The 112,163-nt window shown below is 58.2% G+C and carries 106 protein-coding genes, 3 tRNA genes and 6 pseudogenes (2 of these 115 running past the window's edge); 71 read left to right on the top strand and 44 right to left on the bottom strand.

Annotated elements, in window-relative coordinates; genetic code table 11:
- Positions 1-159 carry the 5' end (the start) of a YeeE/YedE family protein gene (locus IPI80_RS11735; RefSeq protein WP_413860243.1) on the bottom strand. 315 nt of this gene lie to the left of the window's left edge, so 159 of the gene's 474 nt are visible here — the first part of the coding sequence; its start codon is at positions 157-159; its stop codon lies off the left edge, out of view.
- A 136-nt stretch (positions 160-295) separates the two neighbouring features.
- On the opposite strand from IPI80_RS11735, the gene IPI80_RS11730 reads away from it, so the two are divergent.
- From IPI80_RS11730 to IPI80_RS11720, 3 genes are all read left to right on the top strand, one after another.
- Positions 296-1,945 (top strand): acyl-CoA synthetase, encoded by a 1,650-nt coding sequence (locus tag IPI80_RS11730; protein ID WP_413860241.1) that lies wholly within the window; start codon positions 296-298, stop codon positions 1,943-1,945.
- A 2-nt stretch (positions 1,946-1,947) separates the two neighbouring features.
- Positions 1,948-2,328, top strand: coding sequence for a translation initiation factor Sui1 (locus tag IPI80_RS11725; RefSeq protein ID WP_413860239.1), 381 nt, complete (start codon positions 1,948-1,950; stop codon positions 2,326-2,328).
- A gap of 65 nt (positions 2,329-2,393) precedes the next feature.
- On the top strand, positions 2,394-2,846 hold the full coding sequence (locus IPI80_RS11720; RefSeq protein ID WP_413860237.1) for a DUF2721 domain-containing protein: 453 nt from the start codon (positions 2,394-2,396) through the stop codon (positions 2,844-2,846).
- Positions 2,847-2,870: 24 nt separating this feature from the next.
- On the opposite strand, the gene IPI80_RS11715 is transcribed toward IPI80_RS11720, so the two are convergent.
- The gene (locus tag IPI80_RS11715) at positions 2,871-3,467 is read right to left on the bottom strand and encodes a 3'-5' exonuclease (RefSeq protein ID WP_413860235.1); all 597 of its coding nucleotides are present in this window, start codon (positions 3,465-3,467) and stop codon (positions 2,871-2,873) included.
- A gap of 10 nt (positions 3,468-3,477) precedes the next feature.
- Entirely contained in the window at positions 3,478-4,734 is a 1,257-nt protein-coding gene (locus tag IPI80_RS11710) for a DEAD/DEAH box helicase (RefSeq protein ID WP_413860421.1), read from the bottom strand.
- A gap of 194 nt (positions 4,735-4,928) precedes the next feature.
- Here IPI80_RS11710 and IPI80_RS11705 point away from each other — a divergent pair, with 194 nt between their 5' ends.
- Positions 4,929-5,588, top strand: coding sequence for a DsbA family oxidoreductase (locus IPI80_RS11705; RefSeq protein WP_413860233.1), 660 nt, complete (start codon positions 4,929-4,931; stop codon positions 5,586-5,588).
- 21 nt (positions 5,589-5,609) lie between these two features.
- On the opposite strand, the gene ytfE is transcribed toward IPI80_RS11705, so the two are convergent.
- The 3 genes from ytfE to IPI80_RS11690 all read right to left on the bottom strand — a co-directional run bounded on the left by ytfE (position 5,610) and on the right by IPI80_RS11690 (position 7,552).
- Positions 5,610-6,404, bottom strand: a complete 795-nt coding sequence (gene ytfE / locus IPI80_RS11700) for an iron-sulfur cluster repair protein YtfE (RefSeq protein WP_413860231.1) — start codon at positions 6,402-6,404, stop codon at positions 5,610-5,612.
- 111 nt (positions 6,405-6,515) lie between these two features.
- Positions 6,516-7,244 (bottom strand): phosphoserine phosphatase SerB, encoded by a 729-nt coding sequence (gene serB, locus IPI80_RS11695; protein ID WP_413860229.1) that lies wholly within the window; start codon positions 7,242-7,244, stop codon positions 6,516-6,518.
- Positions 7,245-7,396: 152 nt separating this feature from the next.
- Complete coding sequence (locus IPI80_RS11690) at positions 7,397-7,552, bottom strand: DUF3096 domain-containing protein (RefSeq protein ID WP_413860227.1); 156 nt, start codon at positions 7,550-7,552, stop codon at positions 7,397-7,399.
- Positions 7,553-7,782: 230 nt separating this feature from the next.
- Between IPI80_RS11690 and IPI80_RS11685 the strand changes: the two genes are divergently transcribed.
- A complete protein-coding gene (locus IPI80_RS11685) occupies positions 7,783-9,564 on the top strand; it encodes a phospholipase D family protein (RefSeq protein WP_413860225.1) in 1,782 nt (593 codons plus the stop codon).
- Between the two features lie 87 nt (positions 9,565-9,651).
- On the opposite strand, the gene IPI80_RS11680 is transcribed toward IPI80_RS11685, so the two are convergent.
- The 4 genes and pseudogenes from IPI80_RS11680 to IPI80_RS11665 form a co-directional block, all read right to left on the bottom strand.
- Positions 9,652-11,052, bottom strand: coding sequence for a beta/gamma crystallin-related protein (locus tag IPI80_RS11680; RefSeq protein ID WP_413860223.1), 1,401 nt, complete (start codon positions 11,050-11,052; stop codon positions 9,652-9,654).
- 225 nt (positions 11,053-11,277) lie between these two features.
- The gene (locus IPI80_RS11675) at positions 11,278-11,769 is read right to left on the bottom strand and encodes a hypothetical protein (RefSeq protein ID WP_413860221.1); all 492 of its coding nucleotides are present in this window, start codon (positions 11,767-11,769) and stop codon (positions 11,278-11,280) included.
- Between the two features lie 183 nt (positions 11,770-11,952).
- The gene (locus IPI80_RS11670; RefSeq protein WP_413860219.1) at positions 11,953-12,447 is read right to left on the bottom strand and encodes a response regulator; all 495 of its coding nucleotides are present in this window, start codon (positions 12,445-12,447) and stop codon (positions 11,953-11,955) included.
- 107 nt (positions 12,448-12,554) lie between these two features.
- Positions 12,555-13,752, bottom strand: a pseudogene (locus tag IPI80_RS11665) (GNAT family N-acetyltransferase).
- A 62-nt stretch (positions 13,753-13,814) separates the two neighbouring features.
- Here IPI80_RS11665 and IPI80_RS11660 point away from each other — a divergent pair.
- Together IPI80_RS11660 and IPI80_RS11655 are read left to right on the top strand one after the other, a co-directional pair.
- Entirely contained in the window at positions 13,815-15,491 is a 1,677-nt protein-coding gene (locus tag IPI80_RS11660) for an NAD+ synthase (protein WP_413860217.1), read from the top strand.
- A gap of 7 nt (positions 15,492-15,498) precedes the next feature.
- Entirely contained in the window at positions 15,499-15,837 is a 339-nt protein-coding gene (locus tag IPI80_RS11655) for a P-II family nitrogen regulator (RefSeq protein WP_413860215.1), read from the top strand.
- Positions 15,838-15,932: 95 nt separating this feature from the next.
- Here IPI80_RS11655 and IPI80_RS11650 read toward each other — a convergent pair whose 3' ends face one another.
- From IPI80_RS11650 to IPI80_RS11630, 5 genes are all read right to left on the bottom strand, one after another.
- Positions 15,933-16,328 carry a diacylglycerol kinase gene (locus IPI80_RS11650; protein ID WP_413860213.1) on the bottom strand — a complete coding sequence of 132 codons (396 nt, stop codon included), beginning with the start codon at positions 16,326-16,328 and terminating at the stop codon, positions 15,933-15,935.
- Between the two features lie 7 nt (positions 16,329-16,335).
- The gene (locus tag IPI80_RS11645; RefSeq protein WP_413860211.1) at positions 16,336-16,830 is read right to left on the bottom strand and encodes an RDD family protein; all 495 of its coding nucleotides are present in this window, start codon (positions 16,828-16,830) and stop codon (positions 16,336-16,338) included.
- A gap of 88 nt (positions 16,831-16,918) precedes the next feature.
- Positions 16,919-17,602: a DUF3106 domain-containing protein gene (locus IPI80_RS11640; RefSeq protein WP_413860419.1), complete on the bottom strand. Its 684-nt coding sequence runs from the start codon at positions 17,600-17,602 to the stop codon at positions 16,919-16,921.
- Between the two features lie 84 nt (positions 17,603-17,686).
- The gene (locus IPI80_RS11635; protein ID WP_413860209.1) at positions 17,687-18,118 is read right to left on the bottom strand and encodes a DUF3619 family protein; all 432 of its coding nucleotides are present in this window, start codon (positions 18,116-18,118) and stop codon (positions 17,687-17,689) included.
- The gene (locus IPI80_RS11630; RefSeq protein ID WP_413860417.1) at positions 18,115-18,681 is read right to left on the bottom strand and encodes an RNA polymerase sigma factor; all 567 of its coding nucleotides are present in this window, start codon (positions 18,679-18,681) and stop codon (positions 18,115-18,117) included. Before IPI80_RS11630 ends, IPI80_RS11635 begins: the two co-directional genes overlap by 4 nt.
- Before the next feature lie 293 nt (positions 18,682-18,974).
- Here IPI80_RS11630 and IPI80_RS11625 point away from each other — a divergent pair, with 293 nt between their 5' ends.
- The 6 genes from IPI80_RS11625 (at position 18,975) to IPI80_RS11600 (ending at position 26,387) form a co-directional block, all read left to right on the top strand.
- Positions 18,975-20,756, top strand: coding sequence for an acetolactate synthase 3 catalytic subunit (locus IPI80_RS11625; protein ID WP_413860207.1), 1,782 nt, complete (start codon positions 18,975-18,977; stop codon positions 20,754-20,756).
- A gap of 98 nt (positions 20,757-20,854) precedes the next feature.
- Complete coding sequence (gene ilvN, locus IPI80_RS11620; protein WP_413860205.1) at positions 20,855-21,346, top strand: acetolactate synthase small subunit; 492 nt, start codon at positions 20,855-20,857, stop codon at positions 21,344-21,346.
- 76 nt (positions 21,347-21,422) lie between these two features.
- A complete protein-coding gene (ilvC, locus tag IPI80_RS11615) occupies positions 21,423-22,436 on the top strand; it encodes a ketol-acid reductoisomerase (RefSeq protein WP_413860203.1) in 1,014 nt (337 codons plus the stop codon).
- A gap of 169 nt (positions 22,437-22,605) precedes the next feature.
- Positions 22,606-23,439 carry a CDP-diacylglycerol--serine O-phosphatidyltransferase gene (pssA, locus tag IPI80_RS11610; protein ID WP_413860201.1) on the top strand — a complete coding sequence of 278 codons (834 nt, stop codon included), beginning with the start codon at positions 22,606-22,608 and terminating at the stop codon, positions 23,437-23,439.
- 218 nt (positions 23,440-23,657) lie between these two features.
- Entirely contained in the window at positions 23,658-25,196 is a 1,539-nt protein-coding gene (locus IPI80_RS11605; protein ID WP_413860199.1) for a 2-isopropylmalate synthase, read from the top strand.
- 159 nt (positions 25,197-25,355) lie between these two features.
- Entirely contained in the window at positions 25,356-26,387 is a 1,032-nt protein-coding gene (locus tag IPI80_RS11600) for a serine hydrolase (RefSeq protein WP_413860197.1), read from the top strand.
- Between the two features lie 11 nt (positions 26,388-26,398).
- Here the strand turns inward: IPI80_RS11600 and IPI80_RS11595 are convergent, their stop codons facing one another.
- The 3 genes from IPI80_RS11595 to aat are packed head-to-tail and all read right to left on the bottom strand — an operon-like array spanning position 26,399 to position 28,750.
- Entirely contained in the window at positions 26,399-27,187 is a 789-nt protein-coding gene (locus IPI80_RS11595) for an IclR family transcriptional regulator (RefSeq protein WP_413860195.1), read from the bottom strand.
- 20 nt (positions 27,188-27,207) lie between these two features.
- On the bottom strand, positions 27,208-27,990 hold the full coding sequence (locus tag IPI80_RS11590) for an arginyltransferase (RefSeq protein WP_413860193.1): 783 nt from the start codon (positions 27,988-27,990) through the stop codon (positions 27,208-27,210).
- Between the two features lie 10 nt (positions 27,991-28,000).
- Positions 28,001-28,750 (bottom strand): leucyl/phenylalanyl-tRNA--protein transferase, encoded by a 750-nt coding sequence (gene aat / locus IPI80_RS11585; RefSeq protein WP_413860191.1) that lies wholly within the window; start codon positions 28,748-28,750, stop codon positions 28,001-28,003.
- An 84-nt stretch (positions 28,751-28,834) separates the two neighbouring features.
- On the opposite strand from aat, the gene IPI80_RS11580 reads away from it, so the two are divergent.
- Both IPI80_RS11580 and IPI80_RS11575 read left to right on the top strand, forming a co-directional pair.
- Positions 28,835-28,911, top strand: a tRNA-Pro gene (locus IPI80_RS11580).
- Positions 28,912-28,990: 79 nt separating this feature from the next.
- Positions 28,991-29,067, top strand: a tRNA-Arg gene (locus IPI80_RS11575).
- Positions 29,068-29,094: 27 nt separating this feature from the next.
- Here IPI80_RS11575 and IPI80_RS11570 read toward each other — a convergent pair.
- Genes IPI80_RS11570 through IPI80_RS11550 form a run of 5 tightly spaced genes read right to left on the bottom strand, consistent with a single transcriptional unit; the run spans position 29,095 to position 33,407 of the window.
- Complete coding sequence (locus IPI80_RS11570; RefSeq protein WP_413860189.1) at positions 29,095-29,562, bottom strand: PQQ-binding-like beta-propeller repeat protein; 468 nt, start codon at positions 29,560-29,562, stop codon at positions 29,095-29,097.
- Complete coding sequence (locus tag IPI80_RS11565) at positions 29,505-30,254, bottom strand: hypothetical protein (protein ID WP_413860187.1); 750 nt, start codon at positions 30,252-30,254, stop codon at positions 29,505-29,507. The genes IPI80_RS11570 and IPI80_RS11565 overlap by 58 nt, the downstream gene beginning before the upstream one ends.
- Before the next feature lie 45 nt (positions 30,255-30,299).
- Positions 30,300-30,980 carry a carbonic anhydrase gene (locus IPI80_RS11560; protein ID WP_413860185.1) on the bottom strand — a complete coding sequence of 227 codons (681 nt, stop codon included), beginning with the start codon at positions 30,978-30,980 and terminating at the stop codon, positions 30,300-30,302.
- An 8-nt stretch (positions 30,981-30,988) separates the two neighbouring features.
- Entirely contained in the window at positions 30,989-31,831 is an 843-nt protein-coding gene (gene murI, locus IPI80_RS11555; RefSeq protein WP_413860183.1) for a glutamate racemase, read from the bottom strand.
- A 10-nt stretch (positions 31,832-31,841) separates the two neighbouring features.
- Positions 31,842-33,407, bottom strand: a complete 1,566-nt coding sequence (locus IPI80_RS11550) for a fumarate hydratase (protein ID WP_413860181.1) — start codon at positions 33,405-33,407, stop codon at positions 31,842-31,844.
- A gap of 241 nt (positions 33,408-33,648) precedes the next feature.
- Between IPI80_RS11550 and acs the strand changes: the two genes are divergently transcribed.
- From acs to IPI80_RS11500, 10 genes are all read left to right on the top strand, one after another.
- A complete protein-coding gene (gene acs / locus IPI80_RS11545) occupies positions 33,649-35,628 on the top strand; it encodes an acetate--CoA ligase (protein WP_413860179.1) in 1,980 nt (659 codons plus the stop codon).
- A 151-nt stretch (positions 35,629-35,779) separates the two neighbouring features.
- Complete coding sequence (locus IPI80_RS11540) at positions 35,780-36,028, top strand: TIGR04438 family Trp-rich protein (protein ID WP_413860177.1); 249 nt, start codon at positions 35,780-35,782, stop codon at positions 36,026-36,028.
- A gap of 31 nt (positions 36,029-36,059) precedes the next feature.
- Entirely contained in the window at positions 36,060-36,878 is an 819-nt protein-coding gene (lgt, locus tag IPI80_RS11535) for a prolipoprotein diacylglyceryl transferase (protein ID WP_413860175.1), read from the top strand.
- A 109-nt stretch (positions 36,879-36,987) separates the two neighbouring features.
- Positions 36,988-37,656: a GntR family transcriptional regulator gene (locus IPI80_RS11530; protein ID WP_413860173.1), complete on the top strand. Its 669-nt coding sequence runs from the start codon at positions 36,988-36,990 to the stop codon at positions 37,654-37,656.
- Positions 37,653-39,155 carry a malonyl-CoA decarboxylase domain-containing protein gene (locus tag IPI80_RS11525; protein WP_413860171.1) on the top strand — a complete coding sequence of 501 codons (1,503 nt, stop codon included), beginning with the start codon at positions 37,653-37,655 and terminating at the stop codon, positions 39,153-39,155. The genes IPI80_RS11530 and IPI80_RS11525 overlap by 4 nt, the downstream gene beginning before the upstream one ends.
- Positions 39,156-39,193: 38 nt before the next feature.
- Complete coding sequence (gene dctP, locus IPI80_RS11520; RefSeq protein WP_413860169.1) at positions 39,194-40,216, top strand: TRAP transporter substrate-binding protein DctP; 1,023 nt, start codon at positions 39,194-39,196, stop codon at positions 40,214-40,216.
- On the top strand, positions 40,213-40,797 hold the full coding sequence (locus tag IPI80_RS11515; RefSeq protein WP_413860167.1) for a TRAP transporter small permease: 585 nt from the start codon (positions 40,213-40,215) through the stop codon (positions 40,795-40,797). Before dctP ends, IPI80_RS11515 begins: the two co-directional genes overlap by 4 nt.
- Positions 40,794-42,155 carry a TRAP transporter large permease gene (locus IPI80_RS11510; RefSeq protein WP_413860165.1) on the top strand — a complete coding sequence of 454 codons (1,362 nt, stop codon included), beginning with the start codon at positions 40,794-40,796 and terminating at the stop codon, positions 42,153-42,155. The genes IPI80_RS11515 and IPI80_RS11510 overlap by 4 nt, the downstream gene beginning before the upstream one ends.
- Positions 42,152-42,931, top strand: coding sequence for an enoyl-CoA hydratase/isomerase family protein (locus tag IPI80_RS11505; protein WP_413860163.1), 780 nt, complete (start codon positions 42,152-42,154; stop codon positions 42,929-42,931). Before IPI80_RS11510 ends, IPI80_RS11505 begins: the two co-directional genes overlap by 4 nt.
- Before the next feature lie 15 nt (positions 42,932-42,946).
- Positions 42,947-44,503, top strand: a complete 1,557-nt coding sequence (locus IPI80_RS11500; RefSeq protein ID WP_413860161.1) for a malonate--CoA ligase — start codon at positions 42,947-42,949, stop codon at positions 44,501-44,503.
- Positions 44,504-44,638: 135 nt separating this feature from the next.
- Here IPI80_RS11500 and IPI80_RS11495 read toward each other — a convergent pair whose 3' ends face one another.
- On the bottom strand, positions 44,639-46,108 hold the full coding sequence (locus tag IPI80_RS11495) for an alpha/beta hydrolase (RefSeq protein ID WP_413860159.1): 1,470 nt from the start codon (positions 46,106-46,108) through the stop codon (positions 44,639-44,641).
- 632 nt (positions 46,109-46,740) lie between these two features.
- On the opposite strand from IPI80_RS11495, the gene IPI80_RS11490 reads away from it, so the two are divergent.
- Positions 46,741-48,726 (top strand): OPT family oligopeptide transporter, encoded by a 1,986-nt coding sequence (locus tag IPI80_RS11490; protein ID WP_413860157.1) that lies wholly within the window; start codon positions 46,741-46,743, stop codon positions 48,724-48,726.
- 144 nt (positions 48,727-48,870) lie between these two features.
- Here IPI80_RS11490 and IPI80_RS11485 read toward each other — a convergent pair whose 3' ends face one another.
- Positions 48,871-49,314 carry a universal stress protein gene (locus IPI80_RS11485; protein ID WP_413860155.1) on the bottom strand — a complete coding sequence of 148 codons (444 nt, stop codon included), beginning with the start codon at positions 49,312-49,314 and terminating at the stop codon, positions 48,871-48,873.
- A gap of 106 nt (positions 49,315-49,420) precedes the next feature.
- Between IPI80_RS11485 and IPI80_RS11480 the strand changes: the two genes are divergently transcribed.
- From IPI80_RS11480 to IPI80_RS11440, 9 genes are all read left to right on the top strand, one after another.
- A complete protein-coding gene (locus tag IPI80_RS11480; RefSeq protein ID WP_413860153.1) occupies positions 49,421-51,820 on the top strand; it encodes a heavy metal translocating P-type ATPase in 2,400 nt (799 codons plus the stop codon).
- Entirely contained in the window at positions 51,820-51,957 is a 138-nt protein-coding gene (ccoS, locus tag IPI80_RS11475) for a cbb3-type cytochrome oxidase assembly protein CcoS (protein ID WP_413860151.1), read from the top strand. The genes IPI80_RS11480 and ccoS overlap by 1 nt, the downstream gene beginning before the upstream one ends.
- A gap of 100 nt (positions 51,958-52,057) precedes the next feature.
- Positions 52,058-53,494: a cytochrome-c oxidase, cbb3-type subunit I gene (gene ccoN, locus IPI80_RS11470; RefSeq protein ID WP_413860149.1), complete on the top strand. Its 1,437-nt coding sequence runs from the start codon at positions 52,058-52,060 to the stop codon at positions 53,492-53,494.
- 12 nt (positions 53,495-53,506) lie between these two features.
- Positions 53,507-54,133 (top strand): cytochrome-c oxidase, cbb3-type subunit II, encoded by a 627-nt coding sequence (gene ccoO, locus IPI80_RS11465; protein WP_413860147.1) that lies wholly within the window; start codon positions 53,507-53,509, stop codon positions 54,131-54,133.
- Positions 54,134-54,150: 17 nt separating this feature from the next.
- Positions 54,151-54,294 carry a cbb3-type cytochrome oxidase subunit 3 gene (locus IPI80_RS11460; RefSeq protein ID WP_413860145.1) on the top strand — a complete coding sequence of 48 codons (144 nt, stop codon included), beginning with the start codon at positions 54,151-54,153 and terminating at the stop codon, positions 54,292-54,294.
- A 21-nt stretch (positions 54,295-54,315) separates the two neighbouring features.
- Positions 54,316-55,227 (top strand): cytochrome-c oxidase, cbb3-type subunit III, encoded by a 912-nt coding sequence (gene ccoP, locus IPI80_RS11455; RefSeq protein ID WP_413860143.1) that lies wholly within the window; start codon positions 54,316-54,318, stop codon positions 55,225-55,227.
- 25 nt (positions 55,228-55,252) lie between these two features.
- Complete coding sequence (gene ccoG, locus IPI80_RS11450) at positions 55,253-56,719, top strand: cytochrome c oxidase accessory protein CcoG (RefSeq protein WP_413860141.1); 1,467 nt, start codon at positions 55,253-55,255, stop codon at positions 56,717-56,719.
- A gap of 9 nt (positions 56,720-56,728) precedes the next feature.
- The gene (locus tag IPI80_RS11445; protein WP_413860139.1) at positions 56,729-56,995 is read left to right on the top strand and encodes a FixH family protein; all 267 of its coding nucleotides are present in this window, start codon (positions 56,729-56,731) and stop codon (positions 56,993-56,995) included.
- A gap of 3 nt (positions 56,996-56,998) precedes the next feature.
- The gene (locus tag IPI80_RS11440; protein WP_413860137.1) at positions 56,999-57,289 is read left to right on the top strand and encodes a hypothetical protein; all 291 of its coding nucleotides are present in this window, start codon (positions 56,999-57,001) and stop codon (positions 57,287-57,289) included.
- Here IPI80_RS11440 and fnr read toward each other — a convergent pair.
- On the bottom strand, positions 57,286-58,005 hold the full coding sequence (fnr, locus tag IPI80_RS11435; protein ID WP_413860415.1) for a fumarate/nitrate reduction transcriptional regulator Fnr: 720 nt from the start codon (positions 58,003-58,005) through the stop codon (positions 57,286-57,288). The two genes, IPI80_RS11440 and fnr, sit on opposite strands and share 4 nt — an antisense overlap.
- Positions 58,006-58,205: 200 nt before the next feature.
- On the opposite strand from fnr, the gene hemN reads away from it, so the two are divergent.
- Both hemN and IPI80_RS11425 read left to right on the top strand, forming a co-directional pair.
- Positions 58,206-59,600, top strand: a complete 1,395-nt coding sequence (gene hemN / locus IPI80_RS11430; protein WP_413860135.1) for an oxygen-independent coproporphyrinogen III oxidase — start codon at positions 58,206-58,208, stop codon at positions 59,598-59,600.
- 9 nt (positions 59,601-59,609) lie between these two features.
- Entirely contained in the window at positions 59,610-60,299 is a 690-nt protein-coding gene (locus tag IPI80_RS11425; protein ID WP_413860133.1) for a sulfite exporter TauE/SafE family protein, read from the top strand.
- Between the two features lie 2 nt (positions 60,300-60,301).
- On the opposite strand, the gene IPI80_RS11420 is transcribed toward IPI80_RS11425, so the two are convergent.
- Positions 60,302-61,681 (bottom strand): wax ester/triacylglycerol synthase domain-containing protein, encoded by a 1,380-nt coding sequence (locus IPI80_RS11420; protein ID WP_413860131.1) that lies wholly within the window; start codon positions 61,679-61,681, stop codon positions 60,302-60,304.
- A gap of 135 nt (positions 61,682-61,816) precedes the next feature.
- Here IPI80_RS11420 and dusA point away from each other — a divergent pair, with 135 nt between their 5' ends.
- Positions 61,817-62,818: a tRNA dihydrouridine(20/20a) synthase DusA gene (dusA, locus tag IPI80_RS11415; RefSeq protein ID WP_413860127.1), complete on the top strand. Its 1,002-nt coding sequence runs from the start codon at positions 61,817-61,819 to the stop codon at positions 62,816-62,818.
- A 114-nt stretch (positions 62,819-62,932) separates the two neighbouring features.
- Here dusA and IPI80_RS11410 read toward each other — a convergent pair.
- Positions 62,933-63,151 (bottom strand): annotated as a pseudogene (locus IPI80_RS11410) (EAL domain-containing protein); the annotation flags it as partial.
- 32 nt (positions 63,152-63,183) lie between these two features.
- Positions 63,184-64,182: a diguanylate cyclase domain-containing protein gene (locus tag IPI80_RS11405; protein WP_413860125.1), complete on the bottom strand. Its 999-nt coding sequence runs from the start codon at positions 64,180-64,182 to the stop codon at positions 63,184-63,186.
- A gap of 293 nt (positions 64,183-64,475) precedes the next feature.
- On the opposite strand from IPI80_RS11405, the gene IPI80_RS11400 reads away from it, so the two are divergent.
- From IPI80_RS11400 to IPI80_RS11385, 4 genes are all read left to right on the top strand, one after another.
- Positions 64,476-64,667 (top strand): PLDc N-terminal domain-containing protein, encoded by a 192-nt coding sequence (locus tag IPI80_RS11400; protein ID WP_413860123.1) that lies wholly within the window; start codon positions 64,476-64,478, stop codon positions 64,665-64,667.
- Between the two features lie 224 nt (positions 64,668-64,891).
- Positions 64,892-65,191, top strand: coding sequence for a hypothetical protein (locus IPI80_RS11395; protein WP_413860121.1), 300 nt, complete (start codon positions 64,892-64,894; stop codon positions 65,189-65,191).
- A 37-nt stretch (positions 65,192-65,228) separates the two neighbouring features.
- The gene (locus IPI80_RS11390; RefSeq protein WP_413860119.1) at positions 65,229-65,615 is read left to right on the top strand and encodes a DUF4345 family protein; all 387 of its coding nucleotides are present in this window, start codon (positions 65,229-65,231) and stop codon (positions 65,613-65,615) included.
- A gap of 2,230 nt (positions 65,616-67,845) precedes the next feature.
- Positions 67,846-68,190 carry a cupin domain-containing protein gene (locus IPI80_RS11385; protein ID WP_413860117.1) on the top strand — a complete coding sequence of 115 codons (345 nt, stop codon included), beginning with the start codon at positions 67,846-67,848 and terminating at the stop codon, positions 68,188-68,190.
- A 126-nt stretch (positions 68,191-68,316) separates the two neighbouring features.
- On the opposite strand, the gene IPI80_RS11380 is transcribed toward IPI80_RS11385, so the two are convergent.
- Positions 68,317-68,988, bottom strand: a complete 672-nt coding sequence (locus tag IPI80_RS11380; RefSeq protein WP_413860115.1) for a GntR family transcriptional regulator — start codon at positions 68,986-68,988, stop codon at positions 68,317-68,319.
- 125 nt (positions 68,989-69,113) lie between these two features.
- Here IPI80_RS11380 and scpA point away from each other — a divergent pair, with 125 nt between their 5' ends.
- The 11 genes and pseudogenes from scpA to IPI80_RS11325 all read left to right on the top strand — a co-directional run bounded on the left by scpA (position 69,114) and on the right by IPI80_RS11325 (position 83,650).
- Positions 69,114-71,285, top strand: a complete 2,172-nt coding sequence (gene scpA, locus IPI80_RS11375; protein ID WP_413860113.1) for a methylmalonyl-CoA mutase — start codon at positions 69,114-69,116, stop codon at positions 71,283-71,285.
- Positions 71,282-72,292, top strand: coding sequence for a methylmalonyl Co-A mutase-associated GTPase MeaB (gene meaB, locus IPI80_RS11370; RefSeq protein WP_413860111.1), 1,011 nt, complete (start codon positions 71,282-71,284; stop codon positions 72,290-72,292). Before scpA ends, meaB begins: the two co-directional genes overlap by 4 nt.
- Positions 72,293-72,353: 61 nt before the next feature.
- The gene (locus IPI80_RS11365) at positions 72,354-73,886 is read left to right on the top strand and encodes an acyl-CoA carboxylase subunit beta (RefSeq protein WP_413860109.1); all 1,533 of its coding nucleotides are present in this window, start codon (positions 72,354-72,356) and stop codon (positions 73,884-73,886) included.
- A 9-nt stretch (positions 73,887-73,895) separates the two neighbouring features.
- Positions 73,896-74,192, top strand: coding sequence for a helix-hairpin-helix domain-containing protein (locus IPI80_RS11360; protein ID WP_413860107.1), 297 nt, complete (start codon positions 73,896-73,898; stop codon positions 74,190-74,192).
- Positions 74,193-74,194: 2 nt separating this feature from the next.
- Positions 74,195-76,243: an acetyl-CoA carboxylase biotin carboxylase subunit gene (locus IPI80_RS11355; RefSeq protein ID WP_413860105.1), complete on the top strand. Its 2,049-nt coding sequence runs from the start codon at positions 74,195-74,197 to the stop codon at positions 76,241-76,243.
- Positions 76,244-76,732 (top strand): VOC family protein, encoded by a 489-nt coding sequence (locus IPI80_RS11350; RefSeq protein ID WP_413860103.1) that lies wholly within the window; start codon positions 76,244-76,246, stop codon positions 76,730-76,732. It begins immediately after the preceding gene.
- Positions 76,733-76,799: 67 nt separating this feature from the next.
- Entirely contained in the window at positions 76,800-78,293 is a 1,494-nt protein-coding gene (locus IPI80_RS11345; RefSeq protein ID WP_413860101.1) for a cyclic nucleotide-binding domain-containing protein, read from the top strand.
- Between the two features lie 155 nt (positions 78,294-78,448).
- Complete coding sequence (locus IPI80_RS11340; protein WP_413860099.1) at positions 78,449-80,275, top strand: FAD-dependent oxidoreductase; 1,827 nt, start codon at positions 78,449-78,451, stop codon at positions 80,273-80,275.
- Positions 80,272-82,118 (top strand): annotated as a pseudogene (locus tag IPI80_RS11335) (2-oxoacid:acceptor oxidoreductase subunit alpha). Before IPI80_RS11340 ends, IPI80_RS11335 begins: the two are co-directional and overlap by 4 nt.
- Positions 82,115-83,170: a 2-oxoacid:ferredoxin oxidoreductase subunit beta gene (locus IPI80_RS11330; RefSeq protein ID WP_413860097.1), complete on the top strand. Its 1,056-nt coding sequence runs from the start codon at positions 82,115-82,117 to the stop codon at positions 83,168-83,170. Before IPI80_RS11335 ends, IPI80_RS11330 begins: the two are co-directional and overlap by 4 nt.
- Before the next feature lie 39 nt (positions 83,171-83,209).
- Complete coding sequence (locus tag IPI80_RS11325) at positions 83,210-83,650, top strand: cyclic nucleotide-binding/CBS domain-containing protein (protein WP_413860095.1); 441 nt, start codon at positions 83,210-83,212, stop codon at positions 83,648-83,650.
- A gap of 45 nt (positions 83,651-83,695) precedes the next feature.
- Here the strand turns inward: IPI80_RS11325 and rsxB are convergent, their stop codons facing one another.
- The 4 genes from rsxB to ybgC all read right to left on the bottom strand — a co-directional run bounded on the left by rsxB (position 83,696) and on the right by ybgC (position 87,584).
- Entirely contained in the window at positions 83,696-84,376 is a 681-nt protein-coding gene (rsxB, locus tag IPI80_RS11320; protein WP_413860093.1) for an electron transport complex subunit RsxB, read from the bottom strand.
- Positions 84,373-85,716, bottom strand: coding sequence for a polyhydroxyalkanoate depolymerase (locus IPI80_RS11315; RefSeq protein WP_413860091.1), 1,344 nt, complete (start codon positions 85,714-85,716; stop codon positions 84,373-84,375). The genes rsxB and IPI80_RS11315 overlap by 4 nt, the downstream gene beginning before the upstream one ends.
- A 130-nt stretch (positions 85,717-85,846) precedes the next feature.
- Positions 85,847-87,043, bottom strand: a complete 1,197-nt coding sequence (locus IPI80_RS11310; RefSeq protein WP_413860089.1) for an amino acid aminotransferase — start codon at positions 87,041-87,043, stop codon at positions 85,847-85,849.
- Between the two features lie 79 nt (positions 87,044-87,122).
- Positions 87,123-87,584 (bottom strand): tol-pal system-associated acyl-CoA thioesterase, encoded by a 462-nt coding sequence (gene ybgC, locus IPI80_RS11305; RefSeq protein WP_413860087.1) that lies wholly within the window; start codon positions 87,582-87,584, stop codon positions 87,123-87,125.
- A 1,186-nt stretch (positions 87,585-88,770) separates the two neighbouring features.
- On the opposite strand from ybgC, the gene uvrB reads away from it, so the two are divergent.
- The 10 genes from uvrB (at position 88,771) to IPI80_RS11255 (ending at position 97,171) form a co-directional block, all read left to right on the top strand.
- Complete coding sequence (gene uvrB / locus IPI80_RS11300) at positions 88,771-90,897, top strand: excinuclease ABC subunit UvrB (protein ID WP_413860413.1); 2,127 nt, start codon at positions 88,771-88,773, stop codon at positions 90,895-90,897.
- 115 nt (positions 90,898-91,012) lie between these two features.
- Positions 91,013-91,549 (top strand): Fe-S cluster assembly transcription factor, encoded by a 537-nt coding sequence (locus IPI80_RS11295; protein ID WP_413860085.1) that lies wholly within the window; start codon positions 91,013-91,015, stop codon positions 91,547-91,549.
- 18 nt (positions 91,550-91,567) lie between these two features.
- On the top strand, positions 91,568-92,788 hold the full coding sequence (locus IPI80_RS11290; protein ID WP_413860083.1) for an IscS subfamily cysteine desulfurase: 1,221 nt from the start codon (positions 91,568-91,570) through the stop codon (positions 92,786-92,788).
- 32 nt (positions 92,789-92,820) lie between these two features.
- Positions 92,821-93,207 (top strand): Fe-S cluster assembly scaffold IscU, encoded by a 387-nt coding sequence (iscU, locus tag IPI80_RS11285; protein ID WP_413860081.1) that lies wholly within the window; start codon positions 92,821-92,823, stop codon positions 93,205-93,207.
- A 1-nt stretch (position 93,208) separates the two neighbouring features.
- Positions 93,209-93,532 (top strand): iron-sulfur cluster assembly protein IscA, encoded by a 324-nt coding sequence (iscA, locus tag IPI80_RS11280; RefSeq protein WP_413860079.1) that lies wholly within the window; start codon positions 93,209-93,211, stop codon positions 93,530-93,532.
- The gene (gene hscB, locus IPI80_RS11275; protein WP_413860077.1) at positions 93,529-94,047 is read left to right on the top strand and encodes a Fe-S protein assembly co-chaperone HscB; all 519 of its coding nucleotides are present in this window, start codon (positions 93,529-93,531) and stop codon (positions 94,045-94,047) included. The genes iscA and hscB overlap by 4 nt, the downstream gene beginning before the upstream one ends.
- A 53-nt stretch (positions 94,048-94,100) precedes the next feature.
- On the top strand, positions 94,101-95,957 hold the full coding sequence (gene hscA / locus IPI80_RS11270; RefSeq protein WP_413860075.1) for a Fe-S protein assembly chaperone HscA: 1,857 nt from the start codon (positions 94,101-94,103) through the stop codon (positions 95,955-95,957).
- Positions 95,958-96,013: 56 nt separating this feature from the next.
- Entirely contained in the window at positions 96,014-96,352 is a 339-nt protein-coding gene (gene fdx / locus IPI80_RS11265; RefSeq protein ID WP_413860073.1) for an ISC system 2Fe-2S type ferredoxin, read from the top strand.
- 2 nt (positions 96,353-96,354) lie between these two features.
- A complete protein-coding gene (gene dnaQ / locus IPI80_RS11260) occupies positions 96,355-97,056 on the top strand; it encodes a DNA polymerase III subunit epsilon (protein ID WP_413860071.1) in 702 nt (233 codons plus the stop codon).
- Between the two features lie 40 nt (positions 97,057-97,096).
- Positions 97,097-97,171 (top strand) — tRNA-Val (locus IPI80_RS11255).
- A gap of 139 nt (positions 97,172-97,310) precedes the next feature.
- On the opposite strand, the gene IPI80_RS11250 is transcribed toward IPI80_RS11255, so the two are convergent.
- The gene (locus tag IPI80_RS11250) at positions 97,311-98,015 is read right to left on the bottom strand and encodes a hypothetical protein (protein WP_413860069.1); all 705 of its coding nucleotides are present in this window, start codon (positions 98,013-98,015) and stop codon (positions 97,311-97,313) included.
- 155 nt (positions 98,016-98,170) lie between these two features.
- On the opposite strand from IPI80_RS11250, the pseudogene IPI80_RS11245 reads away from it, so the two are divergent.
- A pseudogene (locus tag IPI80_RS11245) lies at positions 98,171-98,565 on the top strand (sugar phosphate nucleotidyltransferase); the annotation flags it as partial.
- A 147-nt stretch (positions 98,566-98,712) separates the two neighbouring features.
- Here IPI80_RS11245 and IPI80_RS11240 read toward each other — a convergent pair.
- A complete protein-coding gene (locus IPI80_RS11240) occupies positions 98,713-99,021 on the bottom strand; it encodes a hypothetical protein (RefSeq protein WP_413860437.1) in 309 nt (102 codons plus the stop codon).
- Here IPI80_RS11240 and IPI80_RS11235 point away from each other — a divergent pair.
- Positions 98,978-99,564 (top strand): annotated as a pseudogene (locus IPI80_RS11235) (cupin domain-containing protein). The gene IPI80_RS11240 and the pseudogene IPI80_RS11235 overlap by 44 nt on opposite strands.
- 282 nt (positions 99,565-99,846) lie before the next feature.
- Here IPI80_RS11235 and IPI80_RS11230 read toward each other — a convergent pair.
- The 8 genes and pseudogenes from IPI80_RS11230 to IPI80_RS11195 all read right to left on the bottom strand — a co-directional run bounded on the left by IPI80_RS11230 (position 99,847) and on the right by IPI80_RS11195 (position 106,122).
- Positions 99,847-99,987 carry a hypothetical protein gene (locus IPI80_RS11230; RefSeq protein WP_413860067.1) on the bottom strand — a complete coding sequence of 47 codons (141 nt, stop codon included), beginning with the start codon at positions 99,985-99,987 and terminating at the stop codon, positions 99,847-99,849.
- A 228-nt stretch (positions 99,988-100,215) separates the two neighbouring features.
- Complete coding sequence (locus IPI80_RS11225) at positions 100,216-100,623, bottom strand: hypothetical protein (RefSeq protein ID WP_413860065.1); 408 nt, start codon at positions 100,621-100,623, stop codon at positions 100,216-100,218.
- Positions 100,624-100,799: 176 nt separating this feature from the next.
- Complete coding sequence (locus tag IPI80_RS11220) at positions 100,800-100,997, bottom strand: lasso RiPP family leader peptide-containing protein (RefSeq protein WP_413860063.1); 198 nt, start codon at positions 100,995-100,997, stop codon at positions 100,800-100,802.
- A gap of 54 nt (positions 100,998-101,051) precedes the next feature.
- A complete protein-coding gene (locus IPI80_RS11215) occupies positions 101,052-101,570 on the bottom strand; it encodes an asparagine synthase-related protein (RefSeq protein ID WP_413860061.1) in 519 nt (172 codons plus the stop codon).
- A gap of 68 nt (positions 101,571-101,638) precedes the next feature.
- Positions 101,639-102,853, bottom strand: a pseudogene (locus tag IPI80_RS11210) (asparagine synthetase B family protein); the annotation flags it as partial.
- A 74-nt stretch (positions 102,854-102,927) separates the two neighbouring features.
- On the bottom strand, positions 102,928-103,353 hold the full coding sequence (locus tag IPI80_RS11205; protein ID WP_413860059.1) for a lasso peptide biosynthesis B2 protein: 426 nt from the start codon (positions 103,351-103,353) through the stop codon (positions 102,928-102,930).
- Entirely contained in the window at positions 103,343-105,016 is a 1,674-nt protein-coding gene (locus IPI80_RS11200) for an ABC transporter ATP-binding protein (RefSeq protein WP_413860057.1), read from the bottom strand. Before IPI80_RS11200 ends, IPI80_RS11205 begins: the two co-directional genes overlap by 11 nt.
- On the bottom strand, positions 105,013-106,122 hold the full coding sequence (locus IPI80_RS11195; protein WP_413860055.1) for a nucleotidyltransferase family protein: 1,110 nt from the start codon (positions 106,120-106,122) through the stop codon (positions 105,013-105,015). The genes IPI80_RS11200 and IPI80_RS11195 overlap by 4 nt, the downstream gene beginning before the upstream one ends.
- Positions 106,123-106,455: 333 nt before the next feature.
- Between IPI80_RS11195 and IPI80_RS11190 the strand changes: the two genes are divergently transcribed.
- The 6 genes from IPI80_RS11190 to IPI80_RS11165 form a co-directional block, all read left to right on the top strand.
- Entirely contained in the window at positions 106,456-106,818 is a 363-nt protein-coding gene (locus IPI80_RS11190) for a VanZ family protein (RefSeq protein WP_413860053.1), read from the top strand.
- A 58-nt stretch (positions 106,819-106,876) separates the two neighbouring features.
- Entirely contained in the window at positions 106,877-107,011 is a 135-nt protein-coding gene (locus tag IPI80_RS11185; protein ID WP_413860051.1) for a hypothetical protein, read from the top strand.
- 219 nt (positions 107,012-107,230) lie between these two features.
- Complete coding sequence (locus IPI80_RS11180) at positions 107,231-107,683, top strand: hypothetical protein (protein ID WP_413860049.1); 453 nt, start codon at positions 107,231-107,233, stop codon at positions 107,681-107,683.
- 243 nt (positions 107,684-107,926) lie between these two features.
- The gene (locus IPI80_RS11175) at positions 107,927-109,270 is read left to right on the top strand and encodes an outer membrane beta-barrel protein (protein ID WP_413860047.1); all 1,344 of its coding nucleotides are present in this window, start codon (positions 107,927-107,929) and stop codon (positions 109,268-109,270) included.
- A gap of 53 nt (positions 109,271-109,323) precedes the next feature.
- On the top strand, positions 109,324-109,938 hold the full coding sequence (locus IPI80_RS11170) for a polysaccharide biosynthesis/export family protein (RefSeq protein WP_413860045.1): 615 nt from the start codon (positions 109,324-109,326) through the stop codon (positions 109,936-109,938).
- Positions 109,939-109,955: 17 nt separating this feature from the next.
- Positions 109,956-112,163, top strand: the 5' portion of a protein-coding gene (locus IPI80_RS11165) for a polysaccharide biosynthesis tyrosine autokinase (protein ID WP_413860043.1). Its footprint extends 144 nt past the window's final position; only the first 2,208 of its 2,352 coding nucleotides appear in the window; its start codon is at positions 109,956-109,958; its stop codon lies beyond the right edge, outside the window.

Raw genomic sequence — 112,163 nt, 5'->3', positions numbered from 1 at the left:
GAAGGCCCGCGACGACACGAACGACCAGGTGCTGCTGAACACCGTGCTCATACCGCCCACCCAGCCGGTCAGCAGGTAGAGCAGGCTTACACCGGTTCCGATCAAAAGGCCGCCCAGCAGGTAGTGTTCCCAGCCCAGCGGGAAAAGCGATTGCATCATGCCGACCCCCGTGTATTGCGCAAAAAGGTGAAAGCATACAGCGGCTACCCGCAACGTGCTGCCAGCGATCTGCCGGTACATTGCAAGCGCAACGTGTTAAAAATCGGTCAAACATGGGCAAACTACAGGAGTCAGCGTGAATTCCATCTTCGATCAGGATCTTGACAAGAATCCCGCCAACTACGTTGCGCTGTCGCCAACCGGCTTTGTGGAGCGCAGTGCCGAAGTATTTGGTGACTTGCCGGCCGTCGTGCATGGCGCGCGTCGCTACACCTGGGCGCAGACACGTGAGCGCTCGGCGCGCCTGGCCGCAGCGCTGCGTGTGCTGGGCGTGCAGCGTGGCAATACGGTCAGCGTGATGCTGCCCAATACACCCGAAATGATTGAGGCGCACTACGCCGTGCCGGCCATCAATGCCGTGCTCAATACCCTCAACACCCGGCTCGATGCGCACCTGCTAGCTTGGCAGATGATGCACTGCGAAGCCCAGGTGCTGATTACCGACCGAGAGTACGCACCCGTCATGCGCGAGGCACTGCACCAGCTGCGCACTGAACACCAACGGAGCATCACCGTCATTGACGTCTGCGATAGTGAATACACTGGCGATGGCGAGACCCTGGGCACACTTGAGTACGAATCCCTGTTGCTTGCCCACGGACCGCTGGCGCGTCTGGACGGCCCCGTTGACGAGTGGGATGCGATTGCGGTGAGCTACACATCGGGCACCACCGGTGACCCCAAGGGTGTCGTTACCCACCATCGTGGTGCGTACCTCAATGCGGTATGCAACGCCGCCACCTGGACGATGCCGCACTTTCCGACCTACTTGTGGACGCTGCCACTGTTCCACTGCAATGGTTGGTGTTTTGCCTGGACGGTTGCCATGCTGGGTGGCACCCAAGTGTGTCTGCGCAGGGTAGACGCGCCCGCTATTCTGGAAGCCATGCGCGAACATCGCGTGGACCACTACTGCGCCGCACCTATCGTGCACAACCTGTTGATTGCCGCACCGGCCGAACTGCGCGAGGGCATTCGACAGAAGGTGCGTGGCATGGTGGCGGGTGCAGCCCCGCCGGCGTCCATGATTGAGGGTATGGCAAATATTGGCTTTGACATCACCCACGTGTACGGTCTGACCGAGGTCTATGGGCCGGCCGCCGTGGCGGTCAAGCGTCCTGGCTGGGCTGCAGAAAGCCTTTCCGAGCAAACCCGCCTGAATGGCCGTCAGGGTGTGCGCTACCCACTTCAGGAAGGCATGACCGTGATGGACGCCCAGAGCATGGTGGAAACACCAGCGGACGGCAGCACCATGGGTGAAATCATGTTCCGTGGCAATATCGTGATGAAGGGGTACCTGAAAAACCCCACAGCGACCGCTCAGGCGTTTGAGGGTGGCTGGTTCCATACCGGTGACCTGGCGGTGATGGAAAGCGACCGCTACGTCAAAATCAAGGACCGTAGCAAGGACGTCATCATCTCGGGTGGCGAGAACATCAGCTCGCTGGAGGTGGAAGACGCGTTGTACCGGCACCCTGCAGTCGTGTCCTGCGCCGTGGTGGCCAAGCCCGACGAAAAGTGGGGCGAGACGCCCGTCGCCTATGTGGAATTGAAGGCTGGCGCCGAGGTGACTGCGGCCGATCTGGTGGCCCACTGCAAGGCCCTGCTGGCGGGCTATAAAGTGCCGCGCGACATCCGTTTTGAGTCCATTCCCAAGACGTCCACCGGCAAGATCCAGAAATTCGAGTTGCGCAGCCGCATTCGTTCCAAGACGGCTTTCGAGTAGCCATGGCTTCCAGCAAGCCCCGTATCTCTGGCCTGGCTGCCTTGGGTGGCCTGGTGTACTCGACGGACTCCGGGCGCATGTGTCCAGATTGTCGTCAACCCATTGCCCAATGCACCTGCAAGGCGCCAGTCGTGCCCACGGGTGACGGTGTAGTGCGGGTCTCCCGCGAGACCAAAGGGCGTGGCGGCAAGGCCGTCACCGTCGTAAAAGGCGCGCTAATGGAGCCTGCTGCGCTGGTGGATTTGGGCAAGCAGCTCAAGGCTGCCTGCGGCAGTGGTGGTACCGTGAAAGATGGGGTCATCGAAGTGCAGGGCGATCACTGCGAACGGGTCATGCAACTACTCAAGTCGCAAGGCTTCACCGTCAAACGCGCGGGCGGGTAGTTCAGTTGGGCAACAGGTAGCATGTAACCTGAATTGGAATTTCACGAATATGAGTAAGGGGCCGCATGTCCATGTTTCTTGATGCCGACGCCGTCACACACGGAATCCAGCTGGCGGTTGCGCCCGTGTTTCTGTTGACGGCCGTGTCCGGCATGATTGGCGCCATTGCTGGACGCTTGGCCCGCATCATTGACCGGGCGCGATTGGTCGAAGAGCGTGCCCGCCATTCCGACGACCCGGAATTTTTGCAGCGTGCCCAGCGCGAGCTGTCGGAGCTTCGTCAGCGTGGCCGGCTGGCCAACGGCGGCATTGCCTTGCTGACCTTGTGCAGCGTTCTCATTGGACTGACCATCATCGTGCTGTTTGTGGGCGAGACCACGGGCTTTCAAATCAGCCGCTGGGCGGTGGGTGGTTTTCTGTCGGGCGTTGTGTGTTTTTTGCTGGCGCTGCTGTGTTTTCTGCTGGAAACTTATATTGCTACCCGCTTGCTCAACTTTCACATCCCAGGCAAGTTCTAGCGCTATTGCCGCTGGTTGAGCGCATCACATTTTTTGCATGAACTCGTAGACGCGATACGCAGCGTAGGCGTCATTGGCCGCGTACACTAGCTGCGCTTCGGTGAGTCTGGGGAGTGCCCAATTGGAGGTCGCTGCCTTCTTGGACTTGATGAAGCGCTGGTTAAACAACACTGCCACGGCGCCCTTGACGCCCATTTCCTTGCGGTAGCCGCGTTGTCGAAACAGAATGTTGAGTTCGAGCACGTTGGCGGGCTCGATCCCGAATTTGGTGACGATGCGTTTGCGGTCATCACCCAAGCCAAAACCGGCCTTGGTGATACCTGCAGTACCCAATAGATCACCCACCATGGCGCGGCACACCGGGTCGTGCAGTTGAAACACCCAGGCGCGGTCGGCTGTGGCCAGTTGCACAATGTGCGGCCCTTCGGACACCTGGTCTTTGACGAAAGTGGGCTTGGACTCGGTATCAAAACCCCAGACCACTGCTTGGCCTAGTTCATCACGTGCCCGCGATGCCTCTTCAGCCGTGCTCACCAACACAATGCGGTTCAGGCCCAGACGCTCAAATGGCGGCAACAGGGCGATGTCGTCCTTGCTGGGTGTGGCGTGGGTGGTGTGCATATGCGCAGTGTCAGGTTGCAACGTTGCTCTGAGCGGCGGCGGCAGCGCGCAGTTTATCCTTTTTGCTGGGACGCTTGCCTTTGATGCCGCCGTTGCCATCCACGTGGATGGGCGCTGTTGGCACCGCGACTTCAGTGGGTTCAAATCCGGTTATGTGTTCCAGCGTCAGTTGCATGCCCTGGCGTTTTTCAATCAGGTGAAAGTGGGCCTGTGTGTCGGCGCTGACAAAACTCACGGCTAGGCCCGGTTCCGTGGCGCGCCCGGTGCGCCCAATGCGGTGCACATAGTCTACCGCCGAGCGGGGCAGGTCGTAATTCACCACGACCGGTAGTTTGATGATATCGATACCGCGCGCAGCCAGATCGGTGGTGATGACCACCTCCCACTGTTCGTTTTTGAATTCGGCCAGCACCTGCTTGCGTGCACCCTGGCTCAGGTCGCCGTGAAAGGCGGTGGCGTAAATGCCCGCCTTGTAGAGCTTTTCGGCTACCAGTTCGGCTGCGTATTTGGTGGCGACAAAGACCAATACCCGCTTCCAGCCCAAGTCTTTCATCAGGTGGCGCAGCAGTTGGGTGCGCTGCTTGGTGTCCACCAAAATGGCGCGTTGTGTGATGACACTGGGATGTGGTTCATCGGGCGTTACAGCCAACTGCACAGGGTCACGTAATAGGTGCTGGGCCAGCGTTTGCACCGCTTCGGGGAAGGTGGCAGAAAAGAACAGGTTTTGCCGGCTGGGGGGTAGCTGGGCCAGAATTTTGTCCAGCTCTTCGCTGAAGCCCAGGTCCAACAGCCTGTCTGCCTCATCGAGCACCAGGAGGCGCACGGTGGACAGCTGAATGGCGTTTTGACCTGCCAGATCCAGCAGCCGTCCGGGTGTGGCCACCAACACATCGGCGCCGCCGCGAAGGGCCATCATCTGGGGGTTGATGGATACGCCGCCTGCAACGGCAATCACTTTGGGCGGCTTGGGAAGTGACTGAGCCAGGCTACGCACCACCTCAGCCACTTGAGTAGCCAGCTCCCGTGTGGGTACCACGATCAGGGTGCGAATGGCGCGTGCCATTTGTTCGTTGTCGCCTTGCGTTAACGTGGGTAGCCGTTGTAACAAGGGCAGGGCGAAGGCAGCGGTCTTGCCAGAGCCGGTTTGGGCAGTTGCGAGCAGGTCACGGCCTTGCAGGATGACGGGAATAGCCTGCGTTTGAATGGGCGTTGGCGCTGTGAATCCGAGCGCGTTGGCAGCGTGGACCAGGTTTGGGGCAAGGCCCAGGGAAGAAAAACATGGGCATGGGGCACCAACCCTAGTTGGGGGTCGAAAGTCTTGGAATCAGGAATTTGTTCGCGCATTTTCCCTGTCCGCCAGGTTGGGGAAGGCTGGCCACTGACAGCCAAAAAGGGTGTTGGGCCTGTGGGTATTGGCGTGGCGCAAGACAGGCCCTGGGTGAACTGCACGATACTGGTGCCATGACCAAGACCTTAAAAATTGATTTTGTATCCGACGTGTCCTGCCCCTGGTGCGCGGTGGGGCTGGCTTCTCTACAGACCGCCCTGGAGAGGGTCGGGCCGGAGTTGCAGGTTGAGTTGAATTTCCAGCCATTTGAATTGAACCCCCAGATGGTGGCGGGTGGCGAGGATACGACCGAACATTTGAGCCGGAAATACGGCTCCACACCCGAGCAGGCGGCAGCCACTCGCGAGGCTATCCGTGCGCGTGGCGCCGAATTGGGGTTTGTCTTCAACCTGGATAAGCGTTCACGCATCTACAACACGTTTGATGCCCATCGCCTGTTGCATTGGGCGCATCTGGAAGGGCAAGGGCGTCAACTGGCGCTGAAAAAGGCCCTGCTTAAGGCCTATTTCACCGATGGTGAGGACCCCAGCAACCACACGGTGCTGGTGCGGCTGGCGGGCGAGGTGGGGCTGGATAGCGAACGCGCCAAGGCCGTTTTGACCAGCGATGCCTATGCGGCTGATGTGCGGGAGCAAGAGCAGTATTACCAGCAGCAGGGTATCCACTCTGTGCCGGCAGTGGTTATTAACAACAGCCACCTGATTTCAGGTGGACAGCCGCCAGAAGTGTTTGAAAAGGCCCTGCGCCAATTGGCGGCGCAGCAGGGCGCTTAACCCTGGTGCGCCTTTAGTGGCCTACTGGCAGCCGCAGCCGCCGTTGCCACCACCGCCACAGCCCGTGGTCGTTGCTGTGGCTGCGGTCGTTGCAGCTACCGCGGCCGATGCTGTGGTTGTTGCCGCGCCCTGGGCGCCTTCGAAAACAGGGAACAGCACATTGTTTTCCAGGTGGATGTGGTTTTGCAGGTCTTCACCAAACTGCGCCAGGCCAATGTAGAGCGCGCGCCACGTATTGCAAGCGCCTTCGGGCGGTGTGGCATCGTTGGTCAGCGCGTTGATGCGGTCAAGCTCCTCACCATGGGTGATGTGCTCGGCGCGCATCATGGCGATCGGCTGGCTGACAAAGGGGTGACCGCCGGTGCGCAGCATGGGGAACAGAACCTGCTCCTCTTTCATCATGTGTTCCAGCAGTTCTTGTTGCACGCTTTCCAGCAGGTTACCCAAGCCGGCGGGTACGTTGGGGTTGGCTTTGTGCACGAGCTCTACCCGGTGCGCCATGCGGATCAGTTCGGGCAGTTGGGCACGGTGAACATCGTGGTAACGGGAAACGATGTGGTCGATGAGGGCTTCAACGGTCATTTCGTCCGGAAGCGAGTCGGTGTGGTCCAGCGCGGCCAATTGGGCCACAACCGCATTCAGATCCAGGTTTTTATCTTGTGCGGCCTGGCGCAGGCTGACGTTGCCATGGCAGCAAAAATCCAGCTTGGCGGCTCGAAAGACGGCAGTGGCGCCCGGTAGGTTTACGGCGATGCTGCCCAGAGATTGTTCGGCAAGCTCGGAAGTGTCGGATGCAAACTGCTGACGGGCGTTCATGCTGGTCTCCTTAAAGATTCATTTGAAATAGATATTTTATAGCAAATGTGGACTTCGTATGAATGTTTGATTTGGTTAAACCCGATCGGCTCGGAAGTCGAGGGCCGGATTTCAGATGGGGGAGAGGACTTCCAGCAGCCGGTCCAGCCCACCAGACTCGATGGATACCATGGCTTGCTCGCGGACCTTGGGTTTGGCGTGGTAGGCCACCGACAGGCCGGCCGCTGCCATCATGGGCAGGTCATTGGCACCGTCGCCCATGGCAATGCACTGGGCAGGCTCAATGCCCAAGAGCGAAGCCACCTCCAGCAAAGTGCGGCGCTTCTCCGCACCGTCGCAAATATCGCCCCAGGATTGCTCCATGACGTGTCCGGTGAGCTGGCCGCAGTTGGGGCCGCTGTGGATTTCGAGCAAGTTGGAGCGCGCAAAGTCGATCCCCAGGCGCTCTTTGACCCGATCGGCAAAGAACGTGAAGCCGCCAGAGACCAGCAACACCTTGAGTCCCGCCGCTTTGCAGGCGGCCACCAGTTCGGTTGCGCCCGGATTGAGTTGTAGGCGCTGCACATAGACTACTTCCAGGTCTGCGATGGTTACGCCCCTGAGCAAAGCCACCCGGCGGCGCAGGCTGTCTTTGAAGTCGGTGATCTCACCGCGCATGGCCGCTTCGGTGATGGCCGCCACCTCGGCTTTGCGGCCCACCGCGTCGGCAATCTCGTCGATGCACTCGATGTTGATCAGAGTGGAGTCCATGTCGAAGGCAATGAGCTTGAAGTCGGACAACTTCTTGCCAGGCTGGAAGTTACGCAGGACCAGGCCGGGTGCGAATGGTGTAGGTTGCATAGGTAAAAATGCTATTGAAATAATAGCTACTTACGTAGTATCTACGAGGGCTATAGGCGTATTTCGTTCAAAACAATTCTGAACAGCTATTAAAGCTTAGTTTAATCGCTCATCGCCAAAAGTTGATCAGCAAAGTCATGACGATACACGTCCTAATTCAGACGCATGGCGCCAGCGCCCAGGATGCCAATCAGTCCGACTACGATCAGATAAATGGCGACGATGTAGTTCAGCAGCCGGGGCACCAGCAAAATCAGAATGCCAGCGAGCAGCGAGATCAAAGGTGTAAGGCCAAGATGCAGGTTCATATCGATTCCTATACGGTTGTTAGGCGAGTCAATGGGCTCACCAAGACTGGATCATGCCGTGCCCGCCTGAGCATGTGTGTGTGCCACCGCACATAGTGGGGGCATGGGCCACCGCAAGGCAGCTCCCGTACAAGCCCGAAAATCCAGCTGGTCACCAAATCCTGCCATAACGTGCTATTTTCGGGCTCCAATACGTTCTGCGCTGATATCGCTTGAGGCGTTCCTGAACCATGTCATCCCTACCTGTCGCCGCCATCACCTTACCCGGATCGCTGAAGGCATTTGACCCGTTTGATCGGCTTGGCGCAGCGGTGCGCCACCGACACATCAGCCGCACTGTGCACTGGCTGTTCCTGATATCGGTGCTGTGGCTGTCGGCATGCGCATCCCTGCCCGACCATGTCGACCGGCCCGTCTCGACCGCCTTGGCCAACCCCACACAAACGCGCCTGGGCAGCGTGATCGCTGACCGTGCAAAAAAGGCGGGAACACGCAACGACTCCGGTTTTGCGCTGGTTGGCAATGCCGAGCTGGCTTTCTCCAGCCGCATGACCCTCATCAAGGCCGCTGAAAAGACCCTGGACCTTCAGTACTACGCCATCTTTTCCGACAAAACTACCGATCGCCTGTTTGACGCACTGCGCGATGCCGCCGCCCGGGGTGTGCGCATTCGCATCCTGTTGGACGATTTCAACACCTCTGGCAAAAACGCCCAGGTGCTCAAACTGGCATTTGAAAAGAACATGGAGCTGCGCCTCTTTAACCCGCTGCCGGGAGGGCGCAGTTCGCTGGTCTTGCGCATCATCGCGAACCTTGACGACGTCGACCGGATACAGCGTCGCATGCACAACAAGATTTTCGTGGCTGACAACGCACTGGCCATAACCGGTGGTCGCAACCTGGGTGAAACCTACTTCGGGCAGAGTCCAGGCACCAACTTTGTAGATATTGACGTGCTGGCAGCCGGGCGCATCGCGCGTGACCTGTCGCGCAGTTTCGATGCGTACTGGAACAACCCGCTGGCCTACCCGGTGCAGTCATTGATGACAGCCCAGGAGATAGAAGCCCTCAAACCCGCACTCGCCAACAGCAAACCGGGTGAGCCAGGCGAACCTGCCGATGTCGCAGCCGCAAATAACGCCGTCGGAATAGCCGCAGCCGAATCCCTGCTGCCCATGCCGCAGGCAACCGCGCCGACCAGCAACGACAGCACGGCTGACAACGCCGCCAGCACGATCGCGCCGTTACCGGATTCAACAGACCTGCGCCTGCTGAAATGGACCTGGGCGCCGTCAACCTTGCTGGTGGACAAACCCGGCAAGATCGCCGCTGACGCCGATAGCACGGAAGCTGCCGAAGACACTACCGTAGACGGCCTGCTGCAACTGATGGCACAGGCCAAAACCAGCCTGCTGATTGTGTCGCCCTATTTTGTTCCGGGGGAGCGCACGATGGGCCAGTTTGCCGACCTGCGAAGACGCGGCGTGCGCGTGCGGGTATTGACCAACTCACTAGCGTCCAACGACGCGCCTGCCGCCCATGTCGGCTACGCCCGCTACCGAAAGGCGCTGCTGGAGATGGGCGTTGAGCTGTATGAAATGCGCGCTGAACAGAAAGGCACCTTCCGCAGTTTTGGCTCTGCGGCGACGATTTCATCCGGCTCCGTCGGCGGTGGCGGCAGCTCGCGCGCCAGCCTGCACTCCAAGGTGGTAGTGGTGGACGACCGGTTGCTGGTGGTGGGTTCCATGAACCTTGATTTACGCTCACAACTGCAAAATAGCGAGGTCGCCGTTGCCATTCGCAGCCGCGCCATTTCAGCCGAAGCCAGTCGGCTGATTGAGCCAACCATGGCAACTGGCGCCTACCGGGTAGAGCTCGAAAACGACCATTTGGTCTGGCGCGCGCCGCAAGGCTCCAACCTGAAAGACAGCGCCACCGAGCCTGACACCAGCGCCATGCTGCGGCTGGCAGTAAAGCTGCTCGGGCCTTTTGCGCCTGACGAGATGTTGTGAAAGGTCGACCGACGAAATTCTTGGCGTTGCAGTGCCATTTTGGTGTCTTGCGTCGGTCGAACGATCTGTTACAGCATTAGACCCCGTTCAATTGCGTGGCTCACCCTGCTCGTTGACGGTGATCGTTGGGCCGGGTGGGGCTGTCATTTGAATGTGATGATCCTGGCCCTTGAAGGCGTAGGTTACATCCCAGTACTGGGTGCGGGCTTGGCTTGGCACGACTTCACAGCGTTGTACATCTTGGGTTGCGGCCTGTGAGTTGTTGGCGTTGCCGCCTACTTTTGAGCCGATTACCGCCCCGGCAATTGCGCCGCCAGCGGTGGCAATATCCTTGCCGGTGCCGCCACCGACCTGATGGCCCAGAATGCCGCCCAGCAGAGCGCCAACGACCGCACCTGGAACATTGGCATTGGTCTGGTCCTGGGGCACTTGTCCGCGTTCGACCCAGCAGCGCTTCTCGGGTGTTCCGACCACGGCTCGCACCGAGGTCACATTAACCTCAAACAGACGCTCGTCGTTGCGATGACGATAGTCAGTCGCGGCCAACGGCATCGGCGCGTAGCTCCGGTCGTCGATGCGCATATCGCGGCGCAGGTTCCGCACCGAAGAAATGCGGTCGTTCATACCCATCGCAGCCAGTGATGGATATTGGCCCGGGCGCAAGACCATGCAGCGACCGTCAAACCGCGCGTTATCGCAGACCTCCCAGCGCTCGTCACCAACCACCACAGCTGATGATGCGCGGTCATTGAAACCACTTCTAGACAGATCTTCTAGTGGCCGGTCGGTAGTGATCCTGCGTCCCCCGAAGCCCTCCTGTTCGAAAAAGATGATTTGAGCTGGTGCAGGTCCCGGAGGGGTCACCTTGGTGGCAATGTTGCGAACCGATGAAATTCGGTCGTTCAGCCCAGTTCCGCGCAGTGATGGATACTGGCCTGCGCGCAACACAACGCAACTACCTTTGAAACGAATATCGTCGCAAGCCTCCCACTGATCGGGGCCGCTCACGACGATTGAGGAGACCCGGTCATTGAAACCTTTGTTGCGGAAATCCTCTACCACTGTGTCGGTCGTAAACGAGCGCCCGCCGAAGCGTTCATCCTCGTAAAAAGTGATTTGCGCCACAGCAGGTGCCGGTGCGGGCGCATAGCGCCGCTCATCGATGCGCTGGCTGTGGCTAATGGCGCGCACCGAGGAGATGCGGTCGTTCAGACCCATGGCGCCCAGAGTCGAATACTGTCCGGGACGCAACACAACGCAGCGGCCAAGGTACCGCACGTCTTCGCATACCTCCCATCGCTCGCCCGTCACCATGACAGAGCTAGCGCGGTCATTAAAGCCGAAACGGCCAAAGTCGGCGACGTTGGTTTGCGCAGTGAACGCGCGACCCTGAAAGCCCTGATTCTCGTAAAAAGTGACTTGCGCGTTGGCTTGTGCGGCTGCTACGACCACCGCGATTGCCAAGGCTGCCTTGGTGAGTGTTTTCATCGTTAGCTCCTATAGAAGTTGAGGCCGGCTACAAATTCCCGCCTTGTTTGCACCAAACTCCAAGTGAGCCCGGTAGTCGAGTGGGAACTGTCGCACCAATACAAGCCGGCTTCCGTACGCCGGCGCACACAAATTACTTAGAATTTCTTTTGTCCCTTGCCATGCAAGCGTTGGACAAAAAAAGACAGGCTGAGCCTGTCTTTTTTGCGGAACCACGTTGGCTGCTTACTTGCCGGTGGATGCTTTTACATCGGCCTTGCCTTCGGCTTTGGTCGTCTTGGTTTCGATTTTGGCGATAGCTTTGTCACCAGCTGCCTCGACCTTTGCCTTTTCGACTTTGGCGTCGGCATTGGCAACGACCTTGTCGGTCTTGGCATCTGCCTTCACGGCTTCATTGGCTTCGGTTTTCACGGCTTTGGCGTGGGCTCCAGGCTTTGCCTTCGCGGTTTTTTCATGTGCTGCAGCTTTGGTTTTGGCTGCATCCTGATGGGCTTCGGCTTTTGTGTCACTGGCTTTTGTTTCGGCCTTTTCGACTTTGGCGTCGGCTTTCATGTCCACCTTGGCCTCGGCTTTGCTTGCAGCGGCGTTGGCCTTGTCAGCTTTGACCCCCGCTTTCACCGTTGCGGGCGTCACTGGTGTCATGGGAGAAACCGGTGCTTGTGCAAATGCGACGCCGACAAACAGGGTGGCGAGCAAGGAAGCGAGTAATTTGTTCATGTAGGTCCTGTGGGTAGAGTATGTTGTGACGATGAATTCGTTGCAACTGAGTAGTCAACGGCAGGGCGTTGCACGCAGTTGACCGGCCTTACACCATGTTGCAACTCAACACGGAGCCTTCACAAAACACACTTTGCGTTGCGCAGCCACGCGCAATGGCATGCCTGGCCCAAAGCAACGGGCTTACTTGGCAAATGCCTTGCGGCCGTTCCTCAAAGCCCGGAATACTTCCCTGCGCAGAACTTCTGCAGTCAAGTCCGACTTGAGCAAAACCAAATCAATATCGGGATCATTTTGAAGCTGCTGCAAGCTATGGGTGAGCCCGGGTTGCCCGGTGCGTATAAAGATGGTCGGAATATCGCGCAGCTGCAATTCATTACGCAACCGATGAATGGTGTCGAGCCCGTCCGTGGGGGTGTCCATCACCATGTCCATCAGGACCAACGCTGGCAGGGTTGAGCCGACTTGGGAGATCTGTTCTATGGCATCCTGGCCCGAATAAGCACTGTGAATGTCGATGGAGCGCCCTTCACAGTCCTGTCCATTGAACGCAATTTTTGTGACAGCATGCACGTCCCGGTCGTCATCAACTACCAAAACAACCCATGGTGCCCCGCTGGGCAGGCAGGCATCCTCGGGGTCATCCAGAAACATCAGATCATCATCGGTATCGGTCATGTGCAACCCTGTTTTATAGTGAATTTTTAGCGACGGCGCGAACACCATGGCGGTTGGGGTAGTGCCAGTATGGCGAAGTTGCTTGAAGGTTGCAATCACGCACCATCTTAGCCGTGCCGAAATGGGCTTCGTTGGCCCAGTTCGTCCAGATAGCCCGCGATGCCTTCGCCCTCACGCTCCAGAAACCGCGCCACCGCATCGGCAAAGGCGGGGTGGGCCAACCAGTGGGCACTGGTGGTTTTGACCGGGAGTAGGGCGCGGGCCATTTTGTGTTCACCCTGTGCGCCGCCTTCAAAGCGCTGGTAGCCGTGTTCTATGCACCACTGCAGCGGCTGGTAGTAGCAGGCTTCAAAGTGCAGGCAATCCACCCGTTCCAGCGCACCCCAATATCTGCCATAGGCTACTTTGACTAAATCGTTTGAGTCATTCTGGCCGCTAGCCCTCGTCGGATATGAATCAATCGCTATCAAACTACTAGCAATCGGGGTGCCGTTGCGCTCGGCGACGAATAGCAACCAGTGCTCGGCCATGGTGTCGGCCATGCGGGTGAAGAAGTCGCGGTTCAGGTAGGGTGCGTTGCCGTGCTCCAGGTAAGTACGCTCGTAGCAGTTGTAGAAAAAATCCCAGTCGGAAGCTGTGATGTCTCGACCCTGGGCACTGCGAAAGCGCACGCCCGCGTCGGCAACCTTGCGCCGCTCCTGGCGAATTTTTTTGCGCTTGTCTTGGGACAGGGATTGCAGGAAGGCGTCGAAATCTCGGTAGCCCGGTTGCGTGACGGTTTTTCCAGTGAAACTGCACGGTGTGGCGCAGCATCAGACCTGCTTGGGCGCAGGTGGAAGCATCTTCGTCTTCTACAAACAGCAGGTGCAGTGACGACATGCCGCTCTGCTTACACCACTGCAACATCGCCTGAAGCAGAGCAGCACGGGCGGCCGGGTCGCGGGCCATCAGGCGGGCACCGGGTACTGGGGTGAAGGGCACGGCGCTGACCGCCTTGGGGTAGTAGGCCAGCCCGTGCTGGGCGTAGGCATTGGCCCACGCCCAGTCAAACACATATTCGCCGTAGGAGTGGGCTTTTTCGTACACCATGCAGGCGGCGACCAGTTCGCCAGCTTGGTGCAGGGTGATGCAGTGCGGTGTCCAGCCGGTGCGGGGAGAGGCGCTGCCACTGGCGTGCAGCGCGGCCAGATAGGCGTGGCGCATGAAGGGGCTGGGGTTGGACTGGGTTTGCAACAGCGCGTCCCAGGCGGCACCATCGACCTCCAGCGGCGAGTTGGCCACCCCAATGACATAATCATCAGTCATGGCGCACCCCGTGCGCGCTGAAGGGCACTGTGGTGCCGTGTTCAACAAAAAAGTTCCGGTTCATGACTCTCAAACTGTGCGTTGCGCAACGTAATTTCATCGTCGGTGATCTGGACGGCAATGCGCAAAAAATCATCACCGCCGCACAACAAGCCTACGCCGATGGCGCGCGCTTGCTGCTGACGCCCGAGCTTTCCATTTGCGGCTATGCCGCAGAGGACTTGTTTTTGCGACCTGCATTTATCCATGCCTGCGATGATGCCGTGAAACGCGTAGCCCACGCTTTGGCCGGGTTAAAGGACATGACGGTGGTGGTGGGTCACCCCACGGGTGGCGACAGCCGCACCCGATCCGTGGCGGTGCAGCAGCGGTTCAATGCTGCCAGCGTCTTGTGCGAAGGGCGGGTCGTGGCAACCTGCACCAAGCATGAGCTACCCAACTACCAGGTGTTTGACGAGCGCCGTTATTTCACACCGGGCGATGGTGCGTGCGTGTTTGAGGCGGGTGCGCCGGGGCAGCGCGTGCGCGTGGGCCTTTTGATTTGCGAGGACGCTTGGTTTGAGCAACCTGCTCGCCTGGCCAAGGAAGCCGGAGCACAACTGCTGGCGGTGATCAACGCGTCGCCCTTCCATGTGGGCAAGGGTTATGAGCGCGAAGAGATGATGCGCCAGCGGGTGCTGGAAACCAGCTTGCCGCTGGTCTACGCCCACCTGGTGGGCGGGCAGGACGAGGTGGTGTTTGAGGGCCACTCGTTTGCGCTGGATAGCGATGGCACGGTGGCTGGTCGCGCCCCAAGTTTTAAGGAAAATAGCTTTCTAGCCCTCGTGGAATCTACACAAGCTACTATGAAAATAATAGCGAAAGTGGAGCCGGTACGCACCCCTGAGCAGGACCTGTGGGATGCTTTGGTGCTGGGCGTGCGGGATTACGTGGGCAAGAACGGCTTTCCGGGGGCCATTTTGGGGCTGTCGGGCGGCATTGATTCGGCCCTGGTGCTGACGATTGCGGTGGATGCCCTGGGTGCTGACAAAGTGCGCACGGTGATGATGCCTTCACCGTACACGGCGGACATCAGCTGGCTGGACGCCCGCGAGATGGCGCAGCGCATGGGTGTGCGCTACGACGAAATCTCTATCGTGCCGGAGTTCGAAGCGTTCAAGGCGTCGCTGGCGGGCGAGTTTGCCGGTCGCGCCGAAGATACAACCGAAGAGAACATCCAGGCCCGCATCCGTGGCACGCTGTTGATGGCACTTTCCAACAAGTTTGGCAGCATTGTGCTGACCACCGGCAACAAGTCCGAGATGGCCACGGGTTACTGCACGCTGTACGGCGATATGGCTGGCGGGTTTGCGGTCATCAAGGATCTGGCCAAGACCCTGGTGTTCAAAATGGCGCACTGGCGCAATGCCAACGACCCCTATGGCACGGGTGCCAGCCCCATTCCCGAGCGCATCATTACCCGCCCGCCCAGTGCCGAGTTGCGTCCCGACCAGAAGGACCAGGACAGCCTGCCGCCCTACGAGGTGCTGGACGCCATCATTGACCGCTATATGGAAAACGACCAGAGCATGGCCACCATCGTGGCGGCTGGTTTTGCCCAGGCAGATGTGGAGAAGGTTACGCGCCTGATCAAGCTCAACGAGTACAAGCGCCGCCAGGCTCCCGTAGGGATTAGGGTGACGCACCGGAGTTTTGGCAAGGATTGGCGTTATCCTATTACGAACCACTTTAGAGCTTAGGAAACCTATGAAACAAATCACCGCCATCATCAAGCCATTCAAACTGGAAGAAGTACGCGAAGCTTTGGCCGAATGTGGCGTAACCGGTCTGACCGTCACCGAAGTCAAAGGCTTTGGTCGCCAAAAGGGCCATACCGAGCTGTACCGTGGTGCCGAGTACGTGGTGGATTTTTTGCCCAAGGTCAAGATTGAAGTGGTCGTAAAAACCGATGATGTGGACCGCTGTGTGGATGCCATCGTCAAGGCTGCCCACACTGGCAAGATCGGCGACGGCAAGATTTTTGTCACCAGCGTCGAGCGTGTGGTGCGTATCCGCACGGGCGAGCAAGACGAGTCCGCTATTTAAATAGTGCCCCCACGCTCCCCCACGTTGTGGGGGTCGCTGCCCCCCGAGGGGGCTGAACCGGCTTGGGGCGACCCTGCGCGGCGTTCGCTTCTTGGCTAGAAGCGGTGTACCAGCGCCGCCACCCAGATACCCAAACACAGCAGCAGGCTGAGTAACACGGCTGCGCTGCCCATGTCCTTGGCGCGCTTGGACAGGTCGTGCCATTCCGGGCCGATGCGGTCAATGGCAGCCTCTACTGCTGTGTTGAGCAGTTCCACCACCAATACCAACACCACGCTGGCGGCCAGTAAGGCCGTCTCCACCCAGGTGCGACCCAGCCAGAAAGCCAGTGGCAGCATCACGAGTGCGGCGAGGGTCTCCTGGCGAAAGGCGGTTTCAGCCCAGCCAGCACGCAAGCCGGCCATGGAATAACCGGTGGCGTGCCAGAAGCGGCTCAGGCCCTTGCGGTTCTTTTGTGGGTTGACGGGAGCAGGCGAGGGTGTTGTCTGCATGGGTTGTTCAGCGACTCAGCGGTTCGGATGAGACCAGTCGGGTGCCGGCCATTGCATCGTGCCAGAACTGGCCTTGCGCCTGGAAGCGGCTTAACAGCGCCCACACTGCTACCCAGCCAATGATGATGACCACCGATTCACCTCCGCTCAGATGAAATAGCGTGGCAGCCATCAGGGGCGGTAGAAACCAGAGCCAGCTCAAGCAATAGCGCCCCAGAGCACGCGTTTGGGTTATGGCTTTCCCATCGAGGCCGACAACGCGGATGTTCCAGGTTTTCATCGCCAGGGTTTGACCCTTGGCCCAGAACCAGACAAAGTAGATGCCAAACACCACAAAGATGAAGGTTTGCAGCGCGTTGCGGTTGTCCAGGGCGTTGCGGGTCTGGCTAAGCGTGCTGAACAGGTAGCCGGCCAGGAACATCACGCCAAACAGCAGGATGCCTTCGTACAGCCAGCAAGCCATGCGGCGCCAAAGGCCGGGAGTAATCATTTCAGTGGGCATGGTGTGTAGATCAGGAACGCCCGGGATTGTAGGTCCATGGCGATTCGTCATCTCGATTGCTGCCCGGCGCAGACCCGGCGGTCCCGGACTAGTTGGGCGACAGGGTATCGCTGTTGATGCCAGGCGTTTCGTTGTTGGTCGGGACTTCCGGCGGATTGTCTGCCGGCGGTTGCGGAATAATCAATTTTGGCAGCAATGTGTTTGGGTCAATCTGCGATTTGGCAGGCGTCGCCGAGTCCGCTAGCTGGCCGGATCTGCGGGTCACCGGAACAACGGTCAACTTGTCGCCAGCAGTCGGTGTGACAGCAACTGCAGCACCAACCGGTTTTCGGGGACCTTTGGCGGCCAGTTGTTTCTTTTCATCCGAACTCAGTTCCTGGTAGGCAGCCCACTCCGCCGCCCGCTCTGCAGGGCTCAGTTTTTTGTATTCCGCATAGTTCAAGCGGGCCAGCTCCCGCTCTCGGGGTGTGAGAGCTGCCCACTTGGCCATACGGCTTTGCAGTTTGGCTTGGACCTCGGGACTACGGCTGGGGTAATTGGTGGCCAGTGCAATCCACTTGGCCTTGTGGTTGGGCCCCAGGGAATTCCAGGTGCCTGCCAAAGGGTTCAGGATCTTCTGATGAGCCTGGCTCAGCTCTTGCCACTGTGGACCCCCTGCTACCACGGGTGCGGACGCTTTGTTAGCCGGTGCAACGGCCTGCACAGTTGGAGCGGCGCCCGGCGGCGTATGGTTGAATACAAGCGTGGCGAGCAATACCAGGCCACACACCATTGCAAGCCCCCAATTCAGACTTGGCGTCAAACGGGGGGTTATGCGTGCAATGGAATCAACAAACGACATGGATACGCAAAAACTTTAGTCGCGGCGATTGGTGCTCAGGTAGCGAACAAACCCGGGGTCGGTGAAGGCAGCGGGCGGCAAATCGTCCGCGAGAAGCTCGACATCGACATCGGCAATCTCTTTGGTAACCCGTTGCTCCTGAATCACTGCGATGGCCAAAAGACCCGCAACAAGTGCCAACAACGGAATAATAGAACCCAGACGGTTCCAGAGGCCGTTGTCAGCGTCGCCGCTGTTCAGAGTGGCGGCACTGCCATTGGTGTTGATATTGGAGGCGGTTTGTAGTTTGACAACCTTGCGCTTGGACAAGGCCAACATGCGGGCTGCCTTCAGGCGCTCTGAAATATCAGGGGAAATACCTTGGGAGGTATCCGACAAGCGTGCGGCAACATTGCGGCCAAAACGGTCTTGGTAGTTATCGATTTGGTGTAAGTCAAGTGTTTTCATAGTCGTATTCCCTTTGCGCTGAGGGCTTTTCCCAAAGCGTGGACTGCCCTGGAACAGTGTGTTTTGACACTGCCCTGCGAGCAGCCCATGGCTGCTGCCGTTTCGGCAACGTCCATATCCTCCCAGTAACGCATCAAAAAGGCTTCCCGTTGACGCGCCGGCAATTGCTGTACTTCTATTTCTATCTCACGCAAGGTTTGTGCCCGTTCAGTCAGCGTCTCGGCACTTTCACTTTGTTCGCCGCCACTGGCGATATTCAGGGTTTCCAGCAGGTCAAAGCTGTCATCGTCACCGGCGGATTCAAAGTCGCTCATGGTGGAAAAAAGCGCCTTTTGCGTCTTTTGCCGTCGAAACCAGTCCAGGGTGCAGTTGGAAAGGATGCGTTGAAACAGCATCGGCAACTCTTCCACCGGCTTGTGGCCGTAGTGTTCCGCCAGTTTCATCATCGCGTCTTGCACAATGTCCAGTGCCGATTCGTCATTGCGCACGTGGTACACCGAGCGCTTGAACGCACGTTTCTCTACGCTCTTCAAAAAATCGGACAGTTCGCGTTCGGAAGCCAAGTGGTAAAAACCGAAAAAATCAGGAACAAAAGTGCCTGAAGGCACCGAGGCTGCGGCTTTTTTGCGCAATAGAAGTGAATTATCGCACTCGCTGGATCAACTTTGGGCTTGATCACGTCAATTGGGGTTAGTCGGTGTGATAATGGGGCTTGCAATCAAAAGGCAAACGGGCTTTGATTCGGCGCAGCATTCAATGCGTCCATGGTCTTAGTCCTAAGTCCCGACGCGACTCCACAAGAGTTTGCGAAGGGGCACCCAAGGTTTTTCGTCAGAGAAATTCACAAAGGTTCATCATGGAAATTTCAAAAGCTGAAATCGCTTCAGCATCCGCTGCATCCCATAAATCGTCCGGCGCGCAAGAGTTGCGTGGGGCTGAAATCGTGGTCAAGGCCCTTCAGGCCGAAGACGTCAAATTCATTTGGGGCTATCCCGGCGGCGCAGTTCTGCATATTTACGACGCGTTCTACAAGCAAGACACCATTCAGCACGTTCTGGTGCGCCACGAGCAGGCAGCTGTGCACGCGGCAGACGGCTATGCCCGTGCCACTGGCAATGTTGGCGTGGCGATGGTCACGTCTGGCCCCGGCGTTACCAATGCCGTGACCGGAATTGCAACGGCTTACATGGACAGCATTCCGATGGTGATCATTACCGGTCAGGTGCCAACGCACGCGATCGGGTTGGATGCGTTTCAGGAATGCGACACCGTGGGCATTACCCGCCCCATCGTGAAGCACAATTTTCTGGTCAAAGACGCCCGTGATTTGGCCGAGACCATGAAAAAGGCATTCCACATCGCCAGAAGCGGTCGCCCCGGACCTGTAGTGGTGGATATACCGAAGGACGTGTCGTTCAAGAAGGTTCCCTACGCTGGTTACCCGTCGTCGGTGGAAATGCGCTCTTACAACCCGGTTCGCAAGGGCCACGGCGGGCAGATTCGCAAGGCTTTGCAATTATTGTTGACCGCCAAACGCCCCTACATCTATACCGGTGGCGGCGTGTTGCTGAGCAACGCCTGCGCTGAGTTGCGTACCCTGGTGGATATGCTGGGCTATCCGGTTACCAACACCCTAATGGGCCTGGGCGCCTACCCTGCCACGGACCCCAAATTCCTGGGAATGCCGGGTATGCACGGCACGGTGGAGGCCAATAACGCCATGCAAAACTGCGATGTGTTGCTTGCGGTTGGCGCACGTTTCGATGACCGCGTGATTGGTAACACCAAACACTTTGCACAGAACGAACGCAAGATCATCCATATCGACATCGATCCGTCGAGTATTTCCAAGCGCGTCAAGGTCGATATTCCCATCGTGGGTGATGTGAAGGATGTGCTCGGTGAAATGATCGCCATGATCAAAGAGAGCGCAATCAAACCCGATGTCAACGCCCTGGGCGCCTGGTGGGAAACCATTGACGGCTGGCGCAAACGGGACTGCCTGAAGTACAGCATGGGCAAGGGCGATGTCATCAAGCCCCAGTACGTGGTGGAGACGTTGTGGAACATGACCAAGGATGCCGATACCTACATCACATCCGACGTGGGCCAGCACCAAATGTGGGCTGCGCAGTACTACAAGTTCAATGAACCGCGCCGCTGGATCAATTCCGGTGGTTTGGGCACCATGGGCGTGGGCATCCCCTATGCCATGGGTATCAAGCTGGCCAAGCCGGACAGTGAAGTGTTCTGTATTACGGGCGAAGGCTCGGTACAGATGTGTATCCAGGAACTGTCAACTTGCCTGCAGTACAACACGCCGATCAAGATTGTGTCGCTTAACAACCGCTACCTGGGCATGGTGCGCCAGTGGCAAGAGGTCGAGTACGAAGGACGATACAGCCACAGCTACATGGACGCGCTGCCCAATTTTGTGAAGCTCGCCGAAGCCTATGGCCATGTAGGCATGCTGATCGAGAAGCCACAAGATGTGGAGCCGGCGCTGCGCGAAGCGCGCAAGCTCAAGGACCGCACCGTGTTCATGGACTTCCGCACCGACCCGACCGAGAACGTGTTCCCCATGGTTAAGGCCGGTAAAGGTTTGACTGAAATGATTCTGGGGTCGGAAGACCTTTGATTGCCCCGCTCTTTAATCTTTTTTGACGAATCTATTGTTTGCCAAGCCCCAGCGTTACCGCGATGGGGGGAGGGCAGCGAAAAGAGGAATCTATTCTTATGAAACACATCATTGCAGTATTGCTGGAAAACGAGCCTGGTGCTCTATCCAGGGTGGTCGGACTTTTTTCGGCCCGTGGCTACAACATTGAATCGTTGACGGTGGCACCCACTGAGGATGCCACTTTGTCCCGCATGACGATCCAGACATCGGGTTCTGACGACGTAATCGAGCAGATTACCAAGCATTTGAACCGCCTGATTGAAGTGGTTAAAGTGGTTGACCTGACCGAAGGCGCCTACATCGAGCGCGAGCTCATGATGGTCAAGGTGCGTGCGGTGGGCAAGGAGCGCGAAGAGATGAAACGCATGGCGGACATCTTCCGTGGCCGCATCATCGACGTAACGGACAAGAGTTACACCATCGAATTAACGGGTGACCAGTCCAAAAATGACGCGTTCCTGGAGGCATTGGAGCGCGCAGCCATTCTGGAGACGGTACGTACCGGCTCTAGTGGTATTGGGCGTGGCGAGCGCATTCTGCGGGTTTAGTTTAGTCAGTTGGGGTCAGAGCACATCGCTTGCGCGAGCGGTCTGACCCGCAAATTTTTAACCATGGAGAGATGAAATGAAGGTTTTTTACGACAAGGATTGCGACCTGAGCCTGATCAAGGGCAAAACCGTTGCCATCATCGGTTACGGCAGCCAGGGTCACGCACACGCCCAGAATCTGAACGACAGCGGCGTGAAAGTGGTTGTCGGTCTGCGCAAGGGTGGCGCTTCTTGGGACAAAGTCGCCAAGGCTGGCCTCAAAGTTGCCGAAGTGAACGAAGCAGTTGCTTCCGCAGATGTGGTGATGATTTTGTTACCAGACGAAAACATCGCTGGCGTGTACACAGAGATTGAGTCCCACCTGAAGCAGGGCGCGTCGTTGGTGTTTGCACACGGTTTTAATGTGCATTACAACCAGGTCATTCCTCGCGCCGATCTGGACGTGTGGATGGTCGCTCCCAAGGCCCCTGGCCACACTGTGCGCAATACTTACACCCAGGGTGGCGGCGTGCCCCATCTGATTGCCATTCACCAGGACAAATCTGGCAAGGCCCGTGACCTTGCTCTGTCTTACGCCATGGCCAATGGTGGCGGCAAGGCCGGCATTATCGAGACCAACTTCAAGGAAGAGACCGAGACCGACCTGTTTGGCGAGCAGGCCGTTTTGTGTGGCGGTGCCGTTGAGCTGATCAAGATGGGTTACGAGACCCTGACCGAAGCCGGCTATGCGCCTGAAATGGCCTATTTCGAGTGCCTGCACGAGTTGAAGCTCATCGTCGATCTGATCTACGAAGGCGGCATTGCCAACATGAACTACTCCATCTCCAACAATGCGGAGTATGGCGAGTACGTGACTGGCCCTGAAGTCATTAACGACCAATCTCGTGCTGCCATGCGCAATGCCTTGAAGCGCATCCAGAATGGCGACTACGCCAAGATGTTCATCCAGGAAGGTCGCCTGAACTACCCCAGCATGACCGCACGCCGCCGCAACACGGCCGACCATTCCATTGAGAAGGTCGGTACCCAGTTGCGCGCCATGATGCCCTGGATTGCCAAGAACAAGCTGGTCGACCAGACCCGCAACTAAGCCTTAACGGCACCACGCAATGGCCACTTAGGTGGCCATTGCTATTTGTTGCGGCATTTCCCGACTACCATCAGGTCGGAAACAATGTATGCGGGTCGTTTCGTGATCCGTAGTTACTATAAGTTTGATAGCGCCTTACGTAATATCTACGAGGGCTGGAGGCCAATTTATGCATGACGGTGACGATTTCGATGAATCCGAAACAGAATTGGGTGTGATCAAGAAGCGCCGCAAGGGCATTTACATACTCCCCAATTTGTTCACGCTGGCGGCGCTGTTTGGCGGCTTCTACGCCATTGTGATGGCCATGGATGGTCGTTTTGACCAGGCGGTCATCGGAATTTTTTGCGCCATGGTGCTCGACAGTCTGGATGGCCGGGTGGCACGCATGACCAATACCCAAAGTGCATTTGGCGAGCAAATGGATTCCCTGTCTGACATGGTGTCCTTCGGCGCCGCACCGGCGCTGATTGCTTACCTTTGGGCCTTGAAGGGCCTGGGGCGATGGGGCTGGATTGCTGCCTTCGTCTACTGTGCGTGTGCTGCGTTGCGATTGGCCCGTTTTAATGTAAATACCACCGTAGTCGACAAGCGGTTTTTCCAGGGATTACCGTCGCCTGCAGCGGCTGCTCTGGTTATCGGTTTTATCGGTCTATTGAACGATCTTGGCATTCGCGGTGGTGACCATTTGGGCCTATTCGATGTGCGTTGGATCACCTTTGGCATTGCCCTGTTTGCCGGTCTGACCATGGTCACCAATGTGCCGTTTTACAGTTTCAAGGGCGGGCACATGAAACGCAGTGTGCCCTTTGCGGTTTTGGTGGCCATTGCCTTGGGTATTGCCGTAATCAACATCGACCCACCCACGGTGCTGTTTGGTGTTTTTGTTGCCTACAGCCTCAGCGGCTATGTTATTTACGGCTGGCGCAAGGCCAAGGGTTTGCGTACCAGCGTGATCAGTATTTCCACGGACGAACCGGAAGAACGCGGCCTGCACAAGTGAATTTTTGAATGCTGCCCAGGGGGGGCTCGTAAACTGTGGTACATTGAAACCATGAATTTTTCTGCACTAGCGCTACTACCCCTACGCCACCACGGGCGGAAGAAGTAGCGCACGCACTGAATCCAAAAAAGGCCCGTTAGCACCCGCAACGGGCCTTTTGCATTCAGGTTGCAATATTTCAGGTTACGGGTATTTTAAAGATCCACAGGAGTTAAGACATGGCTGACAAATTGATCATTTTCGACACCACCTTGCGCGATGGCGAGCAGTCTCCGGGTGCGTCCATGACCCGCGACGAGAAGCTGCGTATTGCCCGCCAGCTTGAGCGTCTGAAGGTGGACGTGATCGAAGCCGGCTTTGCTGCCAGCTCCAATGGGGATTTTGAGGCAGTGCAACTCATTGCCAATCACATCAAGGATTCGACCATTTGTTCGCTGTCGCGCGCCAATGACCGTGATATTGCCCGTGCTGCAGAGGCCCTCAAAGGTGCCAACCGGGCGCGTATCCACACTTTCATTGCCACTTCGGCGCTGCACATGGAGAAGAAGCTGCGCATGACGCCAGATCAAGTGTTTGAGCAGGCCAAACAATCGGTGCGTTTTGCCCGTAACTTGGTGGACGATATTGAGTTCAGTCCGGAAGACGGTTACCGCAGCGATGTGGACTTCTTGTGCCGCGTGATCGAGGCGGTCATCCACGAGGGCGCAACCACCATCAATGTGCCTGACACCGTGGGCTACGCCATTCCTGAGTTGTATGGCAACTTCATCAAGACATTGCGCGAGCGCGTTCCCAACTCGGACAAGGCGATTTGGTCGGTGCATTGCCACAACGATCTGGGCATGGCTGTGGCCAACTCATTGGCAGGCGTCAAGATTGGCGGTGCGCGCCAGGTTGAGTGCACCATCAACGGTCTGGGTGAACGGGCCGGCAATTGCAGCCTGGAAGAGGTGGTGATGGCAATCAAGACTCGCAAGGATTATTTTGATCTGGAACTGGGTATCGACACGCACCATATTCTGGCCGCCAGCCGCATGGTTAGCCAGACGACCGGTTTTGTGGTCCAGCCTAACAAGGCCGTGGTGGGTGCCAACGCGTTTGCCCATGCGTCCGGCATTCACCAGGATGGTGTCTTGAAGGCCCGCGACACCTACGAAATCATGCGTGCAGAGGATGTGGGCTGGACGGCCAACAAGATCGTTCTGGGCAAGCTCAGTGGTCGCAATGCCTTTAAGCAACGGTTGCAAGAGTTAGGTGTCCAGTTGGAAAGCGAAGCAGACATCAATGCCGCATTTACCCGTTTCAAGGAACTGGCCGATCGCAAGAGTGAAATCTTTGACGAAGACATCCTGGCGCTGGTGAGTGACGAAAGCGTCTCCCATGACAACGAGCAATTTGGCTTTGTATCGCTGTCCCAGCACAGTGAAACCGGTGAGCGGCCAGAAGCCAGCATCGTCTTCACGATGAATGGTCACGAGGTCAAGGGCACGTCCGATGGCAATGGTCCAGTTGATGCATCTCTCAAGGCCATTGAAGCCCACGTCAAGAGTGGCGCGGAGATGGTGCTGTACTCGGTGAACGCGATCAGCGGGTCAACGGAAAGTCAGGGTGAAGTAACGGTACGGCTGCAAAACAGTGGTCGGGTTGTTAACGGCGTGGGTTCCGACCCGGACATCGTGGTGGCGTCTGCCAAAGCCTATTTGAGTGCTCTCAACAAGTTGCAGAGCAAGTCCGAAAGGGTGGCTGCGCAAGGTTAAAGTCCGGGCATCTCCATATTTCTCCGGATTTCCTAGTTATTTGTTGAAGTTTGTCGCGCAAGTACTTGATCTTGCGTGACTTTTTTGTTTACACTGTCGTTCACAGGCAATTGCATTGATTGATTTTTCGTTCATATTGCACCGCCTTTGGGATACACAATGAAACCTTTTTTTGCCAAGCTCGGTTTTTTTGCCGCTTGTTCTGCGCTGGTTCTGGCTTCACTGTCAGTGAACGCCGCAACCCGCCATCCGACTTCTAGCGTCAAGCACCATCCCAAGAAAGTCGTGGTCAAGGCAAAGGCCAAAAAAACGCCCGTGGCCCGCCGCGTGGTTTTCATTCCCAAGGCACCGTCTTTTGGGCAAATAGCGGGATTGCATGGCGCATCCGACCCGCTGGACCTGAAATCCAGTGTGGCTTTTGTGATGGATCAAGACACGCAAGAAGTGCTGTTTCGCAAGAACGAGTTGGCCGTGTTACCCATCGCCTCCATCACCAAGTTGATGACCGGTTTGCTGATCAGCGAATCCAAGTTGCCAATGGATGAAATGATCACTATTTCCCAGGACGATGTGGATATGGAAAAGGGCAGCTCTTCACGGCTGCGTGTCGGTACGGAATTGAGCCGTGGCGAGCTGTTGCATCTGGCCCTGATGTCCAGCGAAAATCGCGCCGCCAATGCACTGGGTCGCACCTACCCTGGTGGGTTGCCGACATTTGTCAGCCTGATGAATGCACGCGCCAAAATGTTGGGTATGGCAGACACGCGCTATGCGGAACCTACAGGGCTGTCGAGCAAAAACCAATCTAGCGCCCGTGATTTGGCGACTCTGGTTGATTTCGCCTCTGGCAACCCAACTATGCGCGAACTGTCTACTTCCACCGGCTACCAGGTTGAGGTTGGGCATCGCACGCTCCAGTACAACAATACCAACCGTCTGGTGAAGAACCCGGCTTGGGATATCGGCCTGCAAAAGACGGGCTACATCACTGAAGCAGGCCAATGCCTGGTGATGCAGGCCAAGGTGGCTGGACGCAAATTGATCATGGTGTTCCTGGATTCCGCTGGCAAGTTCAGCCGCATTGCAGATGCCGAGCGCGTCAGGCGCTGGGTTGAATCCATTCCACCCAGCGTGAATAAAGCCGTGCCCATGGCCAGCACCGCAATCAACCACCAACTGTCCATCAACTGAACAGAGTTCTTTTAGGCCATGGTGCCGGGACGGTGCCCCAGCGTTTCTGAAATCTGCCGGGCCGTCTCCTTGAGCTTGGGCAGCCAACTGTCTTCCATACGCCCTGACGGTGCTGATATGGATAGTCCCGCGATCAGCTTGCCTTGGTCATCGTAGACACCAGCTGCCATGCATCGCACGCCCAGCTCCAGTTCCTCGTTGTCATTGGCTTGACCGTACTGGCGCACCCGTGATAACTCCCGCTCCAGGGTTTCCAGTTGCGTGATGCTGTTCTTGGTGTGGCCCTGCAAGCCTGTGCGGGTCACGTAGGCGCGAATGCGCTGGGGATCGTCCCCCGCCAAAAACAGTTTACCCACAGAGGTCAGGTGCAAAGGTGCACGTCCGCCAATGGCGCGTACCACCTGCATGCCTGAGCGTTCGCTGAAGGCGCGCTCGATGTAGACGATCTCGTCACCCTGGCGCACGCTGAGGCTCACCGGTTGCTGTGTGAGCGCGTGCAACTCCCGCATCGGTGCCAGGGCGGCATCGCGCACGTTCAGGCGCCCCTTGACCAGATTGCCAAGCTCCAGCAGCCGCATGCCCAGCCGGTAGCTACCGGGCTGGGTGCGGTCCACAAAGCGTCCGGTTGCCAAGTCGTTGAGGATGCGGTGCGCGGTGGAAGGGTGCAGGCCGGATTTTTCACTGATGTCTTTGAGGCTGATGGCCTCTTCACGGGAGGCGAGTACATCGATCAGGGTGAACATGCGCTCAATCACCTGTACCGTTGGCTTACTGGGAATGTCTGAAGGGCGTTTTGTCATGGTGTGCGAAGATCTTGATTTTATATCGTGGAATTGGTTGTGCCGGAAGTTATCCCTTGAGGCATCGCAGCGTGTTCACACCATTCCCCGTTGACCAGAATATGCATGGGCGCAAAGCGGGCCTTGTAGCTCATCTTGGTGCTTTCCTGAATCCAGTACCCCAGGTAGACGTAGGCCAGCCCCAGGCGACGGGCCTGCTGGATTTGCCACAGTACATTGAAGGTGCCGAAGCTGGCGACTTCATCCGGTTCAAAAAAGGTGTAAACGGCGGACAGGCCATCATCAATCACATCGAGTATGGACACCATCTTGAGCGCGCCGGTGGATCCGTCGGGCAAGGTCTCCCGAAATTCCACTAGCCGAGAGTTGACGCGGCTCTGCAGCAGGAATTGGGTGTACTGGTCCACGCTGTCTTCGTCCATGCCGCCGCCCGCGTGGCGGCTGTTCTGGTAGCGCAAATAGAGAGCGTAGTGTTCTGGCACAAAACCCAGGCGCAACACCCGCGCTGACAGGGTGTGGTGGCGGTTCCAGGCCCGGCGCTGACTGCGGTTCGGTTTGAATCGATCTGCAATCACCCGCAGTGGTGTGCAGGCCTGGCAACCATCGCAGTAAGGGCGGTAGGTGAACATGCCGCTGCGGCGAAAGCCCTTGCTGACCAGTTCGGAATACGTGGAGTTGTTGATCAGGTGGCTGGGCGTGGCGACCTGCGAACGCGCCATGCGGTTGGGCAGATAACTGCATTCATACGGCGCGGTGGCGTAGAACTGCAGGGTTTGCAGCGGAAAGTCTTTAAGGTCTGTCACAGTGAAGGCATCAGGCAGACAAAATATGATTCCAGTATAGGGGGCTGAAGTGCCAAAGCGGCGCTGGCTGCTCCTTCGCGTGGCGTATATGTTCTAAAAAAACACCACGCGGCATCTCGGCTGCGCCCAAGGACGCCAAATGGGCCGTATTTTGTTGGCAGTCGATGGCGCTAATGCGATGCTCCAGACAAAAGCATGCCAAGGCCGCCAAGGCGATCTTGGAGGCGTCATTCGCATGCGAGAACATCGATTCACCAAATACTGCATGCCCCAGGGCTACAAAGTAAAGCCCGCCTGCCAGTTGACCATTCACCCAGGTCTCCACGCTGTGGGCGTGGCCGGCTTCGTGCAAGTGCGTATAGGCTTGCACCATGTTAGGAACAATCCAGGTGCCGGGCTGACCGTGGCGAGAGGTGCCGGCACACGCGCTGATGACCTGCGCAAATGCAGTGTCGAACTGGATCTCACAACGTACGTCGGCCACGAACCGTGCCAGCACCTTGCGCAAGGAGCGGCGCAGGCGAAAGTTGGCTACCGTGAGCACCATGCGAGGGTCTGGACTCCACCACAGAATAGGTTGCCCCTTGCTGAACCACGGAAATATGCCGTTGGCGTAGGCTTTACACAAGGTACCGACCGACAAGTCGCCGCCGGCTGCCAACAACCCCGGTGCATCGGTTTGTCCGTCCCATGTGCTCTCTACTGCAGGGAACGCGTCGCCGGGTTCCAGCCATGGCAGTGCGGAAGGTGAATGCGACATAGCGCAGATGGTAGCGAATGAGTGCACAAAAATTTTCTCGCGCTGAAAAAGATTGGTGCTTCGAGCGGTTAGAATACTGGCTGTCGGCGTGTAGCGCAGCCTGGTAGCGCACCTGCTTTGGGAGCAGGGGGTCCAAGGTTCGAATCCTTGTACGCCGACCACTATTCAAAACAAAGGCTCCAGAGTGTCGGTACTTCGGGGCCTTTGTGCTTTGTGCCCGTACTCCATTGCACAGTGCAGCAGCCGTTAGCTCATCTGGATAGAGCACCAACCTTCTAAGTTGGGGGTAACTGGTTCGAGTCCAGTACGGCTGGCCACCTTCCCCGACGCATTTTTACCCGCGGCTACTTGTGCAGCGCTGATTTCCAGTCGCGAAACACGTCCAGGTCAACGCCGTCGGGGTAATTCAGCAGGCCGGGTGTGTGACCCTTTTTACCTGTTACACCATACTGCCAGATGATGGCCTTGGTCTTGCGGTCGATCACCATCACGCGGTCGTGCAGGTCATCCACCACCAGAATGTCACCAGTCTCGGGCAGTTCGCGGGCTATGGAGCAGTGATCCAGCATGCCTTCGCCTTCTTTTACAAAATATTCCCAGGTCACCTTGCGCGTGGACGGATCGAAAATCACGATCCGACCGGGCTTCCAGAAATCCGCCACGATGACCTGCTTGCCGTCTGCGGTGGGGAAGGCGTCGGATGGGTAGTGCATATTGGGCGCCTTCACGCTCCACAGCACCTTGCCTTCGCGTGTTACGCGGGAAATCCAGGCATCCTGGATCTCGGTAACCAGCAGATCTCCATTTTCCATGGGCGTGGCGCCATTCGGGTAGGCCAATTGCTTGGGGGGATTGTGCTTGCACTGGCCTGGTGTTCCCCACTGGGTGGTGATGGCGTTGGTCTTGGGATCAAACCTGGCCCTTTGCCACGGTGATCGGGTATTCCGTAGGTCCAGGTCAACTCCTTCTTCTCGTAGTCCACCAAATGGATGTCGAAATTATCTTCCTCGCTGACCGCGATCTGCTTGCCGTCAGCAGAGAAATTGACATCTTCGTTGCCACGGTAGAACTTGAGATTGGGCGATGGGAACTCCCAGACGATGCTCTTGTCCGGTGCGATCTCGATCAGCCGGTTGTTACGCCGATCGGCAATCACGATCGGGTAAGGCAGTGGCTTGCCCCACGATGGCGCGCGGTTGGTGCGGCTACCAGTTACCGGTGGAATGGGCGGCAGCGTGACGCCGCTGGAGACCATCCCAGCACCTGTCATCTCTGGAGTCACGGTGACTTCGATGCCGGCTGCAGGGTCTTTCTTGACCTTCTGTGCCAGAACAGGGTTACATAGGCTTGCCAGAACGGCCAGCGCAATGAGTTTTAGACGGGCTGGACGATTAGTGGTGTGAAGCATGGCGATTCCCTGGCGTGCAGGGCGAGCGGTTGACAAAAGCATCGCAGCCATTGTCTGCAGTGGATGAGAGCCGGCTTTGACTTGACGCAAGGTCACCGTGATCTTTGCCGGCGAAGACGCCTGGGGGACAACGTGGGAGCGCTATTGGCTCTCCAGCACAACGCGCTGGTGTAATGGCTGTACTGTGCGGGCGTTGTCGGAAAACCGCTGGCGGTAGAGCGCCAACTGGGCGCTGGAAAGCTCTACGGGCTGCTTCAAAACCAGCCAATCAACCCCTTCAGTGCAGGGTGGGGCAGTTAGCGAACCGGTATAGCGGTAGTAGCCATGTCCGCTCGGTAGCAGATCACCGGCATGGATGCGGACGTCGGGGTGGACATGGTCGCCATCGGCCCGCGCTGGGATGAGTGGCAGCAAGCGCCCCAGCACTGGATTTTCTGCCCCTGTGCGAAACAGCACGACCACCGCCAGTAACTGCCCCGAGGTGCTCTTGTGCAACAGGTGGGCGGCCATGGGGAAATCTTCACCGGCGATGCGGTCCCCACCGGGAGTATGAAAGTGGAACTGCTGCAGAGCGTAGCGCTCTGAGCCTATGCGCAAGGTTTGACCGGGAGCGAACCGGACACGCACGGTGTGACCATCGTCGGCAATGCGCAGTGGTACGGACTGATACTGGAAATCCAGTGCAGGCAGTGGTTTGCGCAAAGTGGCCTGAATGTCAATCGGGGACTGCCGCTTTCCACTGTCACACACACTTGCGGCAGCCGGAACAGTCAGGCACAGCAACCACAGGAGTGTGAGCAAAAGTGCGGGCAGCAGTCGCATGGTGCGTGTCATTCGATGTTCAGCGACTGCACTTCACAGTCCTCATGCAGCCACCGCGCAATGGCGGCTTGCATCTTGCTGGGGTCTCCCGTGGTGCCAAAGACGACTGCTGGCGCCAAAGTGTGTTCAGTGGCCAACCAGCTGCGTGCGGCCAGCAGACGACGGGTTTGGCGGGCAACGGGTGCGCCGCCTTCCAGAAAAATTACGGATTCGCCCACCTGCGCACGCAGGATGTCGGCGGCAAACGGGTAGTGGGTACAACCCAGGACAAGCGTGTCCACGCAATTTTGTTCTATGCCAAATGGGCCACTAGCCCTCGTGAAGTATACACATAGCGCTTCTGTTTTAATAGCATCGTTCTGCTCAATGGCGTCCGCGAGTCCGTCACATGCTTGCAAAACAAAGTCGGCCTGATCCTGCAGTGATGCAAGCAACACCCGAAATTTTTCGCTGTTCAGAGTGCCTCGCGTCGCCAGCACGCCAATGCGCCGGGTGTGGCTTTGGGCTGCTGCCGGCTTGAGTGCGGGTTCGATGCCGACGATGGGCAGATCGGGAAATTCCTGGCGCAATTGCAGGATGGCCGCCGCCGTTGCGGTGTTGCATGCCACCACCAAGGCTTTGATACGGTGCTGCGCCACTAGGTAGCGGGTGATGGCCTGCGAGCGGGCTACGACATGGGTGTCATCGCGTTCGCCATAGGGTGCGTGGCCACTGTCGGCCACATACACAAACCGCTCGTCGGGTAACTCTGCCCGCAAGGCCTGCAACACGCTCAAGCCGCCAACCCCGCTGTCAAAAACGCCGATGGGGTCGCGGCTACGTGCCTGGGGCTGTGGCGCGTCGGCCATCATGCGGCTTGGCCTATTTCGCCGTGATGGTGATGTTTTTGAATTCACCCAGGGCAATCTTCTTCTGCCACTCGGCCGGACCCGTGATGTGGGCGCTGGTGCCGCCTGCATCTACTGCCACGGTGACGGGCATGTCCACCACGTCAAATTCGTAAATGGCTTCCATGCCCAAATCGGCAAAGCCCACCACCTTGGCGGTCTTGATTGCCTTGGACACCAGGTAAGCGGCGCCGCCCACGGCCATCAGGTACGCACTCTTGTGCTTTTTGATGGCTTCGATGGCGACTGGGCCGCGCTCGGCCTTGCCGACCATACTGATCAGACCGGTTTGGCTGAGCATCATCTCGGTAAAACCGTCCATGCGAGTTGCCGTGGTGGGGCCGGCAGGGCCAACCGCCTCATCACCAACCGGATCGACTGGGCCCACGTAGTAGATGACGCGGTTGGTAAAGTCCACCGGCAGCTTCTCGCCCTTGGCCAGCATGTCTTTGATGCGCTTGTGCGCGGCGTCGCGCCCGGTGAGCATTTTGCCGTTGAGCAGCAGGGTTTGGCCGGGTTTCCAGCTGGCCACTTCTTCTTTTGTCAGCGTGTTCAGATCGACCTTTTTGCTCTTCACGTAGTCGGGCGCCCATTGCACGTCGGGCCACAGGTCCAGTGACGGTGGGTCCAGGTAGACCGGGCCGCTACCGTCCATCACAAAATGGGCATGGCGGGTGGCTGCGCAGTTGGGGATCATCGCAATCGGTTTGCTGGCGGCGTGGGTCGGGTACATCTTGATCTTGACATCCAGCACGGTGGTCAGGCCACCCAGACCTTGCGCACCAATGCCCAGGGCGTTGACCTTCTCAAACAGTTCCAGGCGCAGTTTTTCGACGTTGGTGAGTGTGGCGCCGCCCGCTTTCGATTGCTCGGCTTTGGCTTGCAACTCGTACATATCCAGGTCGTCCATCAGGCTTTCCTTGGCCATCAACACAGCCTTCTCGGCCGTGCCCCCAATACCAATGCCCAGCATGCCGGGCGGGCACCAGCCGGCACCCATCGTGGGCACGGTTTTCAGTACCCAGTCCACCACCGAGTCGCCGGGGTTGAGCATGGTCATCTTGCTCTTGTTCTCGCTGCCGCCGCCCTTGGCCGCCACGGTTACTTCCACGGTGTTGCCGGGCACGATCTCGGTGAAGATCACCGCCGGGGTGTTGTCTTTGGTGTTCTTGCGCAAAAACTCCGGGTCGGCCACCACGCTGGCGCGCAGGGTGTTGTCGGGGTGGTTGTAGCCTTGGCGCACGCCTTCGTTGATGGCGTCATCCAGGCTGCCGGTAAAGCCTTCCCAGCGCACATCCATGCCCACTTTGAGGAACACGTTGACGATACCGGTGTCTTGGCAAATCGGGCGGTGACCGGTGGCGCTCATTTTGCTGTTGGTCAGAATTTGTGCAATAGCGTCTTTCGCCGCAGGGCTTTGCTCGCGCTCGTAGGCGCGGGCCAGGTGGGCGATGTAGTCTGCAGGGTGGTAGTAGCTGATGTACTGGAGTGCGGCTGCAACCGATTCAATGAGGTCGGTCTGGCGGATGTGGATGGTCATGATTTTGGCGCGGTAAATTGACTGTGGGGTTAACCCGCAGAGTTTAGCCAATCTGGCCCACAGGCGGCTGACGCACAGCATGGGGGCCACAACTCGCCGCCGGGCCGCCCCAAGGCGAGTTAGCCCCCTCGGGGGGCAGCGACCCGCGTAGCGGCGGAGCATGGGGGCCAGTGAGTCAGTGATATGTAAGTGCTTGGAGCCAACATCCGGCCAGCTTTTGATTCAACCGAGGAGACATTTCATGACCGATACCGCCGCCAGCGAGAGCCACGTCTATCTGCCCAGCGCAGACTTCGTCAAGAACGCTACCATTTCTGGCATGCCCGCATATGAAGCGTTGTGCAAGGAAGCCGAAACCGATTACGCAGGCTTCTGGGCGCGTCAGGCCAGGGAGTTGCTGTCCTGGAAAGTACCCTTTACGCAGGTGCAGGATGAGAGCAATGCGCCGTTTTTCAGGTGGTTTGCTGACGGCAAGCTCAACGCCTCTTACAACTGCCTGGATCGCAATGTGGAGAAAGGCCTGGGTGACAAGACCGCCATCATCTTCGAAGCCGATGGCGGCGAAGTCACCAAGATCAGCTACAAAGACCTGCTGGCCAAAACCTGCCAGATTGCCAATGGTTTGAAGTCGATCGGCATCAAGAAGGGCGACCGCGTAGTCATCTACATTTCCATGTCCATCGACGGCGTGGCTGCCATGCAGGCCTGTGCCCGCATTGGCGCAACCCACACCGTGGTGTTTGGCGGCTTCTCGGCCCAGTCGCTGCGTGACCGTATTGAAGACACCGGCGCAGTGGCCGTCATCACGGCCGATAACCAGGTGCGTGGCGGCAAGCAGTTGCCCCTGAAGTCCATCATTGATGAAGCTTTGGCACTGGGTGGCTGTGAATCGATCAAGAACGTGCTGGTCGTCAAGCGCAGTGGCTCCGATATTGCCATGACTGCAGGTCGCGACCAGTGGATGCAAGATGTTGTGGGTAGCCAGCCCACCACCTGCGAACCGGAATGGGTCGAGGCCGAGCACCCCTTGTTCCTGCTCTACACGTCTGGCTCCACTGGCAAACCCAAGGGTGTCCAGCATTCCACCGGTGGCTACCTGCTGCACGCGGCCCTGACCACCAAGTGGACATTCGATTTGAAGGACAACGACGTGTTCTGGTGCACGGCCGACATCGGCTGGGTAACGGGCCACACGTACATCACTTACGGCCCTCTTGCCTTGGGTGGCACCGAGATTGTGTTTGAAGGCGTGCCAACCTACCCAGACGCGGGTCGCTTCTGGAAGATGATTCAAGACCACAAGTGCACCGTGTTCTACACCGCACCCACGGCCATCCGGTCGCTGATCAAGGCCGCAGAAGCCAATGACGCCGTGCATCCCAAGAGTTACGACCTGTCCAGCCTGCGCCTATTGGGTTCGGTGGGCGAGCCGATCAACCCCGCTGCCTGGGAGTGGTACTACAAGCATGTTGGCGGCAGCAAATGCCCCGTTGTGGACACCTTCTGGCAGACCGAAACCGGTGGCCACATGATCACCCCCCTGCCGGGTGCAACCCCCATGGTGCCCGGCTCCTGCACACTGCCGTTCCCTGGCATCTATGCCGCCGTTGTGGACGAGACGGGCAAGGATGCTCCCAACGGCCAAGGCGGCATTTTGGTCGTCAAGAAGCCCTGGCCAGGGATGATCCGAAACATTTGGGGTGACCCCGAGCGATTCAAGAAGAGCTACTACCCCGAAGATTTCAAGGGCAAGTACTACCTTGCAGGCGATGGTGCCATTCGTGACGTGAAGACGGGTTACTTCACCATCACCGGCCGCATCGACGACGTGCTGAACGTTTCGGGTCACCGCATGGGCACCATGGAAATCGAATCAGCCCTGGTGAGCTGCACCGAACTGGTGGCCGAAGCCGCTGTGGTGGGCCGCCCTGATGACACCACTGGTGAAGCCATCTGTGCCTTCGTGGTGCTCAAGCGTCCACGCCCCACCGGCGACGAAGCCAAGGCCATTGCCAAGCAGTTGCGTGATTGGGTCGGCAAGGAGATTGGCCCCATTGCCAAACCCAAGGACATCCGTTTTGGCGACAACCTGCCCAAGACTCGGTCCGGCAAGATCATGCGCCGCCTGCTGCGCTCGGTGGCCAAGAACGAGGCCATTACGCAAGACACGTCCACGCTGGAAAATCCGGCCATTCTGGATCAACTGGGTCAAGCCTACTAAGCGGTTGTCCTGAACCGTGGTCCAGAGCCCGCTTCGGCGGGTTTTTTCATTCCTGCTGCATGGCCGCTTGGGTTACAGTGGAACAAGGTGCAAAAGGGAATGCGGCAGGTTCTAACCAACGGCCGTGTTGTCGTGAAATCAGGAGGCAGTCATGTATTTCTTGGGTTTGGGTCTGATCTTGTTGGTCATGAAGTGGTTGGAAATTGGGCCCGTGGCAGTCTGGGATTGGTGGGTGGTTCTGGCGCCATTTGGTCTGGCCATTGCGTGGTGGGCTTGGGCCGATGCGTCGGGCTATACCAAGCGCAAGGCTATGGAAGTTGAGGATGCACGCCGTAAAGACCGCATCGATCGCAGCCGCGATGCGCTGGGCATGCTGAGCCGCAAGAACAAGCGACGTTAGGGTCTGTGCCGGCAGGGGCACAATACGGGCCATGCTGATTCATCCCCAAATTGATCCCGTGGCCCTGCAAATCGGGCCAGTTGCCATCCACTGGTATGGCCTTACCTACCTGGCCGCCTTTGCCCTGTTCATGTTCTTGGGCAAACTGCGCTTGCGGCACGCGCCTTTCTCTACCATCGAGGGGCCTGGTGCCTGGTCCTTCCGCGACGTTGAGGACATCCTCTTCCTGGGTGTCATGGGAGTGGTGTTGGGCGGGCGCATAGGTTACTGCCTGTTTTACAAACCTGCTTACTACCTTAGCCATCCACTGGAGGTATTTGCCGTTTGGCAAGGTGGCATGAGTTTCCATGGTGGCATGCTGGGTGTGATTGTGGCTATGGTGTGGTACGCCCTGTCCCGCAAGAAGCCGTTTTGGCAGGTGGCCGACTTTGTTGCGCCGTGTGTTCCTACTGGACTGGCGGCAGGGCGGGTGGGCAACTTCATCAACGGAGAGTTGTGGGGTCGCCTGTGCGACCCGGATTTGCCGTGGGGCATGGTGTTTCGCGGTGCTGGTGATCTGCCACGCCACCCTTCGCAGGTCTACCAGTTCTTGCTTGAAGGGATTTTGTTGTTTGTTTTGCTGTGGTGGTATGCCGGCAAGGCGCCTAAACAAGGACGGGTGGCTGCGGCCTTTCTGTTTGGCTACGGCGTGATGCGTTTCATCGCAGAGTTCTTCCGCGAACCCGATGCATTTCTGGGTTTGCTGTCCCTGGGCATGAGCATGGGGCAATGGCTGTGCGTGCCCATGATTGTGGGCGGTGCCCTGCTGTGGTGGTGGATGGGTACCCGCACTACCGCCAAAGTTACCTGATACAAAGCTAACGGAACCCTCGGGTTTGTCCGGGGGTAGAAAGCCTTGCCAGTACGAGGCAATATCCTAATAATTATCGGTAATTATTGAAAATAATCTGGCAATTCTTATGCGCCTGGTCCCAAACTCCCTGCATGTCAAAGTGGCAACCCTGCTACGGGCGCAAATCTTTGACGGCGATCTGGCGCCGGGCAGTTTCATTGACGAGGCCGCCCTGTGCGCCAGCCTGAAAATATCCCGCACGCCATTGCGGGAAGCCCTGAAGGTCTTGGCAGCAGAGGGCCTGGTACGCCACGAGCCGCGTCGCGGCAGCTTCGTCAACCAGGTTACTGAACAGGACCTGGACGAGATTTTTCCGGTCATTGCTTTGCTGGAGGGTCGCTGTGCCTTTGAGGCCGCCCGCAACGCCAGCGATGCCGACATTTCCGCTTTGGACACCTTGCATACCCGGTTACGGGAGCATGCCCAGGCCAAGCGAATTCAGGGCTATTACGACACCAACTACACCATCCATGAGGCCATCATTACGCTGGCCAACAACCGTTGGCTGGCGCAGGCCATTGCTGATCTTCGCAAGATCCTCAAGCTGGCGCGCCAGCAGCAGCTCTACGCGCCGGGTCGGCTGGAGCAGAGCCTGGGTGAACACCTGGCGATTTACGCCGCTCTGCGCGAGCGCGATTCCGAGGGGGCTGAAGCTGCCATGCGCGAGCACATTACCCGCCAACGCGAGGCCCTGCGGGTGCTGGCGCGTGAGCAGAAGAGCAGGCTGCTGGCATGAAGCCCACCAATTGGATCAGTCGCAACGTCTCGCGCTTGCTGCCAGCAGTGAGTGCGGAGCAAAAAGAGGCTCCAGCCCTCGATAAAACAGCGCAGACAGCTATCAAATCAGGAGCAAATGCGGAGCGAACAGTGGATGCTGACAAACGACCGCGTTCCACCCATGTGCGCCTCAAGGCCACACTGGGCCAAAAGGATGAGGCCCTGTCGCCCCGCGTGCTGCGGCGCATCCTGCAGGAGTTGCACGCCATCATTGACCCGAAGGTCAGCGAAGTGGAGGGCGGTCGACGTGCCCAGGCCATTGCCGCCTGGTATGCGGGCGCCACGCCCGAGCACCGGCGCGACCTGTGGCTGCTGATGAGTGAACAGTTTGTGGCTGATCCGCTCAAGGTCAAAGCTGCCCAGGTGCAGTTTGCCGCTGCCGTGGGTACGCCCGAAGAGGCAGTGGCCGAGGTTAACTATCGCCGGGCCACCGTGTCTCCACGCCGGCGGGTGCTGCAGCGTTTCAGCGTTTATCCCGGTGGTATCGAGTTTCTGGTGAACCTGCGCGCGGAGATGCAGCCCAGCCTCAAGCAGGACAAACGCCTGATGGCGCTGGATGTGGAGATGGAGTACATGTTCTCCACCTGGTTCGACGTGGGCTTTCTGGACCTGCGGCGCATCAGTTGGGATTCACCGGCGTCGCTGATCGAAAAGCTGATCCAGTACGAAGCCGTGCACGACATCAAAAGCTGGGCCGACGTCAAAAACCGGCTGGACAGCGACCGGCGCTGCTACGGATTCTTTCACCCCCGCCTGCCGGGTGTGCCGCTGATTTTCGTGGAAGTGGCTCTGGTGGACGAGATGGCGGGGGCAATTACACCGTTGCTGGATGAACAAGCTGCCCATGCCGACCTGAGCCGCGCCACCACGGCCATCTTCTATTCCATCAGTAACACCCAGACCGGCCTGCGCGGTGTGAGCTTTGGTGATTCGCTGATCAAGCGGGTGGTGGAAACGCTGAAAGAAGAATTCCCCAAGCTCAGGATCTTTGCCACGTTGTCGCCGATTCCGGGCTTTCGTGCCTGGCTGGGCAAGCATGTGGGGCCCCTGATTGAAGCATTGAACGAGCGGGAAAAACTGGCACTGGGCCGCGCCGTGGGTTGTGAGCCACCCGGTCCCACCGATTTTTTGGCCGCCGTTGATACGCCCCTGACCCTGACCGAGAAATCTGCGGTGCGCCAGATGCTGCTGCGCTGCGCTGCACATTATCTGGGCCAGGCCCTGGTGGATGGCAAGCCAGTGGACCCGGTGGCACGTTTCCACCTGGGCAACGGGGCGCGGGTGGAGCGACTTAACTGGGCGGGCGACCCTTCTGGCAAAGGACTCAAGCAGTCCTATGGCCTGATGGTCAATTACCTGTATGACCTGCGGCGCCTGGATAAGCACCGTCGTCAATTGGCGCAGGGCAAGATTCCCGTGTCCAAAGCGGTCGAGGCACTTTTTATCAAACCAACCTAGCACGAGTTCTGCACGACGATTCACAACAGGAGACAAGCATGACATTTACGCGACGCAACATGATCCAGGCGCTGGGCGCCTCCGCAGTCGGTGCGCTGACCGGCAGTGCCTGGGCCCAGGCCGGCGGTGGCCTCAAGATTTCCCACCAGTTTCCCGGCGGCACCCTGACTGAAGGCGACTTCCGTGACCGACTGTGCCGCAAATTTGCGGTGGAGGTGGAAAAGCGCACCGCCGGCGCGTTAAAGGCGTCGGTGTATCCGGGCTCATCCCTGATGAAGACCAATGCCCAGTTCTCCTCCATGCGCAAGGGCGCGCTGGATATGAGCCTTGTGCCGCTGTCCTATGCTGGCGGCGAGGTGGCCGAGACCAACATTGGCCTGATGCCTGCCTTGGTACCCAGCTACGAACAAGGTGCAGCCTGGAAGACCGCCGAAGTGGGCAAGTTGTTGAGCAAAGTGATGGACGACAAGGGCATCGTCATCGTCAGCTGGATCTGGCAGGCTGGCGGCGTGGCCAGCCGCACGCGTCCGCTGCTGACCCCTGACGATGCCAAGGGTCTGAAGGTGCGCGGCGGTAGCCGCGAAATGGACATGATGCTCAAGCAGGCTGGTGCTTCGGTCATCACCTTGCCGTCCAACGAAATCTATGCGGCCATGCAGACCGGCGCCATGGATGCGGCCATGACATCCAGCACCAGTTTTATCTCTTTCAAGCTGGAAGAGATTGCCAAACATCTGACTACGGGGCGGGACAAGACTTATTGGTTCATGTTTGAGCCATTGATGATGTCCAAGGAAGTTTTCACCAAGCTGCCAAAGGCGCAGCAAGATACCGTCATGGCTGTAGGTGGTGAGTTGGAAACGTTTGCCCGTGATGCTGCCAAGGCGGACGACAAGCTCGCTGCCGATATTTACGCCAAGGCCGGTGCCAAGGTCTATGACATGGACGAAGCCACACTCAAACGCTGGCAGGTCATTGCCCGCGAAACCGCGTGGAAGGACTTCAACGACAAGAATGAATCTTGCGCAGCCTTGCTCAAGGCAGCGCAAAAACTGCTATGAGCCATGGAGCCAGTGTGGTAGGTGGAGCAGGCTTGGTCGTGCCCCCGGTGGACCCGGATACGCCCGGCTTTTTGATGCCGCTGGCCAAGCTGCTGCGCTGGATCAACCAGGTTATGGTGGTGTTGGGCATGTTGGCTTTGCTGGTGGCGTCGCTGGTGTTGACCTACAGCGTCGTCTCCCGTTATGTGATGCAGGCATCGACCGATTGGCAGGATGAGGCTGCGGTCTTTTGCCTGGTGGGTGCCACATTCTTGTGTGGGGCCTTTGTGCAGGCGCTGCGTGGTCACGTGGGTATTGAAGCGGTAGCGGGGCTGTTGCCCGCTGCATGGAATCAGTGGCGCTTGCTGTGCGTGGATCTGATGAGCAGCGCTTTTTGCAGCTTCTTCGCCTGGAAGTCGTGGACCTTGTTCCATGAAGCTTGGGTCGAGCAGCAAACCACGTCTTCGTCCTGGGCGCCACCGCTGTGGATTCCCTATGGGTTGATGGCGGCGGGCATGACACTCTTGAGTCTGCAGATACTGGTGCAACTGAGTGCACGGATGAATGGTTTACGCAAACAGGTGTCGGGAGTTGCCGCATGAGCATGCTGAGCATGGGTTTGTTGTTTGGCGTTGCCACGTTGCTGTTCATGTTCTCCGGCGCCCCCATTGCGTTTGCGCTGGGTAGCGTGGCCGTGCTGTTCATGTATTTGTTTATGCCGGCGTCCGCGCTCAACACGGTGACACAAAACGTGTATGAGGAAATGGCCAGCATCACACTGCTGTCGATCCCGCTTTTTATCCTGAAAGGTGCCGCCATTGGCCGATCCCGGGCCGGACAGGACCTGTACGCTGCCATGCATGTCTGGATGGGTCGCATACCCGGAGGTCTGGGCATTGCAAATGTGTTTGCCTGCGCTCTGTTTGCGGCCATGGCAGGGTCCAGCCCGGCCACTTGTTCGGCCATTGGCAGTGCCGGCATTCCTGAGATGCGCCGGCGTGGTTACTCGCCAGGCTTTGCCGCTGGCATCATCGCTGCCGGTGGCACACTGGGCATTTTGTTGCCACCGTCGGTGACCATGATCTTGTATGCGGTGGCAGCCGAGCAATCGCTGGGCCGGTTGTTCCTGGCGGGCATCTTTCCGGGGGTGTTGTTGGTGAGCCTGTTTGCCGCTTACGCTGTTGCGCATTACCGCAAGGAGTACCGTTTGGCTGAAGCCGAATTCCAACGCAGTGGTGCAGCATCGGCGCTGCTGGATCGTGAGACATTTACCACCCGCCAGAAGTTTGAGATGCTGCCGCGCGTCGTACCCTTTGTGCTGCTGCTGGTGGGTGTAATGGTGGCGTTATATGGTGGCTTTGCCACGCCCAGTGAGACAGCAGGTCTGGGTGCGATATTGGCCCTGGCGTTGATTGCGGTCATCTATGGTGTCTGGCGGCCCAAGGATGTCGCACCGATTTTGAGCGCAACGTTGCGAGAGTCCACCATGCTGATGATGATCATTGGCATGTCGCTGCTGTTCTCTTACGTGATGAGTTTTCTGCACATCAGCCAAAGCACCGCGGAGTGGATCGTGGCGATGCAACTCTCCAAATGGGTACTGCTCGCGGCTATTCTGGTGATGGTGATTTTGCTGGGCTTTTTCCTGCCCCCGGTTAGCATCATCCTTATGACGGCTCCCATCATCCTGCCACCACTCAAGGCTGCTGGGTTCGACCTGATCTGGTTTGGTGTGCTCATGACCATCGTGATGGAAACCGGCCTGATCCACCCGCCGGTGGGGCTCAACATCTTTGTCATCAAGAACATTGCTCCCGATATTCCACTCAGTGACATCATCTGGGGCGTGCTGCCCTTTGTGGTGCTGATGTTGCTGGCCGTAGTGCTGATCTGCGTGTTCCCTGGCATTGCCACTGCGCTACCCGATGCAGTGATGGGCGTGGCGGGGGCCAAACCATGAGCAAATCGGTTGTTCTGGACATGAACGGCCCATTGGCCATGGTGGAGTTGGCGCACGCCGCCAAGTTCAACGCCATGTCGCGCAGCATGTGGCGTCAGCTGCGAGCCGTGTTCGAGCAAATCCAGCAAAACCAAACCCTGCGCTGCGTGGTAATCCGGGGCAAGGACCATTTTTGCGCTGGTGGGGATATTTCGGAATATGCCGAATTCCGTTTCCAGGAGCACAGCTTGCGGGCGTTCCACGAAGAAGATGTTTGGGGTGGCCTGCAGGCCATGCTGGACTGCGACGTGCCCATCGTCGCCCAAATCCAGGGCAACTGCATGGGCGCCGGGGTGGAGATTGCCAGTTGTTGCGATATCCGCATCGCTGCAGATAACGCCCGGTTTGGCGCACCGATTGCCAAGTTGGGCTTTCCCATGGCCCCGCGCGAGGCGGCCTTGGTGATGCGCGCCGTGGGTGAACTCACTGCCCGCGAAATGCTGCTGTCGGCCGCCCTGTTGGATGCAGCCGAAATGCACCAGCGCGGCTTTCTCAACCAGGTGGTGCCCGTGGCCGAACTGGATGCGGCCGTGCAGACCTGTGTGGATCGCATGCTGCCCCTGGCACCCCAGGCTGGCCGAATCAATAAGCAGACTTTTAGGGCTCTAGCCCTTGTCAATCATACACAAGTAGCTAGTGATTTGATAGCAAACGCCTACCGCTATGCCGATTCCCACGAGCACCGCGAAGGCGTGCTGGCGTTCACCGAGAAGCGCCCACCCCGGTTTCACCCCTGACAAGAACCCTGAACCATGAAGAACGAAAATTTGTTTGCCGCCTTGCGCGCGGCCTTTCCTGCTGACCTCGACGCCATCGCCATTGAAACCGACAACGGTTTGAACTACTCCTGGCGTGACCTGGACCGTGCCACCGCCATGCTGGCCAACTTGCTGGAATCGCTGCAGCTACCCGCCGGCTCCCGCATTGCCGTGCAGGTGGACAAATCGGTCGAGGCCCTGGCGCTGTACCTGGCCACCCTGCGCGCCGGATTTGTGTTCTTGCCCCTGAACACGGCTTACCAGAGCGCCGAGATGGAGTACTTCATCGGCAATGCCGAGCCCGCCGTGGTGGTGTGTGCCAGCAAGAACTTTGGCTGGGTCAGCAAGATCGCTTTCAAGGCCGGTACCCGCCATGTATTCACCCTGGACGATGACCGCACCGGATCATTGCTTGCGCGGGCTGCAGCGCAGGGACCGGGCAGCGACCAACACACCGTGGCCACACGCCAGGCGGGTGACCTGGCAGCCATTCTGTACACCAGCGGCACCACCGGGCGCAGCAAAGGCGCCATGCTGTCGCACGGCAACCTGTTGAGCAATGCGCGGGTGTTGAAAGATTACTGGGGTTGGCGCACGCCCGAGCAGGGTGGTGATGTGTTGATGCACGTGTTGCCCATCTTCCATGTGCATGGTCTGTTTGTAGCCGTGCACGGTGCGTTGCTTAACGGCAGCAAGATGCTGTGGTTCGCCAAATTCGACCCCAAGCGGGTGCTGGAGAAACTGCAGCAGGCCACCGTGTTCATGGGTGTGCCCACGCTCTATGTGCGTTTGCTGGCCGAGTCTGGACTCAACCGCGAGGCAGCCCGCAATATGCGCTTGTTCATATCTGGTTCGGCCCCGCTCCTGATTGAAACCTTCAATGACTGGACAGCGCGTACCGGCCACACCATTTTGGAGCGCTACGGCATGAGCGAAACGACCATGCTGACCTCCAATCCGTGCAATGCAGATGCGCGCTATGGCGGACTTTCTGAGCGCCGGGGCGGTACGGTGGGTTTCCCGCTGCCAGGTGTGAGCCTGCGCGTGCAGGACGATGCAGGGCAGTCCGTGGCGGTGGGCGCAATCGGAGATATTCAGGTCAAGGGCCCCAACGTCTTTACCGGCTATTGGCAAATGCCGGAAAAGACCCAAGAGGAATTCACCGCCGACGGCTACTTCAAGACCGGCGATGTGGGGCAGGTGGACGCGGACGGCTACGTGACCATCGTTGGGCGCAGCAAAGACCTGATCATCAGCGGTGGCTACAACGTCTATCCCGCCGAGATTGAGGCCACCATCAACACGCTGCCGGGCGTGGCAGAAAGTGCGGTAGTGGGCGTGCCCGATGCGGACTTTGGTGAGGTGGGCGTGGCCGTGGTCATTGCCCGGCCCGGCGCGCGGGTGGCGCCAGACAACATACTGTCCGAACTCAAGAAGGTGCTGGCCAACTTCAAGATACCCAAGCGCTGCTATGTAGTGGCCGAATTGCCCCGCAATACCATGGGCAAGGTGCAGAAAAACCTGTTGCGGGCACAATACCAGAAACCCTAGTCGATAGTTGGAATGCTATTAAACCTATAGCGCACTACATATATCCGACGAGGGCTACAGGCTATTTCACTGTTAACAATCAATCAGTATTCAAATAGGAAAAATTGCCGTGGTCAATAGCAGTGCGGCATCGTCTTAAAACCTGTTGCGGGTTGCTTCCTCGATCGTCTTGTGTATTCTGCGCATGATCTCAGCGGCCTTTGTCGGGTCTATGTAGGGGCTGGTTACAGACGCTGCCTTCACTTGGCTCGTGGATTGCGTAAGAGCATCTGCTGGCAAGGGCCTTCCGGCGCAGCTGCTGGTGCGCGGTGGCATCGTGCCGTTGAGAAAATAGTCGGCAACCTTGGCATCGACACAACTATCGTTGTACGGAAACAAGCCATGGGTGTACTCGTCTTCAATAACGATCATGCTGGCGTTGGGCAGGGCATCCAGCGTCTTTTGGGCCCCTTCAACGGGAGTCGCTGCATCATAGCGGCTCTGCAGCATTAATAGTGGGCCAGCCTTGGTCGCCGCAGCCAGAGGCGGGCGCGTTACGACCGGTGCACTCCAGTACAGACAAGGGTTGGCTGTGGCTGTGCCGCCCGCGAGTGGGTATCGGGTGGAATAATCGTTGCCGATATCGACCCAGCGCTGTTCATCACCGATGGTGCCAAGGTCGTTGCAGACCACGGCTGAGCGAACTGCACTTCTAGGTTCGACTAGGACCCTGTTGCGGAACTGCACAGCGAAAAGTTCTTTTGCGAAGAAATGTGCCTGATTTGCTGCAACGGTGTTGTCCGGGCTCGTCGTAAAGGTGTAGGTGTCGATGGCTGCATGAATGCCACTTTCGTCGGCTTGTGGGAGTTGCTTTCGCAACGCATTCAAACCTAGTGCGGCAGTGATTGCGAGCGGGTTTTGATCGATATTGTTTGAATTGTTGAAGTCGATGACCTCCGTCGCCAAAAGCGTTTTGAGAGATAGAGGCAGCGCCAGTATCTGGCTCTTGATCTGGGCGGGGTTACTGTCAAGGTTAAAACGCTGTCCGTGGCGAGCGGAGTAGGGCAATATGACCGCATCGATCACACGCTGACGGCCCATTTCAGATAACAGCGTTGCATCATCGTAGCTGCCAGAGACATCCATGTTGCTATCCAGCAGCATGCGACCAACGCGCTCTGGAAACAGGCTGGCATACCAAGCTCCGAGCCAGGTTCCGTAAGACATACCGATGAAATTCAGTTTGGCATCGCCCAGCAGGCCGCGTACCAGATCCATGTCGCGCGCGGTAGCGTCGGTGTGGATGTGTTTGGTCAGCGGATTTTTGGCGCAGGCTTGTGCCTTAAGGCGTGTGTTGTGCTGCACCTTTTTGATGTTTTCAGGGCTGCGGTCAAAAACCAGACTGTTTTCGATTTCAAGTCGCTCATTTGAACTGCAGGTCAACGCGCTGCTGGCCCCCAAACCACGTGGTGAAAAACCGATCATGTCGTACCGGTTGGACATCTCCTTGAACAGCTTACCGGTTGCGTCGGCCGGGTTGCCGAGTGCTAAAAATTCGCTAAACCGGAATCCAAATGTCAGGCCATCACCGCCAGGGCCGCCCGGATTCACCAGAATGGCACCCATGCGTTGATCAGGCTGCTCGGCACTGACCCTTAGCAGTGCTACCTGCAACTCGCCAAGCGCCGGGTTGGCGTAGTCGAGTGGTGCGCGCATCAGCGTGCATTTAACGCGATTGCCAGCAGTTGTGATGGAGTTTTCTCCATCACTGAGAAGTGTGGGGTCGCACGGTTTCCAGTCCAACTTTTGCTGCCTGAATGATGCCATCGGATCAGGTGTACTGTTGCCACCGCCACACGCGGCAAGCAGTGCTGCAACCAGGGTTAAAAGGGCTAAGTGGCTTAGGCGTGACGACGGTGCTAGCGGAATTGGCATGGACAGACTCTGGAGTAGGTGTGCGGGGCGAAAAAAAATTATATTGTTCCAGCATCCCGTCAACAGGGCGCAGGAACCGGAAGCGTGTGGTGCGTAGTTTGACACGCAATAGTGAAATTTTTTTTGAGATTTCAGCTTTCCCTCTCAGGGGAAACCCATATTTTTCAGAGCGACTTCCAGTGTCATACTTGAGACCACGGACATGAAGTGCCGACCGGTGCGTGTCACATCGTATTGAATGCAACGCGGAACCAAAAAATACCGCCGTTATGGTGCAAAAGCGTAAAACGTCAACGCCGGATTGTCATAGAAGATTTGAAGAAATGAAACGGATGCTTGAGTCGCCCCAACCGAATGAAATCACACTGCGTGGCATTGTTCTCGGAATATTAATCACCCTGATTTTTACTGCGGCGCAAGTCTATTTGGGATTGAAAGTAGGCTTGACTTTTGCCACGTCTATTCCAGCTGCCGTTATTTCGATGGCGTTGCTGAGTGCCTTTAAAAACGCGTCCATACAGGAAAACAATATTGTCCAAACGATCGCCTCTGCAGCGGGTACGTTGGCTTCGGTGATTTTTGTTTTACCCGGTTTGTTGATGATTGGGTGGTGGACCCATATTCCGTTTTGGCCAACCTTTGGGGCGTGTGCAATTGGTGGTGTGCTGGGTGTGATGTACACCGTGCCGCTGCGCCGTGCCCTGGTATCAAAATCAGATCTGCCCTACCCAGAAGGTGTCGCCGCCGCAGAAGTATTGAAAGTCGGCACGTCTTCCCGCGCAGGCGCCCGCGAAGGGAAAGTCGGCTTGATGGCCGTTATTTTGGGCAGCGCGGCATCTGCCGTGTTTGCTGCGGGTGCAGGCGCAAAACTGTTGGCGGCTGAAGTGGCTCACTATTTCAAAGTGGGCAGTGGTGCAACCGGCGTTGCTGCCGCCAGTTCTTTGGCGCTGTTTGGTGCTGGGCATTTGATGGGCATTACTGTTGGTATCGCCATGCTGACGGGTTTGGCGATTGCTTGGGGCGTGTTGGTACCGCTGTTTTCCAGTACGGATGTGCCAAGTGCTCTGAGCGCAGCCGATCAAGCGCTAGGCGCATGGAGCTCGCAAGTACGCATGATCGGTGCAGGCGCCATTGGTGCAGCCGCGCTGGTGACCTTGATTGGTTTGGCAAAGCCGGTTATCGGTGGTTTGAAATCGGCATTGGATGCAGCACGGCGTGCTAAAGAAGGTGGCGAGGCCCTGCCGCGTACCGAACAAGATTTGCCGATTTTCATGGTGGGCTTGGTCGTTTTACTGGCCATGGCACCCGCTGGTTGGTTGTTGGCGAATTTTTTGCAAGGCGGTGTTTTACATAGCATTGCGGCGCCTTTGGTGGCGGTGGGCATTGCGTATATTGTTATCGCAGGTATTTTTGCAGCGGCTGTGTGTGGCTATATGGCGGGCTTGATTGGCTCGTCCAATTCTCCCGTGTCGGGCATTGCGATTTTGACAATTTTGGGCGCAGCGTTCAGCGTAGGGCTCGTTGGGCGTCACATCATGGGGCCGGAAGTCGCGCATGCCTTGGTTGCGTTTGCCTTGTTTGTCACTACGGTGGTGTTGGCGGTCGCGGTGGTAGGCAATGACAATTTACAAGATTTAAAAACGGGTCAACTGGTGGGCGCCACGCCCTGGAAGCAGCAAGTTGCTTTGGTGATCGGTGTGTTTGCAGGCTCTTTGGTGATTCCTCCCGTGCTGGAGTTATTAAACCAAGCCTATGGCTTTGCCGGTGCCACTTCAAGTACCGCCATTTCCAGTACGCCCTTGGCCGCGCCGCAGGCAACCCTGATTACTACGCTGGCCAAAGGCGTCATCGGTGGTGATTTGCGTTGGGATTTGGTTTTTTGGGGTGCGGCATTGGGCTTGGCGCTAGTGGTTTTTAACTTCGTTTTGAAAACGGGCAGTAAAGGGCGCTATACCTTGCCGCCACTTGGCGTGGGTTTGGCGATCTATCTGCCCAGCGCAGTCACGTTGCCAGTCGTGTTGGGCGCGGTGGCGGGGTTTGTTTTTGAGCGCTACGTCCATGCAAAACCCTGGGGCGAAGCAGCCAAGCGCATCGCGGTGCTGGTGATGTCCGGTTTTATTGTGGGTGAAAGTTTATTCAATGTGGGTCTGGCCGGCTTGATTGTGCTAACCGGCAATGGTGAGCCATTGGCAATTGTCAATAATCTTGGCGAATTCCAAACCATGGCGATTGCGGCTGTTTTGGGGGCCGCAGTGGTCACTACGCTGTACCTTTGGATGATAAAGGCGTCTCGTCAATTAGAAGCCTGAACTGGGAGCCTACGGATAGGGTCTGCCCAGCCGTAAACAGCGCCCGCTACCGGCATACTCGGTGTCTGCATAGACGATGCTATCTAAATAGGAGCTACTTACGTATAACTGACGAGGGCTTCAAGCCAATTTAGTTGCAAAATATCACTTAAGAATCAAAACCGGAACGTTGCCGTGGGTCAGCACGTGCTGGGTTTCGCTGCCCAGCAGCAGGCGCTTGATGCCCTTGCGGCCGTGCGATGCCATCACGATCAGGTCGCACTTGTGCTTCTTGGCGGCGGCCAGGAGGGCGTCGGACACCACATCGGACTTGACGATCAATGCCTTGGTCGTGACGCCTTTGCTCAAGGCAGCCTTTTTGACAGCATCCACAACGGCTTGGCCTTCGTCTGCCCACTGGGCTTCCACTCGGCGTACTTCGTCTGGTTGCAGTGCAATGCCACCCTCAAAATAGCTTTGGGGGTAGCGCGGCACGATCTTGAGCGCAACCAGTTCGGCTCCGCACAGCGCGGCCAGGTCAATGGCGGCCTTGACGGCCTTTTTGGAGAGGGTAGAGCCATCGGTGGCGACTAAAATACGTTGGTACATGGTTTGCTCCTTGAAGTAGGTGTCACTTAAGGCTACTCTACACCGGTTCTACTGTCTTGATCTAAGTCAAGCACGTGACAACACTTACCCTGCACACTCTTAGTCCATGCACTCCATCGCACTCGCGCCAGCGCCAACCACTGCGGATGTGCCGTCGAATGAACCTATTGCAGCCACCGCAGCGGAGGTACCCCCGACCCTAAGACCCCACGCCGAATACGACCTGCGCCTGTTGGACGATCCACAGGAGTGGAGTGCTTTTAGTCGCCCCTCGACAAGTGGCCCGCATTGCTGGGAGTCCAGTGTCGTGATTGAGGGCATGCACTGCGCGGCCTGCTCGCTGACGGTGGAAGATGCATTGACCCGCATACCCGGCGTCATCAGTGCCCAGGTGGGTGCCGCCAGCCACCGCGCCAAGGTGGTCTGGTCTGACCAGCACGTGTTGCCGTCGGCCTGGATGCAGGCGGTGCAGGGTAGTGGCTACCGCGCCGTGCCAGCCAATGACGCGTTTGCCAGCGAACGGCGCAAGCAGGAAACCCGACAAGCCCTGTGGCGCTGGCTGGTGGCAGGACTGTGCATGATGCAGGTCATGATGTACGCCTACCCGGCGTATGTGGCCTTGCCGGGCGACCTGTCGGGCGAGATGGAGCAACTGCTGCGCTGGGCATCGTGGGTGTTGAGCCTGCCGGTGATGCTGTTTTCGTGCGGTCCATTTTTTCGAAACGCCTGGCGCGACATCACCCAGGCCCGTGTCAGCATGGATTTGCCGGTGGCGCTGGGTATTGCCATCACCTTTGCGATGAGCACGGCGGGGACCTTTGAGCCCGCAGGTGTGTTTGGTCACGAGGTGTATTTCGACTCGCTAACCATGTTTGTCTTTTTCCTGCTGACGGGGCGTTGGCTGGAGCTGCGTTTGCGGGATCGCACGGCTGGTTCATTGGAAGCCCTGATGAACCGCCTGCCCGACAGCGTGGAGCGGCTGCTGGCAGATGGTAGTTTTGAGCGCGTGGCTGTGCGCCGTGTTGTGGTGGGTGATGTGCTGCGGGTGCACCCCGGCGAGACCTTTGCTGCCGATGGCACGGTACACAGTGGCGAAACGCAGGTGGATGAGGCTTTGCTCACGGGTGAATCGCATCCGCTCTCGCGTGGGGTGGGATCGCAGGTGCTGTCAGGCAGCCACAACCTTAGCAGCACGGTGCAAGTGCGTGTGGAACGCACGGGCGAGGCCACCCGGTTTGCCGAGATTGTGGCGCTCATGGAGAGCGCATCGGCCACCAAACCGGCTGGTGCCATGCTGGCAGACCGCTTGGCCAAACCGTTCTTGATCGGTGTGCTGCTGGCTGCCGCCGGTGCGGGAGCCTGGTGGTGGGGCCGTGATCCGGGTCATGCCCTGATGGTGGCTGTTGCAGTGTTGGTGGTGACCTGCCCCTGTGCCCTTTCGCTGGCAACACCGGCAGCCATGCTGGCATCGGCAGGTGCTTTGGCGCGTGGCGGTGTGCTGGTGCGCAGGCTGCAGGCGCTGGAAGCATTGGCTGGTGTGGATACGCTGGTCTTTGACAAGACTGGCACACTAACCCGTGATGCCATGGTGCTGGGCGCCGTCACGGTGCGGCCTGGCGCGTCAGCTGAAGAGGCGTTGGCCATGGCGGCGGCACTGGGTTGCCATTCCCTGCATCCGGTTTCGCGTGCGCTGGCGGTAGCGCAAGCCCACGCTCAGACTAAATCGGGTGGCGTTGGGGCCAGCAACCCTTGGGAATGCGCAGCCGTAACTGAACATTCGGGGCAGGGTGTTAGCGGGCAAGCACGGAACAGCCGACATTCCGGTAGTGACGGCACTGTTAGCTTGCGGCTGGGTTCTGCACGCTTTTGTGGCGTTGAGGTGCAGCAAGTGGGTGTTGCTGGCTTAAGTGCCTATTTGGCAGATGAAAAGGGCTGGTTCGCCACCTTTGAGCTGAAAGAAGATCTGCGCCCTGAGGCCGCAGCAGCGGTGGCGGCCTTGGCTGCAAATGGGGTGGCGGTGCATATGCTCTCTGGCGATACCGTTGATTCTGTGGCACGGGTGGCGGCTCAGGCTGGCATTGTGCATGCGCAAGGGGGCTGTTCTCCGGATGATAAATTGGTTTTCATGCGAACTTTGCAGTCACAGGGACACCACGTGGCCATGGTAGGCGATGGGCTCAACGACGGGCCGGTGCTGGCCGGAGCTGACGTTTCCTTCACGTTTGGCCGTTCGGTACCTTTGGCGCAGTCCAAGGCTGACTTTGTGATTTTGGGCGAGCAACTGATGAGTGTTGTACAGGCACTGGCGCTTTCCCGCCGAACCATGTCGATCGTACGGCAAAATCTATGGTGGGCGTTGCTGTACAACGCGGCCTGCGTGCCGTTGGCCGTGGTGGGATTGTTGCCTGCCTGGCTGGCTGGCTTGGGCATGGCGACCAGTTCTTTGCTGGTGGTGCTCAACGCCTTGCGGTTGGCCCGCGCCCCATCCCTTAAAAAGGTTTTGTGATGGATATTCTGTATTTGTTGATTCCGCTATCTGTTGTCCTGGTATTTTTTATATTGGGCGGTCTGTGGTGGGCCATCAACAGGGGGCAGTTCGAGGATATTGAGGCCGAAGGTGAAAGGATACTGAAAGATTCTTAATTAATATTAAGAACTTTCAGCAGGCTTTGACATTGATCAACCCGATTGACCGTTTTGGCGTGGACACTTCGCACTAGATTTAATAAGAGAAGAGGTAAAAATGGCATTTGCAAATCAACAACAAACTGTATACAACGATACCGTTGTGCGGCAGTTTGCCATCATGACGGTGGTTTGGGGCGTGGTCGGCATGTTGGTTGGCGTCATCATCGCCGCCCAGCTCGCTTGGCCTGAACTGAACTTCGGTATTCCATGGCTTTCGTATGGACGACTGCGCCCGTTGCACACCAATGCCGTGATTTTTGCGTTTGGCGGGTGCGGCTTGTTCGCTGCGGCCTACTACGTGGTGCAGCGTACCTGCCAGGTTCGCCTGTTTGGTGACAAGCTCTCTGCCTTTACCTTTTGGGGCTGGCAGCTGGTGATTCTGTCGGCAGTTGTTTCTTTGCCGCTGGGTTTCACCCAGGCTAAAGAGTACGCTGAGCTGGAGTGGCCCATCGACATTTTGATCACCTTTGTTTGGGTGTCATTTGCCATCGTTTTCTTTGGCACCATCGGTACCCGCAAGGTCAAGCACATTTACGTCGCCAACTGGTTCTTTGGCGCGTTCATTCTTGCTGTGGCTATTCTGCACTTGGTCAACAGCGCCGCTATTCCCGCCGGTTTCATGAAGTCCTACTCGGCCTATGCCGGTGTGCAGGATGCCATGGTGCAATGGTGGTACGGCCACAATGCGGTGGGTTTCTTCCTGACCGCCGGCTTCCTGGGCATGATGTACTACTTCATTCCCAAGCAGGCAGGCCGTCCTGTCTATAGCTACCGTCTGTCCATCGTTCACTTCTGGGCGCTGATCTTTACCTACATGTGGGCGGGCCCTCACCACCTGCATTACACCGCGTTGCCTGACTGGACCCAGTCCGTTGGCATGGTGTTCTCCCTGATTCTTCTGGCCCCCAGCTGGGGCGGCATGATCAACGGCATCATGACTCTCTCGGGTGCCTGGCACAAGCTGCGCGATGACCCCATCCTGCGCTTCCTGATCGTGTCGCTGTCGTTCTACGGCATGTCCACCTTCGAAGGCCCCATGATGTCCATCAAGACCGTCAACGCCCTGAGCCACTACACCGACTGGACCGTAGGCCACGTGCACTCGGGCGCTCTGGGCTGGGTGGGTCTGGTGACCATGGGTTCCATGTACTACCTGATTCCCAGGCTGTTCGGGCAGAAGCAGATGCACAGCGTCAAGGCCATTGAAGTCCACTTCTGGACCGCAACCATCGGTATCGTGATCTATATCGCTGCCATGTGGATTGCCGGTGTGATGCAGGGCCTGATGTGGCGCGCTATCAATGCGGACGGCACACTGACCTATACCTTTGTTGAATCGGTAAAGGCTACCTATCCGTTCTACGTTCTGCGTTTGTGTGGTGGTCTGTTGTACTTGTCCGGCATGATCATCATGCTGTGGAACACGCTGAAGACGGCTACGGCCGGCCGTGCGGTGAACGTCACCATTCCAGCCGTTGCTGCACACGCATAAAAGGGTATCAACATGGCAAATCAAAATACAAAATCCGGGCTGTCACATGAAGCCATTGAGACGAACAACTTCTTGATGATCGTTCTCATTTTGGTGGTGTTGCTGGTAGGCGGCATGGTGGAAATCGTTCCGCTGTTCTTCCAGAAGTCCACCACAGAGCCGATCAAGGGTGTCCTACCCTATACCGCGCTGCAATTGGCTGGTCGTGACATCTATGTACGTGAAGGTTGCTACAACTGCCACTCGCAAATGATTCGCCCCTTCCGTGCTGAAACCCTGCGTTACGGTCACTATTCTGTGGCGGGCGAGTCGGTGTACGACCACCCGTTTCAGTGGGGCAGCAAACGTACCGGCCCGGATCTGGCCCGCGTGGGCGGCAAGTACAGCGATGAATGGCACCACACCCACTTGAACAATCCACGTGACGTCGTTCCGGAATCCAACATGCCTGCCTACCCCTGGCTGGAAAAGACCCCGGCGGATGCCGATGTCATGCCGACCCACATGAAGGCGCTGCGCGTCGTGGGCGTTCCCTATACCGACGAGCAAATCAACAAGGCCGTGGAAGACGTCAAGGGCAAGACTGAACTCGAAGCCCTGGTTGCCTATCTGCAGGTCCTGGGTCTGGCACTCAAGTAAACACCAAGGAGTTGAATATGGACTTTGATGTCAACACCCTGCGGTCGCTAGCTACTGTGACCAGCTTTGTTACGTTTATCGGCATTGTGTGGTGGGCGTGGTCCAAGCGGCGCGCATCCGACTTCTCGGAAGCCGCCAACCTGCCTTTCGAGCAGGACTGACCCCGTCATTAAGGATTTGAAATGAGCGACTTTACAAGCAACTTCTGGTCGGTCTATGTGACCGGCATCACGCTGGTGAGCATTCTTGCCTGCGCGCTTCTGCTGTGGTTCAGCGGCAAGGCCAAGGCCATGACCGCAAGCGACAACAGCACCGGGCACGTATGGGATGAAGACCTGCGTGAAATGAACAATCCCCTGCCGCGCTGGTGGGTGTGGCTGTTCATCATCACCATCGTGTTCGCCGTTGTGTACCTAGTGTTGTATCCTGGTCTGGGCACCTTTACCGGCAGTACCAAGTGGACCTCCATCGGACAGTATGACGCCGAGGTTGCCAAAGGCAATGCTGAGGTGGCACCGCTATATGCCAAGTTTGCGGCGATGCCCATCGAAGAAGTGTCGCGTGACCCGCAGGCCCACGCCATTGGCGAGCGTTTGTTCATGAACAATTGCTCCCAGTGCCATGGCTCTGATGCGCGCGGCTCCAAGGGATTTCCGAATCTGACAGATAAGGATTGGCTTCACGGTGGTTCTCCGGAAAACATCACGGAGACCATCACCAAGGGTCGTATGGGCGTTATGCCTCCCATGGCTGCAGCCGTGGGCACAGCTGACGATGTCAAGAATGTGGCCAATTACGTGTTGAGCCTGTCCAACAGTCCGCACGACTCGGTTCGTGCCGAGTTGGGCAAGTCCAAGTTTGTGGTGTGTGCTGCCTGCCACGGAACGGACGGCAAGGGCAATCAGGCTTTGGGTGCTCCCAACCTGACTGACAACATCTGGCTGCACGGCTTCGGCGAAGCTGCCATTATGGCCATGGTCAACAACGGTAAGGTCAACCAGATGCCCGCACAAGAGGAACGTCTGACCGAAGGTCAAATTCGGGTGTTGGCGGCGTATGTTTGGGGCTATTCGAACAACGCCAAGGCTAACTAAACGTTCGTAGCGAAAGCATCAAATTTTGAACGACAGGGCATTACCGCCGCGCAAGATCATTCCGATCGTATCCGCCACGGGTAAGGGGGGAACGCCCCCTGCCGACGATGACGATGGGGTGATGGTCTCGCTGTACGAAGCCCGCCAAAAAATCTACCCGCGCAGCGTAGCGGGATTTTTTTCCAACTGGCGATGGGGCATGGTGTTCCTGACCCAGCTGATCTTTTATGGCCTTCCCTGGCTGGAATGGGGCCAGCGCCAGGCTGTGCTGTTTGATCTGGGGGCGCGCCGCTTCTACATTTTCGGCCTTGTCCTGTATCCCCAGGATTTCATCTACCTGACCGGTATTTTGGTCATTTCGGCCTTGGCGTTGTTTCTTTTTACGGCAGTGGCCGGGCGCTTGTGGTGCGGTTACGCCTGTCCGCAAACCGTCTATACAGAAATATTCCTATGGTTGGAAAAGTTCACAGAAGGCGACCGCTCCGCCCGTATGCGCCGTGATAGCGGCCCGTGGACCAAAGACAAGATCCTGCGCAAGGTTTCCAAGCACGCACTGTGGCTTGGAGTGGGCTTGTGGACGGGACTGACGTTTGTTGGCTACTTCACCCCGATCAAGGAACTGGCAGGTGCGGTGGTGCACTGGCAGCTGGGCTCGTGGGAGGTTTTCTGGTTTCTTTTCTACAGCTTTGCCACTTATGGCAATGCAGGTTTCATGCGTGAGCTGGTGTGCAAGCACATGTGCCCGTATGCGCGTTTTCAAAGCGCCATGTTCGATCGCGATACCCTTATCGTCACCTACGATGAAGCGCGCGGTGAACCCCGGGGAGCCCGTTCCCGAAAGGCTGACCCGGCCAAACTTAACCTGGGTGCCTGCGTGGATTGCAGCCTGTGTGTGCAGGTTTGCCCTACCGGCATTGATATCCGCAAGGGCCTGCAATACGAGTGCATAGGCTGTGGTGCCTGTGCCGACGTGTGTGACACGGTCATGGACAAGTTGGGTTACGCCCGTGGGTTGGTCAAATATTCCACGCAGAATGCCATTACCCAAAATTGGACGCGGGGCCAGACTTTGCGCCATGTGCTGCGCCCCCGTGTGTTGATCTATTCCGGCATTTTGGCCGCCATCGTTGTGGCCATGGTCGTGAGCCTGACGTTGCGCACGCCATTCAAGGTGGATGTGGTGCGTGACCGTGGTGTGCTGGCCCGAATTGTGGAGGGCGGGCGGATCGAAAATGTGTACCGCTTGCAGATCATGAATGCTACGGAATCCGAGCAGCGTTTTACCATTGCCGCCGACGGGCTGCCCGGGCTGGTTGTGGTGACAGAGGGTGACGTTGTGGTAGAGCCCACACAATCCCGTTGGACAGCAGTGCGCGTGCAAGCGCCGTATGATGCAGCACCTGCGGGTTCACACACGATTCATTTCCAGATATCTGGCCAGGGTTCCACTGGCCAGGTGACTGAAAAATCAGTTTTTATTGTTCCTCGCTAAGGAAAATTTATGTCTCAATCCGCACCAACTCCCGCAACGCCCTGGTGGAAATTCGGGCATGTCTGGATGGTGATTGCCGGCCCCGCGCTGGTGGTCGTTGCCTCCTTTTACACGTTTTACCTGGCAGCGTCGGGCAAGGACCCGGTGATTGACGAAAATTATTACCAAAAAGGCTTGGAAATCAACAAGACACTGGAAGGCAACCCGGCCAGCCTGGCGCCCGCCATGCAGGCGCGCAATCATGCCGCCACCGGTGTCAATACTCCTCAAAGGTAAGCCATGTTGCAACAACGATTGATGTGGATAATTTGGCCAGCGTTCCTGATGGCCGGGGTGCTGGAGATGCTGGTCTTTGGCATGGTTGACCCGCAAGATGTGCATTGGTTTGGCATGCCATTGGATTGGTCCCGGCAGGGTACCTACACGATTGCATTCTTTGTCTTCTGGGCCATCATGGTTGTGTCAAGCGGACTGACGAGTCTGCTGTCCATGTCGCCTTTTGAGGTGAACCGCTGCCCTCTGACTCCCACGCAGCGTCCGGACGGCTGCCCCAAGCAGGAATCCTGCTAGCCACCCATCTTGGTATTGACGATTTCGCGCAGCGCATCGGTACTCAGGATGCGCACATGGCGCTGCTTCACTTCAATGATGCCGTCATCTACAAACTTGGAGAATGTGCGGCTCACGGTCTCCAGTTTCAATCCTAGATAGCTGCCAATTTCTTCGCGTGTCATGCGCAGCACCAATTCATGTTGAGAGAATCCCCGGGCGTGCAGGCGTTGCACCAAATTCAACAGGAAGGCTGCCAGACGTTCTTCTGCGCGCATGCTGCCCAGCAGCAGCATGACACCGTTTTCACGGACGATTTCGCGGCTCATGATCTTGTGAACATGGCGCTGCAAGGCGTTGACTTCCCGTGAGAGTTCTTCGATACGGTCAAACGGCATGACGCAGACTTCCGCGTCTTCCAGGGCCACCGCATCGCAGGTGTGGTGGTCGTTGACGATACCGTCCAGGCCAATAACCTCGCCAGCCATCTGAAAACCCGTTACCTGGTCGCGTCCATCTTCAGACGCCACGCAGGTTTTGAAGAAGCCGGTACGAATCGCATACAAGCTGGTGAACTTTTCACCGTTACGAAACAGGGTGGTGCCACGCTTGATCTTGCGCCGACTGGCCACCACATCTTCAATACGATCCATCTCCGCGGAGGTCAAACCCATGGGCATGCACAACTCGCGCAAATTGCAGTTGGAACACGCGACCTTGATGGTTTGTGCAATCAATGGAGCCACTTTACTTGCGCCCTTGACGGCGGGTTGAGTCTTGGTTTCGGGGCAGAGTAGAGGTGCGGGTTGTTGATCGAGCATAGCGTGCGCCAAAATCTGGACCCCCTCAGTTTACCCACTTTAGTTGTTCTTGATTCAAATCAAGCGGACCGTGGAGGAAATGCTGCAAAGTTGGGCCCGTTTTGTCCGGAGTTTTCATGAGCGTGCCAGTTCAAATCGTTCCCGAAGAATTGTTGAGTCGATTCGATGTGCCTGGTCCCCGATACACATCCTTTCCAACGGCTGACCGTTTTGTCGAGGCTTTCACGACCGACGATTATGTGCAGGCACTAACCCAGCGCCGCACGGGCCTGGCCGCCCGCTCCCGGCCACTTTCGCTGTATGTGCACATTCCGTTTTGCGAATCTCTGTGCTACTACTGTGCTTGCAACAAAATCATCACCAAGCACCACGAAAAGGCTGCATCGTATCTGAGTTACCTCAGCCGCGAGGTAGACCTGCATACCCAATACATCGGCCAGGGTCAGACCATCAGTCAGTTGCATTTGGGTGGTGGCAGCCCGACATTTCTGCGCGACGATGAATTGCGCGAGTTGATGGCCATGTTGCGGCGCAACTTCACCCTGGCGCCAGGCGGTGAATATTCCATAGAAATTGATCCACGGACGGTAGATGCCGCCCGACTGGACACCCTGACGGAACTCGGTTTCAACCGACTGAGTTTTGGTGTGCAAGACTTCGACCCCGCTGTGCAAAAGGCGGTGCACCGGGTGCAACCGGCCGAGCAGGTGTTCGCACTGATCGACGCCGCGCGCAAACGCGGCTTTGACTCCATCAACATTGATTTAATTTATGGCCTGCCGCGCCAGACGCCTGAGTCATTTGCCCGCACGTTGGAGCAGGTCAACCAGTTGCGGCCAGACCGCATTGCGCTCTATGCCTACGCCCATTTGCCCGAGCGCTTCAAACCCCAGCGGCGCATTGATGCGCAGACGCTGCCCAACGCGGCGGCCAAGGTGGCCATGCTGTCGCGTTCCCTGGTGTCCTTTTTGTCGGCGGGCTACGTGTACGTGGGTATGGACCACTTTGCGCTGCCTGACGATGCATTGGCCATTGCCAAACGCCAAGGACGCCTGCACCGCAACTTCCAGGGCTACAGCACACAACCCGCTTGCGACATGATTGGTTTGGGCGTGTCCTCCATTGGCCGGGTGGGCGCCACCTACAGCCAAAACGCCAAGACGCTTGAAGAGTATTGCGACCTGATCGACCAGGGTCGTTTGCCAGTGGTGCGCGGGTTGGCGCTGTCGCGGGACGATCTGGTGCGCCGCGCCGTGATCATGTCGTTGATGTGCCAGGGTCAAGTTCTGTTTGAATCCATTGACCTGGCCTATCTTGTCGATTGCCGCAACTACTTTACCCGGGAGCTGGAAGACCTGCAGTCTCTGGTGGAACAAGGCCTGGTGACCGTGGATGACACGGGCATTCAGGTTACGGCCCAGGGCTGGTTCTTTGTGCGCGCGGTTGCCATGGTGTTTGACCGCTACCTGCAGACCGACCGCACGCGGGCGCGGTTTTCCAAGATCATTTAGCATGCGCCGATGCAATCTTCTCTGGCGCTGACGGCGCTGCTCATGGGCTTGGCTGGCGGCCCCCACTGTGTTGCCATGTGTGGTGCGGCGTGCGCCGGTATCAGCCAGGCAGCTGGACCCCACAAGAATACGGCCCTGTGGACCTTTCAATTGGGTCGCATCATTGGTTACGCCATCCTCGGGGGCTTGGCTGCTGCTTCGCTGCAGGGCCTCGGTTGGCTGACCGTGCAGTCTGCTGCGTTGCGCCCTGTCTGGTCCCTGTTTCACGTCGCCGCATTGGTGCTGGGGTTGATGCTGTTGTTTCAGGCCCGTCAGCCCGTTTGGCTGGAAAGCACGGCACGGAGGGTTTGGGCCCGCACCCGTGCATTTGCAGCTAACCAAGGGCGGGGGGCGCCCATGGTGATTGGCATGGCTTGGGCCCTGTTGCCTTGTGGTTTGTTGTATTCGGCTTTGTTGGTGGCAGCACTGGCGGGCAGTACTCTGGGTGGTGCCATGGTGATGGCCTTGTTTGCTGCGGGAACCAGCGTCACCATGGTCATTGGACCGTGGCTGTGGTTACGCCTCAATGGCGCGCCAGCGCGTCTGGGCAGCGGTCAGTGGGGCGTGCGTCTGGCCGGGGCCGCATTGGCGGTCAGCTCTGGTTGGGCGCTGTGGATGGCGTTGGCGCACAACGCCGCCCCATGGTGTATCACGCCCTAAGTTCAGGCGTGGGCGTCACTTACGGACTGCTCCAGTTCGGTGAAGGCTTCCTGCACGTAAGTGCCCAAGCGCTCCAGGTTGGGTAGCTCGTCGGTGGCAATCAGGCCGAAGAACAGGTCGCCGGCGTAGCTGAACAGGGTGATGTTGAGCAAATTGCTGGGTGGCAAAGTGCTGATGGGATGCATTTCCTCCATGCGCGCGCCACGGATGTACAGGTGCTCTTTGGGCCCTGGCACGTTGGATACCAGCGTATTGCCCATGGGTGGCATCTTGTTGCTGAGTTTGAGCATTTCTGCAATTTGCGCTACAAGCCCCGTAATGATGGTGTAGGACTCGATGGCCTCTGGCGCTACGCTGTCAACCATGGTGCGCACATTGCGCAGGCTGTAACCAATGTTGCGCAGACGCACATAGGGGTCGTCCGTGGGCGGGGACAGTTCCACCTGGATGATGCCAATCTTGTTGCCAGCGGTTTTTTCGCCTTCCTTGCGCAGGTTGACCGGCATCTGGATGGTGATGGGCCGGCGCAGTTCAACGCCTTGGTCCACCAGATAGCGGCGCAGGGCACCGTCCAGGCAAGTTAGGGCAATATGGTTGAGAGTAGAGCGGGTACGGGTTCGGATAGCGTTTACCCGGTTCATGGATACACCCGCTGTGGCAAATTGCCGCCCCGACGTGACCTGACCCGTTAGTGGTGTCTTGGCGCTGGACACAAACGGCAGGGCGATGGCGTTTTTGGTGAGCTTGATACTCTCCAGGAACAGCATGGCGGCCAACCGCCCGATACCCAGGAATCGGCGGGTGTTGCCGGTGACTTCCTTCCAGGTGAGGTCCAGTAGTTCCTGCTTGGCCCGGCTGCCGTGGCCGCCATGTTTTTGCGTCCACACCGGGGTGAGTTCCACGTCGGAGGGAGAGTTGCTGTAGCACTCGGCCGTCCAGCGCGCCATGGTGATGCCGTCGGCGTAAGCATGGTGCATCTTCTGGTACAGCGCAAATTGGCCGTCCGGCAGGCCGTCGATGACGTGCACCTCCCACAAGGGGCGGCTGCGGTCCAGCATGGGCGTGTGCAGCTTGCAGACCAGGGCATACAAGGCCTTGCGGTCATTCTCCCCCTTGGGCATGGTGTGGAAGAACACATGTTGGTTCAGGTCTACATGGTCAGTGGCCCGCCAATGTGGGAGTGCATTGAGCGAGAACTGGATGATGCGATTGAACGGTGGCTTGACGGCAGTGGCAGCCAGGTAGTCGCGGTACAGATTCTTGGCGAATGCCGCGCCCGATTTGGGCGGGCGTTTGAAAATCAGCAAACCAGCGACGTGTTTGGGGCTTGCCTCGGATTCCGCGATGAAGAATCCAAGATCGAGTAGCGACAGTTTGCTCATGGTGATGGGTGCTTTTCGGATGCCGAGGGTTGCTGTTTTGGTGCGAGGGGATAATTTACCCTTGAAAGGCTGCGCGCGTTGTAGGTGTTGCGCCTAATACCGGTCATTTACTTCCCAATTTTTAAAGAGATCTTGTTGAATTCCGTTGCCACCCGGCCTCAGGCCTATCCGCACCGCCTCTCGGTTGCGCCCATGCTCGATTGGACTGACAGGCATTGCCGTTATTTTCACCGCCTGCTCAGTCGCCACGCCTTGCTGTACACCGAGATGGTGACCACCGGCGCATTGATCCATGGCGACGTAGCGCGACACCTGCGCTACAACGTGGACGAACACCCAGTGGCCCTACAGCTCGGTGGCAGCGACACTGCCGATTTGGCGCACTGCGCCCGCCTGGGGGAACAATGGGGTTATGACGAAATCAACCTTAATTGCGGCTGCCCCAGTGAGCGGGTGCAGCGCGGCTCTTTTGGCGCCTGCCTGATGGCCGAGCCGCAATTGGTTGCCGATTGCGTCAAAGCCATGGTGGACGCGGTGGGCGTGCCGGTCACGGTCAAACACCGCATTGGTATTGACCGCACGGAGAGTTACGACTTTGTGCGCGATTTCATTGGCACCGTGAGCCAGGCCGGTTGCCAGGTCTTCATCGTCCATGCGCGCAACGCCTGGCTTAAGGGCCTGTCACCCAAGGAGAACCGCGAGGTACCGCCCCTGCGCTACGCCTTGGTGCACCAGCTCAAACGGGACTTTCCGCAGCTCACCATTGCCATCAATGGCGGCATGAACAGCAACACGCAGATTGCCGAGCAACTACAAGTGGTGGACAGTGTGATGGTGGGGCGCGAGGCCTACCACAACCCCTGGCTACTCAGCGATTGGGATGCACTTTTTTACGGGGCAGAACCCTTCGAGCAAACCCGCGAGGCGGTGGAAGCGCAGATGGTTGACTATATGGCGCGTGAGATGCGCGAGCATGGCACGCCCTGGAGCCACATTGCACGCCACATGCTGGGGCTGCGCCACGGCATGCCCGGTGCGCGGCACTGGCGCCAAGTCTGGAGCGACCACCGGCTCAAGAACCTGCCAGCGCACGACGTCATGGCGCATGCGCGCGGCAAACACAACGCTATTGATTAAATAGCGCGTTATGTAGGTTCGACGAGGGCTATAGCCCAGTGGTGACCTTGGGCCAAACTTGCACCCATTGTCGATCAGGCGTTGCAGGGTGTCGGCATCTTCAACACCTTCGGCCACCACTTCCAGCTTCAAACAGTGGGCCATTTCTATGACTGCCCGCACGATACCTGACTCATTGGGGCTATCGACCAGCTTGCGAATAAACGACTGGTCGATTTTGAGCAGGTGGATCGGAAAGTGCTGCAAGTACCCCAGGTTGGAATAGCCGGTGCCAAAGTCGTCAATTGCAAATTTGATGCCCTGTGCGCCCATCCGCTGCAGAACCTCGCTCACGTGCTGGGTGTCGGCTACTAGCAGGGATTCGGTCAACTCCAGTTCAACGGCCGACGGGGTAGTCCGCAGGATGTCAGTGCGTTAGCGACCTCGCGTTCAATGTTGTCGCGGCGGAACTGGATGGGTGACACATTGATGGCAACCACCAGGCGATCACCCATAACGCTCTTGCGCCAAGCTTGCATCTGCTGGCAAGCAAACGCCAGTACCCAGCTGCCCACTTTGTTGATCAGTCCTGTGCGTTCGGCTACCTTGGCGCGGTACATGGCCAGATCGGCGTTCTTGAGCAAGGTTTCGGTATCTGTACCGTCTCGTGGGTAAACAGACTCCCCCAACGATGCGGTTCCCAATACTTCCATCCCATTGAGCACAAAGGGCTGCGCCAGTTGCAGCATGACCTTGTTGGCAGCTGCGGTTATGGCTCCTTCGTCGCCACCCTCACGGCTAAAAGTGTCGCTGTCTCGTACGGATGCGCTCAGGCGCTCTGCCACTTGGCACGGCAAGGTGTCTCCGGCGGCGTGTCCGAGCGAGTCGTTGATGGTCTTGAAATTCTCCAGATCCAGAAAGAGCACCGAAGTGATGGCGTTGTCACGCTTGGCTTGCGCCAACAATTGCGATAGGCGGTCTCTCGCCAGAGCGCGATTGGGCAGATTGGTTAGCGTTTCGCGATGGGCCAGGACTTCAATGCCGGCGTTGGATTCCATAAGGCTTTGTTTGTCAGCCTCCAGCCGGTCCATGGCGCGGCGCAGGTCACTGGCCAATAACCACACAAAAAAGGCGGTAACGCCAAAATGGACGCCAGGTTGAGCAGACGACCCAGCGCCAGCGGCTGCACTGTTTGCACATGAATCCCGGTCAGAATGATCAGCAGTAGACTGACAAACACGCGCCGTGACCCGAACATGCTGGCAAAAATCAGAACCCCGGGGAAAGGCGACAACTGCTTCATCGTGCAGCCCCTCACTTACGGCAATCAGGCCGCTCATGGCCAGCACCAATGTGCCGAGCATCACACTGGTGGCCCGGCGCAACTGGTTTTTCTGGTTAAATTGAAAGGCGAGCCCCAGCGCGGCTATGGCAAGCGCCTGCAGTGCAGATCCGCTATAGCGGCCCTGCGCCGGGGTGGTGATGCTCAGATATTAGTCGCTTTAGAAGGTCTCCCAAACGCTACGGGTTTTGACCGAAGCAGCCGAACGCATCTACCTGGCGCTTACCGATGACCTGAATGTGTGCAGTTAGCGCCGCTAATCCGGTCAATTCAAGTTACATTGCCAAATGGTCAGGCATTAACGACTTGGGCCATAAGCATAAGGAAACCGAAATCATGTACTTTGGATACAACGGACTCATTGGTTTGCTGGTGCTCGCTGGGGATATTTGGGCCATTTTGAATATTTTTCAAAGCTCAGTTTCCAACGAGAAAAAATTGATTTGGATCATCGCTGTAGTATTACTACCCGTTCTGGGTCTGCTGCTGTGGTTTTTCCTTGGGCCGCGCAACGGTAGGTCCAGCTAACGATTGTCTGAGTCGGAGTCTAAATTGCAGGCAATCATCTGCAGGGTTTGTCAGTTTTTTTATACCTGCATAGATTTGTAGTGAACTACCGGGAGGGACAATACCGGCGCCACTTTGGACCAATTCCCAAGACCAGTTTATCCCGCAGACGCCAGATGTGTCCGCCGATACTTTGGTCGATCTTACTTTAGCCGTTCAATAGCATCGGGTCACACATGTTCTCCATGTTCGACAACGACGACAGCGACTATTCGTCTTTGCTTACGCCAAATTTCGGTGGCTATGTCGTCAACATGCGGCATGGCTACTCGCCGTCCTACATGGTTCTTCACCGCGGTTCCTGCGCGACGGTCAACCCCAGCACGTCGTCCTCGGATCCGGGTGCGTTCACAGAACGCGACTATCTCAAAGTTTGTAGCACCGATTTGGAGAGCCTTCGTTCCTTGTTAAAAGCGTTTGGCCGCCCAAATGGTTCGTTCTCTGCAGAGTCCAGCAAGTGCTTGCACAATCAAGGGTACGGCTAACAATTGGTATGTTTGACCGCAAAGCCGGGAGTCCTGCATGTTCACTACTGTCGCTCTCACAACCAGTCAGATCGTCGTCCAGGTCTGCCTGTTTCTCGTCGCAGCCATTGCCATATTCGGTGGCTCGCTGCAGTTCTATCTCGGGCAACCTGATACCTCACCACGCCTGGACAACGTTCATCGGTTCATGGCTGGTGTGTACCTGTCCACTGGCATCATCTGCCTTTGGGCCGCGCTCACCATTCGCCAACAGGGCTTTTTGGTCTACTTGCTTGCGCTCGGAGTGCTGCTTGCAGGTGTCGGGCGGCTTGTCTCCATCTCGAAGGTTGGCCTACCAGAGCCGGCTGCCGTGTGGCTCGGCTATCTCATCCCGGAACTGCTCATTCCGTTCATCATGGCAGGCGCTCACTATGCAGGCTCATAAGTCCATAGCGCCGAGCAAAACGGCGTGGCCTCACCCTTTGTTCGAGAGGGACTACTCAAAAGTGCAGAGCCCCTGAATTTGAACGGTAAGCCTTCACACAACACAACACACCATTGCGAGGTTTCGATGCCAAACGTTGCAAAGCCAGTCGCGATTCTTGCGTCGGAAGCACCAGTCAGAACCAAGCCCTCGAACTATCCTGAGCCGTTCGCATCCAGAATGACGGGTAGAGAGAAGCGCCCGCTCGGAGCCCCCGTGCTTTCAAGTGTTTTTGGGGGGGGTGGGCTTCCCCCCAGGGCCCCCCCCCCCCCCCCCCCGGCCGCCGCCCGCCCCCCCCGGCCCCCCCCCCCCCCCCCCCCCCCCCCCCCCCGCCGGAGGCCCCCGGGCCTTGGCGGCCCCCCCCCCCGCCCCCCCCCCCCCCGCCCGCCCCCGGGCCCCCCCCGCGAGGCCCCGGGGGAGGGCCACCGCCGGCGCCGGGGCCCCCCCCGCCCCCCCCCCCCGCCCCGGGGCCGGGTCGCCCGCCCCCCGGCACCGCCGCCGGCGAAGCCGCCCCGGCCCCCAGCCCCCCCCCCCCCCCCCGCCCCGGGGCCGCCGCGGGCCGCCCCAGCGGCGGCGGACCCGCCCCGGGGCTGGCCCCCCCCCCCCCCACGCTTTTCGCGCCCCGCAACACTCCCCCGATAGGCCCCCCCCCAGCGCGCGCCCCCGCCCGCCCCCCCCACGCAAGGTCGCCCCCCCCCGGCCCCGCCGCCGGCCCCACGCAGCCCCCGCGCGCGCCCCGACCCCCGCGGCCCGGCCCCAGGATTCCCCCCCGCGCCCCCCGCCCCCGCCCCGCCGCCAAACGCCCCCCGAGCCCCGGCCCCGGGCGGCCCCCCCCGGCGCGGCCCGCGCGCGCCCGCCCCCCCGACCCCCCCCCCCCCGCCCCGCCCCCGAGCCGGCCGCCCCGCCGCCGCCGACGCCCGGCCGCCCCCGCGCCAGCCCGGCGCCGCCCGGGCCCCGCCGGCCCGACGACACCGCCCCCGCCCCCACCCCCCCCCCGGGCCGCCCCCCGCAGGGCGCCCGCCCCGCCCGACACACCCCCCCCACCCCGCCCCCCCCCCCCCCCCCCGCCGCCGCAAGCGCAAAAGCGCCGCCGAAGCCGCCAGCGCCCCCCCGGCCCGCGCCCCCGGCCAAAGCGCGGCGGGGCGCCCCCCCGGAGCCCGGCGGCCCCCCCCCCCCCGCCGGCGGCGCCCCCCGCCGCGGGACCGGCCCCAGCCCCCCGCCGGCGCCGCCCCCCCCCGGGCCCCGCCGGCCCCCCCCCGGCCCCGGCCCCGGGGCCCCCGCCCCGGCCCCCGGCCGGACCGCCCCCCCCGCCCCCCGCCAAGCGACCCCCCCCCCCCCCCCCGCCCCCCGCGCCCCCCGCGCGCGCGGGGCCGGGCCCGCGGGCGGGGGCCCCGCCGCCGCCGGGCCCCGGGACGGGCCCCCCCCCCGCCGGGGGCCCCGGGGCCCCCCGGCCCGCCGGCGGCCACGCCCCGCCCGCCCCCCAACCCCGCGGCCCCCGGGGCCGCCCCCCCCGGGGGCGTGAGAGCCGAGGCCCGCGCCCCCGCGACAACCCGGAGCGGGGGGGCAACCCCGGCCCCCCCCGCACGAAGGGAAGGAAGGGCGCCCCGGCGCGCCCCCCCGGGGGCCCACGGCCGGGTTTACCAACGGCACCCCCGGGGCCGGCCGCAGGGCGCCCGGGGCGCCGGTCCCCCCCCCCCCCCCGCGGGGAACAAGAGCCGGCCCCCCGCCGAGGCGCCCCCGCCCCCCCCCCGCCCGCGGCGCCGGCGAGGGGGCGGCCCCCCCCCCGCCCGGCGGGGCGCGGGCCCCCCCCGCGCCCCCCCCCCCCCCCCCGGCCGGCTGGTTTTCCCCCCGGGGGGGGCCCCCCCGCCGCCCGAGAGTCCCGCCCGGCCCGGCCCGGCCCCGGCCCCCGCCCCGCCCCCCGCCGGGCGGGGCGGCCCCCCCCCGCCCCCCGGCGGGGGCGGCCCCCCCCCCGGAAACCATGGAGAGACCCGGCCTCCCCCGGGCCCCCGGGCACCCACCTGGCCCCCCCCCCCCGGGCGGCGCCCCGCCGCGGACCCCCCCGCGCCCCCCCGGGCCCCCCCGGGGCCGCCCCGCCCGCCGGCCCCCGCCGCGCGGCCCCCCCCCCCCCGGCCCCCCCCCCCCGGCCCCCCCCCCCCCCCCGCCCCCCTCCCCCCCGGACCTATTTGGCCTGATGAATTTTGGAGTCAATCTCACACGCCTGGCGCCGAACGCCGTGTCGGCGCTCCGACATGCTCACTCGAAGCAAGACGAGTTCATCTATATCCTGCAAGGGAACGCAGTCCTTCGCACCGATGAAGGTCTTACGCCACTCTCACCAGGAATGTGCGCGGGGTTCAAGGCCGGTACCGGCAATGGCCATTGCCTGATCAATGAATCTGCAGAAGAAGTTGTGTACCTTGAGGTAGGCGACAGGACGCCAGGAGACGAAGGCAGCTATCCCGACGAAGATCTGAAGGCGTTGATGGTCGATGGCAAGTGGCAGTTTGTTCACAAAGACGGTGCCCCTTACGCGTGAGCCACGTGGCAGGCCGTGCGAGCCCATCAAACGTGAGCTGAGCGACCGCCTACGTTTTTCTGATGCAGTTGAATGGCAATTCATTTCGGGACGAATCTTGCGGGAAAGTCCCGCCTATTGCCGCTTTTAGTTGGCCGCTTCCAACCCATTGGTGAAGTGTTCGCGCATGCGTTGCGCGGTGGCCTGTGCGTCTCGCACCAACAGTGCGGCCATGATGGCGCGGTGCTCTTGCAGGGATTCGTTCATACGCCCCGTTTTGAGTAGGGAGTTGTGGCGGTTGAGCTTCATCACCTTGCGCAAGTCTGCCACCATCTGGTCACGCCAGCGGTTGTTGGCAATTTCCAGAAGACGCATGTGGAAGCGTTCGTTCACTGCAAAGAAGGTGTCTGTATTGGCCGTACCTGCGAGGGCAGCGGACTCCAGTGCTGCATGCAATTCCTGCAGTTCCATCAACTCTGCCGGTGTTGCCTTGGCAGCCACGACGCCGGCGGCATCGCTTTCCAATAGGCTCAGCAGGTGGTACACGTCGGCCAGATCATTTATTGACACTTCGGTCACGTAAGCACCCCTGCGCACCTTCATGGTGACCAGTCCCTCGGCGGCCAGCACCTTTAAGGCCTCGCGCAGCGGCGTGCGGCTGATGCCGTATTCCTCTGCAATGCGCAGTTCGTCAATCCAGCTACCCGGCTCCAGTTCGCGCTTGAAAATACGCTGGCGCAGCCGTTCGGCCACTTCTACATACAGGGCTTTGGGCGAGAGCGAGTGGTTCGCGCGGTCGTCGGTTGTTTCGGTCGGCATTGGCGGACTGTAAGCTGGAATGAATATTTTGAATCAATAATTATGAATAATGTAAACTAAAACGTCAGACACCACTCGACCGTTTACCCCAAAACGATCACCATTACGGCCAACCGGACTCCGCCATGACTGAAAAGCACTCTGAATTCAAATCCAGCAACCTTGACGCCTGGAACAAGGCTGCAGCCAAGTCGGCACCGGGCGGCAACGTGGATGCCCTGAACTGGATCACCCCAGACGGCATTTCCGTCAAGCCCCTGTACACCGCTGCCGATACGGCTGACCTGAAGTACGCCGATACGCTGCCTGGCTTTGAGCCCTACCTGCGCGGCCCCCAGGCCACCATGTATGCGGTGCGCCCCTGGACCATTCGCCAATACGCCGGCTTTTCCACCGCCGAAGAGTCCAATGCCTTCTACCGTAAGGCGCTGGCTGCTGGCGGGCAGGGCGTCTCCGTGGCGTTTGACCTGGCTACCCACCGCGGCTACGACTCGGATCACCCCCGTGTCACCGGCGACGTCGGCAAGGCCGGCGTGGCGATTGATTCAGTGGAGGACATGAAGATCCTGTTCGACCAGATCCCGCTGGACAAGGTGAGCGTCTCCATGACCATGAACGGCGCCGTGCTGCCGGTGCTGGCGGGTTACGTGGTGGCGGCCGAAGAGCAGGGCGTGTCGCAAGACCAACTGAGCGGGACCATTCAGAACGACATTCTGAAAGAGTTCATGGTGCGCAACACCTACATTTACCCGCCTGCGCCCAGCATGCGCATCATCGGCGACATCATTGGCGACACCGCCAAGAACATGCCCAAGTTCAACTCGATCAGCATCTCGGGTTACCACATGCAAGAGGCTGGGGCGAACCAGGCGCTGGAGCTGGCCTTCACGCTGGCCGATGGCAAAGAGTATGTGAAGACCGCCATTGCTACCGGGCTGGATGTGGATGAATTTGCCGGGCGCCTCTCGTTCTTCTGGGCCATTGGCATGAACTTCTACTTAGAGGTTGCCAAAATGCGCGCCGCGCGCCTGCTGTGGTGCCGCATCATGAAGGGCTTTGACGCCAAGAACCCCAAGAGCCTGATGCTGCGCACCCACTGCCAGACCAGCGGTTGGAGCCTGACCGAGCAAGACCCGTACAACAACATCGTGCGCACCACCATCGAGGCCATGGCCGCGGTGTTTGGTGGCACGCAAAGCCTGCACACCAACGCGCTGGACGAAGCCATTGCGCTGCCCACCGAATTCAGCTCGCGCATTGCCCGCAACACCCAGCTCATCATCCAGGAAGAGACGCACATCACCAATGTGGTGGACCCATGGGCGGGTAGCTACATGATGGAGAAGCTGACGCAAGACATGGCGGATGCGGCCTGGACCATCATTGAAGAAGTCGAAGCCATGGGTGGCATGACCAAGGCCGTTGACAGCGGCTGGGCCAAGCTGAAAATTGAGGCTGCAGCAGCCGACAAGCAGGCCCGCATCGACAGCGGGCAAGACGTGATCGTCGGCGTGAATAAGTACAAGCTCAAGAGCGAAGACCTAGTCGACGCGCGCGACATTGACAACGTGGCCGTGCGGGATTCACAGATTGCCCGCCTCAACGCTATCAAGGAAAAACGTGATGCAGCCCTCGTCGGTGCTGCGTTAGCTGCTATTACTTGTGCAGCAGAATCAAATACGGGCAATCTGCTGGACCTGTCCATCAAAGCCATGCGTCTGCGCGCCACGGTGGGCGAGGTGAGCGATGCGATGGAGAAAGCCTTTGGCCGCCACCGTGCCGACACCAATAAAGTAAGCGGCGTGTACGCCGCCGCCTACGACTCCGCCAAAGGGGACACCATGGAATACTGGAACGCACTCAAAGCCGACATTGCCGCTTTTGCTGAAAAGCAGGGCCGCCGCCCCCGTGTGATGGTCAGCAAGCTGGGCCAGGACGGCCACGACCGGGGTGCCAAAGTGGTGGCCACGGCCTTTGCCGACTTGGGTTTTGACGTGGACATGGGCCCGTTGTTTCAGACGCCAGAAGAGTGCGCCCGCCAGGCGATCGAGAACGACGTCCACGCAGTCGGCGTTTCCACCTTGGCGGCTGGCCATAAAACGCTGGTGCCCGCCATCATTGCCGAGCTGAAGAAGCAGGGTGCAGACGACATCATTGTGTTCGTGGGTGGCGTGATTCCACGACAGGACTACGACTTTTTGAATGCTGCGGGCGTCAGGGGCATCTTTGGCCCCGGCACGCCGATTCCGGTATCGGCGCGGGAAGTGCTCACGCAGATTGAAAAGGCCATCGGGTGACACCTGAAGTCGTTGTGGCAGCCTTGCTGGGGGGGAGTTCGCCCCTCCAGCGTCGCGCCATTGCCAAAGCCATCACGCTACTGGAGTCCACTCGCGCCGACCACCGCGCGCAGGCGGACGAACTGCTGACTGCCTTGCTTCCGCATACCGGCAAATCCCTGCGTTTAGGAATTAGTGGCGTGCCTGGCGTAGGCAAGAGCACTTTTATCGAAGCGCTGGGTCTGCACCTGATTGGTCTGGGCCACCGCGTGGCCGTGTTAACGATTGATCCGTCATCATCCGTATCAGGTGGTTCCATCCTTGGCGACAAGACCCGCATGGAGCAATTGTCGGTGCGCGAGGAAGCCTATATCCGCCCCAGCCCCAGCAGCGGCACGCTGGGCGGCGTGGCCGAGAAAACACGCGAAGCCATGTTGGTTTGCGAGGCAGCGGGCTATGACATCGTGATCATCGAGACCGTGGGCGTAGGTCAGTCTGAGACGGCAGTGCACGGCATGACCGACATGTTTGTACTGCTGCAACTGCCCAACGCGGGCGATGACTTGCAGGCCATCAAAAAAGGCGTGATGGAGCTGGCCGACTTGGTGGTGATTAACAAGGCCGACATTGACCCCAATGCAGCCCGGCGTGCGCAGGCTCAAATCAATTCCAGCCTGCGACTTTTGGGTATGCATGGCAACCCGAACGACCCGCACAGCGACAAACACTGGCAACCTCAAGTGATCTCTCTGAGCGCTCTGCAGGGAACCGGGCTGGACGCTTTCTGGGCAGCCGTTTGCAAGTTCCAAACCCTGGGTCAGGCCAATGGCCAAATCGCCGCACGTCGTCAACAGCAATCGCTGGCCTGGATGTGGGAGCGTATCGATGCCGGTCTAAAACAGGCCTTTAAAACAAACCCCGCCGTGCGGGTGCGTTTGCAAGCCACTACCGATGCCGTAGCCGCTGGGCAGCTGGCAGCATCAACTGCAGCAAGAAATCTGCTTGCAGCCCTCGCCAATACTACGTAAGCAGCTACCGAAGCTATAGCAAATCAACACCAACCCTTGACTGACCGGAAAGAAGGAAACCATGCACGACATCCTTGAACAGCTAGAGGCCAAGCGCGAGCTCGCGCGACTGGGCGGTGGTCAAAAACGCATCGACTCCCAGCACAAAAAAGGCAAACTCACAGCCCGTGAGCGGCTGGAGCTGCTCTTGGACGAAGGCACATTTGAAGAGTGGGATATGTTTGTTGAACACCGCTGCGTGGACTTCGGCATGCAGGACAACAAGATCCCCGGCGACGGAGTAGTCACCGGCTACGGCATGATCAATGGCCGCCTGGTGTTTGTCTTCAGCCAGGATTTCACCGTGTTTGGCGGTGCTTTGTCTGAGGCGCATGCCGAGAAGATCTGCAAGGTCATGGACCAGGCCATGAAGGTCGGCGCACCCGTCATCGGCCTGAACGACTCGGGCGGTGCGCGCATTCAGGAAGGTGTGGCGTCATTGGGCGGTTATGCCGACGTGTTCCAGCGCAATGTGATGGCCAGTGGCGTAATTCCGCAGATCAGCATGATCATGGGGCCATCGGCTGGCGGTGCGGTGTACAGCCCCGCCATGACCGACTTCATCTTCATGGTCAAAGACAGCTCTTACATGTTTGTGACTGGCCCCGAGGTGGTCAAGACGGTTACCCACGAGGAAGTCACTGCCGAAGAGCTGGGCGGAGCCATCACCCACACCACCAAGAGCGGCGTAGCTGATCTGGCGTTTGAGAACGATGTAGAGGCCTTGCTCATGCTGCGCCGCCTTTACAACTACCTGCCACTGTCCAACCGCGAGAAGGCCCCTGTTCGCAAGAGTGGTGACCCGATCGACCGCATGGAAAAGAGCCTCGACACCCTGGTGCCGGAAAATCCCAACAAGCCCTACGACATGAAAGAACTCATCGTCAAGACCGTGGACGATGGCGACTTCTTTGAGTTGCAGCCCGAATACGCCAAGAACATTCTGATCGGCTTTGCGCGCATGGACGGTCAGACCATTGGCATCGTGGCCAATCAGCCGCTGGTGCTGGCCGGTTGCCTGGACATCAAGAGCAGCATCAAGGCGGCGCGCTTCGTGCGGTTTTGCGATGCGTTCAATATCCCGGTGGTGACTTTTGTTGACGTGCCCGGCTTCATGCCTGGTACCAGCCAAGAGTACGGCGGCATCATCAAGCATGGTGCCAAGCTCTTGTACGCGTATGCCGAGTGCACGGTGCCAAAAATCACCGTCATCACCCGCAAAGCGTATGGTGGCGCCTATGACGTGATGGCCTCCAAACACCTGCGCGGCGACGTCAATCTGGCCTGGCCCAATGCTGAAATTGCAGTGATGGGTGCCAAGGGCGCGGTGGAAATCATTTTCCGCGAAGACAAAGGTGACCCAGCCAAGCTCGCTGCCAAGGAAGCTGAATACAAAGCCCGGTTTGCCAACCCCTTTGTCGCTGGTGCACGCGGTTTTATCGATGATGTGATTTTGCCCAGCGAAACGCGTAAGCGCATTTGCCGTTCGTTGGTGATGCTCAAAGACAAGAAGCTGGAGAACCCGTGGCGCAAGCACGGGAATATTCCGCTGTAGCGCCACACCATGTCCAAAGCCGACACAGCAGTCCAGGTGCGCAAGCTCACCGATATTCCAAATATTGGTGTGTCAATTGCGCAAGACCTGATGGGTCTGGGCATTGACTCACCTGAAGCCGTCAAATCCATGGACCCAGTAGCGACGTATGACGCGCTGCGCACGCCCATGGGCCAGCGGCATGACCCCTGTGTACTGGACACTTTTCTGGCAGCCAAAGAATTTATGAACGGTGGCCCCAAGCGGCCCTGGTGGGACTTCACAGAGCAACGCAAAGCGATGCTGAAAACATTGAATTGGAGATAAATATGTTTACCAAAATCCTCATTGCCAACCGTGGCGAAATTGCCTGCCGCGTCATCGCCACTGCCCGCAAGATGGGCATCAAAACCGTGGCTGTGTATTCCGACGCCGATAAGGATGCCCGCCACGTGATGATGGCTGACGAAGCCGTGCACATTGGCCCGGCCGCCAGCCGCGAGAGCTATCTGGTGGCTGACAAGATCATTGCCGCCTGCAAGCAGACCGGTGCACAGGCTGTGCACCCCGGCTACGGGTTTTTGAGTGAGAACGCTGAGTTCTCCAAGCGCGTGGAAGAAGAGGGCATCATCTTCATCGGCCCTAAGCACTACTCGGTGGGCGCCATGGGCGACAAGATTGAGTCCAAGAAGCTGGCGGGTGCTGCGGGTGTTAATTGCATCCCCGGTGTCAATGATGCCATTGACACGCCCGAGCGCGCGGTTGAGATTGCCAAAGGCATTGGCTACCCCGTGATGATCAAGGCCAGCGCCGGTGGCGGTGGCAAGGGTCTGCGCGTGGCCTTCAACGACAAGGAAGCCTTTGAAGGCTTTACCAGTTGCAAGAATGAGGCGCGCAACAGCTTTGGCGATGACCGCGTGTTTATTGAGAAGTTTGTTGAAGAGCCACGTCACATCGAGATTCAGCTGATCGGCGACAGCCATGGCAATGTGATCTATCTGAATGAGCGCGAATGCTCCATCCAGCGCCGCCACCAGAAGGTGATTGAAGAGGCGCCATCGCCCTTCATCAGCGACGCCACCCGCAAAGCCATGGGCGAGCAGGCCGTGGCCCTGGCCAAGGCCGTGAAGTACCAAAGTGCGGGAACGGTGGAGTTCGTGGTCGGCAAGGACCAGAGCTTTTACTTTTTGGAGATGAATACCCGCCTGCAGGTTGAGCACCCTGTGACCGAGTGCATCACCGGCTTGGACCTAGTGGAGTTGATGATTCGCGTAGCCGCTGGCGAAAAGCTGCCACTCACCCAGGCTGAAGTCAAACGCAATGGCTGGGCCATTGAGTGCCGCATCAATGCCGAAGACCCTTTCCGCAATTTCCTTCCCTCCACCGGTCGCCTGGTGCGCTTTGCTCCGCCGGAGCAGACCATGTTCCAGGCCAATACGACAGACTGGTTTGGCGTGCGGGTGGATACCGGCGTGCAAGACGGCGGCGAGATTCCAATGTTCTATGACTCGATGATTGCCAAGCTCATCGTGCACGGAGCCGACCGCAACGATGCGATTGCCAAGATGCGTGAGGCGCTGAACGGGTTTGTGATTCGCGGCATCAGCAGCAACATCCCGTTCCAGGCGGCCTTGCTGGCGCATCCGCGCTTTGTGTCGGGTGACTTCAACACCGGCTTCATCGCCGAGCAGTACGGCAAAGGCTTCGCGGCAGAAGACGTGCCGCACGAAGATCCGAGTTTTCTGGTCGCGCTGGCGGCTTTTGTGCGGCGCAAGTCGCGCGAGCGTGCTGCCACCCTGAGTGGCCAGTTGCCCGGCTATGGCGTGCGCGTCGGTCAAGACTATGTGGTGGTCACACTGGCCCAAGGCGGCAACAACGCCTACACCCCGGTGCATGTGGACGAGTTTGTGGGTGAAACCGGTTCGGCCCGCGTCCGGGTGGGCGCAGCCAGCTACGAAATTCGCAGTAACTCGCGCATCAACGACGTGGCCATTACCGGTACCGTCAACGGCCAGCTGTTCACTGCCCAGGTAGAACGTGGTACACCCAAGAATCCGCTGGCTCTGCGTCTGCAGCACAATGGCACACGTATTGATACCCTGGTAGTGTCGCCGCGCATGGCTGAGTTGCACGCCTTGATGCCCCACAAGGCGCCGCCGGACATGAGCCGTTATGTGCTCTCGCCGATGCCCGGATTGCTGGTTGATGTGGCGGTAGTGCCCGGCCAGAAGGTGCAGGCTGGTGAGCGGGTTGCAGTGATCGAAGCCATGAAGATGGAGAATGTACTCTTCGCGGCAGCGGATGGCGTAGTTGGCAAGGTGCTGGCAGCCAAAGGTGAGTCGCTGACCGTGGATCAACCGATTGTGGAGTTCGTCTAAATGAAGCGTCCTTTTCAAGTGCTGGGTATTCAGCAAATTGCAATTGGTGGGCCGGACAAAGAGCGACTTAAAAAACTCTGGGTCGATATGCTCGGCCTGGAAGTTACCGGTACTTACAAGAGTGAGCGTGAAAACGTGGATGAGGACATCTGCGTTATAGGCGCCGGTGTTTTCAAGGTGGAAGTGGACCTGATGCAACCACTGGATCTTGAGCAAAAACCTGCCGTGCACACCACGCCGCTGAACCACGTGGGGTTGTGGATTGACGATTTGGCAACTGCGGTGGAATGGTTGACGGCGCAGGGCGTGCGTTTTGCTCCAGGTGGAATTCGCCAGGGGGCTGCGGGGTTCGACATCTGCTTCCTGCACCCCAAAAGCAACGATCAGTTTCCCATCGCGGGTGAAGGCGTACTCATTGAATTGGTGCAGGCGCCACCCGAAGTGGTCAAGGCGTTTTCGCAGCTCGCGCACCCTGGGCAGAGTCGCTAAACCATAGAACCCCTTTACGACCACCTTTTTGCGTAGATACTCAGGTTAGATTTCCTGGGATATGAGCATGACAGTTATTGAGGTGGCAGTGACGCGACAACCGGAGTTGTGGTGGGCGCTCGCGGGCTTGGCCCTGACAGCAATGCTGTTTCGGCTGATTCGTCCGAGCGAGCGACGGGCTTTGCGTGTGACTTGGTTGCTGGTCGCTTTGGTGGTTGTAGCCTTGGCTGGCGTAGCGCGGTTTCAGAGCTACCCTATGTTTGCGACAACCGTCATGGGTCTTGCGGTTGTTTTGTGGGGACTGGCCGCTATTCATCTGTTGTCGACCATCATTTTTCGCGGTGTCCTTCCAGCACTCGGCGTGAATGCTCCCCGTATTGCGCTTGATCTGACTGTCTTGATTCTGGCGGTGGCTTGGGGCATTCTGTGGTTGCGCTTGGGGGGGGTGGATACCTCGCAGTTGTTTGCCACGTCGGCCGTGATCACTGCGGTACTGGCATTTTCCATGCAGGACACGCTGGGCAATGTGCTGGGTGGGGTCACCCTGCAATTGGACAATTCTTTGCGGGTGGGAGACTGGGTCCGGGTGGACGACACGAGCGGGCTTGTGACGGATGTGCACTGGCGCTACACCATTATCGAGACCCGTAACCGTGAACTGGTCTTCGTGCCCAATGGGTGGTTGATGAAAAACCGCTTCACCGTGTTGCGCGCCGGATTGGATGCGCCCTTTGCTTGGCGACGTGGTGTGCAGTTCAATATTGATCCCAGCGCCGATCCAGACGCAGTAATCCGTGCACTGGAACGTGCGGTGCTGGATTCGGAAATACCCCACGTGTTGACCGACCCACCGCCCAATGCCATTCTGTTTGATGTGGCATCCGGCTACAACCGGTATATCTTGCGGTATTGGCTGGGCCATCCCCGACATGATGATCCGGGGGATTCCGCAGTGCGTGTGCATGCTCTGGCGTCCTTGGCGCGCGCTGGTATTCGAGCTGGGGTGCCACAAGAAGAGCATCTGATGATCAAAGAGAACGAGAGTTGGCGGGATGCGCAGGGGCGTCAGGAGTTTGATCGCCGCCTGGCAGCCATTCGGCGGACAGAATTGTTCGCCAACTTTTCGGAACCAGAGCAGCGCACGCTGGCCGGGCACCTGATCCACGCACCATTTGCTGCGGGCGACATCATCACCCGTCAGGGTGCCGTGGCGCATTGGCTGTATCTCATTATTCAGGGTGAAGCCAAGGTGCTGGTCGATTCGCCAGATGGCCGCCTGCTGGTGGCTACTTTGCGGGATGGCGCCATTTTTGGCGAAATGGGCATGCTCACTGGAGAGGCGCGCAGCGCCACGGTGGTGGCGGTTACGTCGGTGGACTGCTATCGGCTGGACAAGGAAGGCTTTGCCAAAATCCTGCAACAGCGCCCTGAAGTGGCTACGGAAATGACCGCCATTGTGGAAGCCCGTAACGCGCAGCGCAGCGCTTTGTTGACGCGTTCGGGGCAGGCTGTTGTGCCCGGCGATTTGCTCAGTCGCATACGCAATTTCTTTTCTACCTGATGGTGCCAAGTTGGTTTTTTTTGATGCCGATCATCAAAACAACAAATGCCTTCTGACATAAGGGATTACCCGTACTTTTTCAGGCGTATGCCGCCGTAGACTGGCACACACCAGCGTGGCTGTTTTCCAAGCCGCGCAGGCCAAGGAGACAGACTTTGCAACCCGTCAATACCTCTCATCCGGCGTACTTTCACAAGGTCGTCGATTGCCAATGGGCCTGCCCGGCCCATACCCCCGTACCCGAATACATCCGCCTGATCGGGCAGGGTCGCTACGGCGATGCCTACATGATCAACTGGGTATCCAACGTCTTTCCTGGAGTCCTGGGCAGAACGTGCGACAGGCCGTGCGAGCCAGCCTGTCGGCGCGGTCGGGTGGAGGAGAACAATGGCGAGAAGCCCGAACCAGTTGCCATTTGTCGTCTGAAGCGCGTCGCAGCCGACAACAAGGAAGACGTCAAGGCACGCATGCCGTCCATTGGCCCCAAGAATGGCAAACGTATTGCCTGTGTTGGGGCTGGTCCGGCTGCACTGACCGTGGCGCGAGATCTGGCGCCGTTGGGCTATTCCATCACCGTGTTTGACGCTGAGGCCAAGGCAGGCGGTTTCATGCGCTCCCAAATTCCGCGTTTTCGTCTGCCAGAGTCAGTTATTGATGAAGAGACGGGTTACATCCTCGACATGGGGATTGATTTCCGCAGTGGGCAGCGGATCGATTCGCTTAAGGACCTGATGGGACAGGGCTTTGATGCCATTTTTGTCGGTAGCGGTGCGCCACGTGGTCGTGAACTGGATGTTCCCGGACGCAAGGAAGCCGCCGCCCATATCCATGTGGGTATTGACTGGTTGGCATCCGTATCTTTTGGCCACATCACCACAGTAGCTCCCCGCGTGATTGTTCTGGGTGGTGGCAACACGGCTATGGACTGCTGCCGTTCGGCGCGACGTCTGGGTGGTAAGGATGTGAAGGTCATCGTGCGCAGCGGCTTTGAGGAGATGAAGGCCTCTCCCTGGGAGCGCGAAGATGCCATCCATGAGGGTATTCCCATCATCAACTACCACGTGCCCAAGAGCGTGCAGCACCAAAACGGCAGGCTACAGGGCATGACCTTTGAGATTGTGCGTGCGGAGTACGACGCCAAGGGGCGGCGCAGCCTCGTTCCCACGGGTGAGCCGGATGTGTTTTTTGAGTGCGATGAGGTGTTGGTGGCGGTGGGGCAGGAAAATGCTTTCCCGTGGATTGAGCAGGATTGTGGTGTCGCGTTTGACAAATGGGGCCTTCCCATACTGGGTGACGCCACATTTCAGTCCACTGTACCCAACGTGTTCTTTGGTGGTGACGCGTCCTTCGGCCCCAAGAACATCATCACTGCAGTGGCCCAGGGCCATGAGGCCGCTGTGTCCATCGACCGGTTCCTCCACGGCGAGTCAGTCACGGTGCGCCCGGAACCACTCACTAAGCTCATGTCGCAGAAGATGGGCATCCACGAATGGAGCTATCACAACGATGTGTCCAACGACACGCGTTTCAAGGTGCCATGGGCTGCGGCAGAAACGGCGCTGGCCAATATCCGGGTAGAAGTAGAGTTGGGCTTTGACGCCGCCACGGCGTTCAAGGAAGCCAGCCGCTGCCTGAACTGCGATGTGCAGACGGTGTTTAACCGAGACACCTGTATTGAGTGCGATGCCTGCGTAGACATTTGTCCCATGGATTGCATCACCTTCACCGCCAACGGCGACGAGGCCGAGTTGCGCACCCGGCTCAAGGCACCCGCCACGAATACGGACCAGGATCTGTATGTGTCGGCTGAGCTCAAGACCGGTCGCGTCATGGTCAAGGACGAGGATGTATGCCTGCATTGCGGCCTTTGTGCCGAGCGTTGCCCCACTGGGGCCTGGGACATGCAGAAGTTTTTATTGAACACCATGCAGGCGGGGCCTGGCTGTCGCGACAGCAAGGTACCGCTAAAGGAGCTCGCATGAAACGGCTGGAATCCATCAACGATTTCGTTATCAAGTTTGCCAACGTCAACGGTTCGGGGTCGGCCTCGGCTAACGAACTGTTTGCCAAAGCCGTCATGCGCATGGGCGTGCCAGTGAGTCCACGCAACATCTTCCCCAGCAACATCCAGGGTATGCCAACCTGGTACGAAGCCCGTGTGTGCGAAAAGGGTTATCACGGTCGTCGCGGTGGTGTGGACATGATGGTCGCCATGAACCCCCAGACTTGGGATGCTGACATTGCCGAGATTGAGCCAGGTGGTTACCTGTTTTACGACAGCACGCGCCCCATGCCGCCCAACAAGTTCCGGGAAGACGTGCAGACCATTGCAATTCCACTGACAGAAATTGCCAACGCAACCTACACCGACCCGCGCCAGCGCCAGTTGTTCAAGAACATCATTTATGTGGGCGCCTTGTCGGCGTTGCTGGATGTGGATGCGGACGTGTTCGAGACCTTGTTTGCCGAACAGTACAAGGGCAAAGAGCGTTTGCTGGATTCCAATATCCAGGCCCTGCATTTGGGGCGTGACTATGTGAAACAACATCTGCAATACCCACTGGGCCTGCGCGTTCGCCGTTCTGACAAAGTGGGCGACCAGATTTTTACCGATGGCAACAGCGCCGCCGCCCTGGGTTGTCTGTTTGGTGGCGCCACGGTGGCAGCGTGGTACCCGATTACACCGTCATCGTCCATTCCAGAGGCATTTCAGAAGTATTGCGACAAGTACCGCATTGACGAGGGGACTGGCCGCCACAACTACGCCATCGTGCAGGCGGAAGACGAGCTGGCCTCTATCGGCATGGTAGTGGGTGCGGGCTGGAATGGTGCACGTGCCTTTACCGCCACGTCGGGCCCTGGTGTGTCGTTGATGACCGAGTTCATTGGGCTGGCCTATTTTGCCGAGATACCGGTCACCATCATCAACGTGCAGCGCGGTGGCCCTTCCACCGGAATGCCCACCCGCACGCAGCAGGCCGATATTTTGTCCTGTGCCTATGCGTCCCACGGGGATACCAAGCACGTGATGCTGATGCCGCAAGACCCCATGAATGCTTCACCCATTCTGCGGCGGCGCTGGATTTGGCCGACCGACTTCAGACGCCCATCTTTGTGATGACCGATCTGGACATTGGCATGAACCAGCGGCTGTGCAAGCCCTTTGTTTGGGACGAAGGCAAGGCTTTCGACACAGGCAAGGTCATGACCGCAGCCGAACTGGAAGCCGGAAAAGACTTTGGCCGCTACAAGGATGTTGATGGTGATGGCATACCCTGGCGCACCCTGCCGGGAACCCACCCGTCCAAGGGTGCGTTCTTTACTCGGGGTACTACGCGCAATCCGTATGCACAGTACTCGGAGCGGGGCCCGGACTACATTTACAACATGGAACGGCTTAACCGCAAGTTCAAGACGGCGGCCGATCTGGTGCCGCAGCCCATTTTGCGCAACGCCGCGCAGAATACACCTTTTGGCGTGATCTATTTCGGCTCCACCAGTCCGGCCATGCGCGAGGCCCTGGATGTGCTGGAAGAAGAGGGCATCCACCTGGACGCCCTGCGGCTACAGGCGTTTCCGTTTCCCGAATCGGTCAACCGCTTTATTGCCGAGCATGAGCGGGTGTTTGTTGCGGAGCAAAACCGCGACGGACAGATGCGGTACCTGCTAATCAATGAACTGGATGTGGACCCCGCGCGGCTGGTGCGGGTGCTGCATTACGATGGCACGCCCATCACTGCGCGCTTTATTGCCAATGCCATTCGCAAAAATGTCGAAACGGTGGCCCAATCTGTGCCGGCTTTCGGTAGCAAGGAGATGGTATGACCTATATTGCAAAGCCCCATTTGCACCATCCCACGCTAACCAAAAACAAGGTTGGTTACACCCGGCGTGACTACGAGGGGCGAATCTCGACCTTGTGCGCCGGCTGCGGGCACGATTCCATCTCGGCGGCCATCATCCAGGCGTGTTGGGAGCTGGACATTGAACCCCACCGGGTGGCCAAGCTGTCTGGCATTGGCTGCAGTTCCAAGACGCCCGACTACTTTCTGGGTGCCTCGCATGGTTTCAACACTGTGCATGGGCGCATGCCATCAGTGTTGACCGGCGCCAACCTGGCCAATCGCGATCTGCTGTACCTGGGCGTTTCGGGCGACGGGGACTCGGCGTCCATTGGATTGGGCCAGTTTGCCAATGCCATGCGTCGTGGCGTGAACATGGCCTACATCGTGGAGAACAACGGCGTCTACGGTCTGACCAAAGGGCAGTTCTCTGCCACTGCCGACCGTGGCTCCAAGAGCAAGAAGGGTGTCATCAACAGCGACAGCCCAGTGGACTTGGTGGGCCTGGCCTTGCAATTGGGGGCGACCTATGTGGCGCGTAGTTTTTCGGGTGACAAAGCACAACTGGTGCCGCTCATCAAAGGTGCCATGTCGCATGGCGGCGCCGCATTTATTGATGTGATCAGCCCCTGCGTGACCTTCAATAACCATGGTGGAAGCACCAAGAGCTACGACTATGTGCGCCAGCACAATGAGGCGGTGAGCCGCATCGATTTTATGGACATGCACAGTGAGATCACCACCGCCTACGAGCCGGGTGAGGTGGTGGAAGTGCAACAGCACGACGGCTCCCTTTTGCGCCTGCGCAAGCTGCACCCGGAATATGACCCCACCGATCGTTTCAAAGCCATGAGCTACATGCAAGAGCACCAGCAACGCGGCGAAATAGTGACAGGTTTGCTGTATGTGGACCCGATGGCAACAGATTTGCACCTTGCACTTAATACCACCCATCGACCGCTGAACACGTTGGGCCCAGCCGAACTCAGCCCAGGTGCCAAGGCGTTGGACAAGATCAATGCCGCACTGCGTTAAAGCGCACAGAGTAGATGTTTTTTGCAAGGAGTGGTGATCATGTCTGAACGCACTGTTTTCCAATCCATGTCCCAACGGCATGTTGTCAGCCTGGGGCCAAACGCCAGTGTGTGGGACGCGGCCTGCGTCATGACGCGTGCTAATTGCGGCAGCGTCCTGATCATGGATACGCCCGGCACTTTGCTGGGTATCGTGACAGAGCGTGACCTGATGACCCGCGTGCTGGCCAAAGCGCTGGACCCGCAGACGACCGGCGTGTCGGAGATCATGACACGCAATCCCCATTGCGTGGGCCCTGAAATTTTGGTGTCGGATGCAGTGCTCATCATGATCGAGCGCGGTTTCCGGCACTTGCCCATTGTTGGCGCTGGTACCAAGATACTGGGCGTTTTTTCAGTTCGAGACGCGCTGCCACGTGAAATTGGCAATGCTGTCAGCCTGGCTGAGTTTCATGAGCAAGTGAATGACGCTCTGGGCTGATGGGCTGTTCGTGGACAAGACGGTAGCCTCATCTTTGGCGGCGGTTTAGTCGCCAGCGCGTTTGGCGCGTGCGCGGGCCATGGCGGCTTCGATGATATTGCGCTTGCGATCCAGTATTTGCGGATCCGTGATGCGGGAATGTGCCATCAAGTCTGATAGCTTAATCTGGGCCAGTGCTGCTTGCTTGTCGTCGTTTTCCTGTTTGTCGCGTGCCCGGCGCAGGGTGCTGCGGGCATAGCGTTGGCGGGCCAGTTCTGCCTGTTCACGGGACCATGCCGACCATCCGGTTGCGCTGCCGCTGGCGTTCTCAATCTTGATGCAATCCACCGGGCAGACCGGCAGGCACAGTTCGCAGCCCGTGCAATACGGCTCGATCACCGTGTGCATGCGCTTGTTGGCACCCACAATGGCGTCGGTTGGGCAGGCATCCAGGCACAGGGTGCAACCGATGCACCAGTCTTCATCGATGTGGACGAGGGTACGTGGCCCCTCTTCGCCAAATTCCGGGTTGATCGGTATTTCGGGCCGCCCGGTTATCTGTGACAGACGCACCACACCGGCTTGTCCACCAGGAGGGCATTGGTTGATTTCAGCGTCGCCGGTGGCCAATGCTTGTGCGTAACCCGCGCAATCCGGATAGCCGCAGCGCGTGCACTGCGTCTGGGGCAGGGCGTCCAGGATGCGCGACGCCAAGTCCGCGAAAGCGTTGGACGCCGGAGTGCTCACTTCTTGGCTGCTATGCGCTTTGTTGCTACTTTTTTAGGAGCTACTTGCGTAGTTTTTACGAGGGCTTTCGCGCTATTTGGTTGATTCTGCAGAATAAAGGCCTTCACCTGCGGGTACACCATTTCGCGCCAGCGCTTGCCGGAAAAAATGCCGTAGTGACCGGCTCCTTTAACCTCGTAGTGGTGTTTGTGTGCGGCTGAAACGCCGGTGCAAATATCATGCACAGCCTGCGTTTGGCCGGAACCAGAGATATCGTCAAGTTCGCCTTCCACCGACAGCAGGGCGGTGGTCTTAATGTCCTGTGGACGGACATGCTCCAGCTTGCCATTTTCGGAGCGAATATGCCAAGTGCCGTTAACCAGGCTGAAGTCCTGGAACACCACCCGGATGGTTTCCAGGTAGTAGTCGGCGTCCATGTCCAGAACGGCGTTGTACTCGTTGTAGAACTTGCGGTGTGCCTCAGTGCTGGCGCCGTCACCCTTGATCAGATCTTTGAAATAGTCGTAGTGGCTTGTTGCGTGGTTGTTTGGGTTCATGGCCACGAAGCCGGTGTACTGGAGGAAACCGGGGTACACACGGCGACCGGTTCCAGGAAAACCACTTGGCACACGGTAGATCACATTGTTCTCAAACCAGTTGTGGCTTTTGTTCACGGCCAGGTTGTTGACCCCAGTGGGCGACTTGCGTGCGTCAATGGGACCACCCATCATAGTCATGGACAGCGGCGTCAATTCGCCACGACTGGCCATCACGGATACGGCGGCCAACACGGGAACGGTGGGCTGGCACACGCTCATCACGTGGCAGTTGCCGTACTTCCCTTGCAAATGGCGAATGAATTCCTGCACATAGTTGACGTAATCGTCCAGATGGAATTCACCTTCCGACAGAGGAACCATGCGGGCATTCTTCCAGTCGGTGATGTAGACCTTGTGGTCGCGCAGCATGGCCTTGACGGTGTCGCGCAGCAAAGTTGCGTAGTGACCAGACAAAGGCGCCACGATCAGAACGGCGGGCTGGTCCTTGATTTTTTCCAGCGTTGCCTGGTCGTCGGTGTACCGCTTGAAGCGGCGCAACTCGCAGAAGGGCTTGTTCAGTTCCACCCGTTCGTGGATAGCCAGTTCCACGCCATCGACATCGATTGTGCGCAGACCGAACTCGGGTTTGACATAGTCCTTACCCAGGCGGTGAATCAAGTCGTAGCCGGCGGAGATGCGCTGTGCAAAAGGATTCTGACCGGCCAGGGTCTTGGGGTTGGCAAACACCTTGGAAGCCGTTTGGGCCAGGTCTGCAAACGGCTCCATCAAAGAACGTTGGGTTTCGTAGAACTGGTACAGCATGAGAGGTCTCGCTTTTGAAAACGTTGCGTAGCAACAATATGTTGCAGTGCAATATAACAGTTTTACGGCTTTCTTGGGTTGTGGTTTTCCACAACCCTATTCTCAAGATGTCAGGATTTTGTCAGGTGACCTAAACCACTTTGGCAATCGATGCACAAACGTAGTCAATGTTCTTGCTGTTGAGCGCGGCCACGCACATGCGGCCAGTGTCGGTGCCGTAAACACCAAATTCATTGCGCAGGCGCACCATCTGGTCTTTGGAGAGGCCCGAGTAGCTGAACATGCCGATTTGACTGGTAATGAAGGACATGTCCTGCTTGACTCCAGCCGCCTTCAGGCCATCCACCAGTTTTTGGCGCATGGCCTTGATGCGCACCCGCATTTCGCCCAGCTCTTTTTCCCACAGGGCACGCCACTCGGGGTTGGACAGCACGGCTGCCACCACGGCGCCGCCGTGGGTGGGTGGGTTGGAGTAGTTGGTGCGGATGACAATCTTCAGTTGTGAGAGCACGCGGCTGGCTTCTTCTTTGTCGGTACACAGTACTGAGAGGGCACCCACGCGCTCGCCGTATAGGCTAAAACTCTTGCTGAATGAAGTGGAGACAAAGAAAGTCAGACCAGCGGCCACAAATTTTGCAATCACTGCGCCATCCTCGGCCAGGCCGTAGCCAAAACCCTGGTATGCCATATCCAAAAATGGGGTCAGATTACGGGTTTTGCAGGCGGTAATCACCTGGTCCCACTGGGCGGGGGTAATGTCGTAACCGGTGGGGTTATGGCAGCAAGCATGCAAAACCACGATGGTGCCGGCAGCGGCAGCGTTCAGGGCGGCCAGCATGGCGTCGAAGTTTACGCCGCGTTTGGCCGCATCGTAATAGGGATAGGACTCCACCGCGAAGCCGGCGTTGGTAAACAGGGCGCGGTGGTTTTCCCAGCTAGGGTCGCTGATCAGCACCGTCGCGTTGGGGCTGAGTTTTTTCAGAAAATCGGCGCCAATTTTCAAGCCGCCGGTTCCGCCTACTGCCTGCACCGTGGCAACGCGTCCGGAGGTGACGGGTTCGCTGTCGGCACCGAACACCAGGGCCTTAACGCCCGCATCGTAGGCCGCAATACCGTCGATGGGTAGGTAGCCACGGGGGGTGGGTTTGTCCATCATGGCTTTCTCTGCGGCTTGCACACAGGCCAGCAAGGGCAGTTTTCCGTTGTCGTCGTAGTACACGCCCACGCCCAGGTTGACTTTGGCGGGGTTGGTGTCGGCGTTGTATTGCTCGTTCAAACCCAGAATCGGGTCACGGGGGGCCATTTCTACGGCAGAAAATAGGGACATGAAATTCCTCTTGGAGTGGTCAAAAAGTCAGATGGGTTGGTCTGGAGCGGACAGCGATGCCCGCGCATCGTGCGAGATTTTACCGGGCTGAAGCGTTCAGTACATCCAGCACCGTGCCCGGGATTCGGGTTGGCTTGTGGGTCTGACTGTTCACGCAGCCAATGCGCACAGTTGCGCGGCAAAGAACCGGGGCAGCATTGGCATCTGGATTGTCGGCAGTCAATAGACTGGCTTCTTGCCGCAGCGTAAATGAGGATCGCCCCATTTCCAAGGGCTGGGCGGTAACCAGCAACTGATCATCCAGCCGGGCAGAACGCAGGTATTTGAGCTGCACATCACTCACCACAAAGATGCAGCCCTGCGTCTGTTGCAATGCACTTTGGGCGATTCCCAAGGCACGCAACCATTCGGTGCGGGCACGCTCAAAATACTTCAGGTAATTGGCATAGAAAACAATGCCACCTGCATCAGTGTCTTCCCAATACACACGGACGGGCCAGGTGAACACGTTTTCGGCAGAGGGCAGGGCGGTAGGGCTCATGTGCAATATTGTTGCAGATGGGGTGCTAACTGTTTGGCTGGGTGGGTGGGTGCGCATGAGGCATCGCTCCGAGCCACCCTACGGCGTTGGTCGCTGGCGCGACTCCCTGCGCTGCTCGCGCCGGGCGGGGTCTGGCTAAACTCGGCTGCGCCTCAAACAACGCCAGCCCTGATCCGCCCGCCGCTGCGCTGCTCGGCACCGCCCAAGGGTGGCTCGGAGCGATGCCTCATGCTTTTGGATTAACTTTTGAATGAACTGTTGGGCTTCACTTAACGATTGCAGCAATTAGCGCTGCAACTCCTATTACGAGCGCCAGCCAAGCGATTCTGTTTGCCCACATTGCCCTTTTAAGCGACAGGCACGCGTTGAGACGACTTTGCAACTCCACTTCGGACGCCACTGCTCGAAGCAGGGCGTAGGGACCAGACCTAGCCTCGGACGGGTCGCTTACGTACACCGAAACACCTTTTCGTTGGCACTCGGCAATTAGCTTGTCCTTGAATGAGCCTGGGCCAGAAGGCAAGAGTGACGAAAAGTCCTCCGGGTCCGATGTGCGTTTGAATGGCCAATTCATTTTTTTCCTTTTGCTGATGCTACTTTCGATAGTAGACGTCTGGCATGCCGTCGTTCTGCGTGGGGAGAACGTAGAACCCCAATGCGATGAGAGCTACGCCGATCATCAAGGGAACGACGGTCTGGTAGCCCTTTTGAACGCCAAGGACACAAGCCCCAGGAAAGAGAACAATGGCTATGAGTGTCAGCATTTGCGTGAGGCCCAATGCAATGTAGACCGCAGCGCTCTACGCGATAGTCTGGAAGATTCCCCTACGAAACTGGCACCTAGCCCTCGTCGAATATACATAGTTCGCTCCCATTAAAATAGCAAAAAACCCAGTGGTATTGAAATCAGGCGGTTGACTCCCACCCACTGTAACCAATTTCTCCAGCCGGGCCAGCGGAGCGGGCTGGGCGATCCCTTGTGCGTGGCTGAGGAGCGCAGGGACGGGCGGATGAGTGCCGACCCGAGCACCGCAAAGCAGCCCGCAGGGCCCACGCAGCAGGGTCGGTCAGCCCGCACCGCTTGCCCAGCGTGCGCGCACCACAATGCCGACCACACTGACCCCAATCAACGCAAATCCACGGCATGGACTACAGTCCCATCTTTGCCCATTTGCCGAACCGCCCCATGCCAGCTCCGACCCCCATCGCTGCCCCAGACCGCACACCCAAGGGCGCTGATGCTGCGCCAGCGCCCGCCGGCCAGTTCATCCGCTACCCCAATTCGCCCTTTGAGTTGTACCAGCCTTATCCCCCAGCGGGCGACCAGCCAGAGGCGATTGACCAACTGGTGGCAGGCGTCAACGACGGTGAGGTCTTCCAGACCCTGCTGGGCGTAACCGGTTCGGGCAAGACTTTCACCATGGCCAATGTGATCGCGCGCCTGGGCCGCCCGGCGATTGTGTTTGCGCACAACAAGACGCTGGCCGCGCAGTTGTACAGCGAGTTCCGCGAATTTTTCCCCAACAACGCGGTGGAGTATTTTGTCAGCTACTACGACTACTACCAGCCCGAGGCCTATGTGCCGCAGCGCGACTTGTTCATTGAAAAAGACAGCGCCATCAACGAGCACATTGAGCAAATGCGCTTGAGCTGCACCAAGAGCATTTTGGAGCGGCGCGATGTGGTCATCGTGGCCACGGTGTCGGCCATTTACGGTATCGGCCAGCCTGAGGCGTACCACAAGATGGTGATGACCCTGCGCAGCGGCGACAAGCTCAACCAGCGCGACGCCATCGCGCAACTGGTGCGTATGCAGTACCAGCGCAATGACATGGATTTCAGCCGCGGCACCTTCCGCGTGCGAGGCGACACCATCGACATCTTTCCGGCCGAACACTCTGAGATGGCGCTGCGCCTGGAGATGTTTGATGACGAGATTGAATCGCTGCAACTGTTTGACCCACTCACCGGGCGCATCCGCCAGAAGATTCCACGCTTTACGGTTTACCCCGGCAGCCACTATGTGACACCCCGCGAACAAGTGCTTCAGGCGGTTGAAACCATTAAGGTCGAACTGGCGGAGAGACTAAAGTTCTTTGTGTCCGAAGGCAAATTGGTGGAAGCCCAGCGCCTGGAACAGCGCACACGCTTCGACTTGGAGATGCTCAGCGAAGTGGGCCACTGCAAGGGCATTGAAAACTACAGCCGCCACCTGGCGGGCAGTGCGCCGGGCGATCCGCCATCCACGCTGACCGACTACATGCCCAAAGACTCGGTGATGTTCATCGACGAAAGCCACGTCACCATCGGCCAGTTTGGCGCCATGTATTTGGGCGACCGTTCGCGCAAGACCACGTTGGTGGAATACGGCTTTCGCCTGCCCAGCGCGCTGGACAACCGACCGCTGAAGTTTGCGGAGTTTGAGCAACGCATGCGCCAGGCAATTTTTGTGTCCGCCACGCCTTCTGTTTACGAAAAGGAACACGCGGGCCAGGTGGTGGAGCAGGTGGTGCGCCCCACGGGCTTGGTGGACCCAGAAGTAGAAGTGCGCCCCGCCACCCACCAGGTGGACGACGTGCTGCAAGAAATCCGCATCCGGGTAGAAAAGAGCGAGCGGGTGCTGATCACCACGCTGACCAAGCGCATGGCCGAGCAGTTGACTGACTATTTGAGCGACAACGGCGTCAAGGTGCGCTATTTGCACAGCGATATTGACACCGTGGAGCGGGTCGAAATCTTGCGCGACCTGCGTTTGGGCGTGTTTGATGTGCTGGTGGGTATCAACCTGTTGCGCGAAGGCCTGGACATTCCCGAGGTGTCCTTGGTGGCCATTCTGGATGCCGACAAAGAGGGTTTTTTGCGATCCGAGCGCTCCCTGATTCAGACCATTGGCCGTGCCGCCCGCAACCTGGAAGGCAAAGCCATTCTGTATGCCGACCGGGTGACAGACTCTATGGCACGCGCCATGGGTGAGACCGAACGCCGACGGCATAAGCAGATCGCTTTCAACCTGGAGCAGGGCATTACCCCGCGTGCGATTGTGAAAAAGGTGCGGGACCTGATTGACGGTGTTTACAGCGAGAAGGCGGGCAAGGAAGCCGAACGCCTGGAACGCGACGCCATGCAGCGGGCGCAAGTGGAGGATATGAGCGAGAAGGATATCTCTCGCGAGATCAAGCGCCTGGAAAAGCTGATGATGGAACACGCCCGAAATCTGGAGTTCGAGAAGGCGGCGCGGGTGCGGGACCAGTTGAGTGTTTTAAAAGAGCAGGCCTTTGGTGCGCCGGGTAGTGACAACATCGTTTCTCTCTAAAGGATCACTAAGTGAGCAGAGACTAACAAAATAACCTGAGTACCCGAGCAAAATACTAGGACATTTGCTATACTTGGCACAGTAAGCCAACCCGGCACGACTCAAGGAGTTAACGATGCGTCTCACAACCAAAGGCCGTTTTGCAGTCACCGCGATGATTGACCTGGGGCTGCGCCAAAGCGGCGGCCCGGTCACTTTAGCCGCTATCAGCCAGCGCCAGCAAATCTCTCTGTCGTATCTGGAGCAGCTGTTTGGCAAGCTGCGCCGGCATGAGCTGGTGGAATCCACCCGCGGCCCCGGCGGCGGTTACACCTTGGCCCGCAAGGCCTCCGATATTACCGTGGCCGACATTATTGTGTCGGTGGACGAACCCATTGACGCCACCCACTGCGGTGGCAAGGAAAACTGCCTGGGTGAGGGCGAGCGTTGCATGACCCACGATTTGTGGGCATCGCTTAATGTGCGCATGGTGGAGTTTCTGGATTCGGTCACGCTGCAAAAGCTGGTGGACGACCAGTTGGCCAAGGGCCTGCAGGTGGAAGACAAGCCCAGCGTCAAACGCGCTATTTCTGCCATGCCCCAGAGCAAGACGATCCGCATCAACGCGCCCAATTCGGTTTTTGCCCTGGGCAGCATGCTCTCCAAGACCTGATTAGCTGGAACACACCCCATGGATACAACACCGCATTTTCCCATTTACATGGACTACAGCGCCACCAACCCGTGCGACGAGCGCGTGGTGGACGCCATGGTGCCCTGGTTGCGCAATCACTTTGGCAACCCCGCATCGCGCAGCCACGCCTGGGGCTGGGAAGCCGAGGCGGCCGTGGAAAAGGCCCGTGGCCAAGTGGCCGACCTGATTGGCGCCGATCCGCGTGAAATCGTCTGGACCTCGGGTGCTACCGAATCCAATAACCTGGCCTTGAAGGGTGCAGCGCACTTCTACCAGTCCAAAGGTAAACACCTGATCACCATCAAGACCGAGCATAAGGCTGTGCTGGACACCTGCCGCGAGTTGGAGCGCCAGGGTTTTGAGGTGACATATCTTGATGTGCAGCCCGATGGGCTGGTTAACCTGGATGCGTTCAAGGCCGCCATCCGGCCCGACACCATTTTGGCCAGCGTCATGTTCGTTAACAACGAAATCGGCGTAATTCAGGACATTGCTGCCATTGGCGCGGTGTGCCGTGAAAAAGGCATCATCTTCCACGTAGATGCCGCCCAAGCCACTGGCCGGGTCGCGTTTGACCTGTCCAAACTGCCGGTTGATTTGATGAGCCTGACTGCTCATAAGACCTATGGTCCCAAGGGAGTTGGCGCGTTGTTTGTGCGTCGTAAACCGCGTATTCGCCTGGAAGCCCAGATGCACGGCGGTGGGCACGAGCGCGGCATGCGCAGCGGCACATTGCCCACGCATCAGATTGTGGGCATGGGTGAGGCCTACCGTATTGCCAAAGAAGAAATGGCGGCTGAAAACGTGCGTATCAAAGCCTTGCACGACCGCATGTTGGCGGGTCTGGTGGGCATTGAACAGGTTTTCATCAATGGTCACGAAACCCAGCGCGTACCCCACAACCTGAACATCAGCTTCAACTACGTGGAAGGCGAGTCGCTGATGATGGGCATCAAGGGCTTGGCGGTGAGCAGCGGCTCGGCCTGTACATCGGCGTCTCTGGAGCCCAGCTATGTGCTGCGCGCTTTGGGCCGCAGCGACGAGCTGGCCCACAGCAGCCTGCGCATGACCATTGGCCGCTGGACCACCGAGGCGGAAATCGATTACGCAGTAGACACCATCCGCAAGAACGTCGCCAAACTGCGTGAGCTCAGCCCTCTGTGGGAGATGCACCTTGACGGCGTTGACATCAGTTCCATCCAGTGGGCAGCCCACTAATCGCACACCAAGCGCCCACTAAGGAGTAAACCATGGCCTATTCAGAAAAAGTTGTTGACCATTACGAAAACCCCCGCAACGTCGGCAGCTTTGAAAAAGGCGACGACAGCGTTGGCACCGGCATGGTCGGTGCGCCCGCCTGCGGCGATGTGATGAAGCTGCAAATCAAGGTCAACGCCGAAACCGGTGTGATCGAAGATGCCCGTTTCAAGACCTATGGCTGCGGATCGGCTATTGCGTCCAGCTCGCTGGTGACCGAATGGGTCAAGGGCAAGACCCTGGACGAGGCTGCTGCGCTGAAGAACAGCCAGATCGCTGAAGAACTGGCTTTGCCACCGGTCAAAATTCACTGCTCCATCCTGGCCGAAGACGCCATCAAGGCGGCCGTGGACGATTACAAAGCTAAACATCTCAACTGATATGGCAGTTACTGTTACGGAAGCGGCCGCGCGCCACGTGGCGCGCTACCTGACCAAGCGCGGCAAGGGCGTGGGCGTGCGCCTGGGGGTCAAGACCACCGGGTGCTCGGGCCTGGCCTACCAACTGGAATACGTGGACGAACTGGCGCCAGAAGACGTGGTGTTTGAAGAGCACGGCGTCAAGGTGCTGGTTGACCCCAAAAGTCTGGCCTACATCGATGGCACCGAGCTGGATTTTGTGCGTGAAGGGCTCAACGAGGGCTTTCGCTTCAACAACCCGCGTGAGCGCGACAAGTGCGGCTGCGGCGAGTCGTTTCGCGTGTGAACCTGCAATCCACTGATTTTGAACTGTTTGGTCTGACGCAACAGTTTGCCCAAGACCGAGCGGTAGTGGACGCCCGCTGGAAAGAGCTGCAACGCGAGGCCCATCCTGACAAGTTCGCAGCGCATGGTGCAGCCGCCCAGCGTGTCGCCATGCAGTGGTCGGTACGCATCAACGAGGCCTACCAGCGCTTAAAAGCACCCCTCCAGCGCGCAGCCTATTTGTGTGAACTGGCGGGCTCACCGGTCAACGCCCATAGCAACACCGCCATGCCCGCTGCATTTTTGATGCAGCAAATGCAGTGGCGCGAAGAACTGGACGAGGCCCAATGCACTGACGATCTGGATGCCCTGCGCGAGAATGTAGATGCCGTGCAAAAGGATTTGCTTTTGGTATGTGCCCGCCAGCTCGATGAACTGCACGACTATGGCGCTGCAGTGCAATCGGTACGATCACTCATGTTCATCGAGAAATTTGCACACGATCTTGACCTGGCCTTCGACAAACTGGAAATCTGAACCCCAGGCAGGTGCGTTGAAGCCAGCATGGCACGAACCCAGACCGACAATTTATGGCGCTATTACAAATTTCAGAACCGGGCCAGGCGCCCAATCCGCACGAGCGTCGTGTTGCCGTGGGCATAGACCTGGGCACCACCCATTCCCTGGTAGCTGCCGTGCGCCACGGCGTGGCCGAATGCCTGCCCGACGGCGAGGGCCGCGTCATTCTGCCCTCAATCGTGCGCTACATGGATGGGGGCGGTCGCCAGATTGGTTTTGCCGCCCAAGAGGCAGTTGTCAGCGATCCGCACAATACCATCACGTCGGTCAAGCGCTTCATGGGGCGCAGCCTGGCTGACGTGACCGGTATCGACAAGCTGCCCTACCGTTTTGCCGATCACCCCGGCATGTTGGGCCTGCTCACCGTGGCTGGTGAGAAGTCTCCCGTCGAAGTCAGCGCCGAAATTCTGGCCACCTTGCGCTACCGCGCCGAAGACACCTTTAACGATGACCTGTACGGTGCTGTTATCACCGTGCCAGCCTATTTTGACGATGCCCAACGCCAGGCTACCAAAGACGCGGCCCAGCTGGCCGGGCTGAATGTGCTGCGTCTGATCAACGAACCTACTGCCGCAGCCATTGCCTACGGGCTGGACAACGCCAGCGAAGGCATCTACGCCATCTACGACCTGGGCGGTGGCACGTTCGATATTTCCATTCTGCGGCTTACCCAAGGTGTATTTGAAGTGGTGTCCACCGGTGGTGATTCCGCCCTGGGTGGCGACGACTACGACCATGCGCTGGCCGACTGGGTGCTGTCCCAAACCGGTGCGGAGGCCGTTAATGCCGCGGACAAGGCTGCACTCAAGCGCGCCGCACAAGCCTGTAAAGAAGCGTTGACTGCTACTGATTCAGTAGCGTTCCATGTAGACCTGACGAGGGCTAGCATTCATTTTGATGTAACAAGATTTCAATTTGACCAAGCTACAGCGGCATTGACCGCACGCACCTTTAGTGCCGTGCGCAAGGCGCTGCGCGATGCCCGGTTGTCCGTGCAGGAGGTGAAGGGCGTTGTCATGGTGGGCGGCTCTACCCGCATGCCACAGGTGCAGGCTGCGGCAGCCGCGTATTTTGGCCATGCGCCGTTGAACAACCTCAACCCCGACGAGGTGGTGGCACTGGGTGCCTCCATCCAGGCCAACCAGTTGGCAGGCAACAACATCGCGGGTGATTTGCTGCTGCTGGACGTGATTCCGCTGTCACTGGGCGTGGAAACGATGGGTGGACTGGTGGAGCGCATCGTGCCGCGCAACCAGACCATCCCCACTGCCATGGCGCAGGACTTCACCACCTACAAAGACGGCCAGACCGCCTTGGCATTGCACGTGGTGCAGGGTGAGCGCGATTTGGTAGCCGATTGCCGCAGCCTGGCGCGTTTTGAGCTGCGGGGCATTCCGCCCATGGCCGCCGGTGCGGCGCGCATCCGTGTCACCTTTACGGTGGATGCCGATGGCTTGCTCAATGTGGCTGCGCATGAGCAGGTGAGTGGCGTGCAGGCGCAAATCAATGTCAAACCATCCTATGGCCTGGGCGATGCGCAAATTGCCAAAATGCTGCAAGAAAGTTTCATCACGGCGGAGCAGGACATCCGCACCCGCGCCTTGGTCGAAGCCCAGGTCGATGCCGACCGCCTGCTGCTGGCCACGCACAGCGCGCTGGCCTTTGACGCAGACCTGCTGGACGCGCAAGAACGCGCCGGCATTGACGCTGCAATGGCAGCCCTGTCTGTTGGCCGAACTGACAGCGACGCAGCCACCATTGATGCACTGGGCAAAGCGCTGGCCCAGGCCACCGAATCCTTCGCAGCCAAGCGCATGAACCGGGGCATTGCCCAGGCCTTGGCAGGTAAAAATATTCAAACCCTATAGAACTTGCGGGTCAGACCACTTGCACCGCCAATGTGCTCTGACCCCAACCAATCAAAATGACCATTATCAAAATCCTGCCACACCCGGAATACTGTCCTCAGGGCGCCGAGATCACGGCCACGCCAGGCACTTCGATTTGCGAGGCTCTGCTGGAAAACAACATTGCCATTGAGCACGCCTGTGATATGAGCTGCGCCTGTACCACTTGCCACGTTATCGTGCGGGAAGGCATGGCCTCACTCAATGAACTCGACGAAAACGAAGAAGACCTGCTGGACCGCGCCTGGGGCCTGGAGCCCAATTCGCGCCTGAGTTGCCAGGCGTTTGTGGCCCAGAAAGACTTGGTGGTGGAAATTCCGAGGTACACCATCAACCATGCAAAAGAAAACCACTGACCATGCGCCAAATCATTCTGGACACGGAAACCACCGGTTTCTACTTTGACAAGGACGACCGGCTGGTAGAAATTGGCTGCGTGGAGCTGCTCAACCGCAAGCTAACCGGCAACAACTTCCACGTTTACCTGAACCCAGGGCGCGACAGCGAAGAGGGCGCCTTGCGGGTACACGGTTTGACCACCGAATTTTTGAGCGACAAGCCGGCCTTTGCCGCTGTGGCAGAAGATTTGCTGTCTTATGTGCAGGGCGCAGAAGTCATCATCCACAACGCACCCTTTGACCTGGGTTTTCTGGACATGGAACTGGCCTTGCTGGGGCGCCCCCGGTTCAAGGCGCATGTATCGGGGGTTATTGACACCCTGGTTATGGCCAAGGAAATGTTCCCCGGCAAGCGCAACAGCCTGGACGCCCTGTGCGACCGGCTGGAGGTTGACAACTCCGGGCGCACCCTGCACGGCGCACTGCTGGATGCTGAGCTGCTGGCCGATGTCTATATCAACATGACCCGTGGGCAGGACGCACTTTTGATGGATGTGGGTGCACCTAGCGAAGGCGGCGTTGCCAGGGTAAAGATCGATCTGCGCGGATTTGATTTGCCGGTCGTGGCAGCCAACGCCCAGGAACTGGCTGCGCACGAAGAGGTGTTGACGCAATTGGATAAATCCAGCGGTGGAACGACGGTTTGGCGCAAAGCAGCGTGAAGGTTGTTGTATAATTTAAGGCTCACTGAATACATATTCAGGGCGGTTAGCTCAGGGGTAGAGCACTGCATTCACACTGCAGGGGTCACAAGTTCGAAACTTGTACTGCCCACCAAAATTTGGTTACAAATCAAGCACTTAGCGGAAACGTTCGGTGCTTTTTTTTGATAGGTTGGTGCGCACTCTGGCGCGCTGGGTAAATAATGGCTACAGCGGTAGTGGTTCCGCGCGCTCAGTCAGAATCCAGCCATTGCTCATCCGTATTCCATCGTCAGCGTCTTGCGCGATATATCCTTGTAGCTCTTTGATGTGTAGTGCTGTGTAAAAACCGCCTCCGCTCGGTTGCCGTTCAGCGGAGTTACCGTCAGATCCAAAATTTCGATCACAATTTGTTTGGCAGTGTCCACCCGCTGGCGGCGCAGTTTTTCCCACTGGTTGCGGGGCATGGCGTCCTCGGGCGTAAAGCCGGGGCTGCCATGGTCACGTCCAAAATCGGTCTGCCCAGTCTCCCATGCTTTGGCCCATTTGCGAATGAATGGCTCCGCTGTCGAGACTTGCATTGCTGCTAACGCTTCGGCTGGTGCTTCTGCCACTACAGCGTGGGCCGTAGTATTTGCAATAGGCGTTTTCGCATCAGGGATCACCCCGGGCATTTCAACCACTAGGTAGCCGACCAAACCCACCACTGACATTCCGCCCAAGGCCAGCGGCCACCAGTGCGCCTGCAATTTCGCAGCAACAGCTTCCAGACAAACAGCCACGGCTCGTCTTCCTTTTGGTGTTTGGCCATGTTCACCAGATCCACAATCGCCATCACCAACGCAAACCAGCGTAAACTGCACCAAAAGTAACACCACAAACAACAATATGCGGTCATCATCCGACAGGACGGGGACATGGCTTCGCCCAGCAGAACGGTCAGCAGTGCCAATGGCAAAACCGGCAATGAGTTGAATCATGAAAATGCGTGTCGTACTTGCGGGTGTAATCGCATTCTATGTGGGCAGCCCACAGAACCGCTCGTCAGCCAAACGCTGGCCGATTGGCACAATAGTCGCGTACAACAAAGAATGTAAGCTCTCAGGCTTGCAAGCATATTCAGGGAATTAACAGCATGACTCTTGTCGAGCCAACGGCGTCCACTGGCACGTCCCCCAGCGTAAATATCACCCCCGTCATCCTGTGTGGCGGTAGCGGTACACGGCTCTGGCCCTTGTCCCGCAAGGCCTTGCCCAAGCAGTTCGTGCCGTTGGTCAACGGCAAAAGCCTGTTGCAGCTCACATTGGAGCGCGCCGCACTGCTCAGCCCCAGCAAATCATCGTTGCCAGCGAAGACCACCGTTTTCTGGTTCAAGAGTGTGCCAACGCCGCCAACGTGCACAGCACAATCCTGTTGGAGCCCGTCGCCCGCAACACCGCCGCCGCCATGGCCGCCGCCGGCATCCATGCCGCACCCGATGCCTTGCTGCTGTTTTTGCCCGCAGATCACCACATCCCCGATGCCACCGCCTTTGCCGCCACCATCCGCTCGGGCGTTGTTGCCGCCCAGGCAGGCTCCATCGTCATGTTTGCCGTGTGCGGCCCACATTTCCCAGCACAGGCTATGGCTACATCGAGCAGGTGGCGCGTTGGCGGGGGCAGGGCGCTGCGCACGCCGTCAGTGCTTTGTCGAAAAACCCAACGCCCCCATGCCCCCGACATATTGGCCGCGTGCCAGCAAGCCATAGCCGCCCAGACGGTTGATGGCAACTTTCGCCGCCTGGGCGCAGATGGCTTTGCCGCCTGCCGCTCTGACAGCATCGACTATGCCGTCATGGAAAAAGCCGCCAACGTTGCCGTGCTGCCCTTTGCCGCCGCCTGGAGCGATGTGGGTAGCTGGAATGCAGTCGCTGAACTGACCGCGCCGGACGAAAACGGCAACCGTGCATGGCCAGGGCCATACCGTGCAGGCTACCAACACCTTCATCCACGCGCCGCATCGCCCCGTGGTGGCCCTGGGCACCAGCAACCTGCTCATCATCGACACTGCAGACGCCGTGCTGGTAGCCGATGCCGCCCATACCGAGCAGGTCAAAAACGTGGTCGCGCGCTTGAAGCACAGGGTGTTCCCCAAGCCCAACACCACCGCCGCGTGGCGCGCCCTGGGGCGTGTTGACAGCGTGGACGCTGGCGAGCGTTTTCAGGTTAAACGCATTGTGGTGAACCCGGCGCCACCTGAGCCTGCAAATGCACCACCACGTGCCGAGCACTGGGTGGTGGTTAGCGGCCACACCGAAGTGACCAATGGCGACAAGGTCATGCTCTTGGGCGAAAACCAAGCACCTATATTCCCCTCAGGCGGGTCCACCGGCTGGCCAACCCCGGCAAAGTGCCGCTGGAGATTATTGAAGTGCAGTCGGGCTCCTACCTTGGGAGGACGACATTGTGCGGCTGGAAGATACCTATGGCCGAGTCAATTGACTGCGGCAAGCGCCGCGCCAGCTTGTTCAATACACAAGTGGATGGGTAACCGCTTACAAAAGGGCTATCAACTTCTTGTCAAATAGTTTCTGTCAAGCGCCAGTACATCGCGTTCAATATCGCCGCGTGACACTTCGCCATGGCCAACATCCGCTCGCACACTTGCGCGAGGTTTTGCCTTCGACCATGGCTTGCCACGTGTGCGCCAACCGGATCAAGGCCAAAGTGGTACCACTGGCAGATCCAGAATAACGGTTTCTTCCCCGACCTGTCGCGCCATGACATCTGGCGGAACCGCAAATCTGTCACTCAAGTTCATTGGACTTTGTTCTCATGTGTTGAGTGCTCCACAATAGCTTGCGCGAATAGCCGCCAAGCTGTCAAAGCTGCGTGGAAAATTCAATTGGTAGCATAAGGGCTGACTGACCAGCGCCGACAATTTTCGGTACTGCGCCGCCAGCAGGTCTTTCATTTCAATGTCAAGCAGGAACGAATGCTTCACCAACTCAATCAACGCAGTGCTGGGCTCATGCTGACAAATTCAAGTGGCGAGTCAAAATTTTCTCAAGAAAATAGATTCGGCGCAGCGGTCGTGCCTGATCGCAAAAAGCGACGGACTCGCCGGCCAGAAAACGGACCTTGCGGTGAATTGAACCGGAGGAGCGATGTTGACTTCCACGCCAATGAGTGCGTCTGGCTGTCATCCCGAACGAATGGATGGATGGCTGGGCAATACATAGCAAGCGTCTTGTCGCGGTTCCAGCAGTAACCCGTCGTCGGTCAAAAAACGAAAACCGTTGGTGGCAAAACTCGCAGCTAGAGTCGATTTTCCCATGCCGGAAGCGCCAATAAATGCAACAGCGCTGTCTCCGATTTCTACTGCGCTGGCATGCAGCACCAGCATGCCTTGCCTGGCGAGCGCCAGTGGCAAAACCTGATTCAGGAAAAGATGGCGTGACGTTTCTTCCGTTACCGATGGCACCGGAAAGCAAATGACCTCGGTTCCATCGTGAGAAACCTCGTAGTCACCAAGATCAGGAAAGCGCAAAAGGTAACCATGCGCAGTACGATAAAAATGCGTCCAGTTGCGACCGTCTGAAGAACCCATTGGTGAAAGCAAGCCGACTCAACAATCTGCTGCTGGTGTGCAGGCGCCGTTGTAAATTTAACTGGCAACAAAAGTCAACCGACGAGCGAAGGCTGACGACACTCTAAATATCGCACAATAGCCATGCAGGGGTTACAACAATAAAGTGCTAATATAGTTTCGTTCAATTTGTCCGTCTACATCGAACTAGTATGCTTTTCACCACTACCGGGCATTAAGTTGTCCGAAGCGAGGCTGCCTGATCCTTGGGTTAGCTGGGCCACAGATCCATAAACCTGCAGCACCGGTGCCGCATAAGCCAACTTTTGCGATTGGGCTGCCAAAGCACCTTTCATTTGAATGGGAGCTAATTGGTTTGGCTGTGTATTGTTCATTGTTCATTCCCTATTTTTTAAGCCTGGCATGCTCGAAAAGTGCCCGATACAAAGTTAACTCGGCTTAAAGATGGTATCACAGACATAAATGCTCCATAAAATCCAGACCAGCCAGCCAGATTGTGGGTTTTTGCGGTATGACGCAAAGAGGTCAATCATGCCCACTTCCGTGACCCACGTCGGGCGTTTGCTCGGAATTTCCATGGTGAATGCGCCTTCCATTGCGTCCAGTTTTAACCGGAATACACCCGAAAATTCGGCCTTGTCGTTGCGTTCAAGAATGACGCGTGGCAGTACATCTTTCATGCCCTGGCGGTGTATGACTTTGCTTATATTGCCCTGCAACCTTAGGTGTGGCGGGGTTGAAAAGGCAAATTGCATAAACCGGTGGCTAAAGAACGGATGCCGAATTTCAATCCCTGCGCGGACATTGCGTCGCTCTGCACGCTCCAACACTTGGGCATCCAAAGCTCTGTGTAGGGCCGCCAATAGATCGCCCTGACCGGGTTTGTGCTTGCCCCCGTTGGGCTGGGCCGTAGCCAGCGCTTTTCGTTTGTTAAATTCCTGCAGCATGGTGGCGCCAGCCAATTGTCGGCGGTGGGCGGGCGCCTTCCCTTGACTGTATGAACCAGCCATCGCAATCTGCTTTGCAACGTCATGGGCAATAGCGCAAAGACTCCATTTCTGGCAAACCATGCAATTGCATTTTTAGATCCAAAAGCCGATGCGTCTGCCCTGAAATGTTTGGCCACAGCGTACCAATGCCCTTGTGCGATCAAGTCTGCATAGTGCTCCCGAGACCCCTGCAACCAGTGGTCGCCGCCTTCGCCGGTTATCTGGACACAGCTTTTTTTTGCGGCTTCACGCAATATTCCCATCGCCATATCTGCATTGGGAAAGCCGGGGAACTCTTTGTAGGTTTGAGCTTGTTCTGCGTACCACTCCAACGGCTGTATGGTGGGTGGAATTTCGTGAATAATGGTGCCGGTGTGTTCACCCACCGCCCGTGCATAGGCAATTTCGTCGGCAGCGCTGTCGCCGGTAAATGCCAATGTATAGCCATCCATGCCTGGGGCAGGCAGAAGCCCGTCGTGGCGCAGACGTTCTGCAATGCAAAACAGTGCAGAAGAATCCAGGCCACCGCTTACATCAATGGCAACCGGCTTGTGTGAACGTGATTGGCGCCGCACGATGTCGAACAGCAATTCGCGGTAATGGGCAATGTATTGCGCATCGGTGGTGTAGGGCAGTGTTGCGTTCAAGTCGGGTGCCCAATACGGTTTCAGTTGCAACCCGCCGGCGCCAATCACCATGCAGTGCGCTGCAACCAGACGCATAACCCCCGTCCAAAGCGTCTCGTCTCTGGAAAACCACTTTGCGGCCAAAAATTCTGCCAACATGCCCTGGTTGGGCACTTGTGTTACCCAGGGTAGCGTCAGAATTGGGTGCAACTCGGATGCAAAAACCAAAATACCGTCGCGCCAATGGTAATGAAAGGGCTTCAGCCCCATGCGGTCGCGGGCACAAAAAGCCTTGTGTTGCCGTGCATCCCAAATTACCAACGCAAAATCACCGTCCAGGTGTGCAAGGCAATCTTCGCCCCAGGTCTGGTAGGCGTTAAGCACCAACTCTGCGTCGGAGCGATCGCGCAACGCGGCCCCGCAGCCCAGCAACTCTGCGCGCAGTTCTTCCCAGTTGTCCAGTCGGCCATCCAGCACCAGAACCAGGCTCTCGTCGTCATTGCACAGTGGCTGGCACTCTTCTAGCGATTCGGGCGTGGTGCGCAGCATGCACTGGCCCAACGCGACCGGCCCTTTGCACCAGTGGTTGATACCATCCGGCCCCCGATAGGCCATAGCGCCCGTCATGCCTTCTACCAGCCCGGCTTCAACGGGTACGCCGTCAAAGCGAATAATGCCTGCAATGCCGCTCATGATGATGAAAAGGTTGAAAATTGATCGCCTACATCGGGCTGATCGTTAATGGGTGTGCCTTGGTATTCCACCCACGCGTGGGCGGCAAATACATGCTGATTCTTGCTTACACCAATGCGCAAATGGGTTGCAACACCCCGGCGCTGCAGCATCCAGCAGAGCAACAACGACCGGGACAAACAGGTTGCAGGAATGGGCGGCAAACGCGCAGCACGGTTTACCAGTTTGGACAGGCACACCATTTCATCCAAGGTCAACCCCGGCTGTGCGTTGGCTGGTGGCCCCAGTACCCAGCCCTGAAAGCGTTTCAAGCCAAGTGCGCGCAGCCCCAACCAAAACAGCGGCAACCACGCGATGGCCGCCATCAACGTGCGCTGCTCTGCCCACGTGAGCGATTGCAGTTTGGCCAGCTTAGTGCGCATGCGCGTTATTCCGTGTTTCAATCAGCTCCCCGTGCTCCAAGCGCAGCACCCGGTCCGCCAGGGCCAAGCTTGCGGGGCGGTGTGTGATCAGAATCACCGTGCAGTGCGCCAGTGTGGCCTGGCATTCACTGACAAATGATTTTTCTCCCTCAGGGTCAAACATGGCGGTGGCTTCGTCCAGCACCAAAATCCTGGGTGCCTTCAGCAGGGCGCGGGCCAGTGCAACGCGCTGGCATTGGCCACCCGACAAACGCACGCCTTGATCGCCAACCAAGGTGTTGTACCCGTCGGGCAGTTGGGTTATGAAATCGTGCGCCTGCGCGGCCTTTGCAGCTGCCAGAACAGCGCTTTCGGTTGCGCCAGGCTGACCATAGGCAATATTGTCGTGCACGCTTCCGTGAAAGAGCAAAACCTGCTGCGGCACGGTGCCAATCTGGGCCCGTAAACTGACCAATGAAACACCGGCAGTATCAATGCCATCTATCAACACCTGTCCTTCGCTGGGCGTTATCAGGCGCATCAGCAAATGTGCAATGGTGCTTTTGCCAGCGCCATTGGTACCAGTAATGGCAACCGTTTCACCCGCCCGAATGCAAAAATTCAACTTGCTTAGCACCTGCGCGCGTCCAGGGTAACCAAAACTGACGTCTTTAAACTCCACCGCTCCCTCGACTGGCGGCAATGGGTGGCCTGTTGGCTCCATTGCTTCAGGGGGCTCAGCCAACACCATGCCAAGCCTCTCCAAAGTACCGCCCGCTTGTCGGGTTTGCCCGTAGAAATTGGCCAGTGCACTTACCGGGCGGGTTAATAGCGCTGCATAAAGCAAAAAACTGATAGTTTCAGCTGGTGTGCTTTCGTGCAAATGCCCACTCATCAGCCACAACACCAGCACCATGCCAGCTGCGGCCAGAAACTGCAGCAATGGCCCCAGCGCCACCATAATGCGTCTTTCCTGCGCGCTGAGCTGGAGGATGTGGTGAACCTGGCGTTGGTAGCGCTCAGACTCATGCGCTTCGCGTGTGAAGGTTTTTATGACCGGCAACATGCCGAGGTTTTCTTCGGCAATGGCCGTTGCCCCAGCATGTGCCGCTTGTAGTTGGGCGGCCAATGGGCGCAGGCGGCGGCCCAGGACTTTGAGCAGCAAATAAAACAGCGGCACGAACAAAGCCACAAAAACAGCCAAGCGGGCATCGATGCGAAACATCATCCAAACCGCCCCCGCCATGGTGAACAGCAACGGCACCATGCCTGGCAATATGCCGCTGATAAACCCATTCAAGCGTTCTACATCGTGGGTGAGCAGGGTTAACACCTCGCCCCGGCGGCGCTGGTGGTAAAAACCAAGAGGCAACGCCTGCAAGTGGTCGTACAGCCTGACGCGGAGGTTTGCCAAACAGCGCTCTGCTGTGCGGCCCAGCACGAATCCGCTAGCAAACTTCACCAGGGCCTGCAACGCAAATAGCGCCAGCAGACCCAGCAAAACGGGCCCTGTTGACCAGGTGCCAGCCGTCTTGGTCAACATACCTTGGGCCAAGCTGCCGGCCAGCCAAGGCACCGCCAGTGCCAGACTGCTCTCAGCCAGCATCAGCAGCGCACCCAAGGCTAAACTTGTCTTGAATGGCGCTGCAAAATCCAGCATGGTGGCAAACTCGGTACGTTTCATGGCCCCAATTGCCCCCACTGGTAGTCGCTGCCCAGCAGCAGGCGGGCATCGCGCAGGCGGTTCAGTCGTGCTTGCCCAAGCTGGTGTAAGGCGCGCAGCACATCACCCGGGCGGTCGTGCATCCACAGGATAAAGCCCAGTTGAATCCAATGCGGGCGCTGCAGAAACCGGGTTGGCAGGTCGTGCGTTACCCAAGCACGCATGTAAGCCCTACGCAGGCGACTTGGCTGAATTATGCCCAGCCATTCGTCCAGCATGCCTGTTAAACCGGGTGGCGCCAGCAAGCGCAGCCAGGTCAGCATGGTCCAGGCAGCCGTTTTAAGCCCCTCAGTCTGCAGCAATTGCAATGCCGTAGACCACTCAGCTTTTCCTTGTTGCAGCCATAGCAAAAAGTCGGCCACGCGCCCCAGCCCCATGTTGGGAGAGCACACATACTTGCTGAACGCAGGGTGCGTCAGCATCATGAAAAGGGTATCGCTGTCGCTTAGGCCCCAAACACCGTGGGTTTGTTGGCGCCGGGCGATGAAGCCAGTTGTTGTGTCGGTGCGGGTGTGCCCCGGCCTTAGTATGTGCCAGTGCAGATCAATATCGACCAGCCCGCGCTTGAAAGTGGCTTCATGGCTCACATTGTCTGGCGTCACATGGACGGCATAGCCGCTGTCGATCAACAGTTTGGCCGCAGCAAGTCTGTCTTGTGCCAGCACCAAAACATCGATATCGGTTGCGGGCCGCAAAGTCGGGTCTGGGTAAACGCACTCCCGCACGTAAACACCTTTTATCACTACGTATGGAATACCCTTGCCCGCAAACAACTTGTCCAGCTGGTCAAGCGCAGCCCGCTGCGGCAAATACCCTGCCACCGCCGCCATGCGTGCACGGTGCAGCGCATCCACATAGCCCGCCGGTAGTGTGCCCAATGCATTGCCGGCCTGCAGCCTGTGGTGCCACAGCGGCCCCAGGTCATGGCGAATCACAAATTCCAGAAAATCCACCCCGCCTTGAAGCAAGGCAGTGCTCAATTCGGCAACGCTAACCGTGAGTACGGCAGGCAGCAGCGCCAGTCGGTATTTGTGAATTTGTGTTTGGGATGTGTGTAGCGGTGGCATTGAACGGCCCATTGGACCTCGGGGGATCATGGACTTTAGCAAACTTCACCATTCGGTTGTCCATCGCCTTTGAGCCGTGAACCCCAATGACCACAGCCTTAACCAATACAACACCATGCTGTTAGGCCGGCACAACCAGATGGGTGCTGATGCGGGCCGCTATTTCGAGAGGTAACTGCGTGTTGATACGGTGCTAGGGCGTTGTGTCATGCTCGCGCCAGTGGTAGCGCTAAAGTTTAAGTGAGAATTGAGCCGCCAGCCCTCGTGGCAATGAATGTTCGCATGCACTGCCGTTTTTTGGATGGGTAGCTCCCCAACGGTACACTGGCGACCATGCGAATTTCCCGTAGAGCGGCCTTGGTGTTGCTTGCAATGTTGTTAATCCTATTCCTGGTGGGCACCCAAATGCCGGGTCACTCGCGCAATGCGATCGAGGCTAGTTTGCATGCGCCTTTTCCCCTGTCCAAGTTGGCGCACTTTTGCATGTTCGCCACCATGGCCGTTCTGGCCAGTGGGCAGCCGTTACGCTGGCCGGTGGCTGGCGTGTTGTTGGGGGCACTTGCGTTGGGCGTTCTGACCGAAGTGTTGCAGGTCCTTGTCGCCATCGAACGTGAAGGCAGCGTGCGCGATGTGGCCATAGATGTCGCGGGAGCTGTCTCAGGCGTGCTATTGACCCGTAGACCTTTGGTAGCTTAGGAGTTGTAAAACAGTACGCCGAGGATGGTGCGGTCACTGGGGCGAGTCTGCGCGTCGCATGTTGAATCTGACTGGCATCTATACCGCCATTGGGCACCATGCATCGCTGGCCCAACCAGGCTTGGCCACGGTAGCCGCATCCGAACTGGCGCAACAGGGTTGTCCGCTGCGTCGGAGCGATATACGGGAGTGATATTCACAGTATTGGGTGGAGCGTCGCACAAACGTGATGTTTTTCACGATTTTTGCGTGTTTTGTGGTAGTTTGACTTGGGCGTTGCGGTTTAAACGGATAGAATTGGTAGAACATTGCTGTGTTTAGCAACAGGGAGCGGTACCAAATGCAGAAATTTCTTACTGTCGCAGCCTTACTGGTCGGGTCTAGCTCCGCAATGGCCGCATTTCAGTCCGGAATGACCTCGGACCAAATGGCCACCGAAGTGCGCAATAGTGTCGCTGCCGGGCAGAGTAACGCAGTCATTGCCCGGGCAGCACTTACCGCAGGCCTACCGGCTGGCGCAATTACAACCATGTTGCTTGGACACGGGCGCGTTGCGGCTGACGTGGTTGCAGCGATGGTGAATGCTTCGCCCTATTCTTCTACTGAGGTTGCCTTGGCGTCCATCCATTCCGCGGTGGCCTTTGGGGCCGTTGGGTCGTCTATGCAATCCGCCGCCATTGGCGCAGGTGCAGACCCCGCCAAGATCGCCCAATCCTCCGCAGGCAGTATTAGCAACGTAGGCAATAACGTAGGCAGTGGCTTTGGTGGTAGTAGCAGTTTTGGCCAGGCCCGTGTATCGTCCTTCAGTGGGTCGAGTTGCAACCCTTACTTAGCCGCCAATTGCCCCACCCTAAGCCCGAGCTAAACCATTCGTCACGGATTCTTTCAAGTAATGGCAGCGTCAGGCTGCCATTTTTTTGGAAGCAGGCATGTCTGATGAATGGGGCTACCGTTGTAGCTGTATTGCAGTGGCAACATTCATCACAATTTGTACGACCAATTTGATTTCGGGTGTTGCCTAATGGCAATCGTTTGCTGCGACAATCTCAATCTGTCACTTAGATCCAAAAGTTCGTTGGCTCTTTCAATTTTGTTATGGTGGAGAGAAATGAAAAAGAATATCGTTTCGCTATGGTTTGTTTCTGCTATACCTTTTGCAATTTCATCGGCTTGGGCGCAGAGTCAGCCCACAGTTCCCGAAGCCGCCACTGCGCCAGATCAAGGTGCGTACAGTTTGAAAATTCCAACAGCCCCTGCGTCCCAGGTCGGCGTCAAGGGCTATGAACTTAGCAGCACGACAATCTCCGGGTCCAGCGGCGCCAGTGCAGTTATCTTGACTGCTCCCGTAGGAAGTGACGCTGCTTACAAAACAGAGAGTGGCATCTATTTTTACCCACACCTCTTTGTCGGTATCGGCAATGACGACAATGTGCGGGCTAATTCTGTAAATCCCATCAGTTCGACTGTTGTCAAAGTAGCGCCCCAACTGATTGGAGAGATCAAGCGCAAAGGGGACCGATATACCGCATTGGCATCGGTCAGTAACGTGAATTACGACAGCAGTTCAGCAGACAACACAACCAATTCGGAGCTTACCGTTGCTGGAGACAATTACTTCACCGCCCGTGCGCGCGCTGCTTGGTCTCTGGGGCAGGTGCGTAGCACAGACCCACGTGGGTCAACTTACCGCGTCATTTCTGCAGAGCCAGACCGTTGGACCTCCAATAACGTGGAAGGTCGTTTTATTTACGGTGCTCCAGAAGCACAGGGACGTGTCGAGTTTGATGTTGGCAACCAGAATAAGACTTACGATAACAATCGCGTCAATACCGGCATTGCCGACGTAACGGTGGGTTCGTACGCAGGTCGTTTGTTCTACCGGCTGGGAACCCGCTCCTTGGCATTGGGAGAAATTCGCAGTGCAAAGTCGAATTACGCATCATCATTTTCGACTGATAGCAATACCGATCGCCGTTATTACTTGGGCTTGACTTGGGATGCAACGGCAGCTACCACGGGTATTGTCAAGGTTGGACGCATGACCAAGGACTATGACTTTGCGGGTCGCGATGGATATAACGGTGACAGCTGGGAGGCTGCAATCCGTTGGATGCCGCGGACCTACAGCGTTGTGGATTTGCAAACAGCCCGTAGTACCGTGGACGCAACCGGGCTTGGTAACTACGCAGTGACCACCAACACCAATTTGAACTGGAACACCAAATGGACACAGTCGCTCACTAGTCGGGCTGGATTTGGCGTCTTGAAAACTGATTTTGCTGGCACCTCCCGCTCTGATAGCGCGACAAACTTTGCGTTGACGGTAGACTATGCCGTTATGCGTTGGCTGAAAGTTGGAATCGACTGGGCGTTGACGGATAATGCCTCCAATGTGCCAACGGCAGCCTACAAGCGCAATGTCACGATGCTGACGCTTAACGCGTCGCTGTAACGCGTTGATCCCTGTCTCCGGGGGATTCACTCCCCTGACCGTGAAAGTTGATCATGTTCCGACTAGATAGGCTCCGTGCCTCATCACACTGCCTTCGCGGTATTTGTTCGTTTGCCTTCCTGGTATTCGCGTTTGCTTGTGCACTGGTTACGCTTGCCCAGGCGCAATCGCCGACTCCCTTGCCTAAGGACGTTGCGTCTCTGTTGTCAACCTACAAGTTGGCTGCTGGTGATGTCATCACCATTCGGGTCTTTGGTGAGGATGATCTGAGCCGTGAAAGGGTTCGATTGTCCGATGCCGGGACAATCCCGTATCCGGTATTGGGTGAAGTTCGTGCACTGGGTCTTACCATTGGTGAAATCGAAAAAAGCATTACAGCAGGTCTTAACGGACGATATCTGGTCAATCCACGCGTATCGATTACCATTGAAGAATACCGGCCGTTTTACATCAATGGAATGGTGGAGCGTCCTGGTGGTTACCCCTTTCAACCCGGGTTGACAGTACTCAAGGCCAGTTCATTGGCTGGAGGCTTCAAGGAACGCGCTTCGTTTTCCAAGATATCCATCATCCGCGAAGGTGACCCGACCGGGCGTCCACAAAAAGCCGACATCAATAGCCCGGTTAACCCCGGTGACACGGTGTTCATCGAAGAGTCGTTCTTCTGAGCCAATCGAACTTCAACATGTCCGAAACCAAGTCTGAAGCGCATACATCTGCGCAGCATCTCTTTTTGCATGATCCGGATGGGCGGGAGCCGAGTCTGGATTTTGTAGAGTACTGGCGCACCCTGCGCAAGTACAAGTGGGCCATTATGGCGCTTGCTCTGGTGGTGACACTTGTTGCTGGCGTGATTGCGTTTGTGACTACGCCCATCTATGAAGCCAAGGCTACCGTTCTGATTGAATTGTCCAAGCAGAAGGTTGTCAGCATCGAGGACGTTTATTCCGGTATGCGCGCCACCCGCGAATATTTCCAGACGCAGGTAGAAATCATCAAGTCCCGGGAAGTAGCCCTCAAAGCGATTGAAAAAATCAAGCTGTACGACTATCCTGCGTATGATCCGCGTGCACCGAAGAAAGGCCTTGCGGCATTTTTGGAGCAAATTGGTTTTGCGAAAAAAGGGGCACCAAGAGAGTGGAACGAAAAGTCCCTGGCTGAGGCTGTTTTGCCTGCGGTGACAGGCGGCCTTTCCATTGAACCGATCCGGTTGAGTCAGTTGGTGGTGGTCAGGTTTGTGTCGACTGACGCGGCGCTTGCCGCCAAGATCACCAATACTATTGCCGAGACCTACATCGAAAACGATCTTGATGCGCGATATCAGATGACGCGCTCGGCATCGGTGTGGCTGCAGGAACGGCTCTCAGGATTGAAAGAAAAGCTGAATCAGTCGGAACAGGTTCTTCAGGGATACCGTGAAAAGCAGGGTCTGGTCAGTGTCAAAGACAACTCCCAGGGCGGTAGCGGGCAGCAGATGGAGCAGCTACAAACTCGCTTGATCGAGGCGCGCACACGCCGTGCAGAGATTGAGGCGACATACAGAATTGTCAAAGATGCAGCCAAAGTCGGAGACCTGGCGTCCCAGCCTGCAGTGCTTAATAGTATGCAGGTAACAGACGCCAAGCGGCAGACTGCGGAGACCGCCCGCAAACTAGCCGACGTGTCACAACGTTATGGCAAAGAACACCCGAAGTACCTACAGGCCGAGTCCGAGGCCAAGACAGCCTCTGAGAACCTGCAGCGCCAGATTGAACTGGTGGTAGGCGGTATTAACAACGAGTATGAGCGTGCACGCAGCACCGAGAGAATGCTGGAAAGCTCGTTGGCAGCCGCGCGGGGCACGGTTCAAAACGTGAACCGCAAGGAGTTCGAGCTGGGCCAATATGAACGCGAAGTGGATTCCAACAAGCAGATGTACGACATGTTCATCAAGCGCGCAAAGGAGACCAATGTTGCTGGTGACCTGCAATCGATGGTCGCACGCGTGGTGGATGCGGCGGAAGTTCCGGGTGGACCCATCAAGCCCAGAAAGGTGTTGATTGTTACGGTGGCGTTGTTGATGGGTTTGCTGGCGGGCTGCATGCTGGCGTTGCTGCTGGAGTTGTTGGATAACACGCTCAAGACAACCGAAGACGTGGAAGTGCACCTCAAGCAGCCTTTGCTCACGGTCATGCCGATGCTCGACAAGAAAAGTGCTGAGCGCATGGTTAGCGGCCGCTTGGTATTGGATTCTCCCAATTCTCTATATGCGGAGGCCATTCGCACGGCGCGCACAGGCGTATTGCTGTCATCTGTTGACGTATCGTCCCGAGCGATCGTTGTGACCTCGAGTGTGCCGGGTGAGGGCAAGACCACCTTTTCCAGCAATTTGGCGATGGCCCATGCGTTGACCAAGAAAACACTGTTGCTGGATGCAGACATGCGCCGCCCCAGTATCGCCAAATGTTATGGCTTGGACCCGAACATACCTGGTTTGTCTGAACTGGTTGCCGGCACGGCAAAGCTCAGTGAATGTGTGCACCAGATTGAAGGCTCCAGGCTGGTGGTCATGACATCGGGTGTGATACCACCTAATCCTTTGGAACTGCTGCATTCCGATCGTTTTGGGCAAACGTTGGAGGCGCTGCGCAAGCACTTTGAGATTGTTATCATCGATTCACCACCTGTGGAGCTGGTCAGTGACGCGGTGGTCATTGCATCGCGCGCCAGCGGCGTCATCTTTGTTACCAAGGCGCAAAGTACCCCCTATCCGATGGCCCGCAAGTCTTTGCAGCGGCTGCGTCGGGCGGGTGGGCACATTGTGGGCGTTGTGCTCAACGCTTTGGATTTCAACAAGGCAGAGAAGTACTACGGTGAATATTCCGGTTACGGCAAGCATGGGTATGGAACTTAC

The sequence above is a fragment of the Candidatus Aalborgicola defluviihabitans genome (assembly GCF_016705985.1).
GTDB classification, from domain to species: Bacteria; Pseudomonadota; Gammaproteobacteria; order Burkholderiales; family Burkholderiaceae_C; genus Allorhodoferax; species Allorhodoferax defluviihabitans.
The sequence above is the reverse complement of the archived record's forward strand: the minus strand, read 5'-3'. Positions and strand labels throughout refer to the sequence as shown.

What these genes read in the sequence shown, in the direction of transcription:
- IPI80_RS11725 (WP_413860239.1), top strand. Translation starts at nt 1,948, where the DNA reads ATGGCTTCCAGCAAGCCCCGTATCTCTGGCCTGGCTGCCTTGGGTGGC.
- IPI80_RS11720 (WP_413860237.1), top strand. Translation starts at nt 2,394, where the DNA reads ATGTCCATGTTTCTTGATGCCGACGCCGTCACACACGGAATCCAGCTG.
- IPI80_RS11715 (WP_413860235.1), bottom strand. Translation starts at nt 3,467, where the DNA reads ATGCACACCACCCACGCCACACCCAGCAAGGACGACATCGCCCTGTTG.
- IPI80_RS11705 (WP_413860233.1), top strand. Translation starts at nt 4,929, where the DNA reads ATGACCAAGACCTTAAAAATTGATTTTGTATCCGACGTGTCCTGCCCC.
- ytfE (WP_413860231.1), bottom strand. Translation starts at nt 6,404, where the DNA reads ATGAACGCCCGTCAGCAGTTTGCATCCGACACTTCCGAGCTTGCCGAA.
- serB (WP_413860229.1), bottom strand. Translation starts at nt 7,244, where the DNA reads ATGCAACCTACACCATTCGCACCCGGCCTGGTCCTGCGTAACTTCCAG.
- IPI80_RS11690 (WP_413860227.1), bottom strand. Translation starts at nt 7,552, where the DNA reads ATGAACCTGCATCTTGGCCTTACACCTTTGATCTCGCTGCTCGCTGGC.
- IPI80_RS11685 (WP_413860225.1), top strand. Translation starts at nt 7,783, where the DNA reads ATGTCATCCCTACCTGTCGCCGCCATCACCTTACCCGGATCGCTGAAG.
- IPI80_RS11680 (WP_413860223.1), bottom strand. Translation starts at nt 11,052, where the DNA reads ATGAAAACACTCACCAAGGCAGCCTTGGCAATCGCGGTGGTCGTAGCA.
- IPI80_RS11675 (WP_413860221.1), bottom strand. Translation starts at nt 11,769, where the DNA reads ATGAACAAATTACTCGCTTCCTTGCTCGCCACCCTGTTTGTCGGCGTC.
- IPI80_RS11670 (WP_413860219.1), bottom strand. Translation starts at nt 12,447, where the DNA reads ATGACCGATACCGATGATGATCTGATGTTTCTGGATGACCCCGAGGAT.
- IPI80_RS11660 (WP_413860217.1), top strand. Translation starts at nt 13,815, where the DNA reads ATGACTCTCAAACTGTGCGTTGCGCAACGTAATTTCATCGTCGGTGAT.
- IPI80_RS11655 (WP_413860215.1), top strand. Translation starts at nt 15,499, where the DNA reads ATGAAACAAATCACCGCCATCATCAAGCCATTCAAACTGGAAGAAGTA.
- IPI80_RS11650 (WP_413860213.1), bottom strand. Translation starts at nt 16,328, where the DNA reads ATGCAGACAACACCCTCGCCTGCTCCCGTCAACCCACAAAAGAACCGC.
- IPI80_RS11645 (WP_413860211.1), bottom strand. Translation starts at nt 16,830, where the DNA reads ATGCCCACTGAAATGATTACTCCCGGCCTTTGGCGCCGCATGGCTTGC.
- IPI80_RS11640 (WP_413860419.1), bottom strand. Translation starts at nt 17,602, where the DNA reads ATGGTGTGTGGCCTGGTATTGCTCGCCACGCTTGTATTCAACCATACG.
- IPI80_RS11635 (WP_413860209.1), bottom strand. Translation starts at nt 18,118, where the DNA reads ATGAAAACACTTGACTTACACCAAATCGATAACTACCAAGACCGTTTT.
- IPI80_RS11625 (WP_413860207.1), top strand. Translation starts at nt 18,975, where the DNA reads ATGGAAATTTCAAAAGCTGAAATCGCTTCAGCATCCGCTGCATCCCAT.
- ilvN (WP_413860205.1), top strand. Translation starts at nt 20,855, where the DNA reads ATGAAACACATCATTGCAGTATTGCTGGAAAACGAGCCTGGTGCTCTA.
- ilvC (WP_413860203.1), top strand. Translation starts at nt 21,423, where the DNA reads ATGAAGGTTTTTTACGACAAGGATTGCGACCTGAGCCTGATCAAGGGC.
- pssA (WP_413860201.1), top strand. Translation starts at nt 22,606, where the DNA reads ATGCATGACGGTGACGATTTCGATGAATCCGAAACAGAATTGGGTGTG.
- IPI80_RS11605 (WP_413860199.1), top strand. Translation starts at nt 23,658, where the DNA reads ATGGCTGACAAATTGATCATTTTCGACACCACCTTGCGCGATGGCGAG.
- IPI80_RS11600 (WP_413860197.1), top strand. Translation starts at nt 25,356, where the DNA reads ATGAAACCTTTTTTTGCCAAGCTCGGTTTTTTTGCCGCTTGTTCTGCG.
- IPI80_RS11595 (WP_413860195.1), bottom strand. Translation starts at nt 27,187, where the DNA reads ATGACAAAACGCCCTTCAGACATTCCCAGTAAGCCAACGGTACAGGTG.
- aat (WP_413860191.1), bottom strand. Translation starts at nt 28,750, where the DNA reads ATGTCGCATTCACCTTCCGCACTGCCATGGCTGGAACCCGGCGACGCG.
- IPI80_RS11570 (WP_413860189.1), bottom strand. Translation starts at nt 29,562, where the DNA reads ATGGAAAATGGAGATCTGCTGGTTACCGAGATCCAGGATGCCTGGATT.
- IPI80_RS11560 (WP_413860185.1), bottom strand. Translation starts at nt 30,980, where the DNA reads ATGCGACTGCTGCCCGCACTTTTGCTCACACTCCTGTGGTTGCTGTGC.
- murI (WP_413860183.1), bottom strand. Translation starts at nt 31,831, where the DNA reads ATGATGGCCGACGCGCCACAGCCCCAGGCACGTAGCCGCGACCCCATC.
- IPI80_RS11550 (WP_413860181.1), bottom strand. Translation starts at nt 33,407, where the DNA reads ATGACCATCCACATCCGCCAGACCGACCTCATTGAATCGGTTGCAGCC.
- acs (WP_413860179.1), top strand. Translation starts at nt 33,649, where the DNA reads ATGACCGATACCGCCGCCAGCGAGAGCCACGTCTATCTGCCCAGCGCA.
- IPI80_RS11540 (WP_413860177.1), top strand. Translation starts at nt 35,780, where the DNA reads ATGTATTTCTTGGGTTTGGGTCTGATCTTGTTGGTCATGAAGTGGTTG.
- lgt (WP_413860175.1), top strand. Translation starts at nt 36,060, where the DNA reads ATGCTGATTCATCCCCAAATTGATCCCGTGGCCCTGCAAATCGGGCCA.
- IPI80_RS11530 (WP_413860173.1), top strand. Translation starts at nt 36,988, where the DNA reads ATGCGCCTGGTCCCAAACTCCCTGCATGTCAAAGTGGCAACCCTGCTA.
- IPI80_RS11525 (WP_413860171.1), top strand. Translation starts at nt 37,653, where the DNA reads ATGAAGCCCACCAATTGGATCAGTCGCAACGTCTCGCGCTTGCTGCCA.
- dctP (WP_413860169.1), top strand. Translation starts at nt 39,194, where the DNA reads ATGACATTTACGCGACGCAACATGATCCAGGCGCTGGGCGCCTCCGCA.
- IPI80_RS11515 (WP_413860167.1), top strand. Translation starts at nt 40,213, where the DNA reads ATGAGCCATGGAGCCAGTGTGGTAGGTGGAGCAGGCTTGGTCGTGCCC.
- IPI80_RS11510 (WP_413860165.1), top strand. Translation starts at nt 40,794, where the DNA reads ATGAGCATGCTGAGCATGGGTTTGTTGTTTGGCGTTGCCACGTTGCTG.
- IPI80_RS11505 (WP_413860163.1), top strand. Translation starts at nt 42,152, where the DNA reads ATGAGCAAATCGGTTGTTCTGGACATGAACGGCCCATTGGCCATGGTG.
- IPI80_RS11500 (WP_413860161.1), top strand. Translation starts at nt 42,947, where the DNA reads ATGAAGAACGAAAATTTGTTTGCCGCCTTGCGCGCGGCCTTTCCTGCT.
- IPI80_RS11495 (WP_413860159.1), bottom strand. Translation starts at nt 46,108, where the DNA reads ATGGGTGCCATTCTGGTGAATCCGGGCGGCCCTGGCGGTGATGGCCTG.
- IPI80_RS11490 (WP_413860157.1), top strand. Translation starts at nt 46,741, where the DNA reads ATGAAACGGATGCTTGAGTCGCCCCAACCGAATGAAATCACACTGCGT.
- IPI80_RS11485 (WP_413860155.1), bottom strand. Translation starts at nt 49,314, where the DNA reads ATGTACCAACGTATTTTAGTCGCCACCGATGGCTCTACCCTCTCCAAA.
- IPI80_RS11480 (WP_413860153.1), top strand. Translation starts at nt 49,421, where the DNA reads ATGCACTCCATCGCACTCGCGCCAGCGCCAACCACTGCGGATGTGCCG.
- ccoS (WP_413860151.1), top strand. Translation starts at nt 51,820, where the DNA reads ATGGATATTCTGTATTTGTTGATTCCGCTATCTGTTGTCCTGGTATTT.
- ccoN (WP_413860149.1), top strand. Translation starts at nt 52,058, where the DNA reads ATGGCATTTGCAAATCAACAACAAACTGTATACAACGATACCGTTGTG.
- ccoO (WP_413860147.1), top strand. Translation starts at nt 53,507, where the DNA reads ATGGCAAATCAAAATACAAAATCCGGGCTGTCACATGAAGCCATTGAG.
- IPI80_RS11460 (WP_413860145.1), top strand. Translation starts at nt 54,151, where the DNA reads ATGGACTTTGATGTCAACACCCTGCGGTCGCTAGCTACTGTGACCAGC.
- ccoP (WP_413860143.1), top strand. Translation starts at nt 54,316, where the DNA reads ATGAGCGACTTTACAAGCAACTTCTGGTCGGTCTATGTGACCGGCATC.
- IPI80_RS11445 (WP_413860139.1), top strand. Translation starts at nt 56,729, where the DNA reads ATGTCTCAATCCGCACCAACTCCCGCAACGCCCTGGTGGAAATTCGGG.
- IPI80_RS11440 (WP_413860137.1), top strand. Translation starts at nt 56,999, where the DNA reads ATGTTGCAACAACGATTGATGTGGATAATTTGGCCAGCGTTCCTGATG.
- hemN (WP_413860135.1), top strand. Translation starts at nt 58,206, where the DNA reads ATGAGCGTGCCAGTTCAAATCGTTCCCGAAGAATTGTTGAGTCGATTC.
- IPI80_RS11425 (WP_413860133.1), top strand. Translation starts at nt 59,610, where the DNA reads ATGCAATCTTCTCTGGCGCTGACGGCGCTGCTCATGGGCTTGGCTGGC.
- IPI80_RS11420 (WP_413860131.1), bottom strand. Translation starts at nt 61,681, where the DNA reads ATGAGCAAACTGTCGCTACTCGATCTTGGATTCTTCATCGCGGAATCC.
- IPI80_RS11400 (WP_413860123.1), top strand. Translation starts at nt 64,476, where the DNA reads ATGTACTTTGGATACAACGGACTCATTGGTTTGCTGGTGCTCGCTGGG.
- IPI80_RS11395 (WP_413860121.1), top strand. Translation starts at nt 64,892, where the DNA reads ATGTTCGACAACGACGACAGCGACTATTCGTCTTTGCTTACGCCAAAT.
- IPI80_RS11390 (WP_413860119.1), top strand. Translation starts at nt 65,229, where the DNA reads ATGTTCACTACTGTCGCTCTCACAACCAGTCAGATCGTCGTCCAGGTC.
- IPI80_RS11385 (WP_413860117.1), top strand. Translation starts at nt 67,846, where the DNA reads ATGAATTTTGGAGTCAATCTCACACGCCTGGCGCCGAACGCCGTGTCG.
- IPI80_RS11380 (WP_413860115.1), bottom strand. Translation starts at nt 68,988, where the DNA reads ATGCCGACCGAAACAACCGACGACCGCGCGAACCACTCGCTCTCGCCC.
- scpA (WP_413860113.1), top strand. Translation starts at nt 69,114, where the DNA reads ATGACTGAAAAGCACTCTGAATTCAAATCCAGCAACCTTGACGCCTGG.
- IPI80_RS11365 (WP_413860109.1), top strand. Translation starts at nt 72,354, where the DNA reads ATGCACGACATCCTTGAACAGCTAGAGGCCAAGCGCGAGCTCGCGCGA.
- IPI80_RS11360 (WP_413860107.1), top strand. Translation starts at nt 73,896, where the DNA reads ATGTCCAAAGCCGACACAGCAGTCCAGGTGCGCAAGCTCACCGATATT.
- IPI80_RS11355 (WP_413860105.1), top strand. Translation starts at nt 74,195, where the DNA reads ATGTTTACCAAAATCCTCATTGCCAACCGTGGCGAAATTGCCTGCCGC.
- IPI80_RS11350 (WP_413860103.1), top strand. Translation starts at nt 76,244, where the DNA reads ATGAAGCGTCCTTTTCAAGTGCTGGGTATTCAGCAAATTGCAATTGGT.
- IPI80_RS11345 (WP_413860101.1), top strand. Translation starts at nt 76,800, where the DNA reads ATGACAGTTATTGAGGTGGCAGTGACGCGACAACCGGAGTTGTGGTGG.
- IPI80_RS11330 (WP_413860097.1), top strand. Translation starts at nt 82,115, where the DNA reads ATGACCTATATTGCAAAGCCCCATTTGCACCATCCCACGCTAACCAAA.
- IPI80_RS11325 (WP_413860095.1), top strand. Translation starts at nt 83,210, where the DNA reads ATGTCTGAACGCACTGTTTTCCAATCCATGTCCCAACGGCATGTTGTC.
- IPI80_RS11315 (WP_413860091.1), bottom strand. Translation starts at nt 85,716, where the DNA reads ATGCTGTACCAGTTCTACGAAACCCAACGTTCTTTGATGGAGCCGTTT.
- IPI80_RS11310 (WP_413860089.1), bottom strand. Translation starts at nt 87,043, where the DNA reads ATGTCCCTATTTTCTGCCGTAGAAATGGCCCCCCGTGACCCGATTCTG.
- ybgC (WP_413860087.1), bottom strand. Translation starts at nt 87,584, where the DNA reads ATGAGCCCTACCGCCCTGCCCTCTGCCGAAAACGTGTTCACCTGGCCC.
- uvrB (WP_413860413.1), top strand. Translation starts at nt 88,771, where the DNA reads ATGCCAGCTCCGACCCCCATCGCTGCCCCAGACCGCACACCCAAGGGC.
- IPI80_RS11295 (WP_413860085.1), top strand. Translation starts at nt 91,013, where the DNA reads ATGCGTCTCACAACCAAAGGCCGTTTTGCAGTCACCGCGATGATTGAC.
- IPI80_RS11290 (WP_413860083.1), top strand. Translation starts at nt 91,568, where the DNA reads ATGGATACAACACCGCATTTTCCCATTTACATGGACTACAGCGCCACC.
- iscU (WP_413860081.1), top strand. Translation starts at nt 92,821, where the DNA reads ATGGCCTATTCAGAAAAAGTTGTTGACCATTACGAAAACCCCCGCAAC.
- iscA (WP_413860079.1), top strand. Translation starts at nt 93,209, where the DNA reads ATGGCAGTTACTGTTACGGAAGCGGCCGCGCGCCACGTGGCGCGCTAC.
- hscA (WP_413860075.1), top strand. Translation starts at nt 94,101, where the DNA reads ATGGCGCTATTACAAATTTCAGAACCGGGCCAGGCGCCCAATCCGCAC.
- fdx (WP_413860073.1), top strand. Translation starts at nt 96,014, where the DNA reads ATGACCATTATCAAAATCCTGCCACACCCGGAATACTGTCCTCAGGGC.
- dnaQ (WP_413860071.1), top strand. Translation starts at nt 96,355, where the DNA reads ATGCGCCAAATCATTCTGGACACGGAAACCACCGGTTTCTACTTTGAC.
- IPI80_RS11250 (WP_413860069.1), bottom strand. Translation starts at nt 98,015, where the DNA reads ATGATTCAACTCATTGCCGGTTTTGCCATTGGCACTGCTGACCGTTCT.
- IPI80_RS11240 (WP_413860437.1), bottom strand. Translation starts at nt 99,021, where the DNA reads ATGAAGGTGTTGGTAGCCTGCACGGTATGGCCCTGGCCATGCACGGTT.
- IPI80_RS11230 (WP_413860067.1), bottom strand. Translation starts at nt 99,987, where the DNA reads ATGAAAGACCTGCTGGCGGCGCAGTACCGAAAATTGTCGGCGCTGGTC.
- IPI80_RS11225 (WP_413860065.1), bottom strand. Translation starts at nt 100,623, where the DNA reads ATGGGTTCTTCAGACGGTCGCAACTGGACGCATTTTTATCGTACTGCG.
- IPI80_RS11220 (WP_413860063.1), bottom strand. Translation starts at nt 100,997, where the DNA reads ATGAACAATACACAGCCAAACCAATTAGCTCCCATTCAAATGAAAGGT.
- IPI80_RS11215 (WP_413860061.1), bottom strand. Translation starts at nt 101,570, where the DNA reads ATGCTGCAGGAATTTAACAAACGAAAAGCGCTGGCTACGGCCCAGCCC.
- IPI80_RS11205 (WP_413860059.1), bottom strand. Translation starts at nt 103,353, where the DNA reads ATGCGCACTAAGCTGGCCAAACTGCAATCGCTCACGTGGGCAGAGCAG.
- IPI80_RS11200 (WP_413860057.1), bottom strand. Translation starts at nt 105,016, where the DNA reads ATGAAACGTACCGAGTTTGCCACCATGCTGGATTTTGCAGCGCCATTC.
- IPI80_RS11195 (WP_413860055.1), bottom strand. Translation starts at nt 106,122, where the DNA reads ATGCCACCGCTACACACATCCCAAACACAAATTCACAAATACCGACTG.
- IPI80_RS11190 (WP_413860053.1), top strand. Translation starts at nt 106,456, where the DNA reads ATGCGAATTTCCCGTAGAGCGGCCTTGGTGTTGCTTGCAATGTTGTTA.
- IPI80_RS11185 (WP_413860051.1), top strand. Translation starts at nt 106,877, where the DNA reads ATGTTGAATCTGACTGGCATCTATACCGCCATTGGGCACCATGCATCG.
- IPI80_RS11180 (WP_413860049.1), top strand. Translation starts at nt 107,231, where the DNA reads ATGACCTCGGACCAAATGGCCACCGAAGTGCGCAATAGTGTCGCTGCC.
- IPI80_RS11175 (WP_413860047.1), top strand. Translation starts at nt 107,927, where the DNA reads ATGAAAAAGAATATCGTTTCGCTATGGTTTGTTTCTGCTATACCTTTT.
- IPI80_RS11170 (WP_413860045.1), top strand. Translation starts at nt 109,324, where the DNA reads ATGTTCCGACTAGATAGGCTCCGTGCCTCATCACACTGCCTTCGCGGT.